The sequence below is a fragment of the Agromyces sp. GL_144 genome (assembly GCF_057834305.1).
The window spans coordinates 576,716-691,337 of sequence record NZ_CM174399.1 but is presented as its reverse complement, the minus strand read 5'-3'; the positions used below and the strand labels follow the sequence as shown (position 1 = coordinate 691,337).

Here is a 114,622-nt window from a genome sequence, read left to right as displayed (position 1 = left end):
CCACTCGTCTCCGTCGCGACGCGCGACGGTGGTCATGGCCGCGGGGTCGCTGCCGCCCTGCGGCTCGGTCAGGGCGAAGCATCCGATGAGGTCGCCCGCGGCCATGCCGGGCAGCCACCGCTGCTTCTGCTCCTCGGAGCCGTACTTGTGGATCGCGCTCATCGCGAGCGAGCCCTGCACCGAGACGAACGTGCGCCACCCCGAGTCGGCGGCCTCGAGCTCGAGGCAGACGAGCCCGTACGCCACGGCGCCGGCCCCGGCGCATCCGTAGCCCTGCAGGTGCATGCCGAGCAGCCCGGCGTCGCCGAGCACCTTCACGAGCTCGCGTCGGAAGTGCTTCTGCTCGAAGTCGTCCTCGATGATCGGCAGGATCCGCTCCTGCGCGACCGTGCGCGCACGCTGCTGCCACTCGCGCTCCTCCTCGGTGAGGAGGGCGTCGAGGTCGAACACCGTGTCGATGCGGGGGGCGATGGCGGTCATGCGTGCGGTCCTTCCGAAGGGTCGAGCGGGTCGAGCGGGTGCCAGTCGGCGCCCGCGTGCTCGTCGAGCGCGGGCGGCGGCGTGCGGTACGCGGCGGGCGTCGCCGCGAGGTGGATGGGGTTGGCGACCGTGCGGCCGGGCGCGACCGGCTCGAGCCCGAGCGCCTCGGCGAACGCGATGGCCTCGCCGATGTCGTTCACGAGTCCGGCGGGCACGCTCGCCGCCGCGAGCTCGTCGATCCAGTGCGCAGCGGATGCCGCGGACAGCCGCTCCTCGATGATCGAGGTCAGCTCGGCTCGATGCGCGACGCGCGCGGCGTTCGTGGCGAACCGCGCCTCGTCGGCGAGCCCCGGCTGCCCGAGCACGCCGGCGAGTGCCCGGAACTGCTTGTCGTTGCCCACGGCGATGACGAGCTCGCGGTCGTCGGCGGCGAACACCGCGTACGGGGCGATGCTCGGGTGCGCGTTGCCGAGGCGCCGCGGCGGCGTGCCCGTCGCGAGGGTCGACGCCGCCTGGTTCGTGAGCGCCGAGAGCAGGCTGGTGAGCAGGTCGATCTCAACGAGCTGCCCCGCGCCGGTACGGTCGCGCTCGCGCAGCGCGAGCAGGATGCCGGCGAGCGCGTTCTGCCCGGTGAGCACGTCGACGAGCGCGACGCCGGCCTTGGCGGGAGCGCCGTCGGGCTCGCCGGTGATCGACATGAGCCCGCCGACAGCCTGCACGAGCAGGTCGTACCCGGCGAGCGCAGCGCCCGCGCCCGAACCGAACCCGGTGATCGAGCAGGTGATGACGCGCGGGTTGAGCGCCCGCACGTCCTCGTGGGCGAGCCCGAACCTGGCCATGACGCCCGGCCGGAAGTTCTCGATGACGACGTCGGCCGTCGCGGCCAGCCGGCGGGCCTCGGCCGACCCCGCGGGATCCGTGAGGTCGAGGGCGACCGATCGCTTGTTGCGGTTGACGCTGCCGAAGTAGGTGGCCTGCCCGTCCGCGTCGACGGGCGGGGTCCAGTGCCGGGTGTCGTCGCCCGTCGGCGGCTCGATCTTCACGACGTCGGCGCCGAAGTCGGCGAGCATCATCGTCGCGTACGGGCCGGCGAGCACGCGCGAGAAGTCGGCGACGCGGATGCCGCGGAGCACCCCGCCGGGCGCGGCGGGCCGGGTCTCCGAGGGCTCCTCGTGCATCGCTTCCGCCTTTGCGAGTGTGGTGCGGCCTCGATGCCGCATGAATTCATCCTATCTTGAATGATTTCTGTGCGAGCCGCCACCCGCGCCCGCATCGCTCGGCTAGCCTGAACGCATGGAATCGAGGGTGGGCCCCGGCGCGCGCGAAGCCGTGTTCGCCCAGCTCGCCGACACGGGTCGCGCCGAGCAGGTCGCCCAGCGCCTCACCGACGGCATCGTGCTCGGAGTGCTCGGGCCCGGCGAACGCCTGCCGAGCGAGCCCGAACTCGCCCGCCGCTTCGGCGTCGCGCTCATCACGGTGCGCGAGGGGCTCGGCATCCTCCGCGAGGCCGGACTCGTGCAGACGCGCCGCGGCCGCGACGGCGGCAGCTTCGTCACCGCGGCCGACGACGACCACCACGCCATCATCGCCGCCCGGCTGCGCTCCCTCGCCCAGGTCGAGCTCAGCGACATGGCCGTGTACTTCGGCGCGATCCTCGCCGGCGCGGCCGAACGCGCCGCCGAGCGGGCGTCCGCCGGCGACGCCGAGCGCCTCGCCGCCTGGCTCGACGGCGCGGACTTCGGCACCGCGGCATCCGCTCGCACCAACCAGGGCGGCTTCTTCCTCGAGGTCGCCGTGCTCAGCCAGTCGGCCAGGCTCGTGCGCGAGCAGATCCGCCTGCAGGCCGAGTTCGGCCCGCTCCTGCTGCTCGGCCTCGACGAGGCGCAGCACCGAACGGATGCCGCGGCCCACGACCGACGCATCGTGCGCGCCGTGGCGGCGCATCGCCCGGCGACGGCGCGCGAGGCGGCCGGCGACCTGCTGCGCGAACTCAGCGTGCCGCTGCTCGCCGCGAAGGCCCGCATCGAACGGGGAGGTGCGCTGGATGCCCCGCTCACCGCGTGACGTCGCCCAGGCCGTCGGCGACGTGTTCGCCGGCGTGTTCGACCAGCTCGTCGCCTGGCGGGCCCCCGTCGAGCAGGTCATCGACGCCTCCCCCGAGGTGCGGCCCGCCGAGATCGACCAGGTCGTCGCCTCGCTCGTGCTGCCCCGCCTCACCGAGCCCGAGCCGCTGCTCGTCGGCGCCGGGTTCATCGCCGACGGCGAGGTCGTGCGCGGCCGCGACGTGCACTTCGCCTGGTGGCTCGGCCCGCTCGACGCGAACCCCGTGCTCGGCTCGACGACCGAGCCGACGCGCCTCGACCTCACCACGCGCGGCTACACCGAGTACCTCCGCGACTTCCGCGCGCTCGAGTGGTACCGCATCCCCGCGACGACCCGGCACGCCCACGTGACCGGACCGTACGTCGACCACCTCTGCACCTGCGACTACATCCTCACGCTCACGATGCCGGTGCACGCGACGGCTGCGCCCGGCTCGGATGCCTCCGGCTCGGCCGCACCCGGCTCGGACGCACCCGGCGAGCCGCGCATGGTCGGGGTCATCGGCGCGGATGTCGCGGTGCGCCGCCTCGAGCGCGAGCTCCTCGCCGCGTTCCTCGACGTCGACGTGCCGCTCGCACTCGTCAACGACGAGGGCCGGGTCGTGCTCTCCACCGAGCCGACGCTGCAGGTCGGGCAGCTCACGCCGCTCACGCCGTCCTCGGGCACCGGGCGAGCGGATGCCTCGACCGAGCCGTGTCCCGGAACGCCCCTGCGGGTGCTCGTCGACCCCGCGGCATCCGGGTCGAACTGAATCATCCGTTGTTATATCTTTGATGTGACGTAGGCAGCGAGGCAGACGAGGCTCTGCGTGCGTGACCCGAGAAGGAGAAACCCCATGAGCTATGCCGTGATCAATCCCGCCACGGGCGAGACGGTCGAGTCGTTCGACACCATCACCGACGAGGGCCTGCAGGCCGCGATCGCCAGGGCGACCGACACGCACCGCACCTGGTCGAAGAACACGACGGTCGCCGAGCGCGCCGCCCTCATCCGCCGCGTGGCCGAACTGCACAACGAGCGTGCGCAGGAGCTCGGCGAGATCATCGTTCGCGAGATGGGCAAGCCCATCGAGCAGGCGGTCGGCGAGGTCGAGTTCGCCGCCGCGATCTACGAGTACTACGCCGACCACGCCGAGTCGCTGCTCGCCGACGAGAAGATCGAACTGCTGGCCGGCGAGGGGTCGGCCCTCATCCGCCGTTCGTCGCTCGGCCCGCTGCTCGGCATCATGCCGTGGAACTTCCCGTTCTACCAGGTGGCCCGCTTCGCCGGCCCGAACCTCGTCATCGGCAACACGATCCTGCTCAAGCACGCCGAGCAGTGCCCCGAATCGGCCGCCGCGATGGAGCGGATCTTCCTCGACGCCGGCTTCCCCGAGGGCGCCTACGTCAACATCTACGCCTCGCACGACCAGATCGAGCAGGTCATCGCCGACCCGCGCGTGCAGGGCGTCTCGCTCACCGGCTCCGAGCGCGCGGGTGCCGCGGTCGCCGAGATCGCCGGTCGACACCTGAAGAAGGTCGTGCTCGAGCTCGGCGGCTCCGACCCCTTCATCCTGCTCTCGACCGACGACCTCGACGCGACCGTCGAGGCCGCCGTGGTCGCCCGCGTCGACAACAACGGCCAGGCCTGCAACGCGGCCAAGCGCTTCATCGTGGTCGAAGACCTCTACGAGCCGTTCCTCGAGAAGTTCACCGCCGCCATGAACGCGGTCGAAGAGGGCGACCCCGCGCAGGAGGGCACCGCGCTCGGCCCGCTCTCGTCGGCCAAGGCCGCCGACGGCCTCGCCGACCAGGTCGCCCGCGCGGTCGAACAGGGCGCGACCCTGCACTCGGGCGGCTCGCGCAACGGCAACTACTACTCGGCCACGATCCTCACCGACGTCAAGCCCGGCTCCGACGCGTTCCACGAGGAGTTCTTCGGCCCGGTCGCGCAGGTCTTCAAGGTGGCCGATGAAGACGCCGCCGTCGAGCTCGCCAACGACACCCCGTTCGGCCTCGGCTCCTACGTGTTCACGACCGACGACGAGCAGGCGCTGCGCGTCGCCGACAAGATCGAGGCCGGCATGGTCTTCGTGAACGTCGTCGGCGCCGACGGCGCCGAGCTGCCCTTCGGCGGCGTCAAGCGCTCGGGCTCGGGCCGCGAGCTCGGCCGCTTCGGTGCCGACGAGTTCGTCAACAAGAAGATGATCCGCATCGGCTGAGCGGCTCGCGGCTCGCGCCTCGCCTGGGCGAGCGGATGCCCCGGGGCCGACCGATGCACGTCGGCGACCCCGGGGCATCCGTCGTCTCGGCACGTGGCACGGTAGCGTCGATCGGGTGTCGACTTCCCCGCAGCGCTTCCAGGCCGTGCTCTTCGACTGCGACGGCGTGCTCGTCGACTCCGAGACCATCACGAACGGCGTGCTGCGCGGCATGCTGCACGAACTCGGCTGGCGCATCAGTGCCGAGGAGTGCGTCGAGCGCTTCATCGGGCGCGCCCTCAGCGACGAGTTCGACGTGATCGAGGAGCACACCGGGTTCCGACCCGATCAGGCGTGGCTGCTCGAGTTCCGTGCCCGGCGCAACGCCGCGCTCGCGGTCGACCTGCGGCCGATCGACGGCGCGGTGGCCGCGGTGCGCGCCGTCGCGTCCGCGTTCGAGGGCCGCATCGCCTGCGCCTCGGGCGCCGACCGGGCGAAGATCGAACTGCAGCTGGCGAAGGTCGGCCTGGCCGAGGCGTTCGGCGGGCACGTCTACAGCGGCATGGAGACCGCGCGCAGCAAGCCCGCTCCCGACGTCTACCTCGCCGCCGCGGCCGGCCTCGGCGTGGACCCGCGCGACTGCGCCGTCGTCGAGGACACGGTCGCGGGCGTGACCGCCGGCGTGGCCGCGGGGGCCACGGTGTTCGCCTTCGCGCCCGGCGGGCCCGCGTCGACCGGCCCCGAGGCGCTGACCGCGGCCGGCGCGTCGCTGGTGTTCACGAGCATGGCCGAACTTCCGGGACTCCTCGCGCCCGAGATCCGCGCCGAGGCCGGGCCCGAGGCCGGCTTCTCGGGCGGCTTCTCGGGCGGGCCGGAATAAATCATCTCAACCTATAGCTTTATAACCGGATGTATCGCTAGGCTGGCGCAACCACGTTGAGGTGGTCGCGGCGTTCGGGGGCGTCGGGGGCATCTCATGACGACCCGAAAGGCCACCCATGTCCGTCGAACCAGCCAAGCCGACCGACCTCGGCGATCGCGATCACCTCGAAGTCCTCGGGTACCAGGACTCGTTCAACCGCTCGATGAGCCTCTGGGCGAACTTCGCCCTCGGGTTCACGTACCTCTCTCCGCTCGTCGGCGTGTACTCGCTGTTCGCGGTCGCGCTCACCATCGGCGGCCCTCCCTCGATCTGGTGGATCGTCATCGTCGGCGTCGGGCAACTGCTCGTCTCGCTCGTCTTCGGCGAGGTCGTGTCGCAGTACCCGATCCACGGCGGCATCTACCCGTGGGCCAGGCGCCTCTGGGGTCGCCGGTACGCCTGGATGGCGGCGTGGATCTACATCTGGGCCATGATCGTGACCATCACCGCGGTGGCCGGCTACGGTTCGGGCTTCGTCGCGAGCCTCTTCGGCATCGCCGCGACGCCCGAGATCACGCTCGCGTTCTCGCTCGGCCTGCTCCTGCTCGCGCTCGTGTTCAACTTCACCGGCACGAAGACCCTCGCCCGGGTCGCGAAGATCGGCCTCGCGGCCGAGCTCATCGGCGTGATCGGCGTGGGCCTCTACCTGCTCATCTTCCAGCGCAAGCAGGAGTTCGGCGTCTTCTTCGACACCATGGGCGTCGAGGGCGACGGCTCGTACGTCACGGCCTTCATCGGCGCGGCGATCGCGGGCCTCTTCCTCTTCTACGGCTTCGAGGCCTGCGGTGACGTCGCCGAAGAGGTCGAGAACCCCGGCCGCCGCATCCCGAAGGCCATGATCCTCACGATCCTCGTGGGCGGCGTCTCGGCGCTCTTCTCGTTCGGCGGCTACGTGCTCGCCGCGCCCGACCTCGCCTCGATCGTCTCCGGGGAGGACGCGGACCCGATCCCCGGCATCCTCGAGGCGACGCTCGGACCGGTCGGCGCGAAGATCTTCCTCGTCGTCGCGGTGCTCGCCTTCATCTCCTGCGTGCTGAGCCTGCAGGCCGCGGCCAGTCGCCTGCTCTACAGCTTCGCGCGCGACGGCATGATCCCGGGCCACCGTTGGCTGGCGAAGGTGAGCACGAACAAGGTGCCGCGCAACGCGCTCATCGTGGCCTGCACGGTCCCGGCGATCATCACGCTGCTCATCTACGTGAACCCCGCGATCACGCTGCCCGTCACGGCGTTCGCGGTGACGGGCATCTACATCGGCTTCCAGATGGTCGTGCTCGGCGCCCTGCGCCAGCGTCTGCGCGGCTGGAAGCCGGCCGGCACGTTCTCGCTCGGCACCTGGGGCTTCGTGATCAACGTGCTCGCGCTCGCCTACGGCGTGTTCGCGATCTGGCTGATGATCACGCCCGGCAGCTCCGGGGACTTCGTCGCCGACTACGCCGTCTGGATCGGCCTCGGCGTCGTGCTCGTCACGGGCCTCGCGTACCTGTTCATCGCCCGCCCCGATCGCCTCTCCGACGCACCCTCCGGCGACGCGATCGAGGTCGCCGAGCGCCTGCGGGCGCGTCGCGTCGAGACCTCCTCGATGGCGAAGGTCGACTGACAGCACCTCACTGCGCTCGATCACCCGAGCGGATGCCGCGCCCGAGCCTCGGCCCGGGCACGGCATCCGTCGTTCGGGTGGCCGGCGCGGGGCTCCACCCGTCGGACGGGCGATGCCGGTCGAAGCGCGAGCGTGGGGCGGCCGCCTATCTGCCCCGGACCACAAGCTCCTGGATCGCGGACGCGGAGGCGCCGCGAGCCCAGTCCTCGAAGGTGTGCGGCCGTACGACGATACGGCACCGGTCCGCAGCGCCGAACACGTGGTCGGAGTACGCGCCCCGGAGATGCGCATCGAACAAGTCGTAGTTGCTCACCGCCTCGCCGCCGATGATCACGAGCTCCGGACCTGTCAGATTCACGAGCGTGGCGATCGCCGTGCCGACGACGGTCGCGGCCTCCTCGAACGCGTGAACGGCCGCGGCATCACCCTCGTGGGCCATCTCGACGACCTCCGCGATGCTCAGGTCCGCACCGCCGTGGGCGACGGAGACCGCCGACACGATCGCGTTGGTGCCGGCAACGGCCTCGACGCAGCCGCGGCGACCGCACGGGCATACCCGATCGGAGGAGGTGAGGGGCAGGTGACCGATCTCACCGGCCACGCCGTAGGCGCCCTCGACGACATCACCGTTCAGATGAAGGCCGCTGCCGACCCCACGTCCGATCGTCACGATTGCGAATGACTCTGTCCCCACGCCGACACCGAACCAGTGCTCCCCGATCGTGAGGGCACGCACGTCGTTCTCGATGAGCGCTCCCATCCCGAGGCGCTCCGTGAGGATCGCACCGAGGGGCACGTCCCGCCACCCGAGTATCGCCGAGTCGCGAACGATGCCGTTCGCCGTATCGACATCGCCCGACACCGAAACGCCGATGGCGGCCAGCCGGCCCGCAAGATCTCCCAGTTCCGCGATCAGGAAGGTCGCCGCCTTCTCGATCGCGTCGACGACGACCTCGACGGCGGTGGACACCAGCGGAACCCGGCAACTCGCCAGGGCTTCCGTGGTCAGCCCCGTGGCGACGGCGATGATCTCGTCGGTGCTGACCTTGATACCGAGGGAGGTGAGCGCGTTCGGCACGATCGTCAGCGGATTGGCCGGGCGGCCGGGCTGCCCGGCACGTGGCGATTCGAGGTGATCCGAGACCAGTCCGGCAAGGATCAGCGGCGCGACCGCCTTCGTGACGGCCGCCTGTGAGAGACCGGTCTTGCGCGCGATGTCGATGCGGCTGATCGGCGAGTGCGTCAGAATGCTCGTGAACACCTCGGTCGCCGCCGATGCCGCATTGCGCAGCAGCGCGATGGCGCGCTGCGGATCCGAGTGGCGGGTCGTCCCCGTGTCGGTCTCTCGCGAGATTGTCATGAACGAATCCTTACACCTGGCGCTCGCGGTGGGGCGGCAAGTGCCGCCCCACCGCGAGCGATGTTCACTCGGCGAGAATGCCCTCGGACTTCGTCGCCATCTCGGGGAAGACGTCGGAGTCGCGCTCACCGCTGAAGTAGGCCTCGAACAACGGCTGAATCGTGTCCGTGATCTCCTGCCCGTTCGCCATCGGCGGCGCCGGCCATAGTTCTCCGTTGTTCAGCGCGTCGACGAAGCTCGAGAGATCGAGCCCCTGTGCCGCCTGTGCATCCACGGTCTCCTGCAGCGACGCTGCGATCGAAGGGAGGAATGTCGCGTCGACACCGGCGATCGACTGGCAGGCCTCGGAGCCCATGTACGTGACCCACTTCCAGGTGGCGTCGAGGTTCTTCGTTCCCGCGTAGATGTTGTTGGCGTTCGAGTTGCTGATCATCGATCGGCCTTCGGGACCTTCGACGGTCGGAGCGATTCCAACCTTGACGTCGGGAATCTTCGTGATTGAGGTCGCGTCCCACGTACCGCCCTGCACCATGGCGACGATGCCCGACCCGATCTGCTCACTGCCCGAGACGGTCAGCTGACCTAACTTGGGCATGAGGCCACGATCGCCGAGGCCACGGATGTACTCAAGCGTCTGGATGAAGCCCGGGTCGTCGTACTCGAGCTTCGTCGGCCACGCCTGCTTGTCGCCGAGCCGCCAGCCGAGCGTCGAGGCGAACGAGTTCCATGAGGTCTGGCCATTGAAGTCTCCCGAGGCGAGGCTCCCGATGCCGTAGGTGGCGACGTTGTCCTTGTCGAAGCCGGGCTCGTCGCCGCGCACTCCGTTGTCATCGATCGTCAGGTGGGAGATGATGTCGTCGAAGGTGCCGCCGTCTTCCGGGTTCCACGTCATGTTCGTGATGTCGTCGGCCTTGAGCCCGGCCTCGGCGATCTTGTCCTCGTTGAAGTAGATCGCGGCGCCGGCCCAGTCCAGCGGAATACCGTACTGCATTCCGTCGGTGTACTTCCACGAGTCGACTCCGATATCGAAGACCGACAGGTCGTAGTCGGATTCCTCGATCAGGTCGTCGAGTGCCATGATCTGGCCCTGCCCGGCATAGGCGCCCAGCAGCGGCACGCTGTTCTGGAAGGCGTCCGGTGCCGCCCCCGAGACGAAGCCCGCAGTGAGCTTCGTGAAGTAGTCGTCCACCGCGTACTGGGAGATCTTGACCGTGATGTCGGGGTTTTCGTCTTCGAATCCCGGAAGGCACTTCTCGTAGGATGCGGCTTGGCGCTCGTCCCAGGTCCACCAGTTGACGGTGTTCCCGCCCGCGGAGTCGTCGCCGGGGGCGCAGGCGCTCAGTGTCGCGGCGGCAAGGCCCGTCAGCACGAGCACCGCTGCTGTTCGCTGGAGTTTCATGTCTTCCTCACTCTGATGTTTGTGGCACCGTGCGGGGTGCCCGGTTGTGTGTGGTGGGTTCATGGGGAGCCACAGCACCCAGATGTGCGGCGGCGAATTCGAGGCCGTTCTCCTCGTCGGTCTCGCCCCCGGCCTCGTGCCCGCTGTGGGGCCAGAGCACGATGCGCTTCTCGCCGGCATAGGCGTTGTATGCGGGAAGCACGCTCTCGGGCGGAGTGATGGAGTCGCGCAGACCGGTGCTGAACAGTGCCGGGGCCACGGCCCGTTTCGCGTGATTCACGACGTCGAAATAGCGCAGAGTGTCGAGGCTCTGGTCCGCCTCCTGCCGTCGGTCGGCGAGATGGGCGGCGAGCGCCGAGTACGGTCGCTCCTCGCTGAGCTGTGCGGCGCGACTGAGCTCCGCGAGCGCGGGCGCCTGCACGACGACGACGGCAAGGTCGGCGATGAGGCCGGCCATCGCGAGCGCGATCCCGCCGCCCTGACTCTGGCCGATCACGCCGATCTTGGTGCCATCCACGCCATCGATGCTGCGCAGCGCATCGACTGCCCGAACGGCATCCGTGAACACGCGTCGGTAGTAGTAGGTGTACGGCGAGCAGATACCGTTCGTGATGTACTCACCGCTCGCCGGTCCTGCGCCGTGGGGATCGTCGGTGTCGCCGAGCGTCTGCCCCCGCGCATCGACCACGAGGTGCGCGTAGCCCGCCGAAGCCCACCGCAGATCACGCAGGGCGTGGCCGCGGCCGTTGCCGTAGCCCATGAACTGCACGAGGCCTGGCAGCGGAGCGGAAGCGCCGCGCGGAATACGCAGCCACGCCCGCACCGGATCGCCGGCGAATCCTCGGAACGCGAAGTCGTAGGTGTCCAAGGTGACCAGCCGCGTCGGGTGCAGGCTCTGCTCGACCGCGATGTCGTGGCCGCGGGCTTCGGCGATCGTGGTGGTCCAGAACGCGTCGAAGTCGGCGGGCTCTGTCTGGGTCGTGACGTGGTCCTCGATGGAGAATCCTGCGGAATCAGCGCGCATCGGCCGGGCCTCCCGCTTCGAAGTCGTGGAGGCGCAGCACCAGTTCGTCGGCATCGATCGTCATCTCGATCGTGTGCCCAACGCTCTCCACGACGATGCGGCGCGGCCCTCCGCGACGTTTCCGGATCGCGGCACGCACGAGACGGCCTCCCGACCACTCGACGTCCACCTCGAGGCCGGATCGCGCGCGCAGCCCATCGACCCGGCCCTCGGCCCAGGCGTTCGGGAGAGCCGGAAGCAGCCGGATGCGACCACCGTGGCTCTGCACCAGCATCTCGGCGATCGCGGCGGTGAAGCCGAGGTTTCCGTCGATCTGGAAGGGCGGATGGGTGCTGAAGAGGTTGGGGAGGATGCCGCCCCACTCCGACCCGTCGACCGGGCTCAGGCGCGCGACGTCGCCCTCGAACGGTGCGGTGGCTTCGAGGAGGAGGCCGCGAGCGACCTCCGCGTCGCCGAGACGGGCACGCAGCGCGATCTTCCACGCCCAGGACCATCCCATCGCGCCGGGGCCACGCCCATCGAGGAAGTGCCGGCTCGCGTCCGCAAGTCCGGGCGTCCGAGCGGGATCGATCAGATCGAGCGGATAGAGCGCGACCAGGGCGGAGAGGTGGCGGTGATGTGGATCCTCGTCGACGGCATCGATCGGCCACTCCCGCAGGCGCCCGTCGCGGCCGATGCCGAACTCGGGCAGGCGCGCGAGCGCCGCAGCGATCTCGTCGGCGATCGGGTCGGCGGCGCCGAGCAGATCGAGTGCGCACAGGGCCCGCTCGAAGAGCGACCGGATGAGCGCGAGGTCCATCGTCGTGGTCACGGCGAGGGCCTGGGCACGACCCTCGGCGTCGAGATAGTGGTTCTCGGGCGAGGTGGACGGGACGGTGCGCAGATGGACGCCGTCGGGGTCCGGGACGAGCCAGTCCAGGCAGAACAACGCGGCCCCCCTCATCGCGGGCCAGATGCGCTGCTCGAGCAAGTCGGTGTCGCCGGAGAGCTCATACGCATCCCACAGGGTATTGGAGAGCCAGACGCCACCCATCATCCACACCGCCCAGCTCGGGTCGCCGTGGCCCATGCCGACGGGCAGGCTCCAGCCCCACAGGTCTGCGTTGTGGTGGGTCACCCAACCTCTCGCACCGTAGAGCGCGGCCGCGGCGGCGGCGCCGGTGTCGGCGAGCCGCTCGACGAGGGCGAGGAGCGGCTCGACGCTGTCGTCGAGTCCGACGATCGGTGCGCCCCAGTAGTTCATGGGGGTGTTGATGTTGACGGTGTAGTTCGACGACCACGGCGGACGGAGTCGATCGTTCCAGATGCCTTGGAGATTGGCCGCGGGTGATCCCGCTCGCGACGCCGCGCCGATGAGGTAGCGCCCGTACTCGGCGAAGACGGTCGCCCGAAGCTGCTCGTCATCGCCGCGGAGGATGTGCTCGTCCACGCTCCAGGTGCCCGCGCGACGCCCGCCGATGGCGAAGCGCGCGCCCGAGACGTTCATGCGCAGGTCCTTGAGGTGTGCGGCGAACGGGTCCTCGCGCGACCTCTCGAGCGCGGTCCTCGCACTCGAGAGGGCGCGGGATCGGATCGCCTCACGTGAGGCGGTCCGCCATTCGTCGCCGTCGGGGTCGGCCCACCACAGCGCGGCCCTCGTCGACGTCGAAAGTGCGATCAGCAGCCGACTCGCTCCACGGATCCGGAGAACATCGCCGGCCGCGCTCTGCTGGCCGTCGCCGGTTGCGGCGATGGCCGCGACGGCGAAGTGATCGAACCCGGGCTCGTCCGCCTCGAGGTATCTATGCGTCGGATCGACCGATTCCTCGTGCAGGGGGGCCCCGTCGATCGGGACTGTGACCGCGATGCACGCAGACGCCGCATCCACCGTCGATCCGTCGACCCGCAGTGGAGACGAGAGGCTCAAGTCGATATCGAGCACGGGGGCTTCGGCCGTGTACTCGATCATGAGCGCGCTCGCCGGCGCGGAGACGTAGGTGCGTCGACGCACCCGGGCATCGCCGATCAGCAGTGCCTCATCGACGACCGCATCGTCGAGATCGAGGACACGTGCCGGCGTGCCGGGCTCGGGCTCTGCGCCGTGCGTCACAAGCTCGAGGTCGACGAATGGAAGGTACTCCTGCGAGTACCGGCCCTCGAAGCCCATCAGCAGGCGCTCGGCCCGGCGTAGGTCATGCGCATCGATCGCTTCGCGAACCTGGGCCAGTCGCTCCGGACCTGCGCCCGCGGCGACGAGCTCGCGAAGCGCGTCCGCCGGGCCCGCGGGGTGGCCGGACCATACCGTCGAGTCGTTGACCTGGATCCTGGCCCGTGGGCCTCCCCCGAACACCATCGCGCCGATGCGCCCATTGCCGATCGGGATGGCCTCGACCCAGTCCGTGGCGGGTCGTCGCCACGCCAGCCGCAGTGAAGCGCCCATCACTTGATCCCCGAGAATCCGATGGAGTTGACGATCCGCTTCCCGAAGACCATGAACAGGAGCAGCATCGGGAGGGCGGCGACCAGGGTCGCGGCCATGAGGCCCGCCCAGTCCGGTTGCGCCTGCGGGGAAGACTGCTTGAAGACCGCCAGCGCGAGCGTGAGCGGCTGCACGGAATCATCATTGGTGACCAGGAGAGGCCAGAAGTAGTCATTCCACATGCCGATGAAGCCGAGGATCGACAGCGTGATGATCGGGCCGCTGCTCATCGGAAGCGTGATCCCGAAGAGCACCCGCACGCGCCCTGCGCCATCGAGGAGCGCGGCTTCCTCGGTCTCGGTCGAGAGGCCGAGCATGAACTGCCGTAGGAAGAAGATGTTGAACGCGGAGAACAGCGCGTACGGGAGGATCATCCCTGCGAAGGTGTTGAGCAGCCCGAGTTCCTTGACGAGCACGAAGTTCGGCAACAGTGTGAGGATGCCCGGCACCATCAGGGCTGCCAGGAACAAGCCGAACATGAACTCACGCCCGCGCCACTGCAGCCGCGAGAAGGCGTACGCGGCGATCAGCGAGAAGAATACGATGAGCACGGTCGAGACCGTGGCGTAGATGATCGAGTTGACCAGGAAGTGCCCGATCTCGATCGACGCCCCCGACCCGCCCTCCGCGATCGACTCCTGCGTGGTCGCGAGCCCGAGCACCCGGCGGAACGGTCCCCAGGTGAAGCCGACCGGAAGGAACGAGGCCGGATCCGCCTGGAGCGCATAGTTGTTCGACAATGCCGTGCGCAGGATCCAGTAGAAGGGGAAGATCGTCACGAACAGGACCGCGACGAGGTAGATCCAGGCGATCACCCGACCGATTCCGACGCGTCGCCGTCGCAAATTGATCGGGGCGGATGCAGCGGTCATGCGTTGGTGTCCGATTCGCTCGCGCGCAGTAGGCGCAACTGGAAGAAGGTGATCACGATGAGGATCGCGAACAGCGACAAGGACATCGCCGACGCGTACCCGAAGTCGAATTGGCCGAACGCCTTGCTGTAGATGTACATCTGGAGCACGTTCGAGGCGTTGGCAGGGCCACCCTTCGTGGTGACCGCGACGATATCGAAGACCTGGAACGCCCCGATCACGTTCAGCACGAGCACGAGCGCGATGATCGGGCGCAGTAGGGGGAGCGTGAGCCGACGGAACATCTGCATCTCGCTGGCACCGTCGATCCTTCCCGCCTCGTAGATCGTCGGCGGGATCGTCTGGAGCCCGGCGAAGATGATGATCGCCGTATAGCCCATCTGCTTCCACACGCTGATCAGGGCGAGCGACGGGATCGCCCAGCCGCGCGACGTGAGGAACTGAACGCCATCGCCGCCTCCGACCCACTGAATCAGGATGTTGACGATCCCCAGTTGCGTATCGAGCATCCACGACCAGACGGTGGCGGCGACGACGGCTGAGATGAGGAACGGGAGGATGATGAGGCCGCGAACCACCGTCGACGACGTCACGCGGTGGAGGACTGCCGCGGTCACAACCGACACGAACATCGTGATACCCACCGAGAGCACCACGAAGTACACGGTGACCACGAGCGACGACCAGAACACGTCGTCACCGACGAGCTTGACGAAGTTGTCGAGCCCGATCCACACCGGAGGAGTGAAGACCCTGAATTCGGTGAAGCTCAGGTAGATCCCGCGCAGCGTGGGGTATGCCGCGAAGACCAGGAACCCGAGCAGCGCGGGGGCGATCAGGATCCAAGCGAGGCGCGCATCGCCGCGGTGGGCAGGTGAATTCGCGTTGAGCGGGCGCCGCGCCGCGCGCCGACGAGCGGCGACACGCGATCGTGCCGTAGTGGTGGGTGCTTCTTCCAAGAGCGCCATTGGTCTTCCTGTCTCCATGTGCAGGCGCATCACTCGGGATATCGCGACGGGTGCGGACTCCCCACCTGCGCTTGCATCGACAGAGTAAACATGGTTTATTGACGTTGTCAAGTAACTGCTCGAGAGGAACGTCTGACATGAATTCCGGTGCCGGCGCCGTGGTCGCACTCCGTGCGGCCGGCGCTGCTTTCGTCATCGACATCAGCGAACCGGTTCCACGGATCCTCCATTGGGGCGCGGATCCCGGTCCGATCGGCGACGACACCGGAGGCGCCTTCGCACTCACCTCGTTCCCTGCGCAGCTGAACAACTCGCCCGACTCCCCGCGGGCATTCTCGATCCTGCCGACGGAGTACGAGGGATGGTCGGGAACCCCCGCATGGTCCGGCAACGCCGAGGGCCGGGCGACGACCCCGCGGCCGCACCTGGAGGGGAGCCGTGTCGAGACACCGCCCGACGGCGTGGGCGGATCGATCACGCTCGATCTCGTCGACCCGATCACGGCGCTGCGCACGCGAGTGCGCTATCGCCTCGATCCCCACGGGGTTCTCAGCGCCGACACGACCTTCGTGCGGGACGCGAGCCTGAGTCCGAGGAGCGGCCGGCTCCCCTACACACTCGATGGGTCGGCCACACTGATGCCGCTCCCCGAACGGGCGACCGAGCTGCTCGACTTCACCGGCAAGTGGTGCCGAGAACGCGCACCGCAGCGCACGGCCTTCGGCTTCGGCACGCATCTGCGCGCGACGCGCCGAGGCAAGCCCGGTCACGACTCCCCGTTCCTGCTCGTCGCAGGCACCCCCGGTTTCGCTTTCGGCCGCGGCGAGGTCTGGGCGGTGCACCTGGCCTGGAGTGGCGAGCAGCGGTACCTCGCGGAACGTCTGCCCGAGGGCGCCGGGGCGCTCAGCGCCGTGATCGGGGCGGGCGAGGCACTGCACTCGGGAGAAGTCATCCTCCGCGACGGCGATCGCTACGATGCGCCCACCGCGCTGTTCGTCTGGTCCGACACGGGAACGGACGGACTCGCGGATCGACTGCACCGACGTCTCCGTGCGCGTACGTCGCACCCGGCATCGCCTCGCCCTCTCGTGCTCAATACCTGGGAGGCCGTCTACTTCGACCACGACCTCGAACGCCTGACGCACCTCGTCGAGAAGGCTGCGGCAGTCGGCGTGGAGCGGATCGTACTCGACGACGGCTGGTTCCACCGCCGTCGTCAGGCGGACGCCGGACTCGGGGACTGGTTCGTCGATCGGGCGATCTGGCCCGATGGACTCGAACCCCTCGTCGACATCGTGCGCGCACGCGGAATGCAGTTCGGGTTGTGGTTTGAACCCGAGATGATCAACCTCGATTCCGACCTGGCCCGCGAGCATCCCGATTGGATCCTCGCCCCGAGCGAGGGCCTCGGCCCGACTGCGCGGTCCCAGTACGTGCTCGACATCGCCCGCCCCGAGGCCTACGAGTACCTGCTGGCGCGCATCGACGACCTCGTGCGGCAGCACTCGATCGACTACCTCAAGTGGGATCACAACCGTGATCTGCTCGAGGCCGTCAGCCGCGAGGAGGATGGCGATCGCCCGAGCGTGCATCGTCAGACGCACGCACTGTATCGGCTTCTCGACGAACTGAGGGAGCGAAACCCCGGGCTCGAGATCGAGACCTGCTCCGGGGGCGGCGGACGCGTCGACCTCGGGATCCTCGACCGGACCGACCGGGTCTGGGCATCGGACTGCAACGACCCGGTGGAGCGCATCCAGATCGAGCGCTGGACGCGTGCCATCGTGCCTCCCGAACTGATCGGATCACATCTCGGTGCCGATCGGTCGCACACCACGGCGCGACGGACGGACCTCGCCTTCCGCCTGGTCGCCTCGCTCACCGCTCATGCGGGGATCGAGCAGGACCTCACCGCGGTCGATGACGACGAATTGGCCGTGATCGCGAAATGGGCAGCCCTGTATCGCGAATTCAGGCCGCTACTGCACACCGGCCGGGTCGTCAACGCCGATCTCGCCGACGACGCGACCGCCCTCTACGGATCCGTCGCCCAGGACGGTTCGAGCGCGCTCTTCACGTGGGCGCGTTTCGACACCTCGGCACCCGGACAGTCGGGGCGCGTGCGCTTGCCGGGACTCGATGTATCGGCGCACTACCTCGTCTCGATCCGCGAGGACCTCGGGTCGGCCAGCAGACACCAGGGCCATGATCCCGAATGGATCAGGCGCGCCATCGATTCGCCCCTCGAGTTGCCCGGCTCCGTGCTGAGCGGAGTGGGGGTTCCCCTGCCGACGCTGAACGCTCAGCAGGCGATGCTGATCCACGTCGAGCGCGTGTCATGACGCGCCCAGTCGTGGTGTTCGCCGGAGACAGCGTGACCGACTGCGGGCGTCGGGAGGACCCTCTGGGTCTCGGTGACGGCTACGTCCGGCTGCTCGCCGACGACCACCCCGGATTCGACGTGGTCAACCGCGGCGTCAGCGGCGATCGTGTGCGCGACCTGCGCGCGCGGTGGAAGTCGGACGTCCTCGATCTGCGGCCCACGCTGGTCAGCATCATGGTGGGAATCAACGACACGTGGCGCCGCTACGACAGCGACGACGCCACTGACGTGGCGGCGTTCGAGCGCGACTACAGGTCGCTCATCGCGCCGCTGGCAGCGGCCCGCGCGGCGCTCGTACTGGTCGAGCCGGTTCTCCTGCCGGTACGTCGCGCCCAGACCGCCTGGCGCGAGGATCTCGACCCGAAGATCGCCGTCGTACGGAGCCTCGCGATCGAGTTCGGCGCGACGCTTGTCCTGGCCGACCAGGTTCTCAACGCCCTCGGGGAGCCCGCTGAACTCGCTCCCGACGGGGTCCATCCGAGCCGGACCGGGCATCGCCGGCTCGCCGACCTGTGGTCGCGCGAAGCTGCCCCGCTCCTCGCGAGGCTCGGCTGATCCGGCAGGACGGGCTTCGACTGGATCCTCGGGCCAGGCCCGCATCCGTGGGGGCAGTCGGGGCAGCCGATTCCGCTACCGCTTCTTGCCGCTGCGGTCGAGCTGGGCGTCGATCTGCGCGATGCGCACCTCGAGGATGCGACGCAGCACCGGTTCGGGGATCTCGTGGTCGGCGCTGAACTTCAGGGCGCCCGGCGACCAGTCGAAGTCGGTCAGCTCGTCGGCGATCGACGGGAACACGCTGCCGCTGAACGGGTACAGCCCGAGGTGCGCCTTCGACTCGAGCGCGGCGACGTAACCCTTGCCGCGGTGCAGCAGCGCCGCCATGCCGTAGCTCTCGCCCTCGGTGGCGTCGGGGTCGACCTCGCGCGCGATGTCGTACACGCGCGCGAGTGCCGCGCGGTTGCCGTCGGCGACGCCCGCGAGGTGCGTGTCGATGAGTCCCATGCGTGCATCATCCCACCGCGCGTTCGCGCCTGCCAGCACCCAACCGGGGTATGACGCTCGCCGCGCCCGAAGTCCGCGCCGAGCGTCCGGGTACGGCGAAGGGCCCGCCGGCGAACCGGCGGGCCCTTCACGATGAGACGATGCTCAGATGGCGTTGACGTCCAGCGGGATGCCGGGGCCGAACGTGGTCGACACGGCGCCCTTCTGGATGTAGCGGCCCTTGGAGCTCGACGGCTTGAGACGGACGACCTCTTCGAGGGCGGCCTTCACGTTCTCGTCGAGCTGCTCGAGCGAGAACGACGCCTTGCCGACGACGAAGTGCACGTTGGCGTGCTTGTCGACGCGGAACTCGATCTTGCCGCCCTTGATGTCGGAGACGGCCTGGCCGACGTTCGGGGTCACGGTGCCGGTCTTGGGGTTCGGCATGAGACCACGCGGGCCGAGGACCTTGCCGAGACGACCGACCTGGCCCATGAGCTCGGGGGTCGAGACGGCCGAGTCGAAGGCGGTGTAGCCGCCGGCGACCTTCTCGATGAGCTCGGCGCCGCCGACCTCGTCGGCGCCGGCCGCGATCGCGGCTTCGGCAGCGGGGCCGGTCGCGAACACGATGACGCGGGCGGTCTTGCCGGTGCCGTGCGGGAGGATGACGGTGCCGCGCACCATCTGGTCGGCCTTGCGGGGGTCGACGCCGAGCTTCAGCGCGACCTCGATGGTCGAGTCGAACTTCGCCGAACCCGTCTGCTTCGCGAGCGCGACGGCGTCGGTCGGGGTGTAGAAGGTGTCGGCCTTGATCTTCTCGGCCGCGGCCCGGTAGGCCTTGGACTTCTGTGCCATGTTGGTTCTCCTTGAGAGAGTGTGGTCATCGCGCCTGGCGGGCGCTGCCACGGGTGTGAGTTCTGAAGAGCGGATGCCGCGTACGAGGCATCCTCGCCCGATGATCGAGTCCGCGAAGCGCGTTCGAGACCTGGGCGGAGCCGATTACTCGACCGTGATGCCCATCGAGCGGGCGGTGCCGGCGATGATCTTCGACGCGGCGTCGAGGTCGTTGGCGTTGAGGTCGACCATCTTCGTCTCGGCGATCTCGCGCACCTGCGCCTGGGTCAGCTTGCCGACCTTGGTGGTGTGCGGGACGCCCGAGCCCTTGGCGACGCCGGCGGCCTTCTTGATGAGCTCCGCGGCGGGCGGGGTCTTCAGGATGAAGGTGAAGGAACGGTCCTCGTAGACGGTGATCTCGACGGGGATGACGTTGCCGCGCTGCGACTCGGTCTGCGCGTTGTACGCCTTGCAGAACTCCATGATGTTGACGCCGTGCTGACCCAGCGCCGGGCCGATGGGCGGGGCGGGGTTGGCGGCGCCGGCCTTGATCTGAAGCTTGATCAGACCAGTGACCTTCTTCTTCGGTGCCATGATTTCTCTCTTTCTGTTCGAACGCCCGAGCTTCGGGCACTCTCCCGCTCGACCGGCGGTTCCGGAAGGCGGTGGATCGGGTGCTGCGCCAGCGGGCCGGCACAGCACAACCCTCCGAGTATACCGGAGGGTTGGCTGGGTGATCGGTGAGGGTCTCGATACGGCGCTGGCGCGCCTCCTCGACCGCCGACCGTTAGAGCTTGGTGACCTGGTCGAAGCTGAGCTCGACCGGGGTCTCGCGCTCGAAGAGCGAGACGAGCACGGTGAGCTTGCCGCTCTCGGGCTTGATCTCGCTGATCGTGCCGGGCAGGCCCGCGAACGAGCCGTCCTTGATCGTGATGGTCTCGCCGATCTCGAAGTCGACCTCGGCGGGGATGACGCGGGCCGCGGCGCCGCCGCCACCGGTCTTCGCACCCTTGGCCGCCGGCACGTCCTTGGGCTCGACGAGGCTCTTCAGCATGCCGAACGCCTCTTCGAAGCGCAGCGGCGTGGGGTTGTGGGCGTTGCCCACGAAGCCCGTGACGCCGGGGGTGTGGCGGATGACCGACCAGCTGTCTTCGTTGAGGTCCATACGCACGAGCACGTAGCCGGGGATGCGCACGCGGGTGACCATCTTGCGCTGGCCGTTCTTGATCTCGACGACGTCTTCCATCGGCACTTCGACCTGGTAGATGTAGTCGGCCATGGCCATCGACTCGCGTCGCTGCTCGATGTTCGCCTTCACGCGACGCTCGAAGCCCGCGTAGGAGTGGATGACGTACCACTTGCCCGGGAGGAAGCGCAGTTCGTTGCGGAACTCCTCGTAGGGGTCGTGCTCGGGCTCTTCGCTCTCTTCGGAGACGGCCTCGAGTGCCGCGTCGGCCTCTTCGACCGAGTCGATGTCGAGGGCGTCTTCGACGACCGCGTCGGCCTCGGGGTCGTTCGCCTCGGCGATGGCGTCGAGAACGGCATCGAGGTCGACGTCGTTGCCCTCGTCGTCGATCACGTGCACGGCACGGTGCTCGGCCGGCTCGACCGACTGCTCGTCGTGCTCGAGCGAGTTGCCCGTCTGGGCCTCGTCGTCTTCGGCCGACTGCTCTGCAGCCGTGGCCCAATCGACGTCGTCGCGCTCAATCTTTGCCAATTTCTCGATTCCTTCTCATTCGTGCGCCTCGCGGCGCGCGGTTCTTCAGGACGAGTGGCTGATCAGGCCCCCGTCGACCCGAAGACGTACAGCACAACCCATCCGAACACCGAGTCGAGCGCCCAGACGAGCGCCATCATGATGACGACGAACACGAGCACCACGATGGTGAAGTTGACGAGTTCTTTGCGGGTCGGAGTGACGACCTTCTTCAACTCGGCGAAGACCTGTCGGATGAACAACGCGATCCGCGCGAAGGGATTGCGCCGCGCCGCGCGCTCGCGCTTCGCGTTGGCGACGACGTCCTCGCTGGGTTCGTCGATGATCTTCCGTGCCACCTCGTACACCTTTCGTGGGCCGGCAATCACTGCCGGCTCGCAGGGCGGACAGGACTCGAACCTGCAACCTGCGGTTTTGGAGACCGCTGCTCTACCAATTGAGCCACCGCCCTTCAGGAGCAACGCCCCTGAAGATCACACCTTGTGACCGGCTCACCCTACTCGACTTCTGAACGAAATCGGGCACGGGAAAGCTTGGTCGTCGTGCGCAACCTCAGCAAGTTTAGGCGACGGATGCCCCACCGCCAAACCGGTCCGCCCGGCGCCGCCTCGACGGGCCCCAGAGGGCCGCGCCTGCGACGGTGAGGATCGCACCGACGAGGGCGGCCCACCACGCGGCATCCGCCGGGATGTCGAGGTAGACGGTGATGCCGAGGATGCGCGAGAGGCCCCACGGGAGCAGCGCCATCTGGTCGTTCCACGCGGTCAGGGCGGCCTCGAGGCCGATCCCGGCGACCAGGGTCGCGATCACCGCGAGCGCGGCGCCGCAGGCGCTCAGGACGACACCGACCGCCCGTCGAGCGCCCGCCGCCTGCGCGAGCGCCCAGGCGGCTGCGACGATGACCCAGGCGAACAGGGCGAATGCGACCGTCGAGTAGGCCGAGCGCGCGACCGGGTCGGTCCAGAAGCCGAACCAGTAGCCGCCGGGGCCCGTCGGGGCGAGCGCGAACGAGAGCAGTGCGACGCGCAGCATCACGGCTCCGGCGACGGATGCCGCGACCGACGTCATCGCGTCGCGCCCGCCGAGTGCGCGCGCCAGCACGAGCACCACCGCGCCGAAGACGAGCCACGCCCCGAGCGTCGCGACGAGGTGCGCCGGAGCCGCGAACCACGTCAGGATGCAGCGGCTCAGCACGAGCGCGAGCGCCGGGATCGCGACGAGGAGCACCCGCTCGGCGCGGCCGAGCGCCGCGGTGACCTCGCGGGCCCGCCACGGCCGCGTGCCCGCGACCCACATCGCCCGGGCGAGCCTCGCGCCTGGCCACGCGCCGATGCGACGGGTGCGCGCGGCGATGCCGTACGCGATCCAGAGCAGCGTCAGCACGAGCGTCGCACCGGCCGCCCACGCCATCGCCTGGTCGCGGTCGGCACGCTCGAGCCCGAGGCGGGCCGCCTCGAGGTTGTACGCGGGGTGGTACGGGTCGCCGGCGTACTCCTCCTCGTGCGCGGCGGCCGACTCGACGAACGCGGCGCGCGCCTGCTGCCATTCGGCGTAGACCGCCGGATCCTTCGTGTCGTGCCACTGCGCCTTGCGCAGGAACATCTCGCGGTAGTCGGCGAGCATCGCGAGCGTGCTGCGCTCGTACGCGAGGGCGCCGACGAACGCGTCGCGCAGCGCGGGATCCTTCCAGGTCGAGGCATCCGTGCCCTCGACGCGGGCCTGCATGCGGTCGACCGCGTCGAGCGCGCGGTGCCCGCCGGCGATCGCCTCGTCGAGGTCGTCGCGGGCGATGGCGTAGATCACGTCGAGCGCGGCGCTGTCGCCCGTGGGGATGTCCCACTCGAAGATCCACATCATGGGCGGCGGCTCGAGCCCGATCGCGGACACGCGGTGCTCGGCGAACGGCCCGATGTAGAGCCCGTCCGAGATCGCCTCGCGCGAGTCGGTCATCGCCTCGGCGATGGCCCGCACGGTCGCCGGGTCGTCGGAGAACCATCGGCGCGCCCAGTCGACGGTGACGGATGCCGCGTCCAGCGACGGATCCCGCGCGAGGCGCACGGCGAGCTCGGTGTTCAGCTCGGCGAGCTGCCAGAGGCCGGCCTTCAGCTCGAGCGAGAGCGGGCCGGCGCGCCACGGGCCGCCGTCCTGCGTCCAGGTCCAGATGCCCTCGATGTTCGGGTTGGCGGTCAGCAGCCGGTCGAGCGCCTGCGAGTAGAGATCGCCGAGGTCGTTCGGGAACGCGCCGAAGTTCTCGAACTCGCGACGGCTCTGGAACTCGATGATGCGGCGCTGGTCGCCGATCTCGAGCGTGTCGTTGAAGGGCAGGTGACTGTAGAAGTCGCCGAGCGTGTACTTGGTCGACACGATGAGCCGGTCGGAGTCGATGCCCTCGAACACCTCGCGGTACGAGTCCTGGTTCGTGTGCAGGTCGCCGACGGCGCCGACCCCGACCGTCCAGGTGCGGAAGATGACCTCGCGGTCGGCGCGCTCGGCCTGCTCGAGCAGGGTCGTGAGCATGGTCTGCACGGCGGCGACGGTCGTCACGGCGAGCCTCGAGCTGTAGTCCCAGTCGGGCAGGTCGTAGACCTGGCCCGCCTCGCCGATGCGGATGAGCACGCCGTCGATCGCCGGCATCTCGCGGTAGAGCTCGTCGAGTCCGGCCGCGTAGACCTGCCAGAACTCGGGGTTCTCGGTGTCGAGGCCGCCGAACCGCTCGGTCAGGTACTGCTCGAGCGGGGTCGTGACCACGAGCATGTCGGTGCGCAGGAACACCTGCAGCCCCGCGTCGCGCGCCGACTGCCACATGGGCCCGAACGCCTCGCGCATCGCGAGGGCGCGCGCCACGTGCTCGTCGCCCGGCTCGTAGACCTCGGTGCCGTCGCCGACGTCGGAGAACGTGACGTACTCGAGGAAGCCGGGCACGGCGACGGCCGTGTAGCCCTCGGCGAGCAGGTGCCGCACGTAGGCGTCGAAGTCCTCGCGCGCGACGGCGAGCGCCGCCTGGTCGATGTACGGCGCGTCGGGCAGGATGACGTCCTCGAACGCCTTCGAGTTGTGCGAGTAGTCGTCACCGGCGGCGTACGCCTCCTCGTCGACCGCGACGCCGACGGCGCCGAGGTCGGCCATGCGGAACCCGAGTCGCGACTCGACCCGCTCACCGAGGTGCTCGGCCGTCGAGCGCCCGTCGCGCACGGCCTGCGCGAGGTCGTAGACGCCGCGCACGGCTCCCGTCCCGCTCGCGGCGACGACGCGCAGCGCGGCCGGGTCGCCCTCGAGCGTGTACGCCTCGTCGGCGGGGTCTCCGTCGCCCGCCACGACGGTGAGCGTCGCGGTTCCGGCCGTGGCCGAGGCATCCGCCACCGCATCGTCGAGTTCGGCGACGGCCGCCTCGAGCCTCGGCGACGGCGCCGAATCCGGGCCGGTCGTCGCGTCGACCTCGACGGCGAACACCGGCGGGGGCACGCCGGCCGCGACATCCGCCGCCTGCAGCGTCTCGACCGGGACGTCGGATGCCTCGGTGCGGATGCCGAGGGCATCGGTCAGCACGAAGGCGATGCCGGCCCCGAGCGCGAGCAGGATCAGGGCCGCGACCGCGGCGAGCACGGGTCGACCGGGGCGCTTCATCACGCGCGGAGCTTACCCCAGAGTGGGTCGTGTGACCCACTCGTGATGTTCGGGGCGGCGGGCGCGGGCCATCCGCAGGCCCTGCGTCCCCCGTAGATTGGTGGGATGTCGATCGAACGCGGAACCCGGCTCGTCACCGAGCCGCAGAGCAGTGTGCGGGTCACGGGCGAGCACTCGCAGTTCCGACTCGACCTCGAGCGCATCCGGTTCTCGCCGTACTTCTCGCGGCTCTCGGCGGTCACGCAGGTCATCGCCCAGCCCGGCGCAGGCCCGCTCATCCACAACCGCCTGACCCACTCGATCAAGGTCACCGCGGTCGCGCGCGCCATCGCGGTCGGGCTCTCGGATGCCTCGTCGCCGGCCCGCTCGCTCGCCGTGGAGCACGGCTGCGACGCCGTCGTCGTGCAGGCCGCCGCGAGCGCGCACGACCTGGGGCACCCGCCGTTCGGGCACCTCGGTGAGCGCGTGCTCGACCGCCTGGCCCGCGAGACGCTCGGCCTCTCCGACGGGTTCGAGGGCAATGCGCAGACCTACCGCATCATCGCCATGCTCGACGTCTCGGCGAACGCCCCGCACGGGCTCAACCTCACCGCCGCGGTGCGCGCGGCCGTCGCGAAGTACCCGTGGACCCGGTTCGTCGACCACGCCTCGCTCGGCTCGGGGCCGCTGCCGCGCGGCATGCGACGCGTCTCGGGCGGCGTCGACGTCGCGAAGTTCTCGGCGTACGACCTCGATGCCGCCGACCTGTTCTCGGCCCGCGCCGGGCTGCCCGCGCTGCAGCAGTCGCTCGAATGCTCGATCATGGACATCGCCGACGACATCGCGTACTCGATCCACGACGTCGACGACTTCTACCGGGCGGGGCTGCTCAGCCAGGGTTCGGTCGCCCGCGAGTTCCGCGGCTTCATCGAGGACGGCGCGACCCTGCGCGCGCTCGGCGACGAGGCGATCGGCGCCCGGTCGGCGCCGCCCGGGGCCGCGCTCGAGGGGCTGCGCCGCAAGCTGCACCGCAGCGACGCCTGGATCGCGACCGACGAGGCGTTCGCCGAAGCGGTGGACGTCGTCGCCGACGACCTCGTCGACGGGCTGCTCGCGACCCCGTTCGACGGCTCCATCGCCTCGGAGCGCGCGCTCTCGTCGTTCACGAACCGGTGGATCAACCACCTGCAGACCTCGGTCGTGCCGGCACCCGCCGACGAGGTGCGCACCGGGCTCGTGACCCTCGACCGCCTCGCCTGGCACGAGGTCGAGGTGCTGAAGTTCGTGCACCGGCACTTCATCCTCGACCGCGCCGACATCGCCATGTACCAGCGCGGCCTCAGCCGCGTGCTCACACGTGCGGTCAAGGGCCTCACGGCGTGGATCACCGACGACGTCGACCGCCACCGCGTGCCCGAGCGGCTGCGCGAGCTGGTCGAACTCGCGACCGAGGGCTACGCGCTCCTGCGGGTGACCAAGCCCGAGGGCGTGCCGATCCCCGATGCGGGCGACGTGCACCGCCTCGGCCTCGGCCGTGGGGTCGTCGACTACGTCGCCTCGCTCAGCGATGACCAGGCGCTCGCCGTCTCCGAGGCGATCGACGGCCGCCCCGACCGGCTGTGGGACATCGGGCAGAACCTCTGAGCCGGGCTCACGACCCCGGGAACGCGAATGCACGGCAGCCGATGCGGCGCGGCATCCGCTCGATAGACTGCTCGGGTGACCGAGAAGCCGCGCCTGTCCGCCCGTATCGCCGCCATCGCCGAGTCCGCGACCCTCAAGGTCGACGCCAAGGCGAAGGCCCTGCAGGCCGAGGGCCGCCCGGTCATCTCGTACGCCGCGGGCGAGCCCGACTTCGCGACGCCCGACCACATCGTCGAGGCCGCGCTCGCGGCCGTGCACGACCCCAAGAACTACCGCTACACGCCCGCGCCCGGCCTGCCCGAACTGCGCGAGGCGATCGCCGCGAAGACGCTGCGCGACTCGGGCCTCGAGGTCTCGCCCGGCCAGGTCGTCGTCACGAACGGCGGCAAGCAGGCGGTGTACCAGGCCTTCCAGGTGCTGCTCGACGCGGGCGACGAGGTGCTCGTGCCCACGCCCTACTGGACCACCTACCCCGAGGCGATCAAGCTCGCGGGCGGCGTGCAGGTCGACGTGTTCGCGGGCTCCGAGCAGGGCTACCTCGTCACGGTCGAGCAGCTCGAGGCGGCGCGCACCGAGCGCACCAAGGTGCTGCTGTTCGTCTCGCCATCGAACCCCACGGGCGCGGTCTACTCACCCGAGCAGACCCGCGCCATCGGCGAGTGGGCGCTCGAGCACGGCATCTGGGTCGTCTCCGACGAGATCTACCAGAACCTCACGTACGCGCCCATCGACGGCGATGCGGATGCCCCCGCGCCCCGCGCGCTGTCGATCGTCGAGGCCGTGCCCGGCCTCGCGAACCAGACCATCCTCGTCAACGGCGTCGCGAAGACCTACGCCATGACGGGCTGGCGCCTCGGCTGGATGGTCGGCCCGGCCGACGTCATCAAGGGCGCCGCGAACCTGCAGTCCCACCTCACGTCGAACGTGTCGAACGTGTCGCAGCGCGCCGCGATCGCCGCGCTCAACGGCCCCCAAGACGCCGTCGAAGAGATGCGCCGCGCGTTCGACCGCCGTCGCCGGCTCATCGTGTCGGAGCTGTCGAAGATCGACGGCCTCACCGTGCCGGTGCCCGAGGGCGCGTTCTACGTCTACCCCGACGTCACCGGCCTGCTCGGCCGCACCTGGGGCGGCGTCACGCCGACGAACTCGCTCGAACTCGCCGACCTCATCCTCGACCAGGCCGAGGTCGCCGCAGTGCCCGGCGAGGCCTTCGGGCCCAGCGGGTTCCTGCGCTTCAGCTACGCGCTGGGCGACGCGCCGCTGCTCGAGGGCGTGCAGCGCCTGCAGCGCCTCTTCGCCTAGCGACGCCTGCCCGAGGCATCCGCCCGTCACCGCCCCGGCGCCAGACGCACGAGAACGCCCGCACTCTCCCCGGGTGCGGGCGTTCTCGCTCTGCCTCGGGCGGCGCCGTCGCGGCGCGGCCCGAAGAGGTCAGTGCCTCCTGAAACCGTCAGTGCTTGAAGGCGTCCTTGACGTCTTCAGCGGCGTTCTTGAGGTCGGCCTTCGCCTGGTCGGCCTTGCCCTCGGCGACCTTCGCGTCGTCTCCGGTCAGCTTGCCGTGGGCTTCCTTCGCCTTGCCCTTGAGGTCTTCGGCGGTGTTCTCGACGCGGTCATCGATTCCCATGATGGACTCCCTTCGCGAGCCGTCGGCGGTCTGCCGTGCTCAGGTACCAGTCAACGCGGGGTGGACTCGCGCGGCTAGGGGTTGAGTTCCCAGCCGGAATCGCCTATCGCGCGGCCGTGCGCTCCGGATCCGGGGATCGCAGGGTGGTCGCCGCCTCCTCGGCGAGCGCGTCGGCGACGGCGTCGAGCAGCGGCGAGCGCAGGTTCCACTGCTGCCAGTGCAGCGGCACGTCGACCGGCGGCCCGCCGAGGCGCACGAGCTCGCCCGCGGCGAGCTCCTCGGCCGACTGGAACCCGGGCAGCAGGCCCCACCCGAGGCCCAGCTTGATGGCCGTGGCGAAGTCGCTCGACGCCGGCACGAAGTGCCGCGGCGGCAGGTCGGCGTCGAAGCCCCGGGCGGCGAGGTAGCCACGCTGCAGGTCATCGCGGCGGTCGAACTCGACGACGGGCGCGGCGGCGAAGGCCTCCTCCTGCGGCAGGCCCCATCGCGCCGCGAACGCGGGCGTCGCCACGGCCTCGTAGCGCATGACGCCGAGGGGCCGCACGAGGCATCCGGCCACCGGGGTCGCCTGCGAGGTGACCGCGCCCATGACCGTGCCCGACTCGAGCAGGCCGGCGGTGAAGTCCTGGTCGTCGCGGTGCAGGTCGAAGACCACCGGATGCCTCCGCGCGACGCGCGCGAGCGCCGGGAGGAACCACGTCGCGAGCGAGTCGGCGTTGACGGCCAACGGCAGGCTCACGGTGCGTGAGGGCCGCGCGGCGCCCGCAGGCTCATCCGGGCCGGCGGCATCCGCGGGTCCCGCGTCAAGGCCGAACTCGGCGAGCGTGTCGTGCTCGAGCAGCGCCAGCTGGCGGGCGAGCCGCACGACGGCGGCGCCGGCCTCGGTGGCCCGAACCGGCTTCGACCGCACGACCAGCACGCGCCCGAGCTGCTGCTCGAGCGACTTGATGCGCTGCGACACGGCCGACGGGGTGAGCCGGAGGCGCCGCGCGGCCGCGTCGAAGGTGCCCTCGTCGATGACGGCGGCGAGGGTTCGGGCGAGGTCGAGCGGGATCTCCATCTGAAGCAACGCTAATGCTTCTGAAGGAAGTTGAGCTGGATTGATGGAAGCACGCGCCGTAGCCTCGAACCCGTGCCCCTCTCCCCCGCGCTCGCCGGCTTCGGCCTCGGCCTCTCGCTGATCATCGCCATCGGCGCGCAGAACCTGTTCGTGCTGCGCCAGGGCATGCGCCGCGAGCACGTGTTCGCGGTGGCCGCGGTCTGCGCGCTCAGCGACCTCGTGCTCATCGTCATCGGGGTCTCGGGCATCGGCGCCGTGCTGCAGGCCGTGCCGTGGCTCGTCGAGGCCGTGCGCTGGGCGGGCGCCGCGTTCCTCGTCACGTACGGGCTGCTCGCGACACGGCGCGTGCTGCGCCCGAGCGGCGAGGCGCTCGAGGTCGGGTCGGATGATGCCACCGATGCGGTCGGCCACGAGACCGGCGGCGCGGCGAAGCGTGCGGGGCACGCGGCGTCCGCGACCCCGACGCTCGTGCGCCCTGAGGCCCCCAAGACGGCGGGGCCGCGGCGAATGGGACTCGCCGCGGCCCTGCTCACCTGCCTCGCCCTGACCTGGCTGAACCCGCATGTGTACCTCGACACGGTCTTCCTGCTGGGGTCGATCGCGAACACGCACGGCGACGGACGGTGGGCGTTCGCCGTCGGCGCGGGCCTCGCGAGCATCGTCTGGTTCTTCGCGCTCGCCTACGGCTCCCGACTGCTCGGCGGAGTGCTCGGCAGCCCGCGCGCCTGGCGCGTGCTCGACGGCGTCATCGCCGTGGTCATGATCACGCTCGGCGTCATGCTCGTGCTGCCGCACTGACGCGGGCGCCGCCGACCCCGACTCCCGTCCGCGCTACAGCTCGAACCCCTCACTCAGCGGCCACGCCCGGCGCAGCTCGATGCGCCCGAACCTGGCCATCGGATGCTTCGCCGCGACCTCGATCGCCTCGTCGAGGTCGCGCACCTCGAGTACGTCGAAACCGGCGATCCATTCCTTCGACTCGGTGAAGGGCCCGTCGGTGACGAGCGCCTGGGCGCCGCGCACGCGCACGGTCTTCGCGAACTCGGGCGGACGAAGTCGATCGCCCGCGATCCAGACGCCGCGAGCGCCCATCTCGGCGAGCCACTCGACGATGTCGTCCTCAGCGGGCACGTACGGCTCGGCCTCGGGGTCGTGCGCGACGAACATCATGAACTCCATGGCTCACTCCTCGCCGTCGAGTGCTTCGAGAGCTTCGGGCGCTTCGGGTGCTTCGAGAGCTTCGGGAGCTTCGGGAGCGCCGAGCGGCCAGAACGGCCGCAGCTCGAGGGCGCCGTGACGCGCGAGCTCGTCGCCCTTCGCGAGTTCGACGGCCGTCTCGAGGTCGGGGACCTCGATGATGTCGTAGCCCGCGATCCACTCCTTCGACTCTGTGAACGGGCCGTCGGTCACGATCGTCTCGCCACCCCTGACCCGCACGGTCACTGCCTCGTCGGCGGGCCGCAGCCGCATGGCGCGCTTCAGCACCCCCTGCTCTGCCCTCACCCGGTCCCACTCGGCCACGGCCTCCTGGTCGACCTCACCGGCCTCGACGTCGGGGTCGGCGACGACGAACATCATGAAATCCATCACGGTGCGCTCCTCTCGTTCTTCCTGCGCTTTCCCCTGCGACGAACGGGGCAGTGCGCGATCGACACCCTGCGCGACATCCGCCCGAGATTTTCTTCGAGCGGATGTCTCGGAGCTGTCGATTCATCCTGTCGCCGTTCGTCGCCTGGGCATACCGTGAAAACCGAACCGAGGAGATCGATATGCAGTACGTCATGTTCGTCGCCACCGACACCGAGCACGACCGCTCCGGCGACGAGGGCATTCCCATCGAGCAGTGGGTCGCCGAGAACGACGAACGCGGCACGCGTGTGTTGGGCAACCGCCTCCAGCCGGTGCGCGACGCCACGCTCGTGCGGGTCCGCGACGGCGAGACCATCGTCACCGACGGCCCGTTCACCGAGTCGAAGGAGTGGATCGCGGGGTTCGACATCCTCGACTGCCGCGACCTCGACGAGGCCATCGAGATCGCGTCGCGGCATCCGATGGCCAGGGGTGGCCGCATCGAGCTGCGCCCCTTCTGGAACGGCGAGGAGGACGAGTGAGCCGCGGATGACGCGGGCCGACGCCGAGGCGCACGAGGGGCCCGAGACGCGCGACGCGCCCGGCCCGCACGACGCCGTGCGGGCCGCCGTCGAGCGCGTCTACCGCGAGGAGTGGACGCGCATCGTCGCGACGCTGATCCGTGCGACGGGCGACTGGGACGTGGCCGAGGACTCGGCGGCCGACGCCTTCGAACGTGCGGCCGAACGATGGCCCGACGAGGGTGTTCCCCGCAATCCGGGCGCGTGGCTCACGACCGTCGCGCGCAACCGGGCGCTCGACGTGCTGCGGCGGCGCGGCGTCGAGATCGACAAGGTGAAGGAGTGGATGGTGATGGACGAGATGCGCGGGCCCGGTGCCCCGACCGACCCGGCCGACGTCGCCGTGGCTGCCCTCTCGACCTCGGGCGAGATCGACGACCGGCTGCGGCTGATCTTCACGTGTGCGCACCCGGCGCTGCCGCTCGAGGCGCGCGTCGCGCTGACGCTGCGCACGGTCGGCGGCCTCGAGACGCCCGAGATCGCCCGGGCGTTCCTCGTGCCAGAGGCGACCATGGCGCAGCGGCTCGTGCGGGCCAAGCGCAAGATCCGCAACGCGGGCATCCCGTACCGCGTGCCGGAGGGCGACGAGCTGCGGCGGCGCCTGAACGGCGTGCTCGCGGTGCTCATGCTCGTGCACAACGAGGGCTACCTCGCGAGCTCGGGCGACCGGCTGCTGCGGCTCGACCTGCAGGAGGAGGCGATCCGACTTGCACGGCTCGTGGTCGAGCTCATGCCCGACGAGCCCGAGGCCGCCGGACTGCTCGCGCTCCTGCTGCTGCAGCACGCGCGCTCGGCGGCGCGGGTCGACGAGGCGGGCGACCTCGTGCCGCTCGACCGGCAGGACCGCACGCGGTGGAACGCCGCCGAGACCGCGCAGGGGCTCGAGGTGCTCGAGCGGCTCGACGCGCGCACGGCGGCCGGGCCCGGGTTCGGCTCGCCCGGTGTCGGCGCTGCGGGCATCGACTCACGCGGTCCGTACCGCCTGCAGGCCGAGATCCAGCGCGAGCACGCCCGCGCCGCGCACGCCGACGACACCGACTGGCCGGCGATCGTACAGCGCTACGACGCCCTGCTCGCCCTCACGCCGTCGCCGGTCGTCGAGCTCAACCGCGCCGTCGCCCTCGGCCTGGCCGGCCACGCCCAGGCGGGGCTCGACGAGCTCGATCGGCTCGAGGCATCCGGCGCTCTCGGCAGCTACCATCTGTTGCCCGCAGCACAGGCCGACCTGCTGCGCAGGCTCGGGCGAGCGGATGCCTCGGCCGAACGCTACCGTCGCGCGATCGAGCTGGCGCCGACGGAGCCCGAGCGCCGGTTCCTCGAGGGTCGGCTGGCCGAGCTCGACGAGCTCGCCTGAGCGATCAGCCCGTGTTCTGCACGCCCGCGGCGACGCCGTTGACGGTGAGCAGCAGCAGCCGGTGGTGGTCGTCGCTCGGCAGGTCGGCCTCGCCCGCGCGCACCGCGGCGAGCGCGCGCAGCTGCAGCAGCGAGAGCGCGTCGACGTAGGGGCTGCGCAGGCGCACGGCCTTGGCGAGCACCGGGCGCGCGACGAGCAGTTCCTCGCTCTGCGTGACCCGGCCGAGCCACTGCTTCGTGAGGCGCATCTCGTCGAGCACGAGCTCGGCGAGGTCGTCGCGGTCGCCGAGGGCCAGGTATCGCGCGGCGATGCGCTCGTCGGTCTTGGCGAGCGACATCGAGAAGTTGTCGATCATCGCGGTGAACAGCGGCCACTCGGCGTAGGCCTCGCGGAGCAGCGCCTCGTCGCCGACGGCCTCGAGCGCGGTGCCGAGGCCGAACCAGGCGGCGAGGTTGATGCGGGCCTGGCTCCACGAGAACACCCACGGGATGGCGCGCAGGTCGTCGAGCGACTCGACCGAGAGGCCGCGCCGCGCGGGGCGGGAGCCGAGGGCGAGCTGCCCCACCTCTTCCATCGGGGTGACGTCGGCGAACCACGGCGCGAACCCGTCGGCCTTCACGAGCGAGTGGAACCGGGTGCGGCTCGCCTCGTCGAGCGTCGCGGCGAGGCCGGCGAAGCGCTCGTCGGCGGCGCGGTTGCGGGCCTCGTTCGACGGGCTGCCGGCGAGCAGCGCGGCCGAGGCCATCTGCTCGAGGTGCCGCTTGGCGATGGCGGGGTCGCCGTACTGGGCGAAGATGACCTCGCCCTGCTCGGTGATCTTGAGCCGGCCCTCGACCGAACCGGCGGGCTGCGCGAGCACGGCCTCGTTGGCCGGGCCGCCGCCGCGGCCGAGCGCACCGCCGCGGCCGTGGAAGAGCGTGAGCTCGATGTCGTTGCGCTCGGCCCAGGCGGCGATGCGCGCCTGCGCGCCGTGCAGCGCGAGCGTCGCCGAGACGGGCCCCACGTCCTTCGACGAGTCGGAGTAGCCGAGCATGACCTCGACCTTGCGGCCGGTCGCCGCGAGGCGCGCCTGCACCGGCTCGAGCTCGAGCATGCGGTCGAGGATCTCGACGCTGGCCTCGAGGTCGGCGAAGGTCTCGAACAGCGGCACGACGTCGATCGCGACGTCGGCCGCATCGTCGCCGAGGGCGGCCGCCGCCAATTCGTAGACGTTGGCGAGGTCTTCGGGGCTCTGCGTGAACGACACGATGTAGCGGCGCACCGTGCGCACGCCGTAGCGCCGCTGCAGGTCGGCGATGACGCGGAAGAGTGCGAGCACCTCCTCGGTCATCTCGCCGAGCTCGCCGCCCGCGCGGATCTCGGCGAGGGCCTGGCGGTGCACCTTCGAGTGCTGGCGCACCTCGAGCTCGGCGAGGTGGAAGCCGAACGTCTCGGCCTGCCAGATGAGGTGCTGCAGCTCACCGTTGGCGCTGCGCAGGGCGCCGCCGTGGCGGAGCGAGCTCTGCAGCACGTGCAGGTCGGCGAGCAGCGCCTCGGGGTCGGCGTAGGCGAGCTCGGCGTCGCCTCGTCGCGTCGCGGCGATGCGCTCGGCGATCACGAGCAGCACCCGGCGATGCGGCTCGTGCGGGGCGCGCGTGCCGATGGTCGCGGTCACCTGCGGCGCGAGGGCCTGCTGCGCCGCGAGCAGCTCGGCGAGCTCCGCCGAGGGCGGGGTGTCCTGCGCGTCGAGCGTGAGCGTGCGGCCGATGCGCGTGGCCGCCCGCTCGAGGCCGAGCAGCACGTGCTCGGCGGCGATGCCCGCCGCCTCCCGCGTGATCTCGCTGGTCACGTAGGGGTTGCCGTCGCGGTCGCCGCCGATCCAGCTGCCCACCCTGAGGAACGCCGGCGCGACGGGCGCGGCGCGCCCCGCGGCATCCGGCTGCAGGCGATCGTCGATGCTGCGGTAGACCTGCGGCACGACCTCGAAGATGGTCTGGTCGAACACGCCCATCGCGGTGCGCACCTCGTCGAGCGGCGTCGGTCGGGTGGTGCGGATGGGCGCGGTGCGCCAGAGGATCTCGATCTCTTCGAGCAGGCGACGGTCGAGCTCGGCGACCGTGCGATCGCCGAGCAGGTCGTCGCGTTCGTCGATGAGCTCGCCGATGCGGCGGATGGCCGAGGCGATGGCCCGGCGGCGGGCCTCGGTCGGGTGCGCGGTGAGCACCGGGTGGAACCGCAGCCCGGCGACCCGCGCCCGCGCCTCGTCGAGGCCGACCTCGTCGATGAGCAGGCGGATCGCGGCCGACAGGGAGCCGTCGGTGTCGTCGGCGCTCTCGCCGGCCCGCGCATCGTGCTCGCGCTGCTCGGCGCGGGCCCGGAGGATGCGCACCCGCTGGTGCTCCTCGGCGAGGTTCACGAGGTGGAAGTAGACGGTGAAGGCGCGGGCGACCTGCTCGGCCCTGGCCGGGTCGAACGCGGCCGCGATGCGCTCCGCCTCGGCGAGCGCGGCGTCGTCGCGCGTCTCGTGGGCGTCGATCGCGGCGTGCCGCAGCCGTTCGACGTCGTCGAAGAGGCCCTGCCCGCCGGCCTCGACGAGGATCGTGCCGAGCAGTCCGCCGAGCAGGCTCACATCGGCGCGGAACTGGGCGTCGATGTCGCTCACGACGAGTTCGCGGCCGCGGCGGTAGGCGGATTCCATGGGGTGGGGCATGGTTCGAAACTACTGCCGGTGCACGGCGCGTCCGAAATCCTGTAACACGCTGTTTCCGCGCCACACGTCGGCATCCCGACGGCATCCCGTCGGCATCCCCCGATCGGCGGATGCGCGAATCGACCGGTCGAGGGCTGTTGCGCGGCGGCCGGGCGCGGCAGGCTCGAAGCATGGAATCTCCACGCACCGACGTCGCGGTCCGCATCCGCGGCCTCCGAAAGGTCTACGGCGGGGTCGTCGCGGTCGACGGCATCGACCTCGACATCCGCCACGGCGAGACGTTCGCCCTGCTCGGCCCGAACGGCGCCGGCAAGTCCACGACCGTCGAGATCCTCGAGGGGTACCGCACCCGCACGGCCGGCGAGGTCGACGTGCTCGGCATCGACCCCGCCCGCGGCGGCCGGGACTGGAAGTCGCGCATCGGCATCGTGCTGCAGAGCGGCGGCGAGACGGGCCTGTTGACCGTGCGCGAGGTGCTGCGGCACTTCGCCGGGCTCTACCCGAACCCGCGCGAGGTCGACGAGGTGATCGCGGCCGTCGGCCTCGAGGCGAAGGCGAACGTGCGCGTCGCCAAGCTCTCTGGCGGTCAGCAGCGCCGCGTCGACGTCGCGCTCGGCATCGTCGGGCGGCCAGAGCTGCTCTTCCTCGACGAGCCGACCACGGGCTTCGACCCCGAGGCGCGCCGGCAGTTCTGGGGGCTCATCCGCTCGCTGAAGGCCGAGGGCACGACCATCCTGCTCACGACCCACTACCTCGACGAGGCCGCGCAACTCGCCGACCGCGCCGGCGTCATCGCGGGCGGGCGGCTGCTCGACGTCGGCGGCATCGACGAGATCGGCGGCGCGGAGGCCCGCGTTCCGGTCGTGCGATGGGCGGATGCCTCGGGCGCTGCCCACGAGGTTCGAACCGACGAACCCGGCCTGCTCGTGGCATCCGTCGTCGCGGAGCTCGGCCGCGAGCCGCTGGGGCTCGAGGTCATCAGGCCGACCCTCGAAGACGTGTACCTCGAGCTCGTGCGCGGCGCGGGCGCCGAGCCCGAAACCAGCTCGGAGGAGGCAGCAGCATGACCGCCAACGTGATGACCCAGCGCGCGGCGCGCATCGGCGTCGAGACGAAGATGTACTTCCGGGCGGCCGACACGCTGTTCTTCACCTTCCTCTTCCCGTTCGTGATGCTCGCGATCTTCTCGGCCGCGTTCAGCGCCTCGGGCGAGGTCGGCCCGCCCGGCGCCGAGATCTCGATCGCGGCGCTCTACCTGCCGGCCATGGTCTCCTCGGGCATCTTCCTCTCGGGCGTGCAGAACCTCGCGATCGACATCGCGCTCGAGAAGTCCAACGGCACCCTCAAGCGGCTGGGCGGCACGCCGCTCTCGCCCGTCGGGTACTTCGCCGGCAAGATCGGCCAGGTCTTCGTCACCGGCGCCCTGCAGGCGGCCCTGCTGATCCTCGCCGGACGGTTCGTGCTCGGCATCGACCTGCCCACGGAGCCCGAGAAATGGCTCACCTTCGCCTGGGTCTTCGTGCTGGGCCTCACGACCTGCGCCCTGCTCGGCATCGCCCTCTCGGCGCTGCCGCGCTCGGGCAAGAGCGCCGCCGCCGTCGTGATCCCGATCGGGCTGATCCTCCAGTTCATCTCGGGCGTCTACCTGCAGTGGAACATGCTGCCCGACTGGCTGCAGAACACCGCGAGCCTGTTCCCGCTCAAGTGGATCGCCCAGGGCATGCGCTCGGTGTTCCTGCCCGATGGGTGGGAGGCGCTCGAGCAGAACGAGTCGTGGAACCTGCCGGGCGTGGCCATCGCGCTGCTCGTCTGGCTCGTGGTCGGGCTCGTGCTCAGCCGGCTCACGTTCCGCTGGATCCGGCGCGATGCCTGAGTCCAGCGCGTGCTCACCGCTCGCCCGGCGCCGGTGCCGTGTGGGAACCTGACCGCATGCTGAACCGGCGATGGTGGGATGTCGCGGCGCTCGCGGTCGCACTCGTCACGGTGCTCGCGGGGCTCATCGATCCGCCCTACGGTGCGGACGACGTGGCGATGTGGGCGGTGACCGGGGCGTTCCTCGTCGCCTACGCGGGCTACCTGCGCTGGCGCATCGGCGCCGACGACAGCCCTCGGCACTACGTCGCGATCGTGCTCGTGCTCACGGTGCTCTCGATCGCGGGCACCACGGCAGAACCGTCGTTCGCGGTGCTGCAGGCGTTCGCGTACCCGTTCCTCTGGATCACGGCGCCGGGCACCCGCGCGGCCGTCATCGGCAACACCACGCTCGCCGTGGGCATCGTCGTCGGGTACGTGCTGCACTTCGGCGCCACCGGCCTCCTCGCCGGCCTCACGGTCGGCGCCCTCTCACTCGGCTTCAGCCTGGCGCTCGGCCTCTGGATCACGCGCATCGCGGAGTACGGCGACGAGCGCGCGCGGCTGCTCGCCGACCTGCAGTCCGTGCAGGGCGAGCTCGCGGCGTTGCACCGCGACGCCGGCGTCGCGGACGAGCGGGGCCGGCTCGCACGCGAGATCCACGACACGATCGCGCAGAGCCTCACGGGCCTCGTGATGGTCGCCCAACGCGCCGAGAATCGGCTCGCGTCGATCGAGGGCCCGGCCGCGGCATCCGCTCGAACGGATGTCTCGCTCATCGAGCAGATGGCCCGCGAGGCCCTCACCGAGGCGCGCGGGCTCGTCGCGACGCTCGCGCCCGTGGCCGCCGACGGCGGGCTGGCCGCCGCGCTCGACCGGCTCGCGGCCGCGTTCGAGCGCGAGACCGGAACCGCCGTGCACGTGCACGCCGAGGTCGCCGGACTCGACCGGGAGCTCGAGGTCGTCGTGCTGCGCTGCGCACAGGAGGGGCTCGCGAACGTGCGCAAGCACGCGCGGGCGGCGCAGGCGTGGATCGGCGTGACGGACTCGCCCGACAGAGTCGTGCTGACCGTGCGCGACGACGGCGTGGGGCCGATCGACGACGGTGACGGGCTGGACGCGGGTTCCGGCGCCGGCGGGTTCGGGCTCGCGGGCATGCGCGACCGGGCCGCGCTCGTGGGCGGCGACTTCGCGTTCGGCCCGACCGACGGCGGCGGCGCGCTGCTGCGCGTCACCGTGCCGAAACGAGCCGTCGCCGCAGATGACGCCCGAACCGAAGGCGGGGAGCCCGCATGACCGAGATCCGCATCGTCGTCGCCGACGACCATCCCATCGTGCGCGCGGGCATCGTCGGGCTGCTCGAGTCCGTGGCCGACCTCGCGGTGGTCGGCGAGGCATCCGACGGTCTCGCGGCCGTCGAGCTCGCGCTCGCGTTGCGCCCCGACCTCGTGCTCATGGACCTGCGGATGCCGCAGCTCGACGGCGCCGCCGCGACGGCGCGCATCGTGGCCGAGGCGCCCGACACGCGCGTGCTCGTGCTCACGACCTATGAGACCGACGAGCACATCCTCGGTGCGATCGAGGCCGGCGCGAGCGGCTACCTGCTGAAGGCCGCGCCGCAGGAGGAGATCCTCGCGGGCATCCGGGCGGTGGCCGCCGGTGAGACGGTGCTCGCGCCGTCGATCGCGGCCAAGCTCGTGTCGCGCGTGCGGAACGGGGCTTCCGAGGAGTCCGGGGCACCGCGCCCGGCGCTGTCGCCGCGCGAACTCGAGGTGCTGCGCCTCGTCGCCGCCGGGCGGTCCAACCCCGACATCGCCCGCGCGCTCCTCATCGGCGAGGCGACCGTCAAGACGCATCTCGCGCATGTCTTCGAGAAGCTCGAGGTGGGCGACCGCACGCGCGCCGTGACGAGGGCCATGGAGCTCGGGCTGCTCTGACGGCGGCGATCGAGCGAAACCCGACCCTCGGTCGATTTTGCACTCTGGCTCGAATAGTGCAGAATTGCACTTCGTGACCGAGAGTGCAAAGACTTCGCCCGGGCTGCGCGAGCAGCGCATGAGCCGCACCCGCCGCGACCTCTGCCACCGGGCACGCCAGCTCACGGTCGAGCGCGGCCTCTCGGGCTTCACGATCGAGGAGCTCTGCGCCGACGTGGGCGTCTCGCGCCGCACCTTCTTCAACTACTACGCCGGCAAGGAGGCCGCGGTCGTCGGCCACGACGCCGACAGCATCGACGAGGCGGCCCTCGCCGCCTTCACCCGCGGTGACGACGATGCCCCGACCCTGCTCGACGCGCTCGCCGAGCTCGCCATCACGACGTTCGCCGCGTGGGACGACGAGCACGACGCGATCGATCCGCACGCCCTCATCGAACGGGAACCGCACCTGCTCTCGCACATGATCGGCGCGGGCCAGAAGCTCGAGCAGCGCATCATCGCGGCGATCGACGAGCGCGAGCACCTCGCGGCGGGCGATCCGCTCGCGCGCACCGCCGCGGTCGTCATCGGCTCGCTCGTGAACGCCGCCGCCCATCGCGCCTTCGCCGAGGACGGCGGCGGCCGCGAGGACTTCGCCGCGCTCCTGCGCGCCTCCGTCGCCGCGACCCGCGCGGCCTGCACCCCGGGCCCCACCACGACCCCCCTCACCACCGGAACCACGGAAAGCACCACGAACCCATGACCTCTGCACGACCTGCACGACCTGCACGACCTGCACGACCTGCACGACCTGCACGACCTCCACGGCCCAAGGCGACGAGCGGCCCGCTCGTGCTCACCCAGCGACGCATCTGGATCATCTTCTCGGCGCTCATCGCCGGCATGCTGCTCTCGAGCCTCGACCAGACCATCGTCTCGACCGCGATGCCGACCATCGTCGGCGAGCTCGGCGGCGTGCAGTACCAGGCGTGGATCACCACCGCCTACCTGCTCGCGACGACCATCGTGATGCCCATCTACGGCAAGTTCGGCGACGTGCTCGGTCGACGCAACCTCTTCCTCATCGCGATCGCACTCTTCACCGTGGCATCCGTCGGCGCAGCCTTCGCACCCACCTTCTGGGCCTTCGTCGCGTTCCGCGCCATGCAGGGGCTCGGCGGCGGCGGACTCATGATCCTCTCGCAGGCGATCATCGCCGACATCGTGCCGGCCTCCGAGCGCGGCAAGTACATGGGCCCGCTCGGCGCCATCTTCGGCCTCTCGGCCGTGGCCGGTCCGCTGCTCGGCGGCTACTTCGTCGACCACCTCACGTGGCAGTGGGCGTTCTACATCAACATCCCGATCGGCATCGCGGCGTTCGCGATCGCCTGGTTCACGCTCACCCTGCCGAGCAAGAAGGCCGAGAAGAAGATCGACGTGCTGGGCGTCATGCTGCTCTCGGTCGCGACCGTCTGCCTCATCTTCTTCACCGACTTCGGCGGTGCGGCCGACCACGGCTGGGACGCGATCGAGACCTGGGCCTGGGGCCTCGGCCTTCTCGCCGCCGCGACCGCGTTCGTCGTCGTCGAGGCGCGCGCGGATGACCCGATCATTCCGCTCTCGCTGTTCAAGAACCCGGTCTTCATCAACGCGACCGCCATCGGATTCACGCTCGGCATCGGCATGTTCTCGGCCATCGCGTTCGTGCCGACGTTCCTGCAGATGTCCTCCGGCGCCTCGGCGACCGCCTCTGGCCTGCTGATGCTGCCGATGATGGCCGGCATGATGGGCACCTCCATCTGGTCGGGCATCGCGATCTCGAAGTCGGGCAAGTACCGCGCGTTCCCGATCGCCGGAACCCTCGTGACCGCCGCGGCGATGCTCGCCATGACGACGCTCTCGGCGGCCACGCCGATCTGGCTGATCTGCGTGTACCTGTTCGTCTTCGGCGCCGGGCTCGGCCTCATCATGCAGGTCGTCGTGCTCGTGGTGCAGAACGCCGTGCCCGCCACCCAGGTCGGCACCGCGACGAGCACGAACAACTACTTCCGCGAGGTCGGCGCCTCCCTCGGCGTCGCGATCTTCGGCGCGCTGTTCACGACCCGCCTGGCCGAGAACCTCACGAAGATCTTCACGGACGCCGGCGCGAACGCGGCCCAGGCCGGCGACGCGATGTCGACCCTCGACCCGCAGCGCCTCTCAGAGCTGCCGGGGCCCGTGCGCGACTCGATCGTGACGGCCTACGCCGACTCGCTCGCACCCGTGTTCTGGTACCTGATCCCGTTCATCCTCGCGGCCTTCGTGCTCGCGCTCTTCCTCAAGCAGATCCCGCTCTCCGACGAGGCCGGCATGGTCGCGCGCGGCGAGGCCATCACGGGCGAGCAGGCGGATGCCGCGGAGCAGGCACTGCTCGAAGGCGCAACCGTCGTGACGGGCCCGGCCGACGACGGCGAACCGGTGGATGCCGCGACGGGCAGCACGCCCGCACAGGGCTCCTCGCCCGCGCAGGGCTCGTCCGGCACCGGCACCGCACCCCGCGAGGGCTGACGACTCCGGGCGCTCCCGCGACGGTTTCCGCGGTGGAGGCAGGTCGACACGCGTCCTCCAGGCCGCAAAGCGTCGCAGGAGCCGGGTCGGCGACGGATTCGGTTCGGCGCATGCGATCGCGCATACGCTGGACGTGGCATCCGCATGCGCCGCGGCAACGACGGGTCGCACCCGTGGTCGACGCATGCAGGTGGCCGCGAGAGGCGAGCATGACCACCCCGTACGAAGACCGCCCCTGGCTCGCGCACTACGCCGAGGGGGTGCCGCCCGAGATCGACGAACCGGTCGAGACCCTCGTCGACATGATCGCTGCCTCGGTGAAGACGTACCGGCGGCAGACCGCCCTCGAGTTCTTCGGCGCCGAGACCGACTACCGCGAGCTCGGCCGCCAGATCGCCGCCGCGGCCGAGGGCCTGCGCCGGCTCGGGGTGCGCGCGGGCGACCGCGTCGCGCTGATCCTGCCGAACTGCCCGCAGCACGTCGTCGCGTTCTACGCGGCGCTGCGGCTCGGCGCGATCGTCGTCGAGCACAATCCGCTCTACACGCCACCCGAGCTGCGGCACCAGTTCGAGGACCACGGCGCCCGCGTCGCGATCGTCTGGAGCAACGTCGCCGACACCGTGGCGGAGTTCCCGAGCGACATCCGGCCCGAGCACATCGTCGAGGTCGACGTCGCGCGAGCGCTGCCGTTCGGCAAGCGGATGGCGCTGCGCCTGCCGATCCCGAAGGCGAGACGCTCGCGCGCCGCCCTCTCCACGAGGCCGCGCGCGAAGGGCCTCGTGCCGTGGCAACGCCTGACCTCGCGTCGGGCGATCAGCTCGCGGCATCCGCGGCCCTCCCTCGACGACACCGCCGTGCTGCAGTACACCAGCGGCACCACCGGCTCGCCCAAGGGCGCCGTGCTCAGCCACCGCAACCTGCGCGCGAACGCGATGCAGAGCCGCGCCTGGGTGCCGGGCCTCGAGCTCGGCGGCGAGACCTTCTACGGCGTGCTGCCGCTCTTCCACGCGTACGGCCTGACGCTCTGCCTCACGACCGCGATGAGCATCGGCGCCAAGCTCGTGCTGTTCCCGACGTTCGACCCGAAGCTCGTGCTCGACGCGGCGCGCCACTCGCCGCCGACGTTCCTGCCCGCGGTGCCGCCGATCTACGACCGGCTCGTGCACGCGACCGCCCGCCGGCCCCGCGTGCTGGGCAGCATCCGCTACGCGATCTCGGGCGCGATGAGCCTGCCGGTCGCGACCGTCGACCGCTGGGAGAGCGCCACGGGCGGGCTGCTCGTCGAGGGGTACGGCATGACCGAGTCCTCGCCGATCGCGCTCGGCAACCCGATGGGGCCGACCCGACGGCCGGGCACGGTCGGGGTTCCGTTCCCGAGCACCGAGATCCGCGTCGTCGACCCCTCGAACCCGGCCGACGACCGCGCGGCCGGCGAGGAGGGCGAGCTGCTCGTGCGCGGGCCGCAGGTGTTCCAGGGCTACTGGAGGCGCCCGGCCGAGACGGCCGACACGCTGCTGTCCGGCGGCTGGCTGCGCACCGGCGACATCGTGCACGTGTCAGACGAGGGCTTCGTCACGATCGTCGACCGCGTCAAGGAGCTCATCATCACGGGCGGCTTCAACGTCTCGCCGTCGGAGGTCGAGGCGGCGCTGCTCGCGCACCCCGACGTGCGCGGTGCCGCGGCCGTGGGCCTGCCCCGCGCCGACGGGGGCGAGGTCGTCGCCGCCGGCGTCGAGCTGCGCGACGGGGCCGTGTTCGAGGAGGCCGCGCTGCGCGACTTCCTGCGCACGACCCTCACCGCGTACAAGGTGCCGCGGCGCATCGAACCGTTCGACGAGCTGCCCCGCTCGCTCATCGGCAAGGTGCTGCGCCGGCAGGTGCGCGACGAGCTGCTCGCGCGCTCGGCGCGCTGACCCGCGCTCGTGTGCTCCTGCGACGGTTTGCGGGTTCACGGGAGGTTGCGGGGCGTCCTCCAGGCCGCAAACCGTCGCGGGAACGGGCGCGCAGGGGCGCGCGGTCAGAGCAGGCGCCGCGCGTTCGCCCAGGCGGTGAGCTCATGCCGGCTCGAGAGCTGCAGCTTGCGCAGCACGGCCGACACATGCGTCTCGACGGTCTTCGTCGAGATGAAGAGCTCGGCGGCGACCTCCTTGTACGAGTAGCCGCGGGCGATGAGGCGCATGACCTCCTGCTCGCGCGCCGAGAGCCGGTCGAGCTCGTCGCTGGCCGCGGCCGTCTCGCCGACGGCGGCGCCGAACGCGTCGAGCACGAATCCGGCGAGCTTGGGCGAGAACACCGCGTCGCCGCCCGCGACCGCGTGCACGGCCCGGCTCACGTCGGCGCCCGACGACCCCTTCGTGATGTACCCGCGGGCGCCCGCGCGGATCACGCCGACGACGTCCTCGGCCTTGTCCGAGACGCTGAGCGCCAGGAACCTGGTGCCCGGCACGGATGCCGCAGCACGGCGGATCACCTCGGCCCCGCCGCTCGTGCCCGCCGGCACCCCCACCCCGGGCAGGTGCACGTCGAGGAGCACGACGTCGGGCGCGGCATCCGTCACCGCCGCCACCGCGGACTCGACGTCGTGCGCTTCACCGACCACGTCGATCGAGGCGTCGAGGTCGGCCTTCAGCCCCGAGCGGAAGATCGAGTGGTCGTCGACGATCACGACGCGAACGGATGCCACGGGGCCGGCAGATGCCACAGGGCCGGCAGATACCGCAGCGCCGGCGGATGCCACGGGGACGGCGGATGCCTCTGGGCCGGCGGATGCCTCGGGGCCGGTCGCCCCCGTGCCCGATGCCTCAGCCACGGCCGGCCTCAGCCCCGACGCGCTCGGCGGGGTAGCGCAGGCGCACCTCGGTGCCCACGCCCCCGGCGCCGCGGCGCACCTCGCCAGAGCCACCCGCACGGCGCATGCGTCCGATGATCGACTGGCGCACGCCGAGGCGGTCGCCTGGAACGTCCTGCAGCTCGAACCCGTCGCCGCGATCGCGCACGAACACCTCCACCGTCTCGGGCGAGGACTCGACGTACACCGACACCTCGCCTCCGGCGTGGCGCGCGGCGTTCAGCATGGCCTCGCGTGCGGCCGCCGCGACCTCGCCGCTCGCCCGCTCCCTCGACTCTCCCACGACGACGACGTCGATGGTCACCGGGTAGTCGATCTCGAGCGCGGCCGCGAAGTCGCGGAGGTCGGTGCCGAGGTCGCTGTCGGCGGGGGTGTCGCCGTCGAAGAGCCAGTCGCGCAGCTCCCGCTCCTGCGCCCGGGCGATGCGGGCGACCTCGCTCGAGGCGCCCGCCCGGTTCTGGATCAGCGCGAGCGTCTGCAGCACCGAGTCGTGCAGGTGGGCGGCGATCTCGCTGCGCTGCTCCTCGCGGATGCGCTTCGTGCGCTCGTCGGTGAGGTCTCGCCAGGCGGTCACGAGCGTCGGCGCGTAGACGAGGCCGATGCCGAGCACGGCGGCGAGCGCGACGGCGAAGGTCGGTGCCGGATGCCACCGGGCGTTCGTGCCGAACACGAGCGCGAGGGCGGTGACGGCCAGCAGCACCGTCGCGATGAGGCGGATCGTGAGCTCGTGGCGTGGCCCGCGTTCGGGCTCGGTTCGGTCGATGAAGCTGGCCCAGGCTCCGGATGCCACGGCGAGGCCGATGCCCGCGAGCACGGCGCCGAACCACTGGCCGAGCACGGCTCCCCCGGCCGACCCGGCATCGGCCAGGCTCCCGTCGATCGCCCACGCGGCGAGCAGCACGACAGCCGACGCGACGATGAGGATCCACGCGACGGGCGCGCGCCGGGTCGGGCGCTCCTCGCCCGGCGCCCACGGCGTCAGCGCCCACAGCCACAGGTAGAGGAGCAGTCCGGCGCCGGCGGCGAGACTCGTCACGGCGAACCCGGCACGCACGACGAACACGGGCCAGCCGAGGTGCTCGGCGAGCCCCGCGGAGACGCCCGTGGCGACGCAGGCGCGCGGTCGCGACATCCGTGGCTCCATGCCTGCCATCCAAGCAGACGACCTGACCGGCCCCGCAGCCCCGACGGCAGGATCAGGGTCGAATCAGGGACTCACCCCATGGCGGGGCATCCGCCGCCGATGCCAGCATCGAAGCATGGAGACGAACCAGACCGACCCGACGACCGACCCAGCGCCGGAAGACGTGCAGGGGGACTCCGCGCCCGCCGGCCCGCCGGCCGACGGTGCGGTCGGTTCGGCTCCATCCTCCGGTGCCCCCGGCGCGTCGACACACGCGCCGGGCACCGGCACCGGCACCGGCTTCTACGACTGGCTGCGGCGTCTCGGCCTGCCGCGTCGCGCCGGCTGGCTCGGCGGCGTCTGCGCGGGCATCGGCGCGCGCCTCGGCATCGACCCGATCATCGTGCGCGGCATCGTCGTGGTCATCGCGGTGCTCGGCGCCCCGCTCGTGCTGGCCTACGCGATCGCGTGGCTGCTGCTGCCCGACACCGACGGCGAGATCCACCTCGAGCGCCTCACCCGCGGCATCGTCGACCCCGCCGTCGTGGGCATCGCCGTGATGGGCGTGATCGGATTCATCCCGCTCGTGCAGGGCGGATGGCTCGGCTGGCAGTGGTGGAGCGGCGACTGGCCGTACATCGCCGACCCGATCTTCGGGTTCAACCTCACGGTGCCGCTGCGCATCCTGTGGACGCTCATCCTCGTCGGCGGCATCGTCGCCCTCGTCATCTGGCTCGCGCGCCGAGCCTCCCAGAACCCCCCGGCCGGCGGCGGCGGCGCGCGAACGGCTTCCGTGGCCGACGCCGCCCGGCCGGGGTCCGGGCCCGCCGCTGAGGGCGCTCCTGCCGCTGCTGCCGCCGCCGCCGCCGCGAGCACAGCCCCCAGCACCGTTCCCGAAGCGGATGCCGCGAGCGACGCTCCCGACGCTCCTGAATCGGATGCCACGAGCCGGCCGCTCGCCGACGGCGAGACGCCGACCACCGAGCCTCCCGTGCCCGCAATGGGTGCCGACGCGGCGGCCATCGCGGAGTGGCGGGAACAGCACGAGGCGTGGCGCGTCGCGCACGCCGAGTGGAAGTCCGGGCAGGATCAGGCCGCACGCGCCGCCCGCGCCCAGGCCGCCGCGGAGAACCGCGAGAAGGCCCTGGCGCTCGCCGCCCAGGCCGACGCCGCCCGGGCCGCCCGTCGGGCCGCCCGCCCCCGTGCGAGCGCCGCGTTCGTGTTCACCGCGCTCGGCCTCGGCCTCGTCGGCGGTGCGATCGCCGCCCTCTGGGCGCTCGGCGACGCAGACGTCGCAGCCTTCGCCGTGCCCGTGGCCCTGGCCGTCGCGACGCTCGTGCTCGCGCTCGGCATGGTCGTCGCGGCGCTGCGCCGGCGCCGCAGCGGTGCGCTCGCGTTCTTCACGCTGCTCGCGTCGCTGTCGATGATCGTGGGGGTCGGCGGTGCGTCGTTCGCGCAGGATGGGCAGCTCATCGCACCGTACGCGGGCATCGATCTCACGCAGTCGCAGCGACTCGTCCAGCCGCTCGGTGATGCGCAGCTGACCGCGTTCCCGACGGTCGGCCGAACGCCGACGACCGAGCTGACACAGGGCGACGGCGACGCGTGGATCTCGCTCCAATTAGGCGCCGTACTGCTGCTCGACGCCTCCGAGGCAGGCCCGATCGAGATCCTCGTCATCAGCGATGACGGCGTTGTGAGCACACCGCAGATCGGAGAACTCGGCCAACAGCACGAACTGCTCATCGGCGGTGAGAACGCGGTCGGCCTCGAGACGGGCGGTGGGCGCGCCGATGCCCGTCTCGAACTCACCCAGCGCACGGGCACTGTCCGAATCGAGATCCAGAAGTGAGCGAACACATGTCAGACGCACGCGACACGACCGGCCCGACCGAACGCCTCACTCCCCTCGCGCCGGCAGCGGCGGCCACGACCCCGCTGGTCCCGCCGCCTGCACCGGCCGCGGATGCCGCGACCGAGGTGTTCCCGCCGGCCGGCCCCGTGGCATCCGCCGGGCTCGCCCAGAGCGCGCCCGCAACGCCGCCTGCTGCACCGCGACCGACGATTCGCTGGGGCGCCCTCGTCTGGGCGCTGATCTTCGCGACGATCGCCGCGGTGACCCTCTGGATCATCGTCGACCCCGAGCGCCGCGACGCCGCCGACACGTGGCTCATGAACCTGAACCCGTTCGCGGCCGGGCTCTACGCGCTCATCGTCGTGGGCGTCGTCGTCGCACTCTTCGGCATCGTGGGACTCATCCGCCGCGGCGAACGCACCCGCTCCCGCGGCGCTGAACTCGCAACTCCGGAGCGCCCGTCGCGGCATCACGGCGACTCGCGCAGCACGCGCGGCGAGATCTAGCGACGCCCATCCCCGGTCAAGGGTCGGGTCGAGGCTCGGGTCGAGTAGCGAAGCGGATCGAGACCAAGAAGCGTATCGAGGCCCGATCGCGATGGGTCTCGATACGGCCCTGGCGCGCCTACTCGACCGGCCTGCTCGACCGGCCCACTCGACCGGCCGCGGTGCTAGAGCTCGAGGCCGACGACGACCGGCTCGGGATGCAACAGGATGCCGAACTCGGCCTGCACGCGCGACTGCACGAAGCGGGCGAGCTGGGCGACCTCCTCTGCCGAGGCTCCCCCGCGGTTGGTGAGCGCGAGCGTGTGCTTCGACGAGACGGCGGCGCGGGATCCGGGCAGGCGGAATCCGCGGGAGACGCCGGCGCGCTCGATGAGCCACGCCGCCGACAGCTTCACGAGCGTGCGCGGAGGCGCGGCATCCGTCACCGTGTCGGATGCCTCGAGCGAGGCCTGGTGCGCGAGGAACTGGTCGAGCGGCGACTCCTCGAGGCCGCTGTCGAGCGGCACGACCTCGTCGACCGGGTCGGACTCGACGTACCAGCGCGGCGCATCCCCCGGCAACGAGCGGGCCAGGTGCTCGCTCACGATCGGATTCGTGAAGAAGGATCCGGCGCTGAACGTGTCGGGGTCGGCGGGGTCGAGCACCATGCCCTTCGAGGCGCGCAGCGCGAGCACGCTCTCGCGCACACGGGCGAGCGGCACGCGGTCGCCCACGTCGACCTGAAGTGCGCCCGCGAGCTGCGGGTACGCGACCGGGCGGCTGAGCGTCTCGCCGAGCACGGCGCGCTCGGCCGCGGTGTCGTGCAGCTCGAGCTCGATCGACACCACGATGCCCGCGAGCCCCTGCTTCAGCACCGAGGTGCGGTAGCCGAGCTCGAGCTCGGCCGCCGTCATGCGGCGGGGGGTATCGGCTCCCTCGTCGAGGAACTCGATCGCGACGAGCGTGGTCTCGAGCTCCTGCCCGTAGGCGCCGATGTTCTGCACGGGCGCCGCGCCGACGCATCCGGGAATGCCCGACAGTGCCTCGATGCCCGCGTAGCCGCGTTCGACGGTCCAGGCGACGAGGTCGTCCCAGACCTCGCCGGCCTGCACGCGGATGCGCACGGCCTGGCGTCCGGCGCCGGCATCTTCGGCAGTATCGTCGTCGACGCCCGGCAGCACCTCGATGCCGCGCGTGCGGATGCGGATGACCGTGCCGTCGAACCCCTCGTCGCCGACGAGCAGGTTCGAGCCGCCGCCGAGTGCCATCCAGGGTTCGCCGTCGCTCCACGCCTCGAGGGCGAGGTCGACGAGATCGCGCTGGGTCGTCGCGGCCACGAGTCGCCGCATGGGCCCGCCGACCCGGAGCGTGGTGAGGTCGGCGAACGTCGGCTCGGGCGCTCGCGGCGGGGCCGGGTCGGTCGTGCCGGAGTCGATCGCGCTCATGTCGGTCGCGCCCACGTCAGCCGAGTGCGACGCGGACCTGCGCCTTGCCGAGCACCGTGTCGTCGCCGAGCTTCACGGTGAGGTCGATGCGGGCGACACGGGCCTCGGCGTCGAGCTGGCCGACCTTCGCGCTGACCGTGACGGTGGCGCCGTCGGCCGGGTCGACCACGACGGGGCGCGTGAAGCGCACCTGGTAGTCGGCGATGCGGCCGGGGTCGCCCGCCCAGTCGACGACCGGCTGCACGGCGAAGCCCATGGTGAGCATGCCGTGCGCGAGTACGCCGGGCAGGCCCACGGACGCCGCGACGTCGTCACGGTAGTGGATCGGGTTGAAGTCGCCGGATGCCCCGGCGTAGCGCACGAGCGAGTCGCGCGTGAGCTCGAACGAACGCTCGGCCACGACGTCGCCGACGGCGAGCTCATCGAACACGGGCGCGGACGCGGACACGGCGGCCATCACTCATCACCTCGCACCACGAGCGTCGAGATCGCCGTCACGACGTGCTCGCCCGCCGCATCGGTCACCGAGGTCTCGGCCGTCACCATCGAGTGGGGGCCGAGCGTCTTCACGCTCGCGACCGTGAGGGTCGCCGTGAGCAGGTCGCCCGCGACGATCGGCCGGGTCGACGTGAAGCGCTGGTCGCCGTGCACGACGCGCGAGAAGTCGATGCCCGCGTCGGGTTCGGCGAGCAGCTGCGCGAGCGTGTGCTCCTGCACGACGACCGCGAACGTCGGCGGCGCGACGACGTCGGCGTAGCCCGCAGCCCGCGCGGCCTCGACATCGAGGTTGATCGGATTCGTCGCGAAGACGGCGCGCGCGAACTCGCGCACCTTCTCGCGACCGACGAGGTAGGGCTCGGCCGGCGGGAAGACCCGCCCCTGCAGCTCGGGATTCACTGGCACCCGGCCAGTCTATTCGGCGAGTGGATGGGCCATCGGAACCGCCAGAGGCCGACCGGAAATCCACCGATGCCCCGACGAAGAGGACGAGATGCAGGAAGAATTCGGGCGACGCGCGGACGGGCCCACCCGGATGGTCGGCGTGTCGGTCATTCTTCCTGCAACTCGTGGCGGTGACGGTCTCGATACGCCCCGAGCCACGACCAACCGAACGGCGAACGGCGGACGGCGAGCGGATGCCGCGACCGGTCGTCTGCCGGTCGGAGCTCAGATGCCGACCCAGCCGGTGGCGAGCGCGACCACGGCAGCGATCGCCCCGCCGAAGGCGACGACCAGCACGACGACGTCCCAGCCCGAGGCGATGAGGGGGCGATGGTTCTCGCGGCGGGCGACGAAGTAGAGCAGCGTCGCCGGCGCCTGCACGATGAGCGAGATGAAGAGCAGCTCGAGGCCGGCACCGAGCAGCAGGAAGACGACGTACGCGGTCGCCACCGCCCCGATCACGAGTTCGAGCACGCGCGAGCGGCGGGCCGCGGCATCCGGACCGTAGCCGTCGGAGCGAATGGCGATCTTCAGCAGGTACCCGGCCGCGAACAGCAGCGGCAGCAGGGCGAGCGCGCTCGTGAGGTCGAGCGCGAAGCCGAACGCGTCGGCCGAGAAGTAGGCGACCGCGAGCACGACCTGGGCGAAGATCGTCGACCAGAGCAGCGCGGTCGTGGGCACGTCGCGCGTGCTCTTGCGGGCGAAGACGCGCGGGAAGTCGCCGTCGCGCGCGGCGGTGAACACGACCTCGGCGGCCATGAGGGTCCAGGCGAGGTAGGCGCCGAGCACGGCGACGATGAGCCCGATGCTCACGAAGACCGTTCCCCACGGGCCGACGGCCGCCTCGAGCACGCCCGCCATCGACGGCTGGCGCAGGGCGGCGATCTCGGCCGCGGGCAGCACGCCGTACGAGACGATCGTGACCGAGGCGAACACGGCGAGCACCGACAGGAACCCGAGCACGGTCGCCCGACCGACATCCGCTCGCCTTCGTGCATGCCGCGAGTAGACGCTCGCGCCCTCGACGCCGAGGAATGCGAAGACCGTCACGAGCATCGTGCCGCGCACCTGGTCGAGCAGCGGCCCCGCATCGGGCGCGCCGAGCAGGTTCGCGGCGAACACGTCGGGCTTCAGCACGGTGAGCGCGATGACGATGAACACGACGATCGGCACGAGCTTGGCGATCGTCACGATGCGGTTGACGGCGGCGGCCTCGCGCACGCCCCTGCGCACGAGCAGGAAGGTGACCCATAGGCCGGCGGATGCCGCGAGCATGGCCGGGATCGTGTCGCCGGCGCCGAGCGCGGGAATCCACGCGCCGAGCGTCGACATGATGAGCACCCAATAGGTGACGTTGCCGACGCAGGCGCTCGCCCAGTACCCGAACGCGGAGAAGAAGCCGAGCAGGTCGCCGAACCCGGTCTTCGCGTAGGAGTACACGCCCGCGTCGAGGTGCGGCTTGCGGTTCGCGAGCGCCTGGAACGCGAACGCGAGCATGAGCATGCCCGTGCCGGCGATGAGCCAGGCGATGAGGGCGCCGAACACGCCCGTGTTCTCGGCGAACTGGCCCGGCAGCGAGAACACGCCCGCGCCGACCATCGAGCCGACGACGACCGCCGCGAGGCTGCCCGTGCCGAGGTGCACCGTGGGCGGGCGCGTGCTCGTCATGGCCCGTCCCCCTTCACCCTGCACCTTCATCCGCACCGCGGAGATCCCCTGCGCCGACGCTACACGTCGCCCGGATTCGCGTGACGACGTTCTGGCGGCGAGCGACGGTCCGCGCCTCCCGCGCAAAGGTCGTCTGCCCGCGAAAGGTCGTCACGCGCGCCGGGCGAGGCCGCGGCCGGCGGCGAGGTCAGCCGAGGTGCCGCGCGAGCCGCAGGCGCAGCGAGTCGAGCAGCAACTCGAGGCCGAGCTCGAAGGCGCGGTCGGAGCGCTCGTCGCCCTGCGGCGCCTCGGCGATGAGGCGCCCGAGCGTCGCGGTCTCGCCCTGCGGGCTCCAGATCTGCTCGGGCGAGGCGAGGTCGAGGCCCATGCCGATCGCGAAGGCGTCGAGGATCGCGATGACGCGCAGCACCTCGTCGTCGGGGAATCCGGCCTCGAGCAGCACCGAGGCGAGGCGGTCGTAGCTCTCGATGACGAACGGGTCGGTGATCGTCTTGCCGACCATGAGGGGCACGAGGTTCGGATGCCGCGCGTACATGCGTCGCTGCGACCGGAGCGTCTCGGCGACGACCTCGTCCCAAGCCCCGTCGTGCGACTGCGCGCCTGCCTCGGCGCCGAAGCGCCCGCGCATGAGCTCGATGATGCCGTCGCGTCCGTCGACGTGGTTGTACAGCGACGACGGGGTCACGCCGAGCTTTCGCGCGAGCGCGTTGACGCCGAACGGCTCCCCCGAGTCGACGAGGTCGAGCGCGGCATCCGCGATGCGCTCGACCGAGAGCAGCGGCACCTTGGGTCTGGCCATGGTCTCGTCCTCCGTCGGATGTCGCGTGCCGGATGTCCCGGATCAGGCTAGACCCCTTCCCAGAGGCAGCCCTCGTATGCATAATAAACGAACACCATTCGCTAAACGCCCGGCGACACCCACCACCGGCGCGATCCTCCACCCGCACGACGACGTGCCCTCCCCCATTCGGAGAACGACCATGACCGATCTCGACCTCGCCGCCCGCGTGCCCCTGCGCGTGCCCACGGCGACCGCCACCTTCACCATCGGCATCGCCGGCTACCTCGGCGTCAACCTCTCGCCGTACATGATCACCGCGCTGCAGGAGGCGCTCGGCAGCGACGTGCTCACTGCGAGCTGGATCGTGACGGCGACCCTGCTCGCCACCGCGATCACCGGCCTCGCGATCGCCCCGCTCTGCGCCGGCCCTCGCCGCCTCGCGGTGGCCCGCATCGGCCTCGCCGCGGCCGTGCTCGGCTTCGGCACCGCCGCACTCGTCTCAGTGCCCGGCCTCGTCGTCGCCGGCCTCATCCTCGGCGGCATCGGCGCGGGCGGTGCGGTCGCCTCGGCCGGCGCCGCGATCGCCGCGTTCACGAATCCCGACCGCGTCGCCGGCTTCAACGGCCTCGCGAACCGGGCGATCGTCACCGTGATCCTCGCCGTCATCCCGCTCATCGGCCTCGCCCCGATCGAGGTGTTCGGCTCGCTCGCGCTGTTCGCGGTGATCGCCCTCGCGGTGAGCGGTTGGCTGCCCGCAGCGCCGGTGCTCGCCCCGCAGGCCGGCGCGGGCATCGCCGAGGCCGTGCCGGTCGAGGTGCCCGAGACCTCGGCCATCCCGGCGATGAGGGCCCGCGCCGCGGCATCCGCTCGCCCTGCCCGCATCACGACGATCGCCGGGTTCGTGCTGCTCGTGACCTTCGCCCTCTGGGCCGTCAGCGAGGACTCGCTCTGGGCCATGGCGGGCGTCATGGGCGCCGAGCAGGCCGCACTCACGCCGGAGGGCCTCGGCCTCGCGCTCAGCGGCGCCACGGCCGGCGGGCTCGTCGGGTCGATCCTGCTCATGATCGTCGGCAACCGCCTCGGCCGCACCGTGCCGCTCGTCGTGCTGCTCGTGCTCGGCGGCGCCCTGAAGATCGTCGAGGGATTCACGACCGACCAGACCTCGTTCATCGTCGTGTTCATCGCGTGGAACACCGTCTACGCGATCGCGTTCATGTACTTCGTCTCGACCTCGGCCGCGCTCGACGTCGACGGGCGCTGGTCGGGCCCGCTGCTCGCCGTCTATCTCGTGGGCTCCGCGCTCACGCCCGTCATCGGCGCCGCGATCGCGCAGGCGTTCGGCTACCAGGGCTTCACCGTCGTGCTCGGCATCGCGAGCTTCGTGCTCGCCGTGCCGGCCGCCTTCGCGGCGCATGTCTCGACGCGGCACGAGCGCGGGGTCGCCGCCGAGGCGCTCGCGTCGCAGGGCGCGTCGCAGGCAGCAGCCGACACGGCGACCGACGCCGCATCCGACACCGAGGAGGTCTCCGCATGACCCGCACCCTCTACCGCAACGCCCGCATCTTCACGGCGGAGCCCGCCGCACCCTGGGCCGAGGCCCTCGTCGTCGACGGTGACGCGCTCGCCCACGTCGGCGACGAGGCGGGGGCGGTCGAGGCGGCCGGGGCGGATGCCGCGAGCATCGACCTCGGCGGCCGGCTCGTGCTGCCCGGCTTCACCGATGCGCACACCCACCTCGTGATGATGGGCGACGCCCTCGGACGCGTCGGGCTCACGGACGCCCGCACGCTCGAGGAGATCCAGTCGCGCCTGCGCGCCGCAAGGGCCGCCGACCCAGGCGCACCGCGCGTGCTCGGCCGCGGCTGGCTCTTCGACTCGGTGCCCGGCGCCCCGACCGCGGCCATGCTCGACGCGGCGGTCGCCGACGTGCCCGTCTACCTCGACGCGAACGACTACCACTCCTGCTGGGTGAACTCCGCGGCGCTGGCCGAGCTCGGCATCACGCGCGACACCCCCGACCCGATCGGCGGACGCATCAGCCGCGGCGCCGACGGCGAGGCCGACGGCATGCTCTACGAGACCGCCGCCCAGCAGTTCGTCTGGGACCACCTCGCGAACGCCACGACCGACGCCGACCGCGATGCCGCCGTCGAGCGCACGATCGACGCGTACGTCGCCACGGGGGTCACGGGCGTCGTCGACATGGCGTTCGACGAGCTCGGCCTCGCCGCATTCCGGCGCGCGGCCGATCGTCGCGGCGGCACCCTGCCGATCCGCGTCGCCGCGCACTGGTTCGTCGCGAACACCGGCGACGAGGCCGCGAACCTCGCACAGGTCGAGCACGCGGCGCAGGTCGCCGCCGACCTCGCCGCCGAGACGGCCGACGCCCCCGCGGCGCCGTGGCTGCGCATCGTCGGCATCAAGCTCGTGCTCGACGGCGTGATCGACGCGTGCACGGCCGCGATGCGGCATCCGTACGCCGACGGGTCGAACGCCGAGCCGATCTGGCCGCTCGACGCGCTGAAGCCCGTGGTCGCGGCCGCCGACGCCGCGGGCCTGCAGGTCGCCCAGCACGCCATCGGCGACTACGCCAGCGAGATCGCGCTCGACGCGATCGAACACGCGATCGCGGTGAACGGGGAACGGCCCCGCCTGCACCGCATCGAGCACCTCGAGTACGCCGCGCCGGGAACGGCCGAGCGGATGTCGCGCCTCGGCGTGACCGCGTCGATGCAGCCCGTGCACGCCGATCCGGCGATCTCCGACAACTGGATCGCGATGCTCGGCGACGATCGTGCCGACCGTGGCTTCGCCTGGCCCGAGTACGTCGACGCGGGCGCCCTGCTGGCCTTCTCGACGGATGCCCCGACCGCGCCGCACGAGGCCCTGCACAACATGTACGTGGCGGCCACGCGCAAGTCGGCGCTCGACCCGTCGTTCCCGCCGGCCGATCCCGGGTTCGCGCTGCCCCTCGCCGAGGCCATCGGGCACGCGACCCGCGACGCCGCCGCGTCCTGCGGCGACGGCGACGCGCGCGGACGCCTCGTGGCCGGACTCGCCGCGGACTTCGCCGTGCTCGACGTCGATCCGTTCGAGTCGGGCGACGAGGCCCTGCTCACGGCGCGGGTCATCCGCACGGTCGTCGCGGGCGACGTCGTGTTCGAGGCCGACGCCGCCGAGGGGGATGCCGCGGCGTAGCACGTCGCGTCGGCGACGCCGAGAAGGCGACGAGCCGAGCGGATGCCCCGTGGCGAGGCATCCGCTCGGCTCGATTCGTTCGTTCGACCCGGCCGGTCAGCGCGTTCGGCGACCGGAACGCGTCACAGCGCCTGCCAGCGGTTGAGGAAGGTCGCGAGCTCGGCGCGCGACGTGGTCGCGGCCGGACGGAACGTGCCGCTCACCGAGGTGAGGCCCTCGGAGGCGACCCACTCGATCGCCGTGAAGTACGCCGAGGTCTTCGGCACGTCGCTGAAGGTCGGGCTCGTCGGCGGCGTGAACGACGGCGCCGACGACCGGTGCAGGAACGTGGCGAGGTGCTGGCGCTGCAGCGCGTCGCCGGGACCGAACGTCGCCTTCTTCGCCACGACGCCGATGCTCGCGAGGTATTCGACCGCCCGGTACGCCTCGTGGTCCGCCGGGACGTCGGTGAACGTCGGCGTGGCGGGCAGTTCGAACTCGGGCGAGCCCGCGAGGCGGTAGAGCGCGATCGCCGCCACGCCGCGCGTCGCACGGGCGGTTCCGTCGTAGCGCACGATGCCGTCGTCGCCGCGGATGCCGTCGATGACGCCGTTGGCGCCCGCCCACCGCACGTTCGCCGCGTGCGCGCCGCTCGTGTTCGGGTCCGCGAAGCGGGGCAGCACGGCCGCGGTCGGCACGGACGTCGCCGAGAGGGGCTCCGCTCCCGGACGGGTGCCGGTGACCGCCACCGCGAGCGTCGCACCGACGAGGTCGTCGGCCGGGGTGAACTCCGCGTCGGTCGCGCCGTCGACGGGCTCGCCGCCGGCGAGCCACTGGTAGGCGAGCTCGGCGTCGGCGCCCCAGTCGCCGGAGTCCGCGACGAGCGCCTGGCCGACCTGCGCGACGCCGTCGATGGTCGGCGTCACGGCGGGCTCGGGCTCCGGCTCCACGGCGGTGCGCGTCATGACGGCGTTGACGTCGGTGAAGCTGCCGCCGTTCGGCGCCTCGAGCACGGTCGCCTCGGCCTGGGTGGGGGCGTTCTCCCAGTACTGGGTGACGTAGGGATCTTCGGCACCGCTGCGGTCGGCGAACTCGACGACGTAGTCGCCCGGCGGCAGGCCGCCGACGCGGAACGAGATGTCGTCTCCGGCGCCGCCGTACTGCTCGGGCTGGGCCCAGACCCCTGGCGCCCGCTCGTAGAGGAACCGCGTCGAGACTCCGGCGGCCGGGCCGCCGTGCTCGTCGATCACCGAACCGGCGATGCGCACGCCGGGAGCCGTCTCGACATCGACGCCGGCCGTGACGGCCGATGCGGCGACCTCGACCGCCGCAGCCTCGTCCGTGAAGTAGACGCCGCCGAGGTAGGTCCAGGCCCAGTCCGCGCTCGAGGAGCCGTACGAGAGCACGGTGTACTCGCCGGGAGCCAGGCCCGAGACCTCGTATGCACCGGTCTCATCTGCGCTCTCGGAGGCGACCTTCTCCCAGGCGCCCTCGGCGTTCTTGCGCAGCACGTCGAAGTACGCGCGCGACGCCGGCGCGGAATCGCCGTCGGCGTTCTCGGTGAGCACGCCGGAGATGCCGCCGCCGGCGGTCAGGTCGGCGTCGACGCCGTCGGCGAGGTCACCCGGCGTGAGGGCGAGCGTCGTCGCGGCCGAGCGGTCGGCCGTGCCCTGCCAGTACTGGTGCGCCCACTCGCCGTCGAAGTCCGAGAAGTCGACGACGTAGTCGCCCTGCTGGAGGCCGGAGATGCGGTACGTGCCGTCGGCACCGGTCACCGCCGTCGCCGTCTCGACCCATTGGTCGGACGGACCGGCATAGGTCGCGGCGACCTCGACGCCCTCGACCGGAGCGCCCTCGGCGGAGACGGTGCCTTCGACGACGGCACCGTCGTTCAGCTCGAAGTCGGCCGTGACCGACTGACCCAGGGTGAGCTCGAGGCGCGTCGCGCTGTCGAGGTCGGGTGCGTCCTGCCAGTACTCGTCGACGAGGTCGGACTCGTCGCCCCAGCCCGGACCGGCCTTGAGCACGTACTCGCCAGCGGGCAGCCCGGGGATCGTGTACGTGCCGTCGGCGGCGATCGACGCGCCACCACGGGTGCTGTTCAGGTCGCCCGTGAGATAGGCGTAGACGAACCCGCCCGAGACCGGCTCGCCGGCTTCGTCGACGACGACTCCGGACACGGTCGCGCCCACCTCGAGCGTGGGCTCGATGACGGTCGCCGCTCCGGCGACGACCGCGAGGTCGATCGCCTCCTCGAAGACGTCGGTGGCATCCCAGTACTCGCGGACGTACTGCGCGGTGCCCTGCTGCGGGTTGATCGCCGCACGATAGGTGCCCGGCTCGAGCCCGTCGATCGAGAACGAGCCGTCGGCCGCGGTGTGCGCATCCTTGCCCTCGCCCCAGAGCAGCGTCCAGCAGTCGCGCTGCTGGAGCGGGTCGAACTCGGGCTCGCAGAAGAACACCTGCACGCCCACGCCCTCGAGCGGAGTGCCGGCCTCGCCGGTCACGACACCCGCGATGGAACCGGTCGGCTCGGGCTCGGGCTCGGCCGCGTACGCGGGCGAGCCGAGGCCGGCGAGGCCGAACGCCATCGCGACGACGCCGACGGCGGCGAGCAGCCGTCTTGGCGTGCTCGGTGGTGATTCGTGGTTGCGGGTCTGCATGGGTCGTCCTTCCGTAGGGGTCGAGTCGGCGCAGCACCCTGAACCTATTGGCGATGCCGGGCGCGGGCCATGGGCAGGACTCCCCGGCCGCGCGGCGCCGGCGCTGCGGCATCCGCTCGAACGTCAGTCTTGACCTGCTCGGCCTCGCGCTGCACCTCACGACCGGCGAGGTGAAGCCCGAGAACGCCGCCGAGTGGCTCTCGGGCGACGAGGGCCTCGCCTTCATGCGCGGCAGCGCAGACAGCTGGGGCGACGCGCGGGCCGCGGGCGGCGCCGACCCGGCACAGGCCAAGGTCGCGGCGGATGCCACCTACGCGATGTGCACCGGGGCGGCGCCGACGCCCTGGGAGTGAGCCCTGCGACCGGTGTTTCCGTTCGCGCCGAGTGTCCCTGCTCGAGCGGGCACGTTCGGCACGAACGGAAACGTCAGCTCAGAGAACCGCTCGCTCGACGGGCATCGCCGGCTCCGAGGCGTCCGGGGCCGTGGAGCGCTGCAGGACGCCCTGCGTGATCCCGCGGACGATCAGCCATGCCAGCGGCGCGGCCGCCAGGAGGAGGGTCGCGCCCACGAGGCTCATCCACATGGCGACCCGGAACTGCTCGAGGTCCTCGGCGGCCAGGTAGGCGCGGGTCGACTGCCCGGTGACGAAGTTGCTGGCGATGAAGAGCAACCACCACACGATCTGCCACGAGGGCCGCGTGCGCCCGACCGCTCGCCACAGGTCCGAGATGTTCTGGTAGGGGAACCAGAGGCTGACGATGGGAATCAACCAGGATCCGACATGCCTGCCGGCAGTGCGCCGCGTACGGCCGGTGACCTGCTTGGCGACTCGGTATTGCCAGACCATCCAGAGCACGCCGGCGGCGATGACGGCGAGAGACGACAGGATGGAGACCGCGGAGGTGCTCCGGTCGTACACGTCGAGCATGTCGATGGCCGCGTCATTCCCGTTGAGGAAGCTGGCGATCGCACCGATCCCGAAGGTCTCGATGGCGACGATGGCGACGGCCAGGACGCCGCAGACCATCAGGAGCACTTGCGTCGCCATCGCGAGCTTGGCGATCGCGTTGAGCGGCGCCGGCTCCTGCGCCGTGCCATACGGCGGATGCTCCGCAGAGCTGAGCGGGGCCTGGCCGGCCGGGTGCCCGGCGAGCGGAGCGGGGGATGCATCGGACATGTTTCACGGGCCTTCTCGATCGAACCAACACCGGCCCCACCCGCCGACTACCGTCACGTAACCGTAAGGGGCTTCCCACGCCGATCTCGCACCCCCGAACGGGGGTCATGCATCGCGCACCCGTCGGTGCCCGCCGGGCTCTCACCGCGAGGTCATCTGGAGGGGCCTCCTGTTCTCCGCGGCGCGCCTCGAGATCCGGGTATCGGCACGAGTGGGCAGCCCAGTAGCATTCGATCCGACCCGCATCTCCACCGCCACGAACGGACCCGAATGGACGCCCCCACGCCCACGCCCACGCCCACCGCGCCCTACGCCGTCGCGCCAGTCGGCGCTCTTCCCGCATGGACGCCGCCCGTCTCGGCGCCGCAGAACGTGCTGGCCTGGGTGACGCTCGGCCTGGGGCTCGGCGGACTGATGTTCGGCCTGCTCGCGGCGATCCCCGCGATCGTCTGCGGGCACATCGCTCGCCGGCAGATCAGAGAACGAGGCGAGCAGGGCGCCCAGGCCGCCCTGATCGGCATCATCTTCGGGTACGTCCTGAGCGGGCTCTACCTCGTCGGCTTCGCGCTGTACATCCTCTTCATCGTGCTGATGCTGGGGATCGCCGCTTCCTCCGAACCGGGCGTGACGTCGAGCCTCTGAGGTCGTTCGATGCCGGCGAGCGGCATCGAACCCGTCGAGCCGACGCCCGGTCGAGGCATCCGCTCGCCCGTGCCGACACTCGGTCACCCGGATGCCTCCGCCATGGGCATTCTCCCAGCGTTCTACGGTCGGATGGAAAGCCCCCACCCAGCTCGAGAGAGGCCACCGCGTGAGCGCGACCCCGCCCGTTCCCCCGAAGATCAAGCAGGCCACGCGCCTCAAGCAGGAACGGGCGGAGGAACGCGCCAGGAAGCTGGAGGAGCACCGTCGTCGCGAAGCCCGGGCGAAGCGCAACCGTCGGATCGGCATCTGGTCCGCTGCCGTCGGCGGCGCCGTCGTCGTCGGCCTGGTCGTCACGGCCGTGGTGCTGACCCCGCAGGCGCCGAGCTACTCGGCCGGCGGGGACGGCGCGAAGATCGAGGGCGTCGCGACGTTCGACAACGAGGCAGCGCACGTCGAGGGCCCCGTGGACTACGAGCAGACGCCTCCCGTCGGCGGACCCCACAACCCCGCCTGGCTGAACTGCGGCGTCTACACCCAGCAGGTTCCGAACGAGAACGCCGTGCACTCGCTCGAGCACGGGGCGCTCTGGATCACCTACGACCCGTCGCTGCCCGATTCGACGGTCGACGAGCTCCGGGCGAAGCTCCCCTCGACCTACGTGATCCTCTCGCCGTTCGAGGGGCTGCCCTCGCCGATCGTGCTCAGCGGATGGAACACGCAGCTCTCCGTCGACGAGGTCGGCGACCCGCGCATCGAGGCGTTCATCGAGGAGTACTGGCAGAGCGGTGACGTGCCGGAGCCCGGCGCGCCGTGCACCGGCGCCGTGGACGGGGCCGGCAAGGTCTCGTGACCGCTCGGAACGGCTCCGTCGCGCGGGTGGCGGTGCTCATCGCGGCATCCGTCGCGCTCGTGGTCGTCGCGCTCGTCGCCTTCTCGATCGGACGGCTCAGCACGCTCGCCGAACCCACGCCGACCGATACCAGCGCCGAGGCGGGGTTCTCGCGCGACATGCAGGTGCACCATCTCCAGGGCGCCGAGCTCGCGATGATCGTCCGCGACGAGACCGACGATCCCGACATCCGCCTGCTCGCGTACGACATCGCCCAGACGCAATCGCAGCAGGCGGGACAGCTGTACGGATGGCTGCGATCGTGGGGGCTGCCCCAGGCGGCCGCCGAGCCGTCGATGACCTGGATGACCCGGGCGCCGGCCGGCTCTGCGACGCACGAAGGGCACGACGACGGAGGCCACGAGCCAGGTCGGCCCATGCCGGGCCTCGCGACCCCGGAGCAGGTCGCCGAACTGCGAGCCGCCACGGGAGTAGATGCCGAGCGGATCTTCCTCGAGCTGATGATCGCGCACCACCGAGGTGCGATCGAGATGGCCGACGCCGTCCTGGAGCGATCGACGGACGCGCTCGTCGTGCCCTTCGCGACGTCCGTGGTGAAGAGCCAGACCTCGGAGATCGACCTCATGGAGGGGCTGCTCGCCGAGCGCGGCTGACGCGGTCGACGCCGCGGTTCGACGACGTCGGCCCCGAGGGATCCGCTCGGCGCGCGTGACCGCTACTCGTCGGCGACCGCCCGCGAGAGCGTCTCGCCGCGGAAGAACGCGGGGCGCTTGCGCCACTGCCACAGCATCACGCCGACGCCGCCGAGCAGCACGACCATGCCGAGCACGAACACGAGCCCGACGCCGCCGACCGAGGAGCCGGAGCCGTACTCGGGATCCATCGAGTCGAAGAGCGTCGTGAAGAACAGCACGGCGAGGATGACGCCGCCGATGAGCGGGGCCAGCAGCGTGTAGATCGTGTTGCGCACGGAGCGGAACCACACCTTGCGGAAGAACCACACGCAGGCGAACGCGGTGATGCCGTAGTAGAAGCAGATCATCATGCCGAGGGCCGTGATGGTGTCCCAGAGCACGTTCTCGCTCAGCAGGCGCATGACCGCGTAGAACACGGAGGCGACGATCGCCGACACGATGGTCGCGTAGCCGGGAGTGAAGAAGCGCGGGCTGACGCTCGCGAACTTCTCGGGGATCGCGCCGTAGTGCCCCATGGCGAGCAGGGTGCGCGCGGGCGAGACGAACGTCGACTGCAGGCTCGACGCCGAGCTGGTCAGCACGGCGAGCGAGACGAGCACTGCGAGCGGCCCCAGGATCGGGCCCGCGAGGTGGAAGAACACGTTGTCCTGGATGTCGGGGTTGCCGAGGCCGTACTCCCCCGTGCCGACGCCCGCGAAGGCGATGAGCGAGACCGAGATGAGCAGGTAGAGCACCACGATCGTGACGACGGTGATGGTCGCCGCACGGCCCGGCGTCTTCTCGGAGCCCTTCGTCTCCTCATTCATCGTGAGCGTGACATCCCAGCCCCAGAAGATGAAGATCGAGAGCGAGAGACCCGCGGCGAACGCCGAGAACGAGTCCACCGCGAACGGGTTGAACCACGACAGCTCGATCGGCGTCGCGTCGAACGCGTTGCCGTTCGCGACCTCGACGAGCGCCGCGACCGAGAAGGTCACGAGCACCGCGACCTGGAACCCCACGAGCCAGTACTGCAGCTTCTGCGTGGTCTGCATGTCGCGGTACGAGACCATCGTCGCGCCGAGCATGAACAGCAGGCAGACCGCGACGTTGACGAACGGGTTCGTCGCGATCTCGGCGATCTCGGGGTTGCCCGAGACCTGGGCGATGAGCAGGAACAGGAAGTCCACCGCGATGCCCGCGAGGTTCGAGAGCACGAGGATCGTCGCCGCGACGAGGCCCCAGCCGGCCATCCAGCCGATCCACGGGCCGAAGGCGCGCGTCGCCCACGTGAACGAGGTGCCCGAGTCGGGCATCCGCTTGTTGAGCTCGCGGTAGCCGAGCGCGACGAGCAGCATCGGGATGAACCCGACGAGGATGATCGCCGGCACCTGCACGCCCACCTCGGACACCGTCGGGCCGAGCGCGGCCGTCAGCGTGTACGCCGGTGCGATGCACGAGATGCCGATGACGATCGCGCCGATGAGGCCGACCGAGCCCGCCGACAGGCCTTTCTTCGTGATGCCGTGCTCGTCGGATGCGGCCGCTGCCGAGACGCCCGCGCCGTCGACGGCCGCGCTCGCCGAGGTGAGAGGGGCGCCCTGCGGGGCGCCCGAGTCGCCTGCCGGTTCGTTCGTCATGATGCCGCCTTCGGGGTGGATGGGCGCTGCCGGCTCGAGGTGCGCGGCACGACGATCATCGGCACGGGCAGTTCGCGGAGCATCTTCGACGCCGTCGAACCGATGAACAGGTGGTGGGGCGTCGCGAGGCGGCTGGACGCCACGAGCACGACCTCGCCCTCGTGCCAGTCGAGGCTGCGCACGGCGGCCTCGATGCTGTCGCCCTTCGCGACCGCGACCGAGACCTCGGTGCCGGCCGGCAGCTCGCGGCGGGCGGCCGCGAGCACCTCGTCGGCGTGGGCCGTGCTCGTGAGCTCGGCGAGGCCCTCGTCCATGCCCGCCGGCAGGTCGATCGAGACCAGCGAGAGCAGGCGCACCGGGGCGTGCATGGCCTTCGAGAGCCGCACGGCCTCGTCGAGCAGCGCGCTCGCGCCCGGGCGCGAGCCGACGGCCGCGGTGATGCGGGAGACGCCGGCGGATGCCGCGAGCTCACGTGAACCCGACGGTGCGAGTGCGACCGGCACATCCGAGGAGTGCAGGAGTTCGTTCGCGACCGAGCCGATGCGCGAGCGACCCAGGATGCCGCCGCGGGCCGCGCCCACGATGATCAGGGAGGCGCCGAACTCGTGCGCGGCCTCGATGAGCCCCTCGGCGAACGACTCCGCGTACCGCACGTGCAACGACTGCGCGACATCCGGATCGAGGCCCTTCGACGCCTTGGTCAGCCACGCGCGCGACTGCGCCTTGAGGTGACGCTCGTACCCGACATCCGACGGCACGGTGCTGTTGCGCGCCTCGCTCGGGAGCACCATCACGACGTCGAGCAACGCCTCGCTCGCGGTCGCGAGCCGCGTCGCGAACGCGAGAGCGTCGGCGCCGTGCTCGTTCGCGGTGTACCCGACGACGAAGCGCGCGGACACGGGTCAGCCCTCCGCGAGGATGGCGGCGGCGACCTCGCGGCCGACGCGGATCGCGCCGTCCACGTGCTGGTAGCCCTTGCCGGCCATGTCGCTGCACGAGAAGTGGATCGGGCCGACGGGCGTGCGCAGGTCGGCGCCGTACCGGGCGAGGCCGCCCATGTCGAAGCTCGCCGCGTACGCGCCGCGGGTCCACTCCTCGGAGCCCCAGTCGCTCTCGTAGTAGACGACCGGGTTCTTCGCCTGCTCGCCGTAGTAGTGCGAGAGCGACTCGAGGATGCGCTCCTTGCGCTCCTCGGCGCCGAGCGTGAAGACGCCGTCGGCCTCCTCGTCGGAGACGAAGCCGACGAGCGTGCCGCGCGGGTCGGCGTGGTTCGTGTTGTCGTAGGCCTCGTGCACGAGCTCGTACGGGCTGAATGCCGTGCCGCTGAGGCCGGCCTCGCGCCAGAACGGCGTCTCGTAGACGGCGTGCACCTTGATGACGAAGCCCATCGAGAGGTGCTGGTGCAGCTGGTGCTGGCGGCGCGGCAGCGGCGGCTCGTACGAGATGCGGCTGATGAGCACGGGCGCGAGCGCGAGGATCACGCGCTTCGCGTGCACCTCGAGGTCGTCGGTCACGGCCACGACGCCCGCATCGGGGTTCGCGGCCCGGCCTTCGACGCCCGCCCAGCGGAGCTTGCGCACCGGCTGGCCGAGGCGCACCGCGCCGCCGAGCTTCTCGGCGAGGAGCAGCGGCACCTGCTGCAGGCCGCCGACGACGCGCTTGTCGAGGATGAAGTCCGCGTCGACGAGGTTCGAGAACGAGCCCGCCGAGGCGGCCATGAGCAGCGCCTGCAGCGCCGAGAACGCGTGCGCGGGCTTGGTGAGCATCGCACCGGCGATGAACATGCCGATGTTGAGCTTCGCCTCCTCATCGTCGGTCTGCGTGCCGAGCCACTCGGCGAACGAGACCTCGTCGAGCTCCTTCGCGCGCGGGTGCACCCACGGGGCGTCGGGGTCGATCTCGGCGACGAGCGCGTCGAGCTTCTCGATGAGGCCGACGATCTCGCCCTCGGTCTTCGCCGGCACCGGGAAGATGTCGCCCTCGAAGAGGCGGCGTTCGCCGTCCTCGCCGATGTAGACGTTCTCGCCCTCGCGGAAGCGCGAGTAGGTCTCGAGGCCGAGCTCGTCGATGGTCTCGATGAGGGCGTCCTGGTCGGGCGAGACCCACTGGCCGCCGATCTCGAGCATGGCGCCGTCGATGTCGTCGGTCCAGAGGCGGCCGCCGATGCGGTCGCGAGCCTCGAGCACGACGACGGACTTGCCGGCGTCCTTCAGCTTGTTCGCGGCGGTGAGGCCGGAGGCCCCGGCGCCGACGATGACGACGTCGCAGTCGATGCGTTCCATGTCCTTGCTTTCTGTCTGCGTGTTGCCTGCTTCACAATTCAGGAACATCTGGTGGTTATGGTCGGGTCGCCGCGGCGAGATCCGCGGATTTCCGGGGCGGCCGACGAGCCCGTTCCTGAATTCTGAAAGTGGAGAGAGGGAGGGGAAGGGTCAGTCGACCGGGATGAGCGTGTACTTCGTGTCGAGGTACTCGTGGATGCCCTCGAGCCCGCCCTCGCGGCCGATGCCCGACTGCTTCACGCCGCCGAACGGCGCGGCGGCGTTCGAGACGAGGCCGGTGTTCAGCCCCATCATCCCGGTGGCGAGGCGCTCGATGAGGCGGTGGCCGCGCGCCAGGTCTTTCGTGAAGACGTAGGAGACGAGTCCGTACTCGGTGTCGTTGGCGAGGCGCACGGCCTCGTCCTCGTCGGAGAACGTCGTGATGGCGAGCACCGGGCCGAAGATCTCCTCGGAGAGCAGTCGGGTGCCGGCCGAGACGCCCGCGAGCACGGTCGGCGCGTAGAACGTGCCGTCGCCGTCGACGATGCGCGCACCGCCGGTGAGCACGCTCGCGCCGCGCGAGACCGCGTCCTGCACGAGCTCGTCGGTGGAGTCCACGGCCTTGCCGTCGATGAGCGGGCCGATGTTCACGCCCTCCTCGGTGCCGCGCCCGACCTTCATGGCCTCGACGCGCTCGGCCACGCGGGCCGCGAAGGCGTCTGCCACCGACTCGTGCACGATGAAACGGTTCGCCGCCGTGCAGGCCTGGCCGATGTTGCGGAACTTCGCGAGCATCGCGCCGTCGACGGCCTTGTCGAGGTCGGCGTCCTCGAACACGACGAAGGGCGCGTTGCCGCCCAACTCCATCGACGTGCGCAGGATGCCGGTCGCGGCCTGCTTCATGAGGGCCCGGCCGACGCCGGTCGACCCGGTGAACGAGAGCTTGCGCAGGCGCGGGTCCTCGATGATCGGGCCCGAGACCGCCGACGACGTCGACGTCGCGACGACGTTGACCACACCGGCCGGCAGGCCGACCTCCTCGAGCAACTGCACGAACGCGATGGTCGTGAGCGGGGTCAGCGCGGCCGGCTTGACGACGACCGTGCAACCCGCGGCGAGCGCGGGGGCGATCTTGCGGGTCGCCATGGCGAGCGGGAAGTTCCACGGCGTGATGAAGAACGACGGGCCGACGGGGCGCTGCGAGACGATCATGCGACCGGTGCCCTCGGGGTTCAGGCCGTAGCGGCCCGCGATGCGCACGGCCTCCTCACTGAACCAGCGCAGGAACTCGCCGCCGTAGGCGACCTCGCCGCGCGCCTCTGCGAGCGGCTTGCCCATCTCGAGCGTCATGAGCAGCGCGAACTCCTCCTTGCGCTCCTGCAGCAGGTCGAAGGCGCGGCGCAACAGCTCGCCGCGCTCGCGCGGGGCGGTCGCGGCCCATGCGTCCTGGGCGGCCACGGCGGCGTCGAGCGCACGGATGCCGTCGGCGGGCGAGGCATCCGCGATCTGCTTGATGGTGCGGCCGGTCGAGGGGTCCTCGACGTCGAGGGTCCTGCCGCCCTCGGCGTCGACCCACTCGCCGCCGATGAAGAGGCGGTGTTCGACGGCGTCGAGCACGGAGGTTTCGAGCGTTGCGTTCGTCATGCGGGTTCCTGTCCGGTTCGCTTCGAAGTCGGTGATGATGAGGTGCGGATGCCGCGAGCCGCGGTTGCCCGAACCTGTGGGTTGCGGGCGATCGAGGCCGGCGGCGGAGGGTGGTGGTGGGTCAGGGGTACAGGCCGCGGAGGCGGTGCGCATCGGCCACGCGTTCGACGGCGAGTGCCGTGGCCGCGGTGCGAAGTGAGAGCCCCCTGGTCTCGGCGTACCCCAGCACGTGCTGCCACGCGTTGAGCATCCGCTCCTCCAGTCTGGTCTCCACCTCGTCGGCGCGCCACCAGTAGGCCTGATTCGCCTGCACCCACTCGAAGTAGGAGACGATCACGCCGCCGGCGTTCGCGAGGATGTCGGGCACCACGAGGATGCCGCGCTCGCGCATGATCGTGTCGGCCGTGGGCGTCGTCGGGCCGTTCGCGCCCTCGACGACGACGCGCGCACGCACGTCGCCGGCGTTGGACTCGTGCAGCACGCCCTCGACCGCGGCGGGCACGAGCAGGTCGACGTCGAGCGTGAGCAGGTCGGCGCCGTCGAGCGGTTCGGCGCCGGCGAATCCGACGACCGATCCCGTCGAGCGCACATGCTCGTTCAGGGCCTCGATGTCGAGGCCCGCGGCGTTGAACACCGCGCCGTACTGGTCGCTCACCCCGGCGACGCGCACCCCGGCTTCGGACAGGAACCGCGCGGCATCCGCACCGACCTTGCCGAAGCCCTGCACGGCCGCCGTCGCGCCGGCGGGCTCGATGCCCACGTGGCGCAGGGCTGCGAGTGCGATGTGGGTGACGCCGCGGGAGGTCGCCGAGGCGCGACCCTGCGAGCCGCCGAGCGCGATGGGCTTGCCGGTCACGATGCCGGGCACCGTGTAGCCGCTGCTGACGGAGTAGGTGTCCATCATCCAGGCCATCGTCTGCTCGTCGGTGCCGATGTCGGGCGCGGGGATGTCGCGCTCCGGGCCGATGATCGGCAGGATCTCGCTCGTGTAGCGGCGGGTCACGCGCTCGAGCTCGGCCGTGGAGTGCTCGCGGGGGTCGATCGCGACGCCGCCCTTCGCGCCGCCGTACGGCACGTCGAGCAGGGCGCACTTCCAGGTCATCCACATCGCGAGGGCCCGCACCTCGTCGAGGTTGACGTTGGGCGCGTACCGCAGGCCGCCCTTGGCCGGGCCGCGCGAGAAGTTGTGCTGCACGCGGTAACCGACGAACAGGCGGCTCTCGCCGGTGTCCATGCGCAGCGGCACGGCGACCGTGAGCTCGCGGCGCGGGGTGGCGAGCATCTGGTGCAGGCCGTCGTTGTAGCCGAGCAGGGCCACCGCCTCGGCGAGCTGGGAGCGCGCGTCGGTCAGCGGGGTGGCGATGTGGTCGGCGGATGCCGCGGGCCGGGCGGATGCCGCGGAGCCGGCGATCACGACGTCGTTGTCGGTGAGCGTGGTCATGCCTTCTTGAGTCCTTCCGCGACGACCTGCAGTCCCTCGATGAGGAGGTCGTCGGTGATGGTGAGCGGGGGGAGGAAGCGGATCACGTTGCCGTAGGTTCCGCAGGTGAGCACGAGCACGCCCTGCGAGTGGGCGTACGCGGCGACCTTTCCGGTGAGCGCGGCGTCGGGTGCGCCGGTCGCGGGATCGACGAGCTCGATGGCGACCATGGCGCCCCGGCCGCGGACGTCGCCGATGCGGGCGTCGGTCGTGCGCAGGGCGTTCAGGCGGCCGATGAGCACGGCGCCGATCTCGCGGGCGCGCTCGATGAGGCCGTCCTGCTCGTACGACTCGATCGAGGCGAGGGCGGCGACGCAGGCGAGCGGGTTGCCGGCGTAGGTGCCGCCGAGACCGCCGGCGCCGGCGGCGTCCATGATCTCGGCGCGGCCGGTGACCGCCGAGAGCGGCAGGCCGCCGGCGATGCCCTTGGCCGTGGTGATGAGGTCGGGCACGATGCCCTCGAGGTCGCTCGCGAACCAGGCGCCCGTGCGGCCGAAGCCGGACTGCACCTCGTCGGCGATGAAGACGACGTCGTTGGCGCGGCACCACTCGACGAGGGCCGGCAGGAACCCGGCGGCGGGCACGATGAAGCCGCCCTCGCCCTGGATGGGCTCGATGATCATGGCGGCGAGGTTCTCGGCGCCGATCTGCTTCTCGATCTGCAGGATGGCGCGGGCCGCGGCCTCGGCGCCGCTGAGGCCGCCGTCGCGGTAGGGGTAGCTGAGCGGCACGCGGTACACCTCGGGCGCGAACGGGCCGAAGCCGTTCTTGTACGGGATGTTCTTCGCGGTGAGGCCCATGGTGAGGTTCGTGCGGCCGTGGTAGGCGTGGTCGAACGCGACGACGGCCTGCTTCTTCGTGTACGCGCGGGCGATCTTCACCGCGTTCTCGACGGCTTCGGCGCCGGAGTTGAAGAGGGCCGAGCGCTTCGCGTGGTCGCCGGGGGTGAGCTCGTTGAGCTTCTCGGCGACGTCGACGTAGGAGTCGTAGGGCGCGACGGTGAAGCAGGTGTGCGTGAAGGCGTTGAGCTGCTTCGTCACGGCCTCGACGACGCGCGGGTTGGCGTTGCCGACGCCCGTGACGGCGATGCCGGAGCCGAGGTCGATGAGCGAGTTGCCGTCGGCGTCGACGAGCACGCCGCCGCCGCCCGCGACGATCGCGACGGGGATCGTGGTTCCGACGCCGGACGCAACGGCCTCGGCCTTGCGGGCCATGAGCTCCTGCGAGCGCGGGCCCGGGATGGCCGTGACCAGGCGTCGCTCCTGCGGGAGCGCCGGGCCTCCGGCTGCGGTGGCCGGGGTGGCGGCGGCCTGGGTCTCGACGAGCGTCATGGCATGCTCCGATCAGGGGTGTGACGACGGTGGCTGATGCCGCAATGCTAGGTCGCCCCGAGCGGATGTCGCAGCGCCCGCCTGTACACTGAACTGGCGTTGAGTAGACATGACGTACAGGAGCCCCGTGAAGCCGACCGTGCAGACCCTCCTCGACCGCGACGAGCTCGGGCTCGGGCTGCTCACGCCGTCGTCCGGACTCCCCGGCGCCGCGCTCTCGGCGCCCGTCGTCTGGGCGCACAGCTCCGACCTCGCCGATCCGACGCCCTTCCTCGACGCGGGGCACGTGCTGCTCACGACCGGCACGCAGTTCGAGGGCGATGCGGCGGGGGCGGATGCCGCGGGCTTCGCACGCACCTACGTCGAACGCCTGCGCGAGCGAGGGGTCGCCGCCCTCGGGTTCGGAACCGAGGTGATCCGCGACGGCACGCCCGCAGCCCTCGTCGAGGCCTGCATCGAGCTCGGGCTCCCGCTCTTCGAGGTGCCCTACCGCGTGCCGTTCATCGCGATCGCGAAGCTCGTCGCCGACCTGCTCTCCGAAGACGCGTACGCGCGGCAGGCGTGGGCGTTCTCCGCGCAGCGCGCGATCTCGCGGGCGGCCCTGCGCCCCGACGGGCTCTCGGCCACGCTCGGCGAGCTCTCCGAACGCCTCGGCACCTGGGTCGGGCTCGTCGACGCGACCGGTGCGCTCGATCGCGAGGCGCCCGCCGGCGGGCTCGTGCAGCCCGCGCTCGGCGAGGTCGTCGGCGAGGCGAGGTCGATGCTGCGGCGCGGCCAGCGCGCCGGGCGCACGCTCCTCGCGGGCGAGTCCGTCGGCGATCCGCAGCGCATCACCCTGCAGACGCTCGGCGCGGGCGGCGCGCTCCGCGGCGTGCTCGCCATCGGCGACTCCCCACAGCTCGACCAGGCGGGGCGCGAGGTCGTGACCTCGGTCATCGCGCTCGCGGGCCTCTCGCTCGAGCAGAACCGCAACCTCGACCGCGCGCGCGGGCACCTGCGCACCGGGCTCCTCCGCAGCCTGCTGGCCGGCGACACGGCTCTGGCCGATGGCGTCGCCACCGAGATGTGGGGGCCGCTCCCGTCGTCACCCGTGCGCATCGCGGTGACGGATGCCCCGGGGCCGGCGTTCGACCGCATGGGCGAGCTGCTCGAGCTCCGCGTCGACGAGCGAGGCGGCCGACTCTTCTTCGCTCGCGACGACGAGCGGGTGGTGCTCGTGCTCGAGGCGGCCGACAGTGCGCTCGCCGAGGAGCTCTCGTCGGAGTTCGAGGTGCCGGTCGGCCTCTCCGACGCGGTCGCGCTCGACGCGCTCGCCGTCGCGCACGAGCAGGCGCTGCGCGCGCTCGACCGGGCCCGCGAGACGGGTGCGCGCAACCCCGTCGGCCCTGGCGCCGCCGGCAGCCCCAGTGCGCCGCGCGGCCCGCGGGTCGTCGCCTTCGACGAGATCAGCCGGCAGGGCGTGCTCGCCTTCCTCGCCCGCACCGATGCCAGGGCCGTCGCGATCGCGACGCTCGCGCCGCTCGTGGAGCACGACGCGGCATCCGGCACCGCACTCGTCGAGACGGTGCGCACCTGGCTCGAGCACGGCGGCCAGTTCGACGCGACGGCGCAGCAGCTCGGCGTGCACCGCCATACGGTTCGCAGCCGCATCGCCCTCGCCGAGCGCCTGCTCGACCGCGACCTCTCGGGCTTCCATGCGCGCGCCGACCTCTGGGCGGCCCTCCTCGCGGTGCAGTAGCGACCCGACCGAAGAGTAGCGTTGGACGCATGTTCCACTCCTATGCCGCCATCGGCGACAGCTTCACCGAGGGCGTCGGCGACGAGCTGCCCGACGGCAGTGTCCGCGGTTGGGCCGACTTCGTCGCGATGGGCCTCGCGCAGGCCGCCCGCGAGCCGATCGGCTACGCCAACCTCGCGATCCGCGGCCGCAAGCTCGGACCCATCATCGACGAGCAGCTCGAGGCGGCCATCGCGCTCAAGCCCGAGCTGCTGAGCTTCAACGGCGGCGGCAACGACATGCTGCGCCCCCGCATGGACGAGCAGACGACCGCGGCGCGCTTCCGCCAGGCGATCCACCGCATCCGCGAGGAGGGCATCCACGTGCTCATGCTGAGCGGGGCGAACCCGACCGAGCACCTGCCCCTCGGCAAGGTGTTCGACGCGCGTGGCGCCCGGCTCACCACGGCCCTGGTCGACCTCGCCGACGTTCCCGGCGTCACGTTCGTCGACAACTTCAACGATCGCGGACTCCGCGACATCCGCTACTGGTCGGCCGACAAGCTGCACCTGAACTCGCTGGGCCACGCGCGCGTGGCGAGCAACGTGCTCACCGCGATCGGCGTGCCCGTGCCCGACGAGTGGGGCGTCGCCGAGGTCGCAGCCGCGCCCCCCGGCCCGCGCAGCCGCAACACGGCCGCGTACTACCGCGAGTTCGTGCTGCCGTGGATCGGCCGGCGCCTCACCGGGCGGTCGTCCGGTGACGGCCGCGAGCCCAAGCGCGCCACGCTCGAACCGCTCGAGCCGGATGCCGCGCGCTGACGCGCACCCCGTCCGACCGGGCGGACCCGACCGGACCCTCCCCGACGCACTCCGACACTGATCCTCTCCTGGCATCAGTGTCGGAGTCGGCCGCACCTGCCGTCGGCTAGGAGCCCCCGCGCACCGCCTGCACGAATCCGGCGACGTGCTCGCGCAGCGCCGCCATGCGGCGGAGCCGCGCGGCCTCGACGTCGTAGCCCAGGTAGGCGACCGGCGGCAGCCGTCGTACGTTCCTCGAGCACTCGAACTTCGCGCAGGCGAGCGTGCCGATGGTGTCGCCGTTGCGCCCCGACGCGCCCGCGCGCTTGGCCGTGTAGAACACGACGTCGTTCGGCAGCGTCACGTCCTCGCACCACGAGCACTGCGGCCGCGTGCGGATGCGGCCGTCGGCCTCGCGGAGCATGACGCCGACGAGTTCGCCGCCGTGTTCGACCACGACGTATCCGACCTTCGGAAGCTTGGGGTCGCGCCAGCCGAGGAAGTCGAGCTTCTCCCAGTCGAGGTCGGCGAAACCCGCCGGGAGGGTGACCGAGGCGCGTTCGCGCTGGGTCGCGTTGATGAACGAGGCGCGGATGCGCTTGTCGTCGAGGGGAAGCATGTCAGAGTCCTTCGTCGTGTCGGGTCGCTCGCGCGAACCCGTTCAAGTGGTGCTGTTCCGTAGGGAAGATGCCCGTGCGGCGATGGCCGGTCACGGGAGGAGGCGCGCCGAGGCGCGGCAGGTCACGGGCGCGACGGCCCTCTGCGGCCGGCTGCGAAGGCGCCGACGACCTCCTGACGCCCGACGGGCATCGCGAACGGAATGTGCTGACTCACGGTGGCGAGTGTACACACCGGGTCTGAACCTCGGCTCAGCTCGGGCCGGCCAGCGCCTTCATCTCGCGACTCGACACGATCGATCGGGTGACGTCATCGTCGGTCTCTCGCCCGCGCCTCAGGCCGTCGCGACGACGCCGGCGACGAAGGCGCGCGTGCGCCGGGCGAGGCCCTCGATGCGCTCGAGCTCGCGCAGGCTCGGCAGCACCTCGGAGGGTCCGGCGGGGCGGCCGAGACGTACGGTCTCCTGGCAGGCGAGGTCGCTGCACATGTAGGTGCCGACGCTGTCGCCGCGCTCGCCGGCGGGGCCCGCCTTGCGGGCCGAGATGATCGCGACCTGGTCGGCGGGCTGCTGCGTATGGCAGAGGTTGCAGATCGCGGCGCGGTGGTGCGAACCGCTCGCCGCGGGCGTGCGCAGCACGACGCCGACCGGTTCGCCGTCGAGCTCGGTCACGAGGTAGCCGCGCGTGGGGATGCGCGGGTCGCGCCACGCGAACGCGTCCAGATGCGCCCATTCGGTCACGAAGAACGACACCGGCAGCGAGAGCTGGTCGAGCTCGGCCTCGGAGGCGTTGCGGATCGCCGCGCGCACCTCGGTCTCGCTCAGTGCTCGCATGCAGCTCCCCGTCCGTTCGTCGAGCGCCTCGCCGTGCAGGCGTCGCCCCCTACGATCTCATCACCGTCAGCCGATCGTGTCGACCACGGCCTGCACCCGGGCGCGCAGGTCGTCGGAGATCGGCGCCGACCCGGCGTCGTCGGCCGCGGCATCCTGCCCCTCGACGCTCGCGACCCACGAGAGGTAGGCCTGCACGATCTCACCCTCACCGGCGTCGGCGTACTCGCGACAGGCGATGACGTAGCTCACGAGCACGAGCGGGTACACGCCGGCGACGTCGGTCGCACGGTCGATGTCGATCACGAGGTCGCCGTCGGCGCGGCCCGCCTCGACGGGCGACACGTCGACGATCGCGGCCGCGGAGGCGGCATCCGGTGCCACGACGTCGTCGCCGACCACGAGCGAGGCCACGCCCATGCCCTGCGCACGCGAGGCATCGAGGTAGCCGATCACGTTGACGCCGTCGCGGATGACGCCCGCGATGCCCGAACTGCCCTGTGCGGCCTCCCCCTGGAACGGGAAGGCGTCGTCGGGCTCGTTCGGCCACTCGGCGGGGGCGGCCTCGTGCAGGTAGTCGGTGAAGTTCCAGGTGGTTCCGCTGTCGTCGGAGCGGTGCACGGCCGTGATGCGCGCGTCGGGCAGCGCCGCGCCCGGATTCAGCGCCACGAGCGCCGGGTCGTTCCAGCGGTCGAGGTCGCCGCTGAAGATGCGGGCGACGGATGCCGCGTCGAGATGCAGCTCGTCGACGCCCTCGACGTTGAATGCGAGCACGATGGGCGAGAGGTAGACGGGCAGGTCGACCGCCCCGGCACCCGGAGCGCAGCGCCCCACGTCGCCGCTCGTCTGGTCGGCGGCGAGCGCCGCGTCGCTGCCCGCGTACGAGACCGCGCCCGCGAGGAACTGGTCGCGCCCCGCACCCGAACCCGCGGGGTCGTAGTCGACCGTGACGCTGCCGTGCGCCTGCTGGAACCCGGCGATCCACACGTCTTGGGCGGCGCCCTGCGCGGAGGAGCCCGCGCCCTCGATGGTTCCGGAGAGATGGCTCTCGCCCTGGCCCTGCTCGTTCACGGCGCAGCCCGTGAGCAGGAGTGCGGTGGCGGCCAGGACGCCGATCAGGCGGATGGTCGGGTTCGCGCGCATGACTCCATCGTATTGAGCGTGAGCACCCGAGCCCGAACACGCGCCCCGGGGCATCCGCTCGGGGCACATCGGTTCAGCGAACGCGCGCTCAGGAACGACGGCCGCTCAGGGAACGACCGCGCTCAGGGAATGACGGGCCTCAGGGAATGACGGGCCAGGGGCGATCGTCGATCACAGGACACCAGCCGCCCGGAGTGCGCGAGTACTCGAACGCCGGGCCCTCGGTGACGAGCCGCGCGAGCGCCTCGAGGAACCGGTCGACGTCGTCGCCGGTCGAGCCCGCGCCGAGGCTCGCCCGCAGTCCGTTGGAGCGGGTCGAGACGCGGTCGAAGAACGGGTGCGCGCAGAACCGGCCGGCCCGCACCGAGATGCCGTGCTCGGCGCCGAGCGCCGCGGCGATGAGCCCGACGGATCCGTGTTCGAGCTCGATGGTCGCGATGGCGAGCCGGTCGTGCGCGTCGTCGAAGCCGCGGATGACGCGGACGCCGGGCAGCGCATCGAGCCCCTCGTGCAGGCGCGCGGTGAGCTGCGCCTCGTGCGCCTCGCGCTCGGCGTCGCCGAGGCGCTCGAGTTCGGCGAGCGCCCTGGCGAGCGCGGCGATGCCGACGACGTTGGGGGTGCCGGCCTCGTGGCGGTCGGCACCGACCTTGTACTCGACCTCGTCGAGCCCGACGTGCTCGACGGCCCCGCCGCCGGCCAGGAACGCAGGCGCCGCGTCGAGCCAGTCGGCCCGGCCGACGAGGGCGCCCGACCCGAACGGCGCATACGCCTTGTGCCCCGAGAACGCGACGTAGTCGAGGTCGGATGCCGCGAGGTCGACGCGGCGGTGGGGCAGCAGCTGTGCGGCGTCGACCGCGATGCGCGCGCCGTGCGCGTGCGCGATGCGGGCGAGCTCGGCGATCGGCAGCACCTCGCCCGTCACGTTGGACGCACCCGTGACCGAGAGCAGTGCGGCGGGTCGGGCGGCGAGTTCGGCCTCGAGGGCGACGAGCGTCTCGGCGATCGAGGCGCGGGCGACCACGACGCGGCGGTCGCGCCACGGCAGCAGGTTGGCGTGGTGCTCGATGTCGAGCACCACGGTCTCGCCGGGCACCGCGGTCGCGAGCAGGTTGAGCGCCTCGGTCGTGTTGCGCGTGAAGACGACGAGGTCGCCGTCGCGGGCGCCGACGTGGCGGCCGACCGCGACGCGCGCGTCTTCGACGATGGCGGTCGTGGCCTGCGACGGGTAGCCACTGCCGCGGTGCACGCTCGCGTAGTACGGCAGCAGCCGCGTGACATGCGCGGCGACGACGGCGAGCGCGGGGGCGGATGCCGCGAGGTCGAGGTTCACGTGCCGCACGCTCGCACCGCCGAGCACGGGGATCTCGAGGCCGGCATCGGCGAGCTCGGCGAGCGGCCCGAGTGCGGCCCCGCCCGAGGCATCCGTCGTGGACGCTGCCATGCTCGCCGCCTCCGTCGTTCGCGCTGCGCGGACGGCGGTGGTCTCGGTGGCGATCACGGGGCACTCCTCGGGTGTGGTTCGTCGAGGCTACGGACGCCCGCTCGGGGTCTCAACCCTTCACCGACGCGCGCCGTCACAGCGTGCAACATTCGGCAACACGCTTGCGTCGGCGGCGGCGCGGATCACGGGGCGCTGCTCAGCGCGCGGGCGCCTGCCTGCGCGCGGCATCGCCGCCGTAGGCGGCGGCGACCAGGCCGGGATCACGGCCGGCGGCATGCAGGTTCTCGGGGCGCTCGAGGCCGAGGTGCTCGCGCAACGTGGCGCCCTCGTACTCGGTCGGGAAGACACCGCGTCGCTGCAGCTCGGGCACGACCTGGAAGGCGAACTCCTCGAACTGCGACGGTTGCACGGCCGACAGCACGTTGAAGCCGTCGACCGCACCCGCATCGGCCCAGGCCTCGAACTCGTCGGCGATCTCGGCCGCCGTGCCCACGATCATCGACGCGTTGACGGATGCCGCGACGAGCAGCTGCCGCAGCGAGGGCGGCCGCTCGCCCGCCGGCGCGCGACCGGTGCGCTCGGCGACGATCTCGACGAGCACCTGTCCGGCCTCGCCGAACCGGGAGACGAGGTCGGGGCCGACGAGGTCGTCGGGCGATCGACCGGAGAGGTCGACGCCGACATGCGTCGCCAGCTGCGTCAGCGAACGCTGCGCGGGGAACCCGGCGGGAGGCCCGTCGGGCCAGTCCTCGGCGACCTGCACGAGTTCGGCGAGATCCTCGGCGAGCGCCTGCGCATGCGCCCGTGTCTCGCCGACGATCGGCAGCACGGGCGCGATGACCTTGAGCGTGCGGTCGTCGCGCCCGGACTCGAACGCGAGCGTGCGGAGCTCCTCGCGGATCGACACGGCATGCGCGAGGTCGTTCACGGCGACCAGCGCGAGGTCCGCGCTCTGCGCCGCGAACAGCCGCGACCGCGGCGAGGTGCCCGAGTGCACGATCGGCAGGTGCCCCTGCACGGGGCGGAGCGCGTTCAGCGGACCCGCGACGCTCAGGTGCTGGCCGTGGAAGTCGGTGGCGTGCAGGCGCGACGCGTCGAGGTACGCCCCGCTCGCGACATCCGCCACGATCGCGTCGTCTTCGAACGAGTCCCAGAGCCGGCGCAGCACCTGCTCGAACTCGACCGCGCGGTCGTATCGCGAGCCGTTGGCCGTGTGGAAGTCGTGCCCGTGGTTCGCGGCCGAGCGCGGGTCGACGGCGGTGACGAGGTTCAGGCCGATCCGGCCGCCCGAGAGCACGTCGGCCGACGCGGTCGCCCGGGCGAGCGTGTACGGGTCGGCGAAGTTCGTGTCGGCCGTCGCGATCAGGCCGATGCGCGTCGTGTGCGCGGCGAGATAGGTGACCGCCGAGAGCGGGTCGATGCGGGCGACGAGGTAGGGGTCGACGAACTCGAGGTCGTGCCCCGTGGCGAGCCAGTCGCCGAAGAACAGGTAGTCGAGCCGCGCCTCCTCGGCGACGGCGGCCGTGTGACGCAGCGCGTCGGCGTCGCGGCGCGGGTCGCGGTGCGCCCCCGGGTACCGCCAGCCGGAGGGGTACGCCCCGATCGTCCTGACCATCGCGCCGATGATGAGTCGTGTCATGGTTGCCTCCCTGGGTTCGAAGCTAGGGACGGCGATCGGATGTCGCGAGCACGACCGTCACACGACGGAGCGCGGGGTCACACGACGTCAGCGAACGTCATGTGACGGATGATGCGGCCGATGCCGCGCGGCAGGACGGCCGGATGCCGCGCGGCAGGGCTCAGATGCTCGCGCGCTGCACGAGCATCGGACACTCGAACGGGTCGCGCTCACCGAGGCCCACCCGGTTGATGTACCGCAGCACGATGCCGTACGAGCGCCACAGGCTCGTCTCGGTGTACCGCACGTCGCGGTCGGCGCAGTACGCGCGGATCATGGGGGCGGCCCGGCGCAGGTGCGGCCGGGGCATCGACGGGAACAGGTGGTGCTCGATCTGGTAGTTCAGCCCGCCCATGAGCACGTCGATGAACCGGTTGCCGCGGATGTTGCGGCTCATGAGCACCTGCCGACGCAGGAAGTCGAGCTTCAGGCCCGCCGGCACGAGCGGCATGCCCTTGTGGTTCGGGGCGAACGACATGCCCATGTAGAAGCCGAAGAGGCCCAGCTCGACCGCGAGGAAGACCGCGGCCTTCTCGGGGGCGAGCACGAGGAAGACGAGCACGAGGAACCCGAGGATGCGCACGGCGAGGAAGGAGATCTCGACCGATCGACGGTCGACGTGCCGGCGCTGGAACACGCGGTGCACGCTCGAGGCATGCAGCGAGAGGCCCTCGAGCAGCAGGATCGGGAAGAAGAACGCGCCCTGGTGCGCGATGAGCCAGCGCAGCATCCGAGGGCGCGGTCGGTTCGCCTGGTCGGGGGTGAACGCGACGACCGGGAGGTCGATGTCGGGGTCCACGCCGATCTGGTTGGGGTTGGCGTGATGGCGCACATGCTTGTGCTGCCACCATCCGTAGCTCATGCCGATGAAGAGGTCGCCGACGATGAGGCTGATCCAGTCGTTCCAGCGGCCCGAGCGGAAGATCTGGCGGTGTGCGGCGTCGTGGCCCAGGAACGCCGTCTGCGTGAACAGCACGGCGAAGCCGACGGCGGTGAACATCTGCCACCAGGTGTCGCCGATCCAGATGAAGAACGCGATCGCGGCCGCGAACGCGACCGGCACGCAGATCAGCTTGGTCCAGTAGTAGCCGTAGCGGCGGCGCAGGAGGCCGGCGTCCTTCACGAGCCTCGCCAGATCGGTGAAGTCGTTCGACATTCTGGGGCGGTCGCCTCCGGTTCGCGGCCCGGTGGATCGGATGGAGACGACGTCGGTGTCCATGACGGCCTGCTTTCTCGTCGTCGAGGCTACGCCCATCGACCGCGATCCCCCACGATACTGAGGAAGTCTCACGACACTCACAGGCGCGACGAGATCGATCACCGCGAGAGCCCTCGCCGACGTACGATGTGAACATGGCGCGCACCGTCGGTGCACGCCCCGCGAATCTGACGCGATGGCGCATCCGCGCCGCACGATCATCCGCCGACCGCAGCCGATCGATGAGCCGATCCACCCGGCCGACCGGCCCGGCCGACGCGAAGCCCTCCGCACCCATCCGACGAGACCCAGGAGCACCTCACCGACGTGACGACGAGCGACCACGACGACCGCAGCCAGCCCATCCGCCCGGCGAACCGCCACCGCCCAGGCGAGGCCTTCCGCCGCACCGCGCCGCGATCCGATCCGGGTCTCAGGCTGAGCGACGTGCCCGAGCTCGTGCTCGTGGACTCCCCGGCCGCGCATGCGAGGTTCGACCGCGACGACCTCGTGCTGCGCAAGGGCATGTGGACCCTGCGCAACGGGCACGTCACGCCGCAGGAGTCGATGGTCGAAGACCTGCTGGCCGTGGCATCCGCCCTCGATGACGCCGGCGTCGACCACCTGCTCGTACGCCGCGACGACGACCGCCCGGTGCTCGCCGTCGATCGGGCCCGCCGCAAGGAGGTCACCGCCGCCCTCGCGGCCGCGTTCGCCGGCGAGCCGTTCTACGCGGCCACGGTGGCCCCGGCGAAGTCCGCGGCCGCCGCGCCCGTGCTCGTGGCCGACGGCTCGCTCTCCGCGCACCGCAAGCCGCAGGCCGTGCGCCTCTACCGCCCCCGCATCGAACCCTTCGGGCGCCTGCGCTACGGCGCCGAATCAGCCGTGCAGCTCGAGTTCTGGCGCTTCGGCGACGACGAGATCGAGGCGCCCCTCGAGAACGCCCTCATGCGCCGCACCCTGCCCCGCGGCGAGGCGGTCGACGACGTCGTGCACCTGCACGGGCGCGACTGGCGCACGCTCGAGCACATGTTCGAGCCCCTCGCGAGCGACGTCGACTTCGAGATCGACCTCGTCTTCTCGTGGGTCGACGGGTCGAGCGACGAGTTCCAGCGCGAGCGGGCCAAGCGCATGGCCGCCTACGTCGTGGGCGAGGGCGACGACTCCGAGGCCCGCTTCCGGCAGATCGACGAGCTGAAGTACGCCCTTCGCTCGGTGCACATGTTCGCCCCGTGGATCCGTCGCATCTTCATCGCGACCGACTCCCCCGCCCCGGCGTGGCTGGCGCGGCACCCGAAGGTCACGATCGTGCGCAGCGAAGAGATGTTCGCCGACCCGTCGGTGCTCCCCACGCACAACTCGCACGCCGTCGAGAGCCAGCTGCACAACATCGAGGGACTCGCCGAGCACTTCCTCTACTCCAACGACGACATGTTCTTCGGCCGACCCCTCTCGCCCGGCATGTTCTTCTCCCCCGGCGGCGTGACGAAGTTCGTCGAGGCGGCGACCCGCATCGGACTCGGCGAGACCCACCCCGGGCGCTCGGGCTTCGAGAACGCCGCCCGCGTCAACCGGGCACTGCTGCGCGAACGCTTCGGCAAGGTCACCACGCGGCACCTCGAGCACTGCGCGGCCCCCCTGCGCAAGAGCGTCATGGCCGATCTCGAGGCCGCCTTCCCCGAGGACTTCCGCCGCACGGCCGCGAGCCGTTTCCGCTCGGCGACCGACATCTCGGTCACGAACTCGCTCTACCACTACTACGCGCTGCTCACGGGGCGCGCGGTCGTGCAGACCGACGCCCGCGTGAAGTACATCGAGACCACGCTGAAGCGCGCGCTGCCCGCCATGGAGCGCCTCCTCAAGCGCCGCGACCACGACATGTTCTGCCTGAACGACGGCAGCTTCCCCGAGATCTCGGTCGAGCAGCGCACCGCGGCGGTCATCGACTTCCTCGATCGCTACTTCCCGTTCCCCGCCCCATGGGAGAAGGCGGCGGATGCCGCGGGCTCGGCGCCCGTCGCCGCCGTCGGCGCCTCATCGGACCCGTCGCCCGACCTCACCGCCTGACCTGGGGCGTCAGCCCGCGAGCACCGGGATCGGCATCGTGAACGGCGGGTCCTTCGGCACCGGCGGCGCCGCGGCATCCGTGATCGAGATGCCGGATGCCGCGAGCCGGCGTGCGCTCTCGTCGGCGTCGACCCAGTCGAGCGCGGGCGTCGCGCCGAGCGGCACGACCGAGTGCAGCACGGTCGAGGGGTAGACGTGCACGAGGTTGAAGGCGCGAGCGCCGTCGCGGCCGCGGGTGCCGCCGACGGGCACGTTCAGGTCTTGCGTGTAGCAACTCGCCGAGGCGACCGACACGGGGATGCCCGCGAACGTCGCCGTCGAGGAGTAGTGCAGGTGCCCGGCGATGATCGAGCGGATGTCGCTGCCCTCGACGACCTCGGCGAGCGCCGCCTGGTCGCGCAGTTCGACCGAGACCGCGAGGTCGAGCACGCTCGGCACGGGCGGGTGGTGCATCGCGAGGATCGTGCCGTGCGGCGCCGGGATCGAGAGCTCCTCGGCGAGCCAGTCGAGCTGCTCTGGGGCGACCTCGCCGTGGTGCTGCCCCGGCACGGTGGAGTCCAGCGTGATGACGCGCAGCCCGTTGACGTCGTCGACCCGGTCGACGGGGCGGTACGCGCCGGCCTCGTCGTCGAGCAGCCCGCGGCGGAAGGCCGCCCGGTCGTCGTGGTTGCCCATGACCCAGATCACCTGGGCGCCGAGGCGCTCGGCGACGGGCTCGACGATGCCGCGGATGCGGTCGTACGCATCGGGCTCGCCCTTGTCGGCCAGGTCGCCGGTGAAGACGATCGCCTCCGGCCGGCCGCCGGATGCCTCGAACTCGTCGAAGAGCGTGCGCAGGTGCTGCTCGCTCGCGACGCGGTCGTAGAGCCGCCCGCCACCGGCGAGCAGATGCGTGTCGCTGATGTGCAGGAGGAAGTGGTGGGGCCGCGGGTACTCGGAAACGCGGATGGTCACGGGGAGATCCCATCGTTCGGCGGTGACGCGCGACGTCGGGCGTCGCGCTCAACCTAGCCGAACACGCGAATCTGAACGGCGCATGAAGACGGAGTGTGACCGAGTCGAAACCTTCGAGGGGCGCCCAGTCTGGGACATCCGCTCGCCCGATGCAAGGGGTTGCGAGGCCTCGCAGCGTTCGGAATGGTGGGACATTCGTGATCGCAGAGGAGGAGCACATGCTCACACTGACCGAGAACGCCAGCGCCGTCGTGAAGGAGATCGTCTCCCGCAACGGCGCCCCCGAAGGGTCCGGGCTGCGCATCAACGCGCAGGACACCGCGGCGACGGAGTTCGCCGTCGCGGTCGTGCCGACGCCCGATCCGACCGATTCCGTCGTCGAGCAGGACGGCGCCCGCGTCTACCTCGGCGAGGCGGCGGCGATCGCCCTCACCGACAAGACGCTCGACGCGAAGGTCGCCGACGACGGCCGCGTGTCGTTCGAGATCGGCCTGCAGGGCTGACGCTCGAGAAGCAGGTGAACGGCGGATGCCGCGGGGTCGACGCTCCGCGGCATCCGTCGTGTCAGCTCATGGCCGGCGCCGCCTGACGGGTCAGGTCGCCGGGTCGCCCGAGGGCTCGGCCGGATGCGCCGTGTCGCGGGCCGCCCGGCTCGCGGATCGTCGCGCGGCCGCATGCACGCCGAACAGCAGCACCGCGCCGACGGCGTAGCCGAGGAGGTCGAGCGGATCGAACGAGCTGCCGAAGACGAGGCGCATCGGCGGCGCGGCCGCCACGATGAGCGCTGGGATGCCCGTCAGCTGCAGCAGCTCGATCGCCGAGGAGACGCCGAAGCCGATCACCGCGATGACGGGGCTCGACAGGCGCGGCCGGATGATGGCGACGATCAGGCCGACGAGGCACGCGTACAGCGCACTGCCGGCGAGGTCGATCGCGACCGTGCGCTCGAGCAGCTGCAGGCCGAGGCCTGCGAGCAGCACGACGACGGCCGCGATCGCGCAGCGGACGCGCATCGGGCCAGGCCGGCTCAGTCGTCGCGGCCGGGCTTGTGACGAGGCTTGCGGGCCGGCGCGTCGGCGCCGCCGTCATCGTCGGAAGCGCTGCCGGAGCCGCCCTCGCCGCCCGCGTCGTTCGCGCGGGCGGGGCGGTCGTCGTACGAGCGCGCAGGGCGGTCGTCGCGGTCGTAGCGCTTCGCCGGGCGGTCGCCGCCCCGGTCGTACCGGTTGCCGCTGCCGCGGTCGCCGCGGTCGCCGCGCGACGGGGCGCCGCGGTCGGGCCGCAGCTCGATGAGACGGCCGCTGATGCGCGTGCCGTCGAGGCGCTCGAGGGTCTCACGGGGCAGGTCGGCCGGGAGCTCGACGAGCGAGAAGTCGGGGCGGATCTGGATCGCGCCGAAGTCTTCGCGACGCAGGCCGCCCTCGTTGGCGAGGGCGCCGACGATCTGGCGGGGCTCCACCTTGTGGCGACGCCCCACGGCGATGCGGTAGGTCGCGAGGCGCGGGCCGCCACGGCCACGGCGGTCGCCGCCGTCACGGTCGTCGCGGTCGTACCGGCCGCCGCGGGAGCCGCCGTCGCGGTCGCCGCGATCGCGGTCGCCGCGCGAGCCGCCTGCACGGTCGTCGCGCTCCTTCCACTCGCGGGGAGCGGGGCGCTCCGCCGCGGGGTCGAGCAGCAACGGCGACTCGCCCTGCGAGACCACGGCGAGCGCGGCGGCCACGTCGACCTCGGGCACGTCGTGGTGCTTCATGTAGTGGCCGATGATGTCGCGGAAGCCCGCGATGCGCTCGGTCTGCTCGAGGGCCGCGGTGATGCGGTCGTCGAAGCGCGAGAGGCGCGTGACGTTGACGTCTTCGACGCTCGGCAGCTGCATCTGCGTGAGCTGCTGGCGGGTGGCCTTCTCGATCGCCGAGATGAGGCGGCGCTCGCGCGGGGTCGCGAAGCTGATCGCGTCGCCCGTGCGGCCGGCGCGGCCGGTGCGGCCGATGCGGTGCACGTACGACTCGGTGTCGGTCGGGATGTCGTAGTTCACCACGTGGCTGATGCGCTCGACGTCGAGACCACGGGCCGCGACATCCGTCGCCACCAGGATGTCGAGCTTGCCCGACTTCAGCTGGTTGACCGTGCGCTCGCGCTGGGCCTGGGCGATGTCGCCGTTGATGGCTGCGGCCGAGTACCCGCGGGCGCGGAGCTTCTCGGCGAGCTCCTCGGTGACGCTCTTCGTGCGCACGAAGATGATCATGCCCTCGAAGTTCTCGACCTCGAGGATGCGCGTCAGGGCGTCGATCTTCTGCTGGTGCGAGACCACGAGGTAGCGCTGCGTGATGGTCGCGGAGGTCGTGGTCTTGGTCTTGACCGTGATCTCTTCGGGGTCGTTCAGGTACTGCTTCGAGATGCGGCGGATCGCGCTCGGCATCGTGGCCGAGAACAGGGCGACCTGCTTGTCGTCGGGGGTGTCGGCGAGGATGGTCTCGACGTCTTCGGCGAAGCCCATCTTGAGCATCTCGTCGGCCTCGTCGAGCACGAGGTACTTGAGCTGCGAGAGGTCGAGGGTGCCCTTGTCGAGGTGGTCCATGATGCGACCGGGCGTGCCGACGACGATGTGCACGCCGCGGCGCAGGGCCGAGAGCTGCACGCCGTAGCCCTGGCCGCCGTAGACGGGCAGGATGTGCACGCCGCGCATGCGCGAGGCGTACTTCTCGAAGGCCTCGCAGACCTGCAGGGCGAGCTCGCGCGTGGGGGCGAGCACGAGCGCCTGCGGGCTCTTCTGGGATTCGTCGAGGCGCGCGAGGATCGGGAGCGCGAAGGCGGCCGTCTTGCCGGTGCCGGTCTGGGCCAGGCCCACGACGTCGCGCCCCGCGAGCAGGGTCGGGATGGTGGCGGCCTGGATGGCCGAGGGGGTTTCGTAGCCGACATCGGAGAGGGCCTTGAGCACGGCGCCGTCGAGTCCGAGGTCGGCGAAGCTGATCGCGGCGGGCTCTACGGGAGCCTCGGCCACGACGGGGTTTTCGCCGGAAGTCACATTTCAGCCTAGTCCTGTCGCCTGTGAGGCGTCCGGGTGCCCGCTGTACGCGTCGCGACGCGCGAGCGGATGCCGCTAGCGCAGCGTCGCTCCTCGACCAGCGTGGGCGGGCGGATGTCGCGGAGCGACGGATGCCGCGGGGTCAGTGCGTCGGCGATCCGGTGACGACGATCGCCGGCCCCGAGGCATCCGCTTCGTCGTCGGCGGTGACGAGGTGGTGGCGACGCTCGAGTGCGGCGCCCTCGACGTCGACGTCGGGCATGATGCGGTCCAGCCATTTCGGGATCCACCAGGCCGAGCGGCCGAGCAGGTGCATGATCGCCGGCATCAGGAGCATGCGCACGACGAACGCGTCGATGAGCACGCCGAAGGCCAGGCCGAAGCCGACCGAGCGGATCATCGTGGACTCCGAGAAGATGAACCCGCCGAAGACCGAGACCATGATGAGTCCGGCCGCGACGACGACCGAGCGGCCGGCACGCAGGCCCTGCGCCACGGCGAGGCGCGCGGGCGAGCCGTGAACGTACGCCTCGCGCATGCCGGTCGCGAGGAACAGCTGGTAGTCCATCGCGAGGCCGAACAGGATGCCCACGAGGATCACGGGCAGGAAGCTCAGGATCGGCCCGGTGCTGATGCCGAGCGGCCCTGCGAACCAGCCCCACTGGAACACCGCGACGATCGCGCCGTAGGTCGCGAACAGCGACAGGATGAATCCGCCGGTGGCGATGACCGGCACGAGGATCGAGCGGAACACCAGGATCATGATGAGCAGCGAGATGCCGACCACGACCGCGAGGTAGAGCGGCAGCACGTCGGAGAGACCCTCGGAGATGTCGATGTTGATGGCCGCCTGGCCCGCGACGCCGAGCGCGATGTCGCCGTTCACCGGCGGAAGCGCGCGCAGGTCGCGCACGAGTTCCTCGGTCGAGGCGGCGTTCGGCCCCTCGGCCGGGATCACCTGGAACACGGCGAGCGAGTCGTCGTCTGAGACGTCGACCGCGGCGACCGAGACGACGTCGCTCTGCGCGGCGAGCGTCGAGGCGACGTCGACCTGCAACGCCAGCACGTCGTCGTCGGTCGTGCCCTCTGGCAGTTCGGCCGTGACGAGGAGCGGGCTGTTCGCGCCGGCACCGAACTGCTGCTCGGTGACCGTGAACGCCTCGTAGGCGGCGGATCCGTGCGGCTCGCTCGAGCCGTCGGGCAGGCCGACGCGCATCGAGAGCGCCGGGATCGCGACGACGAGCAGCGCGACGATCGCGACGACGCCCGTGAGCACCGCGCGCCAGGTGGGCATGGCCTTGACGACGGGCGGCTCGTGCCGGTTGCCCTCGCCGAGGTGGGCGCGCACCTTGCGCCGGAGGATGCGCATGCCGAGCAGGCCGAGCAGCGCGGGCGTGAGCGTGGTGGAGATGAGCACGGCGACGGCCACGGCGACCGCGCCGACCGTGCCCATGAGGCCGAGGAACGGGATGCCGGTGACGTTCAGGGCCACGAGCGCGACGATGACGGTCGTGCCGGCGAAGACGACCGCGTTGCCCGACGTGCCGTTCGCGAGCCCGATCGACTCGACGACCTCGGCACCCTGCAGCAGCTGCTTGCGGTGCCGGTTCACGACGAAGAGCGAGTAGTCGATGCCGACCGCGAGGCCGAGCATGACCGCGAGCATGGGCGTGACCGAGGCCATGTCGACGACGCCCGAGAACGCGAGCGAGCCGAGGATGCCGACCGCGACGCCGAAGATCGCGGTGACGAGCGGGAGGGATGCCGCGATGATCGAGCCGAGCATCACGAGCAGCACGATCGCCGCGATGACGAGGCCGACCGCCTCCCCGACGCCGAAGATCTGCGGGACGCCCTGCGAGATGTCGGTCGAGAACGAGACCGAGACGCCCTCGACGGGCTCGTCCGAGAAGTGGTCGATGACCGACTGCTTCGCGTCCTCGGAGAGCTCGAGGCGCGGCACCGTGAACGAGACGTTCGCGATCGCGGTGGAGCCGTCCTCGGAGACGAGGCGGATGCCGTCGGCGTACCCGAGCAGGTCGGAGCCGAGTTCGACCTGCTCGGTGTTGGCCGCGAGCTCGTCGCGGCCGTCGTCGAGCTTGGCCTGCTCGCTCGCGAGCGCCTCGCGCTGCGCGTCGATCTGGGCCCGCTGCGCATCGAGCTGCGCCTGCTGGGCGTCGAGCTCATCGGTCGGCATGCCCGCGGCGACGAGCTGCTCGCGACCGGCGTCGAGCTGCGCCTGAGCGTCGTCGAGCTGGGCCTGGCCCGCGTCGAGCTGCGCGGTTCCGGCGTCGAGCTGCGCCTGCCCGTCGTCGAGCTGCGTGGCGCCGTCGGCGAGCTGCGTGCGACCGTCGGCCAATTGCTGCTGCTGGTCGGCCAGCTGCTGCTGCGCGTCGAAGGGGTCGATCACGTCCTCGACGTCGACGAGGTCGCTGCGGTCGGCGATGAGCGCGCTGATCTCGGACTGCTGCTCGTCGGTGAGGGCCGATCCGTCGTTCGTGGTGAAGACCACGGTGCCGGCGCCGCCGCTGTACTGCGGCATCTGCTCCTCGAGCTCGGCGATGACGTCGCCCGACGCGGTGTTCGGCACGTCGAAGCTCGTCGTCAGACCCTTGAACCCCACGAGGAATCCGCCGACCGCGATCGCCAGCACGACGGTCCAGGCGGCGATGACCACCCACGCCCGTCGCGCCGAGAACTTGCCCAGTCGGTACAGCAGCTCAGCCACGTGAATCCTCTCGCCCGCGATCGAAGGTGCCGATCGACCCGTGCGAGTATACGAGACGCACCGTCTCGTCTTGCTGGGAGAAGCGTGAACGCGGCGACACCTGCGCGATGCGCGGTTGAGTAGCATGTGCAGGTGTCCGAGCATCGACGTGGTCCGGTCCGCAGCGAAGCCGCGCGGATCGCGATCCTCGACGCCACGGCGAGGCTCTTCCAGGAGCGCGGCTACGACCACCTCACCATGGAGGGCATCGCGGCCGAGGCGCACGTCGGCAAGCAGACGATCTACCGCTGGTGGCCGTCGAAGGGCGCCCTCGTGGCCGACTGCCTGCTCGAGGGGCGACTGTTCCGTGAGGGGTTCAGCCCGTCGGACACGGGCGACCTGCGGGCCGACCTCACGACCTGGCTCCGCGGCATCCTGGGCTTCGTCGATCGCGAGGGCGGCGACTCGATGGTGCACTCGCTCATCGCGGCGGCGGGCGACCACCCGAGCGTCGGCGCTCGCCTGTCGGAGCAGCTGGGCGCGAACCAACTCCTCCGCGCCCGCTTCGAGTCGGCCGTCGCCGCCGGACAGCTCTCACCCGACCGCCCGCTCGACGAACTCGGCGACGCGTTCGTCGGCGCCGTCGTGCTGCGGGCACTGAGCCGCACGCCGTCGGATGCCGCGGCCGCGACCAGACTCGTCGACGCCGTGCTCGGCGCCCCGTCCGCCTGACGGGCGCGGCGCCGGACTCAGCCGCGGTCGGAGTCGGCGACGACGTCGGCACCGGGCGAGATGCGCCCGATGAGCGCCGAGAGCTCACTGTGCAGGTGCACGAGGTCGTCGACCTCGACGCCGAGCGCGGCGACGACCTGCTCGGGCACGTGCTCGGCCCGCTCGCGCAGGCGCCGCCCCTCGGGCGTGAGTCGCAGGGCGAGCTGGCGCTCGTCGTGGCTCGAGCGTTCGCGCGTCACGTAGCCGGCCGCCTCGAGGCGCTTCACGAGCGGCGAGAGCGTCGCGGGCTCGAGGCGCACGAGGCGCGCGACCTCGCCGAGCGCGAGCGGCTCCCGCTCCCAGAGTGCGAGCATCACGAGGTACTGCGGATGCGTCAGCCCCATCGGCTCGAGGATCGGCTTGTAGACGCCGATCACGAGCCGCGACGCGACCGCGAGCGCGAAGCAGAGCTGGCGTTCGAGCGCGAGCGGGTCGGCGGCGTCGGCATCGTCGACGCGATCGGCGAATTCGAGTTCAGGGACATCCGTGCGGTTCGTCACAATTCGTTAGTATACTAACGGTTATGGCACGAAGAGAAGCGGATGCCGCGACCACACCCGATCCCGCGAGCGAGACGGCCCCGCCGCGAACCCCGCGCACGCCCACCCGGCTCAACCCGTTCCTCGGCAAGCCGGGCTTCTACAACCGCTTCAACGCGCTGATCTACAACTTCACTGGTCCGGCCCAGGTCGGCATCGGCCGACCGGAGGCGCCGTACGTTCCGCCGGCCGACCCCCGCTGTCCGCTCTGCGGGCAGTCCATGGCCGGGCACCGCATCGACCGCTCCGGCGAGCGCACGCAGGTGCACTGCCCGAGCGGCACGGGCGCCGGCCCCGGCTCAGGCACGGGCGCGTAGCGCGCGACATCCGTCACCCGAACCGGCGCGTCAGCGCGCGGCATCCGCTCGAGGGCAGCCCGCCGCTACGAAGAGACGGGCTCGGTCGCCGCGGCGAGCCAGGCGAGCGCCCGCCCGAGCAGCGCCCGGTGCCCCTCCGACTCGTACGACCTGGCGGCGTGCCCCAGCGCGTCGTACACGAGACGCGAGCGGCCGAGCTCGCGCGCCCAGACGAGCGGATGCCGCGTGCCCTCCACCTCGTGCTCGGCGATCGGCTCGATCGTGCCGAGCAGCCGCAGCCCCGAGTAGCGCTCGTCGTGCACGGTGAAGTCGTCGAGGCCCTCGCGAATGAGATGGTTGCCGACGAGATGCGCCTGCGCCTCGCCGAACGGCGGATGCCACGACTCGACGCGCACCCAGCGCGCGCCGAGCGCATGCTCGTACGACGGGTAGTCGCGCAGGCTCGCCGCGGCCGCATGCATCGCGAGCACGCCGACGCCGCGGTCCAGCGCCCGGTCGAGCGCCTCCGCGGCCGCCGCCACCACGGCCTCGTCTTCGGGCGGCGTGGACTGCGGGTCGCCCGCGTTCACCACGATGAGGCGCACCGCGTCGTCGAGGGCCGCGAGCGCGGCATCCGGGTCATCGGAGACCTCGACGCTGAACCCAGCCTCGCGCACGAAGGCGGCGAGCGCGGCACTCGTCTCGGCGAACGGATGCCACGGGTCGGCGTAGCGCCCGCCGCCGCTGAGGATGACGGCCTCGGTCATGAGCGGCCTCCGGGTCGGCGCTGCTGCGGATCGTCCATGGCGAACCCCCTCGGCGGCGTTCGACCGCACACCGCCGAAGATACTCCTGCACTCCGGGCCCCGCACGGCAGACTTGAGGGGTGGGAGCGTGGGTGCTGCACGTCGACCTCGACCAGTTCATCGCGGCGGTCGAGGTGCTGCGGCGCCCGGAGCTGGCCGGGCTGCCGGTGATCGTGGGCGGGCGGGGCGACCCGACCGAGCGGGCGGTGGTGTCGACCGCATCGTACGAGGCGCGCGAGTTCGGCGTCGGATCGGGCATGCCGCTGCGCATCGCCGCACGCAAGGCGCCGACCGCGGTGATCCTCCCGGTGGACCACGAGGCGTACACCGAGGCGTCCGCCGTGGTCATGGCGACGCTGCGCGAGCAGCCCGGCGCGACCGTGCAGGTGCTCGGCTGGGACGAGGCGTTCCTCGGCGTCGACACCGACGACCCAGAGGCCTACGCCGAGTCGGTGCGACGCGCGGTGCTCGAGCGCACGCGGCTGCACTGCAGCGTTGGCATCGGCGACACGCTCGTGCGGGCCAAGGTCGCCACCGGGTTCGGCAAGCCGCAGGGCGTGTTCCGGCTCACGGCCGGGAACTGGCTCGAGGTCATGGGGCACCGGCCGACGGTCGAACTGTGGGGCGTGGGCTCCAAGATCTCGAAGCGGCTGAAGGCCCTCGGCATCACGATGGTCGCCGAACTGGCCGAGGCCGAGCTCGAGCCGCTCATCGCGGAGTTCGGTGCGCGCATGGGGCCCTGGTATCGCGAGCTCGGGCGCGGCGAGGGCGCCCGGGTCGTCGACGACACCGAGTGGGTCGCCCGCGGCCACAGCCGGGAGACGACCTACCAGCAGGACCTCTCCGAGCCCGCCGATGTCGAGGCCGCGCTGCGGACGCTCGCCGAGGCCGTGCTCGACGACATCGCGGCAGAGGGCCGGCCCGTGATGCGGCTGACGCTGAAGGTGCGGTATGCGCCGTTCCTGACGAAGACGTTCAGCCGCAAGATCCCCGAGACGGCGGACCGCGAGGAGGTGCTGGCCCAGGTGCAGCGGTTCGCCGTGGACCGCATCGAACCCGGCCGGCCGATCCGGCTGCTCGGCCTGCGCGCCGAGATGCCGATGCCCGACGACGCCCGCGACGGCCACACGCCGACGCGCAGCGGCTGGTGAGGGCCCGGCCGGCCTCTCACATCCGACCGTCGTTCTCAAGCCCGGGCAGGATGCCGCGGCCGAGCGTACGGTGGAGGCGCGGCGTCGTCCGGCGCCGGAGTCCCCGGGGAAGGACGCAGGATGTCGCAGACGATCGCCGAACTGTTCGTGCAGACGCTGAAGCGGGCGGGGGTGAGCCGCATCTGGGGCCTGCCGGGCGACTCGCTCAACGCCTTCACCGACGCACTGCGCCGTGATGGCGGCATCCGCTGGCTGCATGCCAGGCACGAGGAGACCGCCGCGTTCGCCGCCGCAGCGGATGCGGCCGTGACCGGAGAGCTCGCGGTCGTCGCCGGCAGCTGCGGCCCCGGCAACCTGCACTTCATCAACGGCCTCTTCGACGCGCAGCGCAGCCGGGTGCCCGTGCTCGCGATCGCCTCGCACATCCCGTCGTCCGAGATCGGCAGCGGGTACTTCCAGGAGACGCACCCGCAGGAGCTGTTCCGCGAGTGCAGCGTCTACTGCGAGCTCGTCGGCGACCCGTCGCAGTTGCCATGGGTGCTCGAGACCGCGATGCGCACCGCGGTCGAGAAGCAGGGCGTGGCCGTGGTCGTCGTGCCGGGCGACGTGTTCTTCCGCGATGCGCCTGCGCGCCGGCCGAGCGCGCCCATCCGCGCCACCCGGCCGCGCGTGCTGCCCTCCCCCGACGAACTGACCGAGGCCGCGGGCGTGCTGAACTCCGCGGCATCCGTCACGATCCTCGCGGGAGCCGGAGTGGCCGGCGCGCACGACGAGGTCGTCGCCCTCGCCGAACGGCTGCAGGCCCCGATCGTGCACGCGTTCCGCGGCAAGGAGCACATCGAGTACGACAACCCCTACGACGTCGGCATGACCGGGCTGCTCGGCTTCGCGTCGGGGTACCGGGCGATGGAGAAGTGCGATGCGCTGCTCATCCTCGGCAGCGATTTTCCGTACCGGCAGTTCTACCCGTCGAAGGCGAAGATCGTGCAGGTCGACCTGCGCGGCGAGCAGCTCGGGCGCCGCACGCCCGTCGACGTCGGGCTCGTCGGCAACGTTCGCGAGACGGCCTCGGCGCTGCTTCCGCTCATCGCCGGCGACCGCAGCGGCAAGCACCTCGAGTCGAGCCTGAAGCACTACGAGAAGACCAGGCGCGAGCTCGACGGGCTCGCGGACGACGACGGCAAGCAACCCATCCATCCCGAGTACCTCGCGCGCCTCATCGACCGGCTCGCCGACGACGACGCGATCTTCACCGCCGACGTCGGGTCACCGGTCGTGTGGACCGCTCGATACCTGCGGATGTCGCGGGGCCGGCGCCTCATCGGATCGTTCACGCACGGCTCCATGGCCAACGCGATGCCGCACGCGCTCGGCGCACAGGGTGCCGCCCCCGGGCGACAGGTGATCGCCCTCGCCGGCGACGGCGGGCTGTCGATGCTCATGGGCGACCTGCTCTCCATCCGCCAGAACGACCTGCCGATCAAGATCGTCGTGTTCAACAACTCCTCGCTGAACTTCGTCGAGGTCGAGATGAAGGCCGCCGGCATCGTGAACTTCGGCACCGAGCTCGTGAACCCGAACTTCGCCGAGGTGGCCGAATCCGTCGGGATCACCGGCATCCGCGTGGAGCACGGCGCCGACCTCGAGGCCGCGCTCGCCCGCGCCTTCGCCGAGCCGGGCGCCGCCCTCGTCGACGTCGTCGTGGCGCGCCAGGAGCTCTCGATCCCGCCGTCGATCACCGCGGAGCAGGTGAAGGGCTTCACGCTCTACGCGCTGCGCACCGTGATGTCGGGCCGCGGCGACGAACTGCTCGACCTCGCCGACACGAACGTGTGGCGGCGCATCTTCGGGTGACGCCGAAGCTTCCGCGCGAGCGGCCGACACCGCGCGCAACCTCGGTCGATCGCCGTCGCCGGACGGGTCAGAAGGCGGCCGAGGCCCACCACACGACGATGAACAGGCCCATCGCGACGAAGACCAGGCCGATGATGAGGAAGACGTTCGCACTCGGGCCACGGGATGCGGCGCGCGCCACGGAGGCTTGGCGCTCGGCCGTGATGGTGTCGGCGAGCCAGCGGCGTCTCACGACGAGCACGACCCCGACGACGAGCGCGAGCGTGGCCCATGCAAGGGCGAAGATCATGCCGGGTTCCACCCCGCCAGCCTACCCGCACCGCCGAGCGCCGGCCGATGGGCCCGGGGAGGCACCGAATCGGGCGAATTCTTTGATCTGATCGTTTGGGGTCTGCTAGGAAAGGGGAGTCCCAAACCCCCCTATTGAATGGACGAACCCGACATGACCTCCCTCGACCTGCAGACCGAACCAGCCCAGAGCGACTACGCGGCCGTCGGCGGCGCACCGGCCGTGACCGCCGTCGTCAACCGGTTCTACGAACTCGTGCTCGGCGACGACCTGCTGGCCGGGCACTTCGAGGGCACCGAGATGGTTCGGCTCAAGCGGCACCAGGTCGCGCTGGTCTCGCAGGTCATGGGCGGCCCGGTCGCCTACGAAGGACGCGAGCTGCGTGCGGCGCACGCCGGCATGGGCATCACGGCCGAGCAGTTCGGCGCCGTCGCCGGGCACCTGATCGCCGCGCTCACCGAGGCCGGGGTCCCGTCCGAGATCATCGACCGCACCGTGGGCGCGGTCGCCGCGACCCAGCCCGACATCGTCGAGGTCCCCGCGGCCCAGGCCTGAAAGGCGTGGACACCGCCGCGCTGAAGCACACCTGGTCGCTGGCCGAGACGCTCGGCGACGAGGTGCCGCTCTTCTTCTACTCGCACCTCTTCTACACGCACCCCGAACTCCGGGCGATGTTCCCGGTCGCGATGGCCACCCAGCGAGACCGGCTCGTCGGCGCCCTCGGGCGCATCGTGTCCAACGTCGACCAGCTCGACGAGGTCACCGCGTTCATCCAGCAGCTCGGCCGCGACCACCGCCGGTTCGAGGTCATCGCCGAGCACTACGACGCGGTCGGCCTCTCGCTGCTCACCACGTTGAAGCACTTCCTCGGCGAGCTCTGGACCCCCGAGCTCGCGGCGGACTGGGCCGCCGCATACGGCGTGATCGCGACCGCGATGGTGCAGGCCGCCGAGGAGTCCGAGCTGAGCAGCCCGTCGTCGTGGGCCGGGCAGGTCATCGGAGTCGAGCGCCGCAGCATGGACATCGCGATCGTGCATGTGCGCCCCGAGCCCGACCTCGCGTTCGAGCCGGGGCAGTCGTTCGCGGTCGAGACGCCGTACGCACCGCGCATGTGGCGGTACTACAGCCCCGCCAACGCGCCCCGCGCCGACGGCACGATCGAGTTCCACGTGCAGCTCGTGGCCGGCGGACAGGTCTCGAGCGCCATCGTGCGGCGACTGAAGGTCGGCGACGTGCTGCGCCTGGGCGCCGCGGTCGGTCAGGAGCTGACCCTCGCCGAGGCGGACCGCGAGCGCGATCTCGTCATGATCGCCGGCGGAACGGGCCTGGCCCCGCTCCGGTCGCACCTGGAACGCCTCGACCTGCAGTGGCAGGCGACCGGGGACGCCCCGCGCGTGCACCTCTTCCACGGCGCCCGCGTTCCGTGGAACCTGTACGAGCACCGTCTGATGCAGAGCCTCGCCGGCCGCCCCTGGTTCAGCTACACGCCGGTCGTGTCCGACGACCCCAGCTACCCGGGTCTCAAGGGCCTGGTGAGCGACGCGGCCGTCGAGGCCGGCGTCTCCCCCGGCGCCCTCGCGATGATCTGCGGGTCGCCGTCCATGGTGCGCCACACCGCCTCCCGGCTGCGCGAGCTCGGTGTGCCGTCGCCCGACATCCGTTTCGAACTGTTCGCCACACTCGATGAGGACGGGCTGCGCGACCCGCAGCCGTCGCCGCTCGTGGAAGAACCGATGGGAAGTGCCCGATGACCACTTGGGACGACGAAGACGAACTCCCGATCCCTCAACCTCCAGCGCCCGAAGGCGGGCTCGTGGCGGCCGTCTCGCACCTGCCGGAGCGGGGCGCCGTGAGCTTCGCCTCGCGGCCGCTCGGCGGCTACGACCGCTCCGAGGTCGACACGTTCGTGGCCGACCTGGCGAAGACCGTCGACGAGGTTCGCGCAGCGCTCGACGACGTGCGCGCAGCGCTCGACGAGAACCGTCGGGAACTGGCGGCGCTTCGAGCCGAGAACACGAAGCTCAAGAGCTCGGACAACGCCGACCTCGAGCACGAGGTCACGCTCGGCGCGGTCGGCCTGCTCTCGCAGGCGCAGATGATCGCCGACAAGGCGGTCGCCGACGCCGAGGCGTACGCGCGCGATCTCGTGCTCACGGCGCGCACGCAGTATCGCGAGGCGCAGGAGCGCACGGCCGAGGCCGCCGGCGCGGCCGGTGCCGGGGCCGCCGGGGCCGCCGGGGCCGCCTCCGGTTCCGCCGGGGCCGCCTCCGCCGAGCCCAGTACGGCCACCGGCAGCATCACGCTGCCGTCGATGCCCGAGATCGAGTACGTGCGCACCTACGCGCAGGTCGCCCAGATCCAGTTGCGCTCGGTGCTCGACGCGCTCACCGAGCAGGTCGATCGACTCGGCACGCTGCCCCAGCCCGAGGCTCCCGAGCCCGCTGTGCACGCGGTCGCCCAAGCGGACGAGGAGCCCGAGGAGGAACCGGACTGGCTGCCGGCGATACCGCCGCAGCCGACGATCCAGCGGCAGACGTACGTCAGTCCAGTGACCCCGTGAACACCGACGGCTCGGCAGGGCGGCGACGCCCCGCCGAGCCGTCGCGGCCTCTGGTGTCGCGGTCGCTCAGGTCCAGAGGCGATCGACTGGCATGACGTGGAGGCGGTCGTCGTACGTGTACGAACGTTCGCCCAGGTACAGGGCGACACCGGCTCTGAACCGGCTTCCCAAGCGATCTCGAAGGCTGCGCATCGGTGCAAGCTCGGCGCCCGCGACGCGACGACCGGCCTTCACTTCGATGCCGACGACGGATCCATCGCGTTGTTCCGCGATGAAGTCGACTTCATCGCCGTCATAGGTTCGCCAATGCCCGACTCCAGCGATCTCGTCGGACCACGAAGCTTGTCGCCCGAGCTCGCCGACGACGAAGCTCTCCAGCAGATGCCCGAACTCTGTCAGTGCGCTCGCGTCGCGTTGAGCCAGGCGTTCCGAGTTCAGCCGGAGCAAGTGCGCCGCAACCCCCGAGTCGACGACATGAACCTTCGGCTTACTGCCGGACCGCGCCGTCAGGGTGGTTCCCCACGCGTCGAGGCGGTGAACCAGGAACAGGGCTTCCAGGACTCGTATGTACCCCTCGATCGTTGCAGAAGTCAATCCCGTATCCGTTGTGGCCTCGGCGGCATTGAGAACCTGCGCCGTCTGACCCGCAAGTCGCTGCAGCAGCCGGGGCAAGGCCGCCGACTGCCGAAGCTTGCTGACATCCTTGGCGTCGCGTTCCAGTGACAGCCGGATGTAGTCGTCGAACCAGCGCCCACGGGAAGCCTCGGTCGGTCGGTCGAGCGCGAGCGGAAATCCTCCGCGAACAATCCGATGGATGTACTCGCCCCGGCTCGTCGTGGACAGACGGGGCGCGATCAGGCCTGATGGATCATGGAACAACTTGGCCAGGAAGTCGTTCTGAGTGCCGTCGATCTCGGCTTGCGTGAAGGGTTGGATCTGCACACGGCTGAGCCGGCCCGTGAGTGATTGGGCGGCCTCGGGCAGGGTCTCATACCGGGTCGATCCCGCGAGAACGAACCGACCCGGTTCCGTGCGCATGTTCAGCTCGGCTTTGATCGCGTCCAGGACCAACGGTGCTTTCTGATATTCATCCACCAACACCGGCGAACTCCCGGACATGAACAGCGCCGGGTCGGACGCGACCGCATCGCGAGTCGCCAGGTCATCCAGATCGACGACCGCAGTTCCAGCATCACGTGCGATCGCGCGAAGCATTGTGGACTTGCCCACGCTGCGGGGCCCTTCGAGGAGAAGAACCGGCTCTTCATCCATTCGATCGCGTGCAATGGCAGCAGCTCGCCGGATGATGGTTTCACGCGATGCGGTCATCGTCTGATTCTAGCGCTCATCGCTTGCTGGTATTGAATTTTCGAGGCGGCTGTAATTGAATTTGCGAGCCAATCGGAATTGAATTTACGCACCATCCGTACTTGAATTCTCGAGGTACGCGAAGCTGAATTCTCGAGCAGGAACGCATCACCGCGTTCGTGCCAGATGTCAGCCCGCGTCGCCCTCGGCGAGCGCGAAGTCGGCCTTCCACTCGCGGAACGACTCCTCGGTGCGGCCCCGACGCCAGTACCCCGAGATCGAGAGCTGATCGCGACCGAGACCGCGCTCGGTGCGCAGGTACGGCCGCACGCCGCGCATGACCTCCTCGGCCTCGCCGTGCACGAACGCGTGCGCTCGGCCGTCGAGCCAGTCGACGGCGCGCACGGCCTCGGCGAGCAGGCCCTCGCCGGTGCCGCCGTCTCGGTGCAGGAACACGACGGATGCCCCGCTCGGCAGGGCGAGCCCCGGTTCGTGCGCGGCGGACTCGACGAGCACGACGACCCTTGCCACGGCATCGGCGGGCAGCACCTCGAGTGCCGCCGCGATGGCGGGCACCGCCGACTCGTCGCCGGCGAGCAGGTGCCAGTCGGCGTCGGCATGCGGCCGGTACGCTCCTCCGGGCCCGTTCGCGAGCAGGATGTCGCCGGCCTGAGCCTTCGCCGCCCATGGGCCCGCGACCCCCTCGTCGCCATGCACGACGAAATCGATGTCGAGCGTGCCCGCCGCGACATCCGGATGCAGCGCCGTGTACGTGCGCACCACCGGGAGGTCTTCGGCGGGCATCGTGGCGCGCAGCTCCCGCACGTCGATCTGCTCGGGGTAGACGACGCCCGGCTTGGGGAAGACGAGCTTGAGGTAGCGATCGGTGAATGCGCTGCCGGCGAACGCCGAGAGGTCGTCGCTGTGCAGGTGGAGCCTGCGGAGGCTCGGCGTGATCCAGGTGGCGCCGGTCACGGCGAGACGAGTGGTGGGCATGCTCCCATCAGATCACGCCGGGGCGGGCGGGCGGCGCGCCGACGGAGAATCGGTCGGCGGGCTCGGCGGCTGAAGTCACGCCGACGCGGTTTCCGCCCCACGCAGGTCGTCGACGAGCTTCTCGATGCGGCGCTGCCGCGTCGGCTGCGTCTTGGCCTGGTCGATGACCCGCATGTGCTGTCGACGCTGGCTGATCGTGAGGGCGTCGAAGCTGGCGCGCACCGCAGGATCGACCTCCAGCGCGGCGGCGACGTCGTCGGGCACGTCGACATCGACCGGCTCCGCCGCGAGCTCGAGCTGCACGGCGACCTCCTCGCCGACCACGAGCCCGGCGGCAGCACGGTTGGCGCTGCTCAGGCCGATGAGGTTGCGGCCGAGCATGATCGCGACCCGTGTCTCCCACGAATACCCGTTGACGGTGACGGTCACCCGCGGGCGCCTGCCCCCGCCGAGTTCGTCGACCGCCGCCGCGGGCACCTCGAGGCCCTTCATCTTCTCGTGCGGCTCCACGACCGCCCGGAACTGCGTCATCGATCCACCTCCTCGGCCGTCGCAGCGACCGCTCTCGTGGGCCGCACCGAATGCGTGCGCCATGCGGGTCGCCGATCGTCGCCACGAGCATAGACGAGGACCTGATTCGACCGCGCGACCGCCGCCGGACGGTCCGCGGATCGTCCAGATAGTGCGGTCTCCTGTGCATTCCGGACCGATGCTCCCCCTGCTCGGATGGGGAACGTCCATTCGCGACCCGACGCGTACAACCGACGATGAAGTCAGGAGCTGGAATGTATCCACGACGAATCTCGACCGCGACCATCGCGGTCCTCGTCTCCATAGGGGCGGTGACGGCACCCGCGACCGCAGCGGTTGCCGCACCGGCGACGGCCCTGCCCGTCGCATCCGCACCGTCATCGGCGATGGGGGCTGCGGCCCCGATGTCGGTCGGAGACCCCTCGCTGAGCCCCACGCCGTACCAGGGTTGGAACACCTACTACGGGCTCGGCGGCGACTTCTCCGCCGACTCGGTGCTCGAGGTCGCCGACTTCCTGGTGTCGTCCGGCCTCGCCGATGCAGGCTACGACATCGTGTGGCTCGACGGTGGCTGGCAGGCCGACGTGCCCCGCGGTGAGGACGGCATCCTCGCCGTCGACACGGAGCGGTTCCCCGACGGCATGGACGGTCTCGCCGACGCGATCCATGCGAAGGGACTCCGGGCGGGCATCTACACCGACGCTGGGCCCTACATCCCGGGCAGTTGCGGTCTCGGCAGCCACGGCTATTACCAGACCGACGCCGACACCTTCGCCGCCTGGGGGTACGACGCGGTCAAGGTCGACTTCCTGTGCGGGATCACCGCGGGCCTCGACCCCGAGACGGTGTACACGGAGTTCGCCGAGGCGCTGCGCAACAACAGCAGCGATCGACCGATCAACTTCAACCTGTGCAACCCGGTCACCTCGCCCGACTGGGGCCACTATCCCGAGGATCAGCAGTCCACGCACTCCTGGAGCTATGCGCCCGGGATCGCCGAGTCCTGGCGTACGTACACCGACAGCGGCTTCGTCGGCATGATGAAGTACTCCGACGTGCTGCGCAACTACGACGCGAACGCGCGCCATCCGGAGGCCGCCGGCCCCGGGCACTGGAACGACCCCGACTATCTCGGCCCGGAGCTCGGCATGAGCGACGAGGAGTTCCGCACGCAGATGTCGCTCTGGGCGGTGGCGGCCGCGCCGCTCGTCATCGCGAGCGACCCGCGCACGCTCAGCGAGGCTTCGCTGGCGGCGCTGCTCGACCCCGATGTCCTGGCGATCAACCAGGATCCCCTCGGCAAGCAGGCCACTCGCATCGGCGACGCCGGCACCGCCGAGACCTGGGCCAAGCCGCTCGCCGACGGGTCGGTCGCCGTGGCCCTCCTCAATCGCAGCGCGGCGCCCGCCGAGGTATCGACCACGGCGAAGGCCGTGGGCCTGACCGGAGCGCGCTTCGAGATGAAGGATGCCTGGACCGACGCGGTCACCGAGTCCAAGGGCACGCTCCGTGCCGTCGTCCCGGCGCACGGCACGACGCTGCTCCGCGTGGAGCGCGCGCACGGCCTGCCAGAGGTGCCGCGGCTCATCGTGGGCGCGCCGACGGTCACCGCGGTCGACGGCGAGACGGTCACCCCGACGGGCTCGCTGCTCGTCGCGGGCGGCTCGACGCTGCAGGCGACGGTGGCCCTGCGCAATGACGGCACGACGCCCGTGCTCCTGCCCAAGCTGCGGCTGGACGTGCCGGACGGATGGACCGTCGCAGCGAGCGGGCGAACGCCCGCGCTCGTCGCGGCCGGCCGGTCGGACGAGGCGCGGTTCACGATCACCGTGCCCGCCGCGGCAGGCGCCGAACGCTATGAGGCGACCGCGACGGCGACGTTCTACCCGCTGAAGCTGTCCTCGAAGAAGGTGACCGTGACCTCGGCGCCGCTCGCCACGACCGTCGCCCCCGCTCCGCCGAGCGGGCCAGGCCTGCCGCTGTCCCACCACACGTGGGTCGAGGGCACGAGCGGCTGGATGGAGCCGGCCATCGACGAGAGCGTCGGCGGCGGCAACCCCATCCGGGTCGCGGGAACGACGTATGAGACGGGCATCGGCGTGGCGAGCCCGTCCGACATCCGCTACTACCTCGGCGGGGCCTGCACCGCACTCACGGGGCTCGCCGGCATCGACGACGTCGTGGACGGCGTCGGCCCCGACGGCGGCACGGCGACGTTCCAGCTCATCGGCGACGGCGTGACCCTCTGGGAGACCGGGGTGGTCTCGCGGGGCACGGCCGCCGAGTTCGACGTCGACGTCTCGGGCGTGCGCGAACTCGTGCTGCACGTCGGCGACGGCGGTGACGGCGGGTACAACGATCGCGCCGACTGGGCCGCACCCACGATCACCTGCGCGTGACGGCGTAGCGCATCGCCTCAGCCCGCTGGGGAATCCTCGAACCGGATTCCCCAGCGGGCTTCCCACATGTCGCCGGGTCCCAGCCAGCGCAGTCCCTCGCCGCTGTTCAGCGCATCCGGTGGTGCCGTCATGGGCTCCACGGCCACGGCGAGACCGTCGGCGGCGGTGCCGGGGAACTCCTCGGTGACGAAGGTCTGGAGCCAGGCGAAGTCGCGTCCCGCCTCGACCACGACCGCCTGGCCGGTGACGGGGTCGGTCAGCCGGTGGCGGTGGCCCTGCGACGGATGCTGCTGCAGGTCGGTGTATGCGGCGTGCCATGGCAGGTCGCGCACGCGGCGTCCCGACCGCAGGTCGAACGCGGTGCCCTCGACCGGGAAGGATCCGATCGGGATGTGGCGGGCATCCAGTTGAAGCGCCCGACGTGCCGTCGTCGTGAAGACGAGGTCGCCGACCGCGCGGTCGCCGAGCCGCAGGTAAGGGTGCGCGCCGAGGGCGACCGGCGCTGGGCGCTGGCCGCGGTTGGCGATGCGGTGGATCGCACGGATGCCCGAGGCGGTCAGCGTGTAGGCCACGCTCGTGTCGAGCCGGAACGGATACCCGGGCGCGGGTTCGACGGTCGCTGCCAGCACGACCGTCGACGCGTCGCGGGCCGCGACCGAGTAGGCACGCTCGGCGAGCAGTCCGTGCAGCGCATGCCCGAGGCCCGGTTCGGTCACCGCCAGCTGCTCGGTCGCACCCTCGTGGACCCACCGGGCGTCGGCGACGCGGTTCGGCCACGGCGCGAGGATCACGCCCGCCGAGAGCGGAGGAACCTCATCGAGCGTGTTGCGCACGAGTTCGATCCCGTCGACCACGAGACGGCGCACCGACGCGCCGACCGGCGACACGACCGCTTCGACGACATGCCCTCCGCGCCCGGCGGCGAGCGTGATCATGCCGACGCGGCCACCACCCGCAGCAGCATCGACCGGTCGACGTCGAGCGTCGGCGCCTCGAGGCCGACGACTCGCAGCATCCGGCCGCTCATGCGCACGCCGTGGGCCAGCCATGGCGGCTGCACGACACCCGCCGGTGCCGGCGACCCGGGGAAGACGGCCCGAACCTCGTAGCGACGATCGTCGTCGAGGCCCGGAAGTCCGACACGCCCCGGAGGCCAGGTGCGCGGGCGTTCGACGAGGCTGATCGCATAGAGCGCCTCGGTCGAGTCGGCGGCGACGACGCCCTCGAGTCGCAGTGCCGGTTCGGCGGGGTCGGCGTGCACGACGACGCCGGCATGCAGGAGTTCGCGGTGGCGTTTGTGGAAGTCCACCCAGCCTGCGAGCGCGGCGCGCTCGGACTCGCCCGCCTCGAGCAGGTTCACCTCGACGCCGAGGTTGCCCCACAACGCTTTCTCTGCACGATAGTCGAGCGGGTGCGAGCGGCGGGTGGTGTGTGATTCCTCTGCGCCGATGTGGGTGCCCTGCATCTCGGGCGGGACGAGAAGCCCGGTCCAACGCTGGATCTCGAGCCGCTCGTGCGGGTCGTTCGTATCGCTCGGCCACACCCTGGCGCAGTACTCGAGCACGCCCAGGTCGATGCGGCCGCCGCCGCTCGCGCACGACTCGATCTCGAGATCGGGGTGCCGGCGACGCAGCTCCGCCATCATGCGGTATGCCGCGAGCGTCTGCGCACGCACCCCGGGGCGGCCGTCGGGCGTATGACCGGCGTCGAGCAGGTACCGGTTGTGGTCCCACTTCACGGCGTCCACGCCGAGTTCGCCGATGAGTCGCGACATCCGCTCGAGCACATGATCGTAGGCGTCGGGGTGGCCGAGGTCGAGCACGTGCTGGTACCGCGACGGCAATCCGGGGCCATGACCCGCGTCGAACAGCCACTCGGGGTGGGCGCGGGCGAGCTCGGAGTCGGGGTTCACCATCTCGGGCTCGAACCACAGGCCGAACTCCATGCCCAGGTCGTGCACGCGTCGGGCCAACGGGCCGAGCCCCTCGGGCCAGACCCCTGGATCGACGTCCCAGTCGCCGAGGGAGCTCGTGTCGTCTCGACGGCCGGTGAACCAGCCGTCGTCGACGACGAACCGTTCGATGCCGATCGACGCGGCGAGCTCGGCGAGCTCGCCGAGCGCGACCGGATCGTGACGGAAGTAGACCGCCTCCCAGGTGTTCAGCACGACGGGGCGCGGCACGTCAGGTCGCCGCGATCGGGCGCGCAGATGGCGGTGGAAGCGGGCGGCGAGCGCGTCGAGCCCGTCTCCCCAGGAACCGAACTGCCACGGCGTCGAGTACGCGACGCCCCGGTCGAGCACAACCTCCCCGGCGAGCAGCGACTCGCTCGCGGCGAGACGGCTGGTGTTCGCCGGCACGCGTTCGGCGACGAGTTCCTGGTTGCCGCTCCACGCGAGGTGGGTGGCCCAGACCCGACCCGACCGGAAGCCGAATCCGCGAACGCCCGCGACGAGCAGCATGGTGTGCTCGAGACCCGGCTTGCCGCCGCGCGAGGCCCGCACCCATTCGCCTACGTCGAAGGCACGGCGCTGGGGAACCTTCTCGAGCGACCAGCGCCCGGTGAGGTCGAGCACCTCGTCGGCGGCTTCGGGAACGGGCAGTGCGAGCTCGAGCCGCTGCACGCGGAACGGGTGCTGCGCACGGTTCACGAGGTGCGCGCGCTGCCGGACGAGGCCACTGCCGTGCAGCACCTGCAGTTCGAGATCCAGTTCCAGGTCGGACGCCTCGTCGACGGCGTGCACCCGCAGCAACGGCCCCTCGGGGTCGTCGATCAGTTCGTGCGCGCGGCTGCGGAACACCGGCGCCCATCGCCGGCCATGTTCGTCGCCGACGAGTCCGGGGCGGCCGAGCCACCCCTCTCCGAGCTGTGCGAGCACGGGGACGGGCTGCGGATAGGTGACGGCGCTGTCGCCGACCGCGGGCAGCGCCGCGACCGCGAGGGCGTCGAGCTTCCGAGGCATCCGTGTCGCCCAGCGGTTCACCCCAGTGCAGGATGCGCGGCAGGCGCTCGTCGCCGAGATCGACGACGAGGCTCGTGCCGCCGGCCGCGAGGTGCACGGGAGTCTGTGGCGTGGTCATCTGCGTCATCCGCCCTATTTCACCGCGCCGAGCGCGAGTCCGCCGACGAAACTCTTCTGGAAGATGAGGAACACGATCGCCGACGGGATCGCGGCGATGACCGTGGCGGCGGCGATCACCGACCACGACGAGACGTACTGGCCCTGCAGCGACAGCACGGCCGCCGTGATGGGCAGCTTCGACGAGGTCTGCAGCAGGGTGATCGACCAGAGCAGGTCGTTGAAGATCCAGGTGAACGAGAGCGCGCCGAGCGCGGCGAGCGCGGGCCGGGTGAGCGGCAGGATCACCTGGAAGAAGATGCGCATCGGTCCGGCGCCGTCGAGCACCGCCGCCTCCTGGAGCTCGTGCGGCACGGTTCGCATGAACCCGTAGAGCACGAACGTGTAGAAGCCGAGGCCGAATGCGGTCTGCACGATGATGAGCGCGATCAGCGTGTCGTAGATGCCGATCTGCTGGGTGATGCGCGTGATCGGGATGAGCAGCATCTGCACCGGCAGCAGGTTGCCCGCGAGCATCACGAGCAGGATCGTGCGGCGGAACGGGACGCGGTAGCGGCTGAGGCCGAAGGCCACGGCGGCGGCGAGCGCGAGGCTGAGCACCACCGTCGGGATGGTCACGACCAGGCTGTTCACGGTAGCCTGGAACATGCCGCCCTGGTTCCACGCCTGCAGGTAGGTCTCGAGGGTGAAGCTCTGCGGCACGCTCGCGATGCCGTTCTTGCTGACGTCGTCGAATGTGCGGAACGAGGTGACGATGATGAGCAGGATCGGCGCGAACCAGGCGAGTGAGATCAGCACGGAGAGGCTGTGGAAGCCGGCGGTGCGGGCGGCCTTGCGTCCGCTCCGGCGTCGCGCGGGAGGCGCCGGCGGTGGGGTCTGCGCGGTCGGTCGGAGGCTGGGAAGCGTTGTCGTGGTCATGATTCCTTGTCCTCCGAGAGCGCTCGCACCAGGTAGGAGATGATCACCGCGAGGGCGAGCACGAAGATGACGACGGCGATGGCGGACGCGTAGCCGAGGGCGCGGGTCTCGAATGCCGTCGAGAACATGTAGGTGCTGAGCAGTTCGCTCGAGTGGAAGGGCCCGCCCTGCGTCATCGCCCACACGATGTCGAACGACCGCAGCGAGTCGATGACGAGCACGCTCAGGACGACCAGGTTCACGCTGCGCAACTGCGGGAAGGTGATGTGCCGGAAGCGCTGCCAGGCGGTGGCCCCGTCGACGCGCGCTGCCTCCATCACCGCCGGGTCGATGCCCTTGAGGCCGGCGATGAAGAGCACCATGACGTAGCCGATCTCACGCCAGAGCGCGGCGATGATCACGGCGTAGAGGGCGGTGTCGGGATCGCCGAGCCAGACGCGCTGCAAGTCCTGGAGCCCGAGGCCCCCGAGGGCCGTGTTCAGGACCCCCGACGGCTGGAAGAACGCGCTCCAGATGAGCGCCGTGACGACGAGCGAGAAGACGATCGGCAGGAACAGCGCCGTGCGGTAGACGCCGACGCCGCGGCGCTCGGACTGGAAGAGCATCGCGACGCCGAGGCCCGCGACGAACGAGATCCCGCCGAACAGCACGATCCAGATCGCCGTGTTCTTCAGCGCGGTGATGAAGATCGGGTCGCTGCCCAGGTCGACGTAGTTCTGCACGCCCACCGATTCGGCCGGGGCGATGCCGTTCCAACGCAGGAACGACAGTCCGATGCCCTGGAAGGCGGGCCAGAACACCCCGATCGCCTCGATGAGGAACGGCACGAGGACGAGCAGGAGCACGACCGGCGGCGGGAACCCGACCCGCCGCCGGCCGCGAGTCGCGGTGGTGCTCGTCACTGATTCGCCCGGACCTTCTCGGCCGCGGCCTGCCACTCGGCGAGGATGGAGTCGACGGCCGACGGGTCGGCGATGAACTGGGTCAGCGCGGTGTCGGCCGGCCCCTGCTGCGCATCACCCGCGTCGCGGTTGTAGAACTGGGTGACCTGGTCGGCGGACTCGAGCATCGTCTTGCCCTGCGCGGCGAGTGCGTTCAGGGTCTGCTCGGCGTCGGGGTTCGCGGCCAGCGCGGTGCCCTGCTGCCCCTTGACGAGCGCAGCCTGCGCCTCGGGGGTCGCGACGTACGAGAGGAACCGCTTGGTGAGGTCGGGCTTCGTCGTCTTGACGCTCGCGATGAAGCCGTCGGTCGGCGCCTCCTCGGCGATCGGCACCGAGGGGTCGATGATCGGGAACTGGAAGAACGCGAGGTCGTCCTGGCGGTCTTCGGGCACCGACGGCTGGGCCCACGCTCCGAGCAGGTACATGGCCGACTTGCCCTGGGAGAAGTCGCTCATGGCCTGGTTCTGGGCCGTGCCGAGCACGGCGGGATCCAGGTACGGGAGCACCTCGGCGAACGCGTCGAACACCGCGTGCACCTCGGGGCTGTCGTACGACTCCTCGCCCGAGAGCAGGGCCAGGTGGAAGTCGCCGCCGTTGATGCGCAGGTCGAGGTAGTCGAACCAGGCCGATGCGAGCCAGGCGTTGTCGCTCAGCCCCATCGTGATCGGGTTGACGCCCTGCGACTTGATCTTGTCGCAGACCGCGAGGTACTCGTCCCACGTCGTCGGCGGGGTGACACCGAGCTTCTCGAAGTCGCTCTTGAAGTAGTACATGCCCCACCAGTAGTACCCGGTCGGCACGAACACCTCGGTGCCGTCGTCGGTCTGGCTCAGGGTGCGCAGTGCCTGCGGGAAGTTCTCCATGCCGTCCCACACATCGGAGAGGTCGAGCAGGAGGCCCTGATCGGCGAACTCGCGCGTGGCCTGACCTGCGTACCAGGTGTAGACGTCGGGCGGGTTCGAACCCGTCAGGTACGTCGGCAGCTGGGAGTTGAACGTGGCGGTCGGGATGCTGTTGAGCTCGACCGTGCCCTCGTCGAGCGCGTTGAAGTTGTCGACGAGCTCCTCGATGCCGCCCTTCTCCGCGTCGGTGAACCGCGACTGGAGGATCAGCGAGCCTTCGGCGTCCTCGCCGCTCGATGCGGCAGGGGCCGCACCGCCGGTCGAGACGCATCCGGCCAGGAGTGCGGACGCGGCGACTGCGACACCGAGGGCGGCGATGCGGCGACGTCGTGCTGTGTGGGTCATCTTCGACTCCAATTCTGGGGGTGAACGGGCTGTGCGTCGGCATCCTGCCGGCGGGGACCCGAGCCGGTCGTGGTGCAGACCGCCTCGAGACTGGTGATGACGCTACGCCAGCGAACGTGGTGCTCCGATAGAGAATTCTGCGGTCTATCTGGACAGAACGACGATCCGAGGCGCAGAATCATCCGGTGCTCATCCCAGACGGATTCCCCGGCCAGCGAATGCTCGTCCTCCCGCGCCCACGTGTGCGCGAGTTCCTCCAGCAGCCGGGAACGGCTCATCTCGTGGTGACCGACTGCGGATACTTTCCGCAGGCGCAATCCCACGGACGGGTGCGGCACACCCCCCTCGCGCAGCTCGTGGTGCTCGTCTGCGTCGAGGGTCGCGGCTGGTGCGAGACTCCGGCTGGACGTTTCGATGTCAGCGCATCGCAGGTCGTCATCCTCCCGCCGGGTCTGCCGCACGGCTACGGCGCCGACGAGGACGACCCCTGGACGCTGTGGTGGTTCCATGTCACGGGACCCGACCTCGAGGCCTTCCTGCGCGTGTCGGGCATGACGGCGCACCACCCGGTGCGTCGGGTGAGCAACCTGTATCACGTCGTGTCGCTCATGACCGAGGTCGTCGCGTGGAACGAACGCGACTCGACGACCCCGAGCCTGCTCGCCGCCGCCGGCGCAGCCTGGCACGTGCTCACACTGCTGGCCGCCGATCGCCAGGGTGCGGCCGACTCCACCGATGTCGTCGAGCAGGCCGCCGACTACCTGCGCACGCACCTCGCCGAGCACGTGACGGTCGCCGAACTCGCCGCGGTCGCCTCGCTCAGCACCTCGCACTTCAGCGCGCTGTTCAAGCGGCACTTGGGCACGCCGGTGCTGCAGTACCAGACGATGCTGCGCATGGCGAAGGCGCGTGAGCTGCTCGACACGACGAACGACACCGTCGCCTCCATCGCCGCCGCCGTCGGGTACCCCGACTCGTTCTACTTCGCGCGCCAGTTCAAGAAGGTGCACGGCGTCACGCCGCGCGACTACCGCAACCAGCACAAGGGGTGAGCGGATGCCGCGGCGCAGCGCCGTGGCATCCGCGTGGTCGACCCGATTCAGGCGGGCGCGACCGCATCGGCGAGCAGCGTGCGGGCGAGCGGATCGGCCGGGTCCGCGTCGCGGCGCGCTTCGAGGAACACCATGGCGTCCTCATCGCGCCCCTCGAGGAGGGCGACCTGCGCGTCGAGCAGGTCGATCAGGGCCCGGTGACCGACCTGCGGGTCGTCGATGAACGTCAGCATCGACGGGAGCGAGGTGGCGAAGTAGTCGATCGAGGGCACCTCGACGCGCTTGCCCGCGAGGTAGTCGCGCAGTCCGTCGATCAGCCGAGCCGCCGTCGCATCGTCGCCCAGCCTGCGGGCCGCGAGCACCGAGAAGTAGGTCATCGGCGAGTACGGCACGGTGAGCATGGTCGTGAAGTCGCCGGCGCTCGACGCGGCGGCGGCCCAGGCGGCACGTGCCTCGTCGGCATGCCCGGCGAACTCGAGCGCGTCGCCGAGCGCGAGCAGCACGTCGGAACAGTTCGCGAGCGGATGCCGCGCCTCGCCGAGGTTCGCGGGCGGCACGAGTGCGGCGCGCAACGCCGCCACCGCGCCCTCGGCCTCGCCGCTGCGGATCATGCGGCCGGCGACCGACTGCTGGGCGAGCGTCCAGACGCGGAGCACCTCGCCCTCGCCACCCTCCCATGGGTGGAATCGACGGCTCGCGATGAGCTCGACGGCCCGTTCCGGCTCGCCGGTGAGCGTGAGCAGTTCAGCCCAGGCGATCGTGAGGTCGTCGCGGAGGGCGACGACGGCGGGCCGGGCAGCGAGCCGCCGTTCGCGTTCCTCGGGGGCGACCCCGTTGCGCCGCGCGAGCTGGTCGGCCTCGACGAGGAGCTTCGCATCCTCGGGCGAGAGTGCGAGCGCACGCGCGTAGTGAGCGGCGGCGGCCACCCCGTCGTGTGCCACGTTGTACGCCGCGAGCCCGAGCCCGCGGTGCACCGCGGCATCGCCTGGATCGAGGGCCGCGGATGCCTCGAGGTGGCGGATCGCGTCCGCGTGGCGGCGATGGAAGTACTGCCAGTGGCCGAGCAGCGCGTGCGCACGGGCGTCGGCTTCGTCGCGCGCGAGCGCCCGCTCGAGCACGAGCGCGTCGGCGAGTCCGCCCGGAAACGCAGCCGCGGCGTCGGATTCGCGGGCCGCGACGAGGGCGTCGTCGGCGTCGCCGGTCCTGCCCAATCGGCGCAGCGCCTCCGCCCGGTGGTAGTGCACGAGCGGCAGCGCGTTGCCGGCGCCCGGCACCGGATGCCGCAGCGCGGCATCGACGGCCAGATCGAGCACGCGAAGGCGTTCACCCTCGAGCCCGAGGTCGGCGTACTCTCCCGCGAGGTCGAGGAGGTGGTGCGCCTCGGCCCCGGACGGCGGCTCGCCGAGCAGGTCCCTGATCCACAGGTCGAGCGGATCGAGCGCCGCGGCTCGGCGCAGCATCCGCTCCGCCTCGGCCTCGCGGCCGATCCTCTGAAGCGCGATCGCGGCGATCGCGATCGCCTGCAACTGCTCGGACTCGAATCGCAGCGCCTCGTCGGCGTTCGCGAGCGCGGCAGCCCAGCGGCCGCCGGCCGCGTCCAGCCGTGCCATCGCGAGACGGGCCGGCACACGCCACGCGGCGTTCCAGAGGCTCTTCGCGACCGCGTCGTAGGCCGGTTCCCGCTCGCCCCGCGCCATCAGCACGAGACCCAGCAGGTAGTGCGCATCGCCCGTGGCGGGGTTCGGGTTGCGTCGCGTCTCGCGGGCGATCGCCGCGCGCAGGTGCCGCTCGGCGTCGTCGAGCCGCCCCGCGCGCAGGCGGCGCTCGCCGAGCGCGACGTTGGCGCGGGAGTCGAGCGGATCGCGGCGCAGCAATTCCTCCCAGTAGGGCTCGGGCGAACGGGTCGCGTGGCGGTACTGGGCGAGGTGCAGCCCCGCGAGGTAGAGCTCGTCGGCGGAGTCGATGTCCTCGGGTGCCGGCAGTTCGGTCGCCGGCTCGACGGGTTCGGCGCTCGGGCGCTCGGCCGTGGAGCATCGCAGCAGCTCGGTATCGGCATCCGTGATCACGAGCTCGACCGGCCCCGGGGCTGCGAGTTCGATCTCCGCACTGAGTGCGACGCCCGGCGCGACTCGCTCGGTCGTGTGCCAGAGCACGGCGCCGGCGGCGTCGCGGAGCTCTGCGTGCAGTGCGGGGCGTTCGCGGGTCGTCGCGATGCCGATGCGTGCCACGGGCGGCGATCCCGCATCGCCGACCGGCTCGACGGTGAGTCGCGCGGCCACCTCGGTGCTCGCCTGCTGCACCGGCCCGATGTCGTGGAATGGATACCAGTACTGGCTGAAGGTCTTGGTCTCGCCTGGGGCGAGGTACGAGAAGTCGGGTTGGTTGTCCGTGTACACGCCCGCCATGAGTTCGATGTACGGACCGTCGCCATCGCTGAGGTTGTCGTCCCAGGCCCAGCCGAACGGCGCGTTGCCCCACGTCCACTGCTTCTTGCCAGGGGCGATGCGGTGGTCCGCGACGTGCACGAACCCGAGACCGGCATCATGGTCGTACCCGCCGAAGAAGTCGTCTGCGCTCCCGACGCACATGTACGAGGTCGGAACCGGGATGTTGCGGTACCAGTCGAGCCGGTCCGCGTCGACGCCGACGAACTCGGCGTTCGAGGCATCGGCCCGCGCCGGGTAGTCGATGCCGTAGTACGGCCGGTCGGCTGCGGGGAACGCGCTGATCGCGCGTTTCGCATGGTCGGCGACCATCGTCACGTCGGTCGGGAAGAAGGACTGGTAGTCGTCGTGCACGCGGGCGGCCACGTTGGCCCACCACAGGAACGTCTGCGTGAGCGGGGTCCGGTTGAACAGGCGCACGCGTGCCTCGATGACCGCGCTGCCCGGGCGCAGCCGGATGCCGTGCATGCCCTTCATCCGTTCGAAGGGGTCATGGTCCGAGCACCAGACGGTGACGGAGCCGTCGTGCTCGTGTTCGATGGTCCAGTCCATCGGCAGGAACGTGCCGGGGCGATGGTGCTGGGGCCAGTTGAACTCGATGCCCCCCGAGATCCATGGGCCTGCGAGACCCACGAGTGCCGGCTTGATCGCGTTGTTGCGGTAGAACAGGTCGCCACCGGTGGCCTTGTCGACGGCGATGTGGATGCGACCGCCGATCTCGGGCAGGATCATGAGCCGCACGTACTCGTTCTCGAGATGCACGGCCTCCCAGCTCTTCGAGATCGGCTCGGTCGCGACGGACTCGATGAACGGCAGCGGGTAGACCCGGCCCGACGAGCCCTGGTAGACGCGGGTCTCGAGGAATGCCGGCATGCCCGCGGGTTCGCCCGGCTCGTAGGTGCGGATCTCGACCGCCTCGCTCCACGCGGCCACGGCGCGGCCGCGCTGGTCATCGGGCGTTTCCGGGAGGTGCAGAGGGAGATCGGCGTTGAGCATACGAGGATGCTACAAACGCGGCGGGCCCGGCGGAATGCGTGTTTCGACGCAGCATCTGGACGATCCGATGGCGCGGGCTCCGGAGCATTGCAATCTCGACGCGATCGACCGGCGCGTCCTGCGCACGAGCACGAGCGTGTTCCTGCGCCAGGTGATCCCGTACCGGATGACACCCCTTCTCGAAGGGTGAGCAGCGGAGAACACGAAAGCCCCGGACTTCGCGATGAAATCCAGGGCTGTTGTAGCGAGGGCGGGACTCGAACCCGCGACACCACGATTATGAGCCGTGTGCTCGTATCGGTTGCGCATGCCCTAGCCGTTCTGGCAGGAAGTCCGCTCTATGGCGCGCTTCGATGATCACGGCAGATGCTCGATACTCACCCATTTTGACTTCGAGTGTGGTCAGAATGTGGTCAGCACGCACCAGACGTCAAGGCTGTGGGCTATTGCGCTCGCGGTGCGGCGGCACGATTGGCACACCGTTCTTGCGAACTCCCGATCTCCGAGACTGGACTACCATTCGAATATACGTTCGAAAGTAGGCCATGTTGGAAGTCCATCTTGAAGCCCGCAGGCGCTGATCTTGCGGCAACCGCATCTGGGCAAGCACGCGTCAATCGGCTGACGCCATGACTCAGAATCGCCGATATCGCTCCCCTCTCGATCGCAACATCGAGCGAGCTCTTCGAGCCGACGAACTCCGCGGGACGCCGATTTCTCTTTCGACAGAGGAACTCGTAGGTACCGGGCGGCGAACTGAAGCGAGGGAACCGATTCAGGTCGAGGCTTGGGTCCGATACCGAGTTGTCTACGAGGAACCCCGTGTTGTGAGCGGTGAGGCGATCGCTTGGACCGACGGTGCGGTGCTTGTCCGATGGCGTGCATCTGACGACACGCACGAACAACTCACCTGGGTCTGGGCGAGCGCGGTGCGCAGGCTACCGGGCGGAAGCTAAACCTCGTCCCGACCTGCCCAGGGCGCCGGATCTAAGTCGGCCGCCCCCTTGCCGTCGATGACGTCGCACCCGTAGACCTTCGCCTTTCTCGCTGGAGCATTTGGCGCCCCGTCACCTGGACACTGTCGCGGGCAGGGCATACGGGAATCGCGGTCAGTTGTTGCCGTCGAGCTGCTCCGCTTGAGCGCGAACACCGCCCAAGGATCGTCATACGGACACCTGTGGCGATGGCTTTGTCGACCTGGTTGGCTCGGTTAACGGTTTGAAGTGGCCCCAGGGTTGTGCGGTTGTTCGGTGTTAGGCGCAGCAGGAGGTGGGGAGTTCGTTGCGGAAGAGGTTTGCGGCGAGGCGGATGCCTTCGGCCATGGTGAGGTATGGGGCCCAGGTGTCGGCGAGTTGGGTGACGGTGAATCCGGCTTTGATGGCGTAGGTCGCGGCGAGCATCATTTCGCCGGCTGTTTCGGCGAGGGCGTGGATGCCGAGGACTTGTCCGGTGTCGGCATCGGCGACGATCTTGATGCCGCCGCGGGTGTTGTGGTTCGTGATGGCTCGGGGCACGTCGGATAGTCGGAGGTAGCGGCATGCGCATCGGTATCCGGCCGCGAGGGCTTCAGTCTCGGTGATACCAGCGGAGGCGAGCTGGGGTGAGGTGAACAGCACCGAGGGGAGCCCGGTGTAGTCGACGTGCTCGTGGTGGCCGAGGGCGTTTCGGGCGGCGATCTTCCCGGCCATCGCGGCGACGTACACGTATTGGGGCACGTCGGTGACGTCGCCGGCGGCGAATACGGCCGGGTTCGTGGTTCGCTGCTGCTCGTCGACGATGATGAAGCCTCGTTCATCGGTGGTGATGCCCGCGGTTGCGAGGTCGAGGCCGTCGGTGCGTGGGGTGCGGCCGGTCGCGACGAGGATGCGT

At 71.0% G+C, this 114,622-nt stretch carries 97 protein-coding genes and 2 tRNA genes (2 of these 99 cut by a window edge); 40 read left to right on the top strand and 59 right to left on the bottom strand.

The window, feature by feature from the left end:
* Window positions 1–480 carry the 5' end (the start) of an acyl-CoA dehydrogenase family protein gene (locus tag AC3IPY_RS03005; RefSeq protein ID WP_489186565.1) on the bottom strand. The gene continues 720 nt to the left of window position 1, outside the view, so 480 of the gene's 1,200 nt are visible here — the first part of the coding sequence; its start codon is at window positions 478–480; its stop codon lies beyond the left edge, outside the window.
* Complete coding sequence (locus AC3IPY_RS03000) at window positions 477–1,658, bottom strand: CaiB/BaiF CoA transferase family protein (protein ID WP_489186564.1); 1,182 nt, start codon at window positions 1,656–1,658, stop codon at window positions 477–479. The genes AC3IPY_RS03005 and AC3IPY_RS03000 overlap by 4 nt, the downstream gene beginning before the upstream one ends.
* A 115-nt stretch (window positions 1,659–1,773) precedes the next feature.
* On the opposite strand from AC3IPY_RS03000, the gene AC3IPY_RS02995 reads away from it, so the two are divergent.
* The 5 genes from AC3IPY_RS02995 (at window position 1,774) to AC3IPY_RS02975 (ending at window position 7,281) form a co-directional block, all read left to right on the top strand.
* Window positions 1,774–2,544 carry a FadR/GntR family transcriptional regulator gene (locus AC3IPY_RS02995; RefSeq protein ID WP_489186562.1) on the top strand — a complete coding sequence of 257 codons (771 nt, stop codon included), beginning with the start codon at window positions 1,774–1,776 and terminating at the stop codon, window positions 2,542–2,544.
* Window positions 2,525–3,334: a PDC sensor domain-containing protein gene (locus AC3IPY_RS02990; protein ID WP_489186560.1), complete on the top strand. Its 810-nt coding sequence runs from the start codon at window positions 2,525–2,527 to the stop codon at window positions 3,332–3,334. The genes AC3IPY_RS02995 and AC3IPY_RS02990 overlap by 20 nt, the downstream gene beginning before the upstream one ends.
* A gap of 84 nt (window positions 3,335–3,418) precedes the next feature.
* Window positions 3,419–4,783, top strand: a complete 1,365-nt coding sequence (locus tag AC3IPY_RS02985; protein WP_489186558.1) for an NAD-dependent succinate-semialdehyde dehydrogenase — start codon at window positions 3,419–3,421, stop codon at window positions 4,781–4,783.
* Between the two features lie 115 nt (window positions 4,784–4,898).
* On the top strand, window positions 4,899–5,642 hold the full coding sequence (locus tag AC3IPY_RS02980) for an HAD family hydrolase (protein ID WP_489186556.1): 744 nt from the start codon (window positions 4,899–4,901) through the stop codon (window positions 5,640–5,642).
* 118 nt (window positions 5,643–5,760) lie between these two features.
* Complete coding sequence (locus tag AC3IPY_RS02975; protein WP_489186554.1) at window positions 5,761–7,281, top strand: APC family permease; 1,521 nt, start codon at window positions 5,761–5,763, stop codon at window positions 7,279–7,281.
* 145 nt (window positions 7,282–7,426) lie between these two features.
* Here AC3IPY_RS02975 and AC3IPY_RS02970 read toward each other — a convergent pair whose 3' ends face one another.
* The 6 genes from AC3IPY_RS02970 to AC3IPY_RS02945 form a co-directional block, all read right to left on the bottom strand.
* Window positions 7,427–8,542, bottom strand: a complete 1,116-nt coding sequence (locus AC3IPY_RS02970; protein ID WP_489186552.1) for an ROK family protein — start codon at window positions 8,540–8,542, stop codon at window positions 7,427–7,429.
* Between the two features lie 163 nt (window positions 8,543–8,705).
* Window positions 8,706–10,118: an ABC transporter substrate-binding protein gene (locus AC3IPY_RS02965; protein WP_489186551.1), complete on the bottom strand. Its 1,413-nt coding sequence runs from the start codon at window positions 10,116–10,118 to the stop codon at window positions 8,706–8,708.
* A complete protein-coding gene (locus AC3IPY_RS02960) occupies window positions 10,048–11,118 on the bottom strand; it encodes an acetylxylan esterase (RefSeq protein WP_489186550.1) in 1,071 nt (356 codons plus the stop codon). The genes AC3IPY_RS02965 and AC3IPY_RS02960 overlap by 71 nt, the downstream gene beginning before the upstream one ends.
* Window positions 11,054–13,483 carry a glycosyl hydrolase family 95 catalytic domain-containing protein gene (locus AC3IPY_RS02955; protein WP_489186549.1) on the bottom strand — a complete coding sequence of 810 codons (2,430 nt, stop codon included), beginning with the start codon at window positions 13,481–13,483 and terminating at the stop codon, window positions 11,054–11,056. The genes AC3IPY_RS02960 and AC3IPY_RS02955 overlap by 65 nt, the downstream gene beginning before the upstream one ends.
* Window positions 13,483–14,394: a carbohydrate ABC transporter permease gene (locus tag AC3IPY_RS02950; RefSeq protein WP_489186548.1), complete on the bottom strand. Its 912-nt coding sequence runs from the start codon at window positions 14,392–14,394 to the stop codon at window positions 13,483–13,485. The genes AC3IPY_RS02955 and AC3IPY_RS02950 overlap by 1 nt, the downstream gene beginning before the upstream one ends.
* Complete coding sequence (locus AC3IPY_RS02945) at window positions 14,391–15,392, bottom strand: carbohydrate ABC transporter permease (RefSeq protein ID WP_489186547.1); 1,002 nt, start codon at window positions 15,390–15,392, stop codon at window positions 14,391–14,393. The genes AC3IPY_RS02950 and AC3IPY_RS02945 overlap by 4 nt, the downstream gene beginning before the upstream one ends.
* Window positions 15,393–15,433: 41 nt before the next feature.
* On the opposite strand from AC3IPY_RS02945, the gene AC3IPY_RS02940 reads away from it, so the two are divergent.
* Window positions 15,434–17,704: an alpha-galactosidase gene (locus tag AC3IPY_RS02940; RefSeq protein WP_489186546.1), complete on the top strand. Its 2,271-nt coding sequence runs from the start codon at window positions 15,434–15,436 to the stop codon at window positions 17,702–17,704.
* Window positions 17,701–18,300 (top strand): GDSL-type esterase/lipase family protein, encoded by a 600-nt coding sequence (locus AC3IPY_RS02935; RefSeq protein ID WP_489186545.1) that lies wholly within the window; start codon window positions 17,701–17,703, stop codon window positions 18,298–18,300. The genes AC3IPY_RS02940 and AC3IPY_RS02935 overlap by 4 nt, the downstream gene beginning before the upstream one ends.
* Before the next feature lie 75 nt (window positions 18,301–18,375).
* On the opposite strand, the gene AC3IPY_RS02930 is transcribed toward AC3IPY_RS02935, so the two are convergent.
* The 7 genes from AC3IPY_RS02930 to AC3IPY_RS02900 form a co-directional block, all read right to left on the bottom strand.
* Complete coding sequence (locus tag AC3IPY_RS02930; protein ID WP_489186544.1) at window positions 18,376–18,747, bottom strand: iron chaperone; 372 nt, start codon at window positions 18,745–18,747, stop codon at window positions 18,376–18,378.
* Between the two features lie 144 nt (window positions 18,748–18,891).
* On the bottom strand, window positions 18,892–19,581 hold the full coding sequence (gene rplA, locus AC3IPY_RS02925) for a 50S ribosomal protein L1 (RefSeq protein ID WP_489186543.1): 690 nt from the start codon (window positions 19,579–19,581) through the stop codon (window positions 18,892–18,894).
* A gap of 144 nt (window positions 19,582–19,725) precedes the next feature.
* Window positions 19,726–20,154: a 50S ribosomal protein L11 gene (rplK, locus tag AC3IPY_RS02920; protein ID WP_489186542.1), complete on the bottom strand. Its 429-nt coding sequence runs from the start codon at window positions 20,152–20,154 to the stop codon at window positions 19,726–19,728.
* A 193-nt stretch (window positions 20,155–20,347) separates the two neighbouring features.
* Entirely contained in the window at window positions 20,348–21,277 is a 930-nt protein-coding gene (nusG, locus tag AC3IPY_RS02915; RefSeq protein WP_489186540.1) for a transcription termination/antitermination protein NusG, read from the bottom strand.
* A gap of 62 nt (window positions 21,278–21,339) precedes the next feature.
* Complete coding sequence (secE, locus tag AC3IPY_RS02910; protein ID WP_489186538.1) at window positions 21,340–21,615, bottom strand: preprotein translocase subunit SecE; 276 nt, start codon at window positions 21,613–21,615, stop codon at window positions 21,340–21,342.
* A 40-nt stretch (window positions 21,616–21,655) separates the two neighbouring features.
* A tRNA-Trp gene (locus tag AC3IPY_RS02905) sits at window positions 21,656–21,728 on the bottom strand.
* A gap of 110 nt (window positions 21,729–21,838) precedes the next feature.
* Complete coding sequence (locus AC3IPY_RS02900; protein ID WP_489188425.1) at window positions 21,839–24,901, bottom strand: hypothetical protein; 3,063 nt, start codon at window positions 24,899–24,901, stop codon at window positions 21,839–21,841.
* Between the two features lie 105 nt (window positions 24,902–25,006).
* Between AC3IPY_RS02900 and AC3IPY_RS02895 the strand changes: the two genes are divergently transcribed.
* Together AC3IPY_RS02895 and AC3IPY_RS02890 are read left to right on the top strand one after the other, a co-directional pair.
* The gene (locus AC3IPY_RS02895) at window positions 25,007–26,524 is read left to right on the top strand and encodes a deoxyguanosinetriphosphate triphosphohydrolase family protein (protein ID WP_489186536.1); all 1,518 of its coding nucleotides are present in this window, start codon (window positions 25,007–25,009) and stop codon (window positions 26,522–26,524) included.
* Window positions 26,525–26,599: 75 nt separating this feature from the next.
* On the top strand, window positions 26,600–27,826 hold the full coding sequence (locus AC3IPY_RS02890) for a pyridoxal phosphate-dependent aminotransferase (RefSeq protein WP_489186534.1): 1,227 nt from the start codon (window positions 26,600–26,602) through the stop codon (window positions 27,824–27,826).
* 148 nt (window positions 27,827–27,974) lie between these two features.
* Here AC3IPY_RS02890 and AC3IPY_RS02885 read toward each other — a convergent pair whose 3' ends face one another.
* Together AC3IPY_RS02885 and AC3IPY_RS02880 are read right to left on the bottom strand one after the other, a co-directional pair.
* Window positions 27,975–28,148 carry a CsbD family protein gene (locus AC3IPY_RS02885; protein ID WP_489186533.1) on the bottom strand — a complete coding sequence of 58 codons (174 nt, stop codon included), beginning with the start codon at window positions 28,146–28,148 and terminating at the stop codon, window positions 27,975–27,977.
* A 103-nt stretch (window positions 28,149–28,251) separates the two neighbouring features.
* Complete coding sequence (locus AC3IPY_RS02880) at window positions 28,252–29,208, bottom strand: LysR family transcriptional regulator ArgP (protein WP_489186532.1); 957 nt, start codon at window positions 29,206–29,208, stop codon at window positions 28,252–28,254.
* Window positions 29,209–29,280: 72 nt separating this feature from the next.
* On the opposite strand from AC3IPY_RS02880, the gene AC3IPY_RS02875 reads away from it, so the two are divergent.
* Complete coding sequence (locus AC3IPY_RS02875; RefSeq protein WP_489186531.1) at window positions 29,281–30,006, top strand: LysE/ArgO family amino acid transporter; 726 nt, start codon at window positions 29,281–29,283, stop codon at window positions 30,004–30,006.
* Window positions 30,007–30,039: 33 nt separating this feature from the next.
* Here AC3IPY_RS02875 and AC3IPY_RS02870 read toward each other — a convergent pair whose 3' ends face one another.
* The gene (locus tag AC3IPY_RS02870; RefSeq protein ID WP_489186530.1) at window positions 30,040–30,387 is read right to left on the bottom strand and encodes a YciI family protein; all 348 of its coding nucleotides are present in this window, start codon (window positions 30,385–30,387) and stop codon (window positions 30,040–30,042) included.
* A 3-nt stretch (window positions 30,388–30,390) separates the two neighbouring features.
* Entirely contained in the window at window positions 30,391–30,795 is a 405-nt protein-coding gene (locus AC3IPY_RS02865; RefSeq protein WP_489188423.1) for a YciI family protein, read from the bottom strand.
* Window positions 30,796–30,977: 182 nt separating this feature from the next.
* On the opposite strand from AC3IPY_RS02865, the gene AC3IPY_RS02860 reads away from it, so the two are divergent.
* Entirely contained in the window at window positions 30,978–31,319 is a 342-nt protein-coding gene (locus tag AC3IPY_RS02860; RefSeq protein ID WP_489186529.1) for a YciI family protein, read from the top strand.
* Window positions 31,320–31,326: 7 nt separating this feature from the next.
* Window positions 31,327–32,712 carry an RNA polymerase sigma factor gene (locus AC3IPY_RS02855; RefSeq protein ID WP_489186528.1) on the top strand — a complete coding sequence of 462 codons (1,386 nt, stop codon included), beginning with the start codon at window positions 31,327–31,329 and terminating at the stop codon, window positions 32,710–32,712.
* 4 nt (window positions 32,713–32,716) lie between these two features.
* On the opposite strand, the gene AC3IPY_RS02850 is transcribed toward AC3IPY_RS02855, so the two are convergent.
* Window positions 32,717–35,401 (bottom strand): phosphoenolpyruvate carboxylase, encoded by a 2,685-nt coding sequence (locus AC3IPY_RS02850; RefSeq protein WP_489186527.1) that lies wholly within the window; start codon window positions 35,399–35,401, stop codon window positions 32,717–32,719.
* Window positions 35,402–35,571: 170 nt separating this feature from the next.
* Between AC3IPY_RS02850 and AC3IPY_RS02845 the strand changes: the two genes are divergently transcribed.
* From AC3IPY_RS02845 to AC3IPY_RS02815, 7 genes are all read left to right on the top strand, one after another.
* Window positions 35,572–36,468 carry an ABC transporter ATP-binding protein gene (locus AC3IPY_RS02845; protein ID WP_489186526.1) on the top strand — a complete coding sequence of 299 codons (897 nt, stop codon included), beginning with the start codon at window positions 35,572–35,574 and terminating at the stop codon, window positions 36,466–36,468.
* Complete coding sequence (locus AC3IPY_RS02840) at window positions 36,465–37,274, top strand: ABC transporter permease (RefSeq protein WP_489186525.1); 810 nt, start codon at window positions 36,465–36,467, stop codon at window positions 37,272–37,274. Before AC3IPY_RS02845 ends, AC3IPY_RS02840 begins: the two co-directional genes overlap by 4 nt.
* Before the next feature lie 56 nt (window positions 37,275–37,330).
* A complete protein-coding gene (locus AC3IPY_RS02835) occupies window positions 37,331–38,548 on the top strand; it encodes a sensor histidine kinase (RefSeq protein ID WP_489186524.1) in 1,218 nt (405 codons plus the stop codon).
* Window positions 38,545–39,189, top strand: coding sequence for a response regulator (locus AC3IPY_RS02830; protein WP_489186522.1), 645 nt, complete (start codon window positions 38,545–38,547; stop codon window positions 39,187–39,189). The genes AC3IPY_RS02835 and AC3IPY_RS02830 overlap by 4 nt, the downstream gene beginning before the upstream one ends.
* Before the next feature lie 73 nt (window positions 39,190–39,262).
* A complete protein-coding gene (locus tag AC3IPY_RS02825) occupies window positions 39,263–39,931 on the top strand; it encodes a TetR/AcrR family transcriptional regulator (RefSeq protein ID WP_489186520.1) in 669 nt (222 codons plus the stop codon).
* A gap of 140 nt (window positions 39,932–40,071) precedes the next feature.
* Entirely contained in the window at window positions 40,072–41,715 is a 1,644-nt protein-coding gene (locus tag AC3IPY_RS02820; protein WP_489188421.1) for an MDR family MFS transporter, read from the top strand.
* 209 nt (window positions 41,716–41,924) lie between these two features.
* Complete coding sequence (locus AC3IPY_RS02815; protein ID WP_489186519.1) at window positions 41,925–43,628, top strand: long-chain-fatty-acid--CoA ligase; 1,704 nt, start codon at window positions 41,925–41,927, stop codon at window positions 43,626–43,628.
* A 104-nt stretch (window positions 43,629–43,732) separates the two neighbouring features.
* Here AC3IPY_RS02815 and AC3IPY_RS02810 read toward each other — a convergent pair whose 3' ends face one another.
* Window positions 43,733–44,416, bottom strand: coding sequence for a LuxR C-terminal-related transcriptional regulator (locus tag AC3IPY_RS02810; RefSeq protein WP_489188419.1), 684 nt, complete (start codon window positions 44,414–44,416; stop codon window positions 43,733–43,735).
* 100 nt (window positions 44,417–44,516) lie between these two features.
* Complete coding sequence (locus AC3IPY_RS02805) at window positions 44,517–45,695, bottom strand: PspC domain-containing protein (protein WP_489186518.1); 1,179 nt, start codon at window positions 45,693–45,695, stop codon at window positions 44,517–44,519.
* Between the two features lie 127 nt (window positions 45,696–45,822).
* Here AC3IPY_RS02805 and AC3IPY_RS02800 point away from each other — a divergent pair, with 127 nt between their 5' ends.
* Window positions 45,823–47,538, top strand: coding sequence for a PspC domain-containing protein (locus AC3IPY_RS02800; protein WP_489186517.1), 1,716 nt, complete (start codon window positions 45,823–45,825; stop codon window positions 47,536–47,538).
* Between the two features lie 8 nt (window positions 47,539–47,546).
* Window positions 47,547–48,047 carry a hypothetical protein gene (locus tag AC3IPY_RS02795; RefSeq protein ID WP_489186516.1) on the top strand — a complete coding sequence of 167 codons (501 nt, stop codon included), beginning with the start codon at window positions 47,547–47,549 and terminating at the stop codon, window positions 48,045–48,047.
* A gap of 164 nt (window positions 48,048–48,211) precedes the next feature.
* Here AC3IPY_RS02795 and AC3IPY_RS02790 read toward each other — a convergent pair whose 3' ends face one another.
* The 5 genes from AC3IPY_RS02790 to AC3IPY_RS02770 all read right to left on the bottom strand — a co-directional run bounded on the left by AC3IPY_RS02790 (window position 48,212) and on the right by AC3IPY_RS02770 (window position 52,880).
* A complete protein-coding gene (locus tag AC3IPY_RS02790; RefSeq protein WP_489186514.1) occupies window positions 48,212–49,471 on the bottom strand; it encodes a UDP-N-acetylmuramate dehydrogenase in 1,260 nt (419 codons plus the stop codon).
* Window positions 49,472–49,487: 16 nt separating this feature from the next.
* Window positions 49,488–49,928: a MaoC family dehydratase gene (locus tag AC3IPY_RS02785; protein ID WP_489186513.1), complete on the bottom strand. Its 441-nt coding sequence runs from the start codon at window positions 49,926–49,928 to the stop codon at window positions 49,488–49,490.
* Entirely contained in the window at window positions 49,928–50,374 is a 447-nt protein-coding gene (locus AC3IPY_RS02780; RefSeq protein ID WP_489186512.1) for an FAS1-like dehydratase domain-containing protein, read from the bottom strand. Before AC3IPY_RS02780 ends, AC3IPY_RS02785 begins: the two co-directional genes overlap by 1 nt.
* Before the next feature lie 264 nt (window positions 50,375–50,638).
* Entirely contained in the window at window positions 50,639–52,081 is a 1,443-nt protein-coding gene (locus AC3IPY_RS02775) for a basic amino acid/polyamine antiporter (RefSeq protein ID WP_489186511.1), read from the bottom strand.
* A 187-nt stretch (window positions 52,082–52,268) separates the two neighbouring features.
* Complete coding sequence (locus AC3IPY_RS02770; RefSeq protein ID WP_489186510.1) at window positions 52,269–52,880, bottom strand: TetR/AcrR family transcriptional regulator; 612 nt, start codon at window positions 52,878–52,880, stop codon at window positions 52,269–52,271.
* Window positions 52,881–53,061: 181 nt separating this feature from the next.
* Between AC3IPY_RS02770 and AC3IPY_RS02765 the strand changes: the two genes are divergently transcribed.
* Together AC3IPY_RS02765 and AC3IPY_RS02760 are read left to right on the top strand one after the other, a co-directional pair.
* Window positions 53,062–54,396 carry an MFS transporter gene (locus tag AC3IPY_RS02765; protein WP_489186509.1) on the top strand — a complete coding sequence of 445 codons (1,335 nt, stop codon included), beginning with the start codon at window positions 53,062–53,064 and terminating at the stop codon, window positions 54,394–54,396.
* Complete coding sequence (locus tag AC3IPY_RS02760) at window positions 54,393–56,060, top strand: amidohydrolase (protein ID WP_489186507.1); 1,668 nt, start codon at window positions 54,393–54,395, stop codon at window positions 56,058–56,060. Before AC3IPY_RS02765 ends, AC3IPY_RS02760 begins: the two co-directional genes overlap by 4 nt.
* Before the next feature lie 122 nt (window positions 56,061–56,182).
* Here AC3IPY_RS02760 and AC3IPY_RS02755 read toward each other — a convergent pair whose 3' ends face one another.
* Entirely contained in the window at window positions 56,183–58,702 is a 2,520-nt protein-coding gene (locus AC3IPY_RS02755) for a carboxypeptidase regulatory-like domain-containing protein (protein ID WP_489186506.1), read from the bottom strand.
* Between the two features lie 53 nt (window positions 58,703–58,755).
* Between AC3IPY_RS02755 and AC3IPY_RS02750 the strand changes: the two genes are divergently transcribed.
* Window positions 58,756–59,055 carry a hypothetical protein gene (locus AC3IPY_RS02750; protein WP_489186505.1) on the top strand — a complete coding sequence of 100 codons (300 nt, stop codon included), beginning with the start codon at window positions 58,756–58,758 and terminating at the stop codon, window positions 59,053–59,055.
* A gap of 78 nt (window positions 59,056–59,133) precedes the next feature.
* Here the strand turns inward: AC3IPY_RS02750 and AC3IPY_RS02745 are convergent, their stop codons facing one another.
* Window positions 59,134–59,751: a DUF4328 domain-containing protein gene (locus AC3IPY_RS02745; protein ID WP_489186503.1), complete on the bottom strand. Its 618-nt coding sequence runs from the start codon at window positions 59,749–59,751 to the stop codon at window positions 59,134–59,136.
* A gap of 399 nt (window positions 59,752–60,150) precedes the next feature.
* On the opposite strand from AC3IPY_RS02745, the gene AC3IPY_RS02740 reads away from it, so the two are divergent.
* The 3 genes from AC3IPY_RS02740 to AC3IPY_RS02730 all read left to right on the top strand — a co-directional run bounded on the left by AC3IPY_RS02740 (window position 60,151) and on the right by AC3IPY_RS02730 (window position 62,028).
* Window positions 60,151–60,522, top strand: a complete 372-nt coding sequence (locus AC3IPY_RS02740) for a DUF4190 domain-containing protein (protein WP_489186501.1) — start codon at window positions 60,151–60,153, stop codon at window positions 60,520–60,522.
* A gap of 169 nt (window positions 60,523–60,691) precedes the next feature.
* Complete coding sequence (locus AC3IPY_RS02735) at window positions 60,692–61,375, top strand: thioredoxin-like domain-containing protein (protein ID WP_489186499.1); 684 nt, start codon at window positions 60,692–60,694, stop codon at window positions 61,373–61,375.
* Window positions 61,372–62,028: a DUF305 domain-containing protein gene (locus tag AC3IPY_RS02730; RefSeq protein ID WP_489186498.1), complete on the top strand. Its 657-nt coding sequence runs from the start codon at window positions 61,372–61,374 to the stop codon at window positions 62,026–62,028. The genes AC3IPY_RS02735 and AC3IPY_RS02730 overlap by 4 nt, the downstream gene beginning before the upstream one ends.
* A gap of 62 nt (window positions 62,029–62,090) precedes the next feature.
* On the opposite strand, the gene AC3IPY_RS02725 is transcribed toward AC3IPY_RS02730, so the two are convergent.
* The 6 genes from AC3IPY_RS02725 to gabT form a co-directional block, all read right to left on the bottom strand.
* Window positions 62,091–63,689 carry an APC family permease gene (locus AC3IPY_RS02725; RefSeq protein ID WP_489186496.1) on the bottom strand — a complete coding sequence of 533 codons (1,599 nt, stop codon included), beginning with the start codon at window positions 63,687–63,689 and terminating at the stop codon, window positions 62,091–62,093.
* Entirely contained in the window at window positions 63,686–64,588 is a 903-nt protein-coding gene (locus AC3IPY_RS02720; RefSeq protein ID WP_489186494.1) for a universal stress protein, read from the bottom strand. Before AC3IPY_RS02720 ends, AC3IPY_RS02725 begins: the two co-directional genes overlap by 4 nt.
* 3 nt (window positions 64,589–64,591) lie before the next feature.
* Window positions 64,592–65,971, bottom strand: coding sequence for a flavin monoamine oxidase family protein (locus AC3IPY_RS02715; protein ID WP_489186492.1), 1,380 nt, complete (start codon window positions 65,969–65,971; stop codon window positions 64,592–64,594).
* Between the two features lie 150 nt (window positions 65,972–66,121).
* On the bottom strand, window positions 66,122–67,594 hold the full coding sequence (locus AC3IPY_RS02710) for an NAD-dependent succinate-semialdehyde dehydrogenase (RefSeq protein WP_489186491.1): 1,473 nt from the start codon (window positions 67,592–67,594) through the stop codon (window positions 66,122–66,124).
* A gap of 121 nt (window positions 67,595–67,715) precedes the next feature.
* The gene (locus tag AC3IPY_RS02705; RefSeq protein ID WP_489186490.1) at window positions 67,716–69,035 is read right to left on the bottom strand and encodes a Glu/Leu/Phe/Val family dehydrogenase; all 1,320 of its coding nucleotides are present in this window, start codon (window positions 69,033–69,035) and stop codon (window positions 67,716–67,718) included.
* Window positions 69,032–70,405: a 4-aminobutyrate--2-oxoglutarate transaminase gene (gene gabT / locus AC3IPY_RS02700; RefSeq protein WP_489186488.1), complete on the bottom strand. Its 1,374-nt coding sequence runs from the start codon at window positions 70,403–70,405 to the stop codon at window positions 69,032–69,034. The genes AC3IPY_RS02705 and gabT overlap by 4 nt, the downstream gene beginning before the upstream one ends.
* Before the next feature lie 109 nt (window positions 70,406–70,514).
* Between gabT and AC3IPY_RS02695 the strand changes: the two genes are divergently transcribed.
* Window positions 70,515–72,143: a PucR family transcriptional regulator gene (locus tag AC3IPY_RS02695; protein ID WP_489186487.1), complete on the top strand. Its 1,629-nt coding sequence runs from the start codon at window positions 70,515–70,517 to the stop codon at window positions 72,141–72,143.
* Window positions 72,144–72,172: 29 nt separating this feature from the next.
* A complete protein-coding gene (locus AC3IPY_RS02690) occupies window positions 72,173–72,943 on the top strand; it encodes an SGNH/GDSL hydrolase family protein (RefSeq protein WP_489186486.1) in 771 nt (256 codons plus the stop codon).
* 106 nt (window positions 72,944–73,049) lie between these two features.
* Here the strand turns inward: AC3IPY_RS02690 and AC3IPY_RS02685 are convergent, their stop codons facing one another.
* The 6 genes from AC3IPY_RS02685 to AC3IPY_RS02660 all read right to left on the bottom strand — a co-directional run bounded on the left by AC3IPY_RS02685 (window position 73,050) and on the right by AC3IPY_RS02660 (window position 79,850).
* Window positions 73,050–73,541, bottom strand: a complete 492-nt coding sequence (locus tag AC3IPY_RS02685) for an FBP domain-containing protein (protein ID WP_489186485.1) — start codon at window positions 73,539–73,541, stop codon at window positions 73,050–73,052.
* 333 nt (window positions 73,542–73,874) lie between these two features.
* On the bottom strand, window positions 73,875–74,372 hold the full coding sequence (locus AC3IPY_RS02680) for an FBP domain-containing protein (protein WP_489186484.1): 498 nt from the start codon (window positions 74,370–74,372) through the stop codon (window positions 73,875–73,877).
* A 66-nt stretch (window positions 74,373–74,438) separates the two neighbouring features.
* On the bottom strand, window positions 74,439–75,512 hold the full coding sequence (locus AC3IPY_RS02675) for a phosphate ABC transporter substrate-binding protein PstS (protein WP_489186483.1): 1,074 nt from the start codon (window positions 75,510–75,512) through the stop codon (window positions 74,439–74,441).
* Window positions 75,513–75,651: 139 nt separating this feature from the next.
* On the bottom strand, window positions 75,652–76,953 hold the full coding sequence (locus tag AC3IPY_RS02670; RefSeq protein ID WP_489186482.1) for an aminotransferase class V-fold PLP-dependent enzyme: 1,302 nt from the start codon (window positions 76,951–76,953) through the stop codon (window positions 75,652–75,654).
* 196 nt (window positions 76,954–77,149) lie between these two features.
* The gene (locus tag AC3IPY_RS02665) at window positions 77,150–78,592 is read right to left on the bottom strand and encodes an NtaA/DmoA family FMN-dependent monooxygenase (RefSeq protein ID WP_489186481.1); all 1,443 of its coding nucleotides are present in this window, start codon (window positions 78,590–78,592) and stop codon (window positions 77,150–77,152) included.
* Window positions 78,593–78,752: 160 nt separating this feature from the next.
* Window positions 78,753–79,850 carry a fatty acid desaturase family protein gene (locus tag AC3IPY_RS02660; RefSeq protein ID WP_489186480.1) on the bottom strand — a complete coding sequence of 366 codons (1,098 nt, stop codon included), beginning with the start codon at window positions 79,848–79,850 and terminating at the stop codon, window positions 78,753–78,755.
* Window positions 79,851–80,276: 426 nt separating this feature from the next.
* Between AC3IPY_RS02660 and AC3IPY_RS02655 the strand changes: the two genes are divergently transcribed.
* Window positions 80,277–81,896: a stealth family protein gene (locus AC3IPY_RS02655; protein WP_489188417.1), complete on the top strand. Its 1,620-nt coding sequence runs from the start codon at window positions 80,277–80,279 to the stop codon at window positions 81,894–81,896.
* Between the two features lie 9 nt (window positions 81,897–81,905).
* Here AC3IPY_RS02655 and AC3IPY_RS02650 read toward each other — a convergent pair whose 3' ends face one another.
* Window positions 81,906–82,850: a phosphodiesterase gene (locus AC3IPY_RS02650; protein ID WP_489186479.1), complete on the bottom strand. Its 945-nt coding sequence runs from the start codon at window positions 82,848–82,850 to the stop codon at window positions 81,906–81,908.
* A 218-nt stretch (window positions 82,851–83,068) separates the two neighbouring features.
* Here AC3IPY_RS02650 and AC3IPY_RS02645 point away from each other — a divergent pair, with 218 nt between their 5' ends.
* Window positions 83,069–83,353, top strand: a complete 285-nt coding sequence (locus AC3IPY_RS02645) for a Fe-S cluster assembly protein HesB (protein WP_489186478.1) — start codon at window positions 83,069–83,071, stop codon at window positions 83,351–83,353.
* Window positions 83,354–83,443: 90 nt separating this feature from the next.
* Here the strand turns inward: AC3IPY_RS02645 and AC3IPY_RS02640 are convergent, their stop codons facing one another.
* The 3 genes from AC3IPY_RS02640 to AC3IPY_RS02630 all read right to left on the bottom strand — a co-directional run bounded on the left by AC3IPY_RS02640 (window position 83,444) and on the right by AC3IPY_RS02630 (window position 88,597).
* Complete coding sequence (locus AC3IPY_RS02640; protein WP_489186477.1) at window positions 83,444–83,863, bottom strand: ribosomal maturation YjgA family protein; 420 nt, start codon at window positions 83,861–83,863, stop codon at window positions 83,444–83,446.
* Window positions 83,864–83,877: 14 nt separating this feature from the next.
* Entirely contained in the window at window positions 83,878–85,869 is a 1,992-nt protein-coding gene (locus AC3IPY_RS02635; protein WP_489186476.1) for a DEAD/DEAH box helicase, read from the bottom strand.
* 142 nt (window positions 85,870–86,011) lie between these two features.
* Window positions 86,012–88,597 (bottom strand): MMPL family transporter, encoded by a 2,586-nt coding sequence (locus tag AC3IPY_RS02630; RefSeq protein ID WP_489186475.1) that lies wholly within the window; start codon window positions 88,595–88,597, stop codon window positions 86,012–86,014.
* A 132-nt stretch (window positions 88,598–88,729) separates the two neighbouring features.
* On the opposite strand from AC3IPY_RS02630, the gene AC3IPY_RS02625 reads away from it, so the two are divergent.
* The gene (locus tag AC3IPY_RS02625; RefSeq protein ID WP_489186474.1) at window positions 88,730–89,308 is read left to right on the top strand and encodes a TetR/AcrR family transcriptional regulator; all 579 of its coding nucleotides are present in this window, start codon (window positions 88,730–88,732) and stop codon (window positions 89,306–89,308) included.
* A gap of 17 nt (window positions 89,309–89,325) precedes the next feature.
* Here AC3IPY_RS02625 and AC3IPY_RS02620 read toward each other — a convergent pair whose 3' ends face one another.
* Window positions 89,326–89,847, bottom strand: a complete 522-nt coding sequence (locus AC3IPY_RS02620; protein ID WP_489186473.1) for a MarR family winged helix-turn-helix transcriptional regulator — start codon at window positions 89,845–89,847, stop codon at window positions 89,326–89,328.
* 23 nt (window positions 89,848–89,870) lie between these two features.
* On the opposite strand from AC3IPY_RS02620, the gene AC3IPY_RS02615 reads away from it, so the two are divergent.
* Window positions 89,871–90,203 (top strand): hypothetical protein, encoded by a 333-nt coding sequence (locus AC3IPY_RS02615; protein ID WP_489186472.1) that lies wholly within the window; start codon window positions 89,871–89,873, stop codon window positions 90,201–90,203.
* Between the two features lie 65 nt (window positions 90,204–90,268).
* On the opposite strand, the gene AC3IPY_RS02610 is transcribed toward AC3IPY_RS02615, so the two are convergent.
* Entirely contained in the window at window positions 90,269–90,949 is a 681-nt protein-coding gene (locus tag AC3IPY_RS02610; protein WP_489186471.1) for a ThuA domain-containing protein, read from the bottom strand.
* Window positions 90,950–91,068: 119 nt separating this feature from the next.
* Between AC3IPY_RS02610 and AC3IPY_RS02605 the strand changes: the two genes are divergently transcribed.
* Entirely contained in the window at window positions 91,069–92,139 is a 1,071-nt protein-coding gene (locus AC3IPY_RS02605; protein WP_489186470.1) for a DNA polymerase IV, read from the top strand.
* A 120-nt stretch (window positions 92,140–92,259) separates the two neighbouring features.
* On the top strand, window positions 92,260–93,993 hold the full coding sequence (poxB, locus tag AC3IPY_RS02600) for a ubiquinone-dependent pyruvate dehydrogenase (RefSeq protein ID WP_489186468.1): 1,734 nt from the start codon (window positions 92,260–92,262) through the stop codon (window positions 93,991–93,993).
* 67 nt (window positions 93,994–94,060) lie between these two features.
* Here the strand turns inward: poxB and AC3IPY_RS02595 are convergent, their stop codons facing one another.
* Window positions 94,061–94,294 (bottom strand): hypothetical protein, encoded by a 234-nt coding sequence (locus tag AC3IPY_RS02595; protein WP_489186467.1) that lies wholly within the window; start codon window positions 94,292–94,294, stop codon window positions 94,061–94,063.
* A gap of 141 nt (window positions 94,295–94,435) precedes the next feature.
* On the opposite strand from AC3IPY_RS02595, the gene AC3IPY_RS02590 reads away from it, so the two are divergent.
* The 3 genes from AC3IPY_RS02590 to AC3IPY_RS02580 are packed head-to-tail and all read left to right on the top strand — an operon-like array spanning window position 94,436 to window position 96,842.
* Window positions 94,436–94,837, top strand: a complete 402-nt coding sequence (locus AC3IPY_RS02590; RefSeq protein ID WP_489186466.1) for a group I truncated hemoglobin — start codon at window positions 94,436–94,438, stop codon at window positions 94,835–94,837.
* A gap of 5 nt (window positions 94,838–94,842) precedes the next feature.
* Window positions 94,843–96,033 carry a globin domain-containing protein gene (locus tag AC3IPY_RS02585; protein WP_489186465.1) on the top strand — a complete coding sequence of 397 codons (1,191 nt, stop codon included), beginning with the start codon at window positions 94,843–94,845 and terminating at the stop codon, window positions 96,031–96,033.
* On the top strand, window positions 96,030–96,842 hold the full coding sequence (locus AC3IPY_RS02580; protein ID WP_489186463.1) for a DivIVA domain-containing protein: 813 nt from the start codon (window positions 96,030–96,032) through the stop codon (window positions 96,840–96,842). Before AC3IPY_RS02585 ends, AC3IPY_RS02580 begins: the two co-directional genes overlap by 4 nt.
* Before the next feature lie 66 nt (window positions 96,843–96,908).
* On the opposite strand, the gene AC3IPY_RS02575 is transcribed toward AC3IPY_RS02580, so the two are convergent.
* From AC3IPY_RS02575 to AC3IPY_RS02565, 3 genes are all read right to left on the bottom strand, one after another.
* Window positions 96,909–98,171 (bottom strand): ATP-binding protein, encoded by a 1,263-nt coding sequence (locus AC3IPY_RS02575; RefSeq protein ID WP_489186461.1) that lies wholly within the window; start codon window positions 98,169–98,171, stop codon window positions 96,909–96,911.
* A 168-nt stretch (window positions 98,172–98,339) separates the two neighbouring features.
* Entirely contained in the window at window positions 98,340–99,146 is an 807-nt protein-coding gene (locus tag AC3IPY_RS02570; protein WP_489186460.1) for a siderophore-interacting protein, read from the bottom strand.
* Window positions 99,147–99,221: 75 nt separating this feature from the next.
* Window positions 99,222–99,677, bottom strand: a complete 456-nt coding sequence (locus AC3IPY_RS02565; RefSeq protein WP_489186458.1) for a YdeI/OmpD-associated family protein — start codon at window positions 99,675–99,677, stop codon at window positions 99,222–99,224.
* Window positions 99,678–99,931: 254 nt separating this feature from the next.
* Here AC3IPY_RS02565 and AC3IPY_RS02560 point away from each other — a divergent pair, with 254 nt between their 5' ends.
* Window positions 99,932–102,076 carry an NPCBM/NEW2 domain-containing protein gene (locus tag AC3IPY_RS02560; protein WP_489186456.1) on the top strand — a complete coding sequence of 715 codons (2,145 nt, stop codon included), beginning with the start codon at window positions 99,932–99,934 and terminating at the stop codon, window positions 102,074–102,076.
* Between the two features lie 17 nt (window positions 102,077–102,093).
* Here the strand turns inward: AC3IPY_RS02560 and AC3IPY_RS02555 are convergent, their stop codons facing one another.
* The 5 genes from AC3IPY_RS02555 to AC3IPY_RS02535 all read right to left on the bottom strand — a co-directional run bounded on the left by AC3IPY_RS02555 (window position 102,094) and on the right by AC3IPY_RS02535 (window position 108,261).
* A complete protein-coding gene (locus tag AC3IPY_RS02555; protein ID WP_489186454.1) occupies window positions 102,094–103,011 on the bottom strand; it encodes an aldose epimerase family protein in 918 nt (305 codons plus the stop codon).
* Window positions 103,008–105,038, bottom strand: coding sequence for an alpha-galactosidase (locus tag AC3IPY_RS02550; protein WP_489186452.1), 2,031 nt, complete (start codon window positions 105,036–105,038; stop codon window positions 103,008–103,010). The genes AC3IPY_RS02555 and AC3IPY_RS02550 overlap by 4 nt, the downstream gene beginning before the upstream one ends.
* A 132-nt stretch (window positions 105,039–105,170) precedes the next feature.
* The gene (locus AC3IPY_RS02545) at window positions 105,171–106,073 is read right to left on the bottom strand and encodes a carbohydrate ABC transporter permease (RefSeq protein WP_489186450.1); all 903 of its coding nucleotides are present in this window, start codon (window positions 106,071–106,073) and stop codon (window positions 105,171–105,173) included.
* The gene (locus AC3IPY_RS02540) at window positions 106,070–106,975 is read right to left on the bottom strand and encodes a carbohydrate ABC transporter permease (RefSeq protein ID WP_489186448.1); all 906 of its coding nucleotides are present in this window, start codon (window positions 106,973–106,975) and stop codon (window positions 106,070–106,072) included. Before AC3IPY_RS02540 ends, AC3IPY_RS02545 begins: the two co-directional genes overlap by 4 nt.
* Window positions 106,972–108,261, bottom strand: a complete 1,290-nt coding sequence (locus AC3IPY_RS02535) for an ABC transporter substrate-binding protein (protein ID WP_489186447.1) — start codon at window positions 108,259–108,261, stop codon at window positions 106,972–106,974. Before AC3IPY_RS02535 ends, AC3IPY_RS02540 begins: the two co-directional genes overlap by 4 nt.
* A gap of 185 nt (window positions 108,262–108,446) precedes the next feature.
* On the opposite strand from AC3IPY_RS02535, the gene AC3IPY_RS02530 reads away from it, so the two are divergent.
* The gene (locus AC3IPY_RS02530) at window positions 108,447–109,313 is read left to right on the top strand and encodes an AraC family transcriptional regulator (protein ID WP_489186446.1); all 867 of its coding nucleotides are present in this window, start codon (window positions 108,447–108,449) and stop codon (window positions 109,311–109,313) included.
* Between the two features lie 47 nt (window positions 109,314–109,360).
* Here AC3IPY_RS02530 and AC3IPY_RS02525 read toward each other — a convergent pair whose 3' ends face one another.
* From AC3IPY_RS02525 to merA, 3 genes are all read right to left on the bottom strand, one after another.
* Window positions 109,361–112,753 (bottom strand): DUF5107 domain-containing protein, encoded by a 3,393-nt coding sequence (locus AC3IPY_RS02525; protein WP_489186444.1) that lies wholly within the window; start codon window positions 112,751–112,753, stop codon window positions 109,361–109,363.
* Window positions 112,754–112,995: 242 nt separating this feature from the next.
* Window positions 112,996–113,071, bottom strand: a tRNA-Met gene (locus AC3IPY_RS02520).
* 935 nt (window positions 113,072–114,006) lie between these two features.
* Window positions 114,007–114,622: the 3' end of a mercury(II) reductase gene (gene merA / locus AC3IPY_RS02515; protein WP_489186443.1), read on the bottom strand. It continues 761 nt past the right edge of the window; only the last 616 of its 1,377 coding nucleotides appear in the window; the start codon falls outside the window, past its right edge — the gene reads right to left on this strand; it ends in the stop codon at window positions 114,007–114,009.

Coding starts and splice junctions, on each gene's coding strand:
- poxB (WP_489186468.1), top strand. CDS start 92,260: ATGTCGCAGACGATCGCCGAACTGTTCGTGCAGACGCTGAAGCGGGCG.
- AC3IPY_RS02535 (WP_489186447.1), bottom strand. CDS start 108,261: ATGACCCACACAGCACGACGTCGCCGCATCGCCGCCCTCGGTGTCGCA.
- AC3IPY_RS02935 (WP_489186545.1), top strand. CDS start 17,701: ATGACGCGCCCAGTCGTGGTGTTCGCCGGAGACAGCGTGACCGACTGC.
- AC3IPY_RS02690 (WP_489186486.1), top strand. CDS start 72,173: ATGTTCCACTCCTATGCCGCCATCGGCGACAGCTTCACCGAGGGCGTC.
- AC3IPY_RS02645 (WP_489186478.1), top strand. CDS start 83,069: ATGCTCACACTGACCGAGAACGCCAGCGCCGTCGTGAAGGAGATCGTC.
- AC3IPY_RS02960 (WP_489186550.1), bottom strand. CDS start 11,118: ATGCCGACGAACTGGTGCTGCGCCTCCACGACTTCGAAGCGGGAGGCC.
- AC3IPY_RS02665 (WP_489186481.1), bottom strand. CDS start 78,592: ATGACACGACTCATCATCGGCGCGATGGTCAGGACGATCGGGGCGTAC.
- AC3IPY_RS02800 (WP_489186517.1), top strand. CDS start 45,823: ATGGAGACGAACCAGACCGACCCGACGACCGACCCAGCGCCGGAAGAC.
- AC3IPY_RS02565 (WP_489186458.1), bottom strand. CDS start 99,677: ATGACGCAGTTCCGGGCGGTCGTGGAGCCGCACGAGAAGATGAAGGGC.
- AC3IPY_RS02745 (WP_489186503.1), bottom strand. CDS start 59,751: ATGGCGACGCAAGTGCTCCTGATGGTCTGCGGCGTCCTGGCCGTCGCC.
- AC3IPY_RS02695 (WP_489186487.1), top strand. CDS start 70,515: ATGACGTACAGGAGCCCCGTGAAGCCGACCGTGCAGACCCTCCTCGAC.
- AC3IPY_RS02525 (WP_489186444.1), bottom strand. CDS start 112,753: ATGCTCAACGCCGATCTCCCTCTGCACCTCCCGGAAACGCCCGATGAC.
- AC3IPY_RS02995 (WP_489186562.1), top strand. CDS start 1,774: ATGGAATCGAGGGTGGGCCCCGGCGCGCGCGAAGCCGTGTTCGCCCAG.
- AC3IPY_RS02835 (WP_489186524.1), top strand. CDS start 37,331: ATGCTGAACCGGCGATGGTGGGATGTCGCGGCGCTCGCGGTCGCACTC.
- AC3IPY_RS02710 (WP_489186491.1), bottom strand. CDS start 67,594: ATGACGAACGCAACGCTCGAAACCTCCGTGCTCGACGCCGTCGAACAC.
- AC3IPY_RS02660 (WP_489186480.1), bottom strand. CDS start 79,850: ATGGACACCGACGTCGTCTCCATCCGATCCACCGGGCCGCGAACCGGA.
- AC3IPY_RS02675 (WP_489186483.1), bottom strand. CDS start 75,512: ATGCGCGCGAACCCGACCATCCGCCTGATCGGCGTCCTGGCCGCCACC.
- AC3IPY_RS02820 (WP_489188421.1), top strand. CDS start 40,072: ATGCTGCTCTCGAGCCTCGACCAGACCATCGTCTCGACCGCGATGCCG.
- AC3IPY_RS02840 (WP_489186525.1), top strand. CDS start 36,465: ATGACCGCCAACGTGATGACCCAGCGCGCGGCGCGCATCGGCGTCGAG.
- AC3IPY_RS02865 (WP_489188423.1), bottom strand. CDS start 30,795: ATGGATTTCATGATGTTCGTCGTCGCCGACCCCGACGTCGAGGCCGGT.
- AC3IPY_RS02855 (WP_489186528.1), top strand. CDS start 31,327: ATGACGCGGGCCGACGCCGAGGCGCACGAGGGGCCCGAGACGCGCGAC.
- AC3IPY_RS02750 (WP_489186505.1), top strand. CDS start 58,756: ATGCCGGGCGCGGGCCATGGGCAGGACTCCCCGGCCGCGCGGCGCCGG.
- AC3IPY_RS02795 (WP_489186516.1), top strand. CDS start 47,547: ATGTCAGACGCACGCGACACGACCGGCCCGACCGAACGCCTCACTCCC.
- AC3IPY_RS02680 (WP_489186484.1), bottom strand. CDS start 74,372: ATGCGAGCACTGAGCGAGACCGAGGTGCGCGCGGCGATCCGCAACGCC.
- AC3IPY_RS02590 (WP_489186466.1), top strand. CDS start 94,436: ATGACCTCCCTCGACCTGCAGACCGAACCAGCCCAGAGCGACTACGCG.
- AC3IPY_RS02610 (WP_489186471.1), bottom strand. CDS start 90,949: ATGACCGAGGCCGTCATCCTCAGCGGCGGCGGGCGCTACGCCGACCCG.
- AC3IPY_RS02670 (WP_489186482.1), bottom strand. CDS start 76,953: ATGGCAGCGTCCACGACGGATGCCTCGGGCGGGGCCGCACTCGGGCCG.
- AC3IPY_RS02850 (WP_489186527.1), bottom strand. CDS start 35,401: ATGCCCCACCCCATGGAATCCGCCTACCGCCGCGGCCGCGAACTCGTC.
- AC3IPY_RS03000 (WP_489186564.1), bottom strand. CDS start 1,658: ATGCACGAGGAGCCCTCGGAGACCCGGCCCGCCGCGCCCGGCGGGGTG.
- AC3IPY_RS02845 (WP_489186526.1), top strand. CDS start 35,572: ATGGAATCTCCACGCACCGACGTCGCGGTCCGCATCCGCGGCCTCCGA.
- AC3IPY_RS02985 (WP_489186558.1), top strand. CDS start 3,419: ATGAGCTATGCCGTGATCAATCCCGCCACGGGCGAGACGGTCGAGTCG.
- AC3IPY_RS02870 (WP_489186530.1), bottom strand. CDS start 30,387: ATGGAGTTCATGATGTTCGTCGCGCACGACCCCGAGGCCGAGCCGTAC.
- AC3IPY_RS02785 (WP_489186513.1), bottom strand. CDS start 49,928: ATGGCCGCCGTGTCCGCGTCCGCGCCCGTGTTCGATGAGCTCGCCGTC.
- AC3IPY_RS02880 (WP_489186532.1), bottom strand. CDS start 29,208: ATGGAGATCCCGCTCGACCTCGCCCGAACCCTCGCCGCCGTCATCGAC.
- AC3IPY_RS02990 (WP_489186560.1), top strand. CDS start 2,525: ATGCCCCGCTCACCGCGTGACGTCGCCCAGGCCGTCGGCGACGTGTTC.
- AC3IPY_RS02550 (WP_489186452.1), bottom strand. CDS start 105,038: ATGCCTCGGAAGCTCGACGCCCTCGCGGTCGCGGCGCTGCCCGCGGTC.
- AC3IPY_RS02775 (WP_489186511.1), bottom strand. CDS start 52,081: ATGACGAGCACGCGCCCGCCCACGGTGCACCTCGGCACGGGCAGCCTC.
- AC3IPY_RS02765 (WP_489186509.1), top strand. CDS start 53,062: ATGACCGATCTCGACCTCGCCGCCCGCGTGCCCCTGCGCGTGCCCACG.
- AC3IPY_RS02930 (WP_489186544.1), bottom strand. CDS start 18,747: ATGGGACTCATCGACACGCACCTCGCGGGCGTCGCCGACGGCAACCGC.
- rplK (WP_489186542.1), bottom strand. CDS start 20,154: ATGGCACCGAAGAAGAAGGTCACTGGTCTGATCAAGCTTCAGATCAAG.
- AC3IPY_RS02760 (WP_489186507.1), top strand. CDS start 54,393: ATGACCCGCACCCTCTACCGCAACGCCCGCATCTTCACGGCGGAGCCC.
- AC3IPY_RS02900 (WP_489188425.1), bottom strand. CDS start 24,901: ATGAAGCGCCCCGGTCGACCCGTGCTCGCCGCGGTCGCGGCCCTGATC.
- AC3IPY_RS02945 (WP_489186547.1), bottom strand. CDS start 15,392: ATGCGCCTGCACATGGAGACAGGAAGACCAATGGCGCTCTTGGAAGAA.
- AC3IPY_RS02790 (WP_489186514.1), bottom strand. CDS start 49,471: ATGAGCGCGATCGACTCCGGCACGACCGACCCGGCCCCGCCGCGAGCG.
- AC3IPY_RS02555 (WP_489186454.1), bottom strand. CDS start 103,011: ATGATCACGCTCGCCGCCGGGCGCGGAGGGCATGTCGTCGAAGCGGTC.
- AC3IPY_RS02615 (WP_489186472.1), top strand. CDS start 89,871: ATGGCACGAAGAGAAGCGGATGCCGCGACCACACCCGATCCCGCGAGC.
- AC3IPY_RS02545 (WP_489186450.1), bottom strand. CDS start 106,073: ATGACCACGACAACGCTTCCCAGCCTCCGACCGACCGCGCAGACCCCA.
- AC3IPY_RS02830 (WP_489186522.1), top strand. CDS start 38,545: ATGACCGAGATCCGCATCGTCGTCGCCGACGACCATCCCATCGTGCGC.
- AC3IPY_RS02770 (WP_489186510.1), bottom strand. CDS start 52,880: ATGGCCAGACCCAAGGTGCCGCTGCTCTCGGTCGAGCGCATCGCGGAT.
- rplA (WP_489186543.1), bottom strand. CDS start 19,581: ATGGCACAGAAGTCCAAGGCCTACCGGGCCGCGGCCGAGAAGATCAAG.
- AC3IPY_RS02805 (WP_489186518.1), bottom strand. CDS start 45,695: ATGTCGCGACCGCGCGCCTGCGTCGCCACGGGCGTCTCCGCGGGGCTC.
- AC3IPY_RS02815 (WP_489186519.1), top strand. CDS start 41,925: ATGACCACCCCGTACGAAGACCGCCCCTGGCTCGCGCACTACGCCGAG.
- AC3IPY_RS02570 (WP_489186460.1), bottom strand. CDS start 99,146: ATGCCCACCACTCGTCTCGCCGTGACCGGCGCCACCTGGATCACGCCG.
- AC3IPY_RS02685 (WP_489186485.1), bottom strand. CDS start 73,541: ATGCTTCCCCTCGACGACAAGCGCATCCGCGCCTCGTTCATCAACGCG.
- AC3IPY_RS02575 (WP_489186461.1), bottom strand. CDS start 98,171: ATGACCGCATCGCGTGAAACCATCATCCGGCGAGCTGCTGCCATTGCA.
- AC3IPY_RS02715 (WP_489186492.1), bottom strand. CDS start 65,971: ATGGAACGCATCGACTGCGACGTCGTCATCGTCGGCGCCGGGGCCTCC.
- AC3IPY_RS02560 (WP_489186456.1), top strand. CDS start 99,932: ATGTATCCACGACGAATCTCGACCGCGACCATCGCGGTCCTCGTCTCC.
- AC3IPY_RS02975 (WP_489186554.1), top strand. CDS start 5,761: ATGTCCGTCGAACCAGCCAAGCCGACCGACCTCGGCGATCGCGATCAC.
- AC3IPY_RS02860 (WP_489186529.1), top strand. CDS start 30,978: ATGCAGTACGTCATGTTCGTCGCCACCGACACCGAGCACGACCGCTCC.
- AC3IPY_RS02580 (WP_489186463.1), top strand. CDS start 96,030: ATGACCACTTGGGACGACGAAGACGAACTCCCGATCCCTCAACCTCCA.
- AC3IPY_RS02705 (WP_489186490.1), bottom strand. CDS start 69,035: ATGACCACGCTCACCGACAACGACGTCGTGATCGCCGGCTCCGCGGCA.
- AC3IPY_RS02895 (WP_489186536.1), top strand. CDS start 25,007: ATGTCGATCGAACGCGGAACCCGGCTCGTCACCGAGCCGCAGAGCAGT.
- AC3IPY_RS02725 (WP_489186496.1), bottom strand. CDS start 63,689: ATGACGAACGAACCGGCAGGCGACTCGGGCGCCCCGCAGGGCGCCCCT.
- AC3IPY_RS02955 (WP_489186549.1), bottom strand. CDS start 13,483: ATGGGCGCTTCACTGCGGCTGGCGTGGCGACGACCCGCCACGGACTGG.
- AC3IPY_RS02950 (WP_489186548.1), bottom strand. CDS start 14,394: ATGACCGCTGCATCCGCCCCGATCAATTTGCGACGGCGACGCGTCGGA.
- AC3IPY_RS02640 (WP_489186477.1), bottom strand. CDS start 83,863: ATGCGCGTCCGCTGCGCGATCGCGGCCGTCGTCGTGCTGCTCGCAGGC.
- AC3IPY_RS02755 (WP_489186506.1), bottom strand. CDS start 58,702: ATGCAGACCCGCAACCACGAATCACCACCGAGCACGCCAAGACGGCTG.
- AC3IPY_RS02740 (WP_489186501.1), top strand. CDS start 60,151: ATGGACGCCCCCACGCCCACGCCCACGCCCACCGCGCCCTACGCCGTC.
- gabT (WP_489186488.1), bottom strand. CDS start 70,405: ATGACGCTCGTCGAGACCCAGGCCGCCGCCACCCCGGCCACCGCAGCC.
- AC3IPY_RS02885 (WP_489186533.1), bottom strand. CDS start 28,148: ATGGGAATCGATGACCGCGTCGAGAACACCGCCGAAGACCTCAAGGGC.